The 113,976-nt window shown below is 60.0% G+C and carries 97 protein-coding genes and 1 pseudogene (1 of these 98 cut by a window edge); 46 read left to right on the top strand and 52 right to left on the bottom strand.

The features are described from left to right. On the bottom strand, positions 1-137 hold the 5' portion of the coding sequence (locus ACZ9W6_RS01825) for a M48 family metalloprotease (protein ID WP_465189347.1). The gene continues 1,723 nt to the left of window position 1, outside the view; 137 of the gene's 1,860 nt are visible here — the first part of the coding sequence; it begins with the start codon at positions 135-137; the stop codon falls past the left edge of the window. A gap of 291 nt (positions 138-428) precedes the next feature. Between ACZ9W6_RS01825 and ACZ9W6_RS01820 the strand changes: the two genes are divergently transcribed. The 5 genes from ACZ9W6_RS01820 (at position 429) to ACZ9W6_RS01800 (ending at position 4,635) form a co-directional block, all read left to right on the top strand. Further along, positions 429-1,382 carry a Bug family tripartite tricarboxylate transporter substrate binding protein gene (locus tag ACZ9W6_RS01820; protein ID WP_465189346.1) on the top strand — a complete coding sequence of 318 codons (954 nt, stop codon included), beginning with the start codon at positions 429-431 and terminating at the stop codon, positions 1,380-1,382. 3 nt (positions 1,383-1,385) lie between these two features. Beyond that, on the top strand, positions 1,386-1,901 hold the full coding sequence (locus ACZ9W6_RS01815) for a tripartite tricarboxylate transporter TctB family protein (RefSeq protein WP_465189345.1): 516 nt from the start codon (positions 1,386-1,388) through the stop codon (positions 1,899-1,901). Beyond that, the gene (locus ACZ9W6_RS01810) at positions 1,902-3,407 is read left to right on the top strand and encodes a tripartite tricarboxylate transporter permease (RefSeq protein ID WP_465189344.1); all 1,506 of its coding nucleotides are present in this window, start codon (positions 1,902-1,904) and stop codon (positions 3,405-3,407) included. 86 nt (positions 3,408-3,493) lie between these two features. After that, a complete protein-coding gene (locus ACZ9W6_RS01805; protein WP_465189343.1) occupies positions 3,494-4,222 on the top strand; it encodes a TerC family protein in 729 nt (242 codons plus the stop codon). After that, the gene (locus ACZ9W6_RS01800; RefSeq protein ID WP_465189342.1) at positions 4,222-4,635 is read left to right on the top strand and encodes a universal stress protein; all 414 of its coding nucleotides are present in this window, start codon (positions 4,222-4,224) and stop codon (positions 4,633-4,635) included. The genes ACZ9W6_RS01805 and ACZ9W6_RS01800 overlap by 1 nt, the downstream gene beginning before the upstream one ends. Positions 4,636-4,720: 85 nt before the next feature. On the opposite strand, the gene ACZ9W6_RS01795 is transcribed toward ACZ9W6_RS01800, so the two are convergent. Beyond that, the gene (locus ACZ9W6_RS01795) at positions 4,721-6,085 is read right to left on the bottom strand and encodes an aminotransferase-like domain-containing protein (protein ID WP_465189341.1); all 1,365 of its coding nucleotides are present in this window, start codon (positions 6,083-6,085) and stop codon (positions 4,721-4,723) included. Between the two features lie 121 nt (positions 6,086-6,206). Between ACZ9W6_RS01795 and ACZ9W6_RS01790 the strand changes: the two genes are divergently transcribed. Next, complete coding sequence (locus tag ACZ9W6_RS01790) at positions 6,207-6,977, top strand: transporter substrate-binding domain-containing protein (protein ID WP_465189340.1); 771 nt, start codon at positions 6,207-6,209, stop codon at positions 6,975-6,977. Positions 6,978-6,987: 10 nt separating this feature from the next. Next, positions 6,988-8,076 carry a M14 family metallopeptidase gene (locus ACZ9W6_RS01785; protein ID WP_465189339.1) on the top strand — a complete coding sequence of 363 codons (1,089 nt, stop codon included), beginning with the start codon at positions 6,988-6,990 and terminating at the stop codon, positions 8,074-8,076. 70 nt (positions 8,077-8,146) lie between these two features. On the opposite strand, the gene ACZ9W6_RS01780 is transcribed toward ACZ9W6_RS01785, so the two are convergent. The 3 genes from ACZ9W6_RS01780 to ACZ9W6_RS01770 all read right to left on the bottom strand — a co-directional run bounded on the left by ACZ9W6_RS01780 (position 8,147) and on the right by ACZ9W6_RS01770 (position 11,798). Continuing rightward, a complete protein-coding gene (locus ACZ9W6_RS01780) occupies positions 8,147-10,111 on the bottom strand; it encodes an acetoacetate--CoA ligase (protein WP_465189338.1) in 1,965 nt (654 codons plus the stop codon). A 127-nt stretch (positions 10,112-10,238) separates the two neighbouring features. Then, entirely contained in the window at positions 10,239-11,255 is a 1,017-nt protein-coding gene (locus tag ACZ9W6_RS01775) for a fumarylacetoacetate hydrolase family protein (protein ID WP_465189337.1), read from the bottom strand. Between the two features lie 6 nt (positions 11,256-11,261). Next, positions 11,262-11,798 carry a VOC family protein gene (locus ACZ9W6_RS01770; RefSeq protein ID WP_465189336.1) on the bottom strand — a complete coding sequence of 179 codons (537 nt, stop codon included), beginning with the start codon at positions 11,796-11,798 and terminating at the stop codon, positions 11,262-11,264. Here ACZ9W6_RS01770 and ACZ9W6_RS01765 point away from each other — a divergent pair. Together ACZ9W6_RS01765 and ACZ9W6_RS01760 are read left to right on the top strand one after the other, a co-directional pair. Next, positions 11,775-12,041 (top strand): hypothetical protein, encoded by a 267-nt coding sequence (locus ACZ9W6_RS01765; RefSeq protein WP_465189335.1) that lies wholly within the window; start codon positions 11,775-11,777, stop codon positions 12,039-12,041. The two genes, ACZ9W6_RS01770 and ACZ9W6_RS01765, sit on opposite strands and share 24 nt — an antisense overlap. Before the next feature lie 36 nt (positions 12,042-12,077). Further along, complete coding sequence (locus ACZ9W6_RS01760) at positions 12,078-12,842, top strand: IclR family transcriptional regulator (protein ID WP_465189334.1); 765 nt, start codon at positions 12,078-12,080, stop codon at positions 12,840-12,842. Positions 12,843-12,853: 11 nt separating this feature from the next. Here ACZ9W6_RS01760 and ACZ9W6_RS01755 read toward each other — a convergent pair whose 3' ends face one another. From ACZ9W6_RS01755 to ACZ9W6_RS01720, 8 genes and pseudogenes are all read right to left on the bottom strand, one after another. After that, on the bottom strand, positions 12,854-13,750 hold the full coding sequence (locus tag ACZ9W6_RS01755) for a hydroxymethylglutaryl-CoA lyase (RefSeq protein WP_465189333.1): 897 nt from the start codon (positions 13,748-13,750) through the stop codon (positions 12,854-12,856). A gap of 2 nt (positions 13,751-13,752) precedes the next feature. After that, positions 13,753-14,313 (bottom strand): acyl-CoA carboxylase biotin carboxyl carrier protein subunit, encoded by a 561-nt coding sequence (locus tag ACZ9W6_RS01750; RefSeq protein ID WP_465189463.1) that lies wholly within the window; start codon positions 14,311-14,313, stop codon positions 13,753-13,755. Between the two features lie 93 nt (positions 14,314-14,406). Beyond that, a pseudogene (locus ACZ9W6_RS01745) lies at positions 14,407-15,720 on the bottom strand (acetyl-CoA carboxylase biotin carboxylase subunit); the annotation flags it as partial. 141 nt (positions 15,721-15,861) lie between these two features. Then, positions 15,862-16,647, bottom strand: a complete 786-nt coding sequence (locus ACZ9W6_RS01740; protein ID WP_465189332.1) for an enoyl-CoA hydratase/isomerase family protein — start codon at positions 16,645-16,647, stop codon at positions 15,862-15,864. 39 nt (positions 16,648-16,686) lie between these two features. Next, positions 16,687-18,285, bottom strand: coding sequence for a carboxyl transferase domain-containing protein (locus tag ACZ9W6_RS01735; RefSeq protein ID WP_465189331.1), 1,599 nt, complete (start codon positions 18,283-18,285; stop codon positions 16,687-16,689). 42 nt (positions 18,286-18,327) lie between these two features. Next, the gene (locus tag ACZ9W6_RS01730) at positions 18,328-18,672 is read right to left on the bottom strand and encodes a nuclear transport factor 2 family protein (protein WP_465189330.1); all 345 of its coding nucleotides are present in this window, start codon (positions 18,670-18,672) and stop codon (positions 18,328-18,330) included. Positions 18,673-18,742: 70 nt separating this feature from the next. Beyond that, on the bottom strand, positions 18,743-19,912 hold the full coding sequence (locus ACZ9W6_RS01725) for an isovaleryl-CoA dehydrogenase (protein WP_465189328.1): 1,170 nt from the start codon (positions 19,910-19,912) through the stop codon (positions 18,743-18,745). Between the two features lie 127 nt (positions 19,913-20,039). Continuing rightward, entirely contained in the window at positions 20,040-20,459 is a 420-nt protein-coding gene (locus ACZ9W6_RS01720) for a MerR family transcriptional regulator (RefSeq protein ID WP_465189327.1), read from the bottom strand. 131 nt (positions 20,460-20,590) lie between these two features. Between ACZ9W6_RS01720 and ACZ9W6_RS01715 the strand changes: the two genes are divergently transcribed. Together ACZ9W6_RS01715 and udp are read left to right on the top strand one after the other, a co-directional pair. Next, the gene (locus ACZ9W6_RS01715) at positions 20,591-22,282 is read left to right on the top strand and encodes an AMP-binding protein (protein WP_465189325.1); all 1,692 of its coding nucleotides are present in this window, start codon (positions 20,591-20,593) and stop codon (positions 22,280-22,282) included. 210 nt (positions 22,283-22,492) lie between these two features. Further along, positions 22,493-23,266, top strand: a complete 774-nt coding sequence (gene udp / locus ACZ9W6_RS01710) for a uridine phosphorylase (RefSeq protein WP_465189324.1) — start codon at positions 22,493-22,495, stop codon at positions 23,264-23,266. An 84-nt stretch (positions 23,267-23,350) separates the two neighbouring features. Here udp and ACZ9W6_RS01705 read toward each other — a convergent pair whose 3' ends face one another. Next, the gene (locus tag ACZ9W6_RS01705; protein WP_465189323.1) at positions 23,351-23,818 is read right to left on the bottom strand and encodes a GNAT family N-acetyltransferase; all 468 of its coding nucleotides are present in this window, start codon (positions 23,816-23,818) and stop codon (positions 23,351-23,353) included. Positions 23,819-23,928: 110 nt separating this feature from the next. Between ACZ9W6_RS01705 and ACZ9W6_RS01700 the strand changes: the two genes are divergently transcribed. Continuing rightward, positions 23,929-24,249 carry a hypothetical protein gene (locus tag ACZ9W6_RS01700; protein ID WP_465189322.1) on the top strand — a complete coding sequence of 107 codons (321 nt, stop codon included), beginning with the start codon at positions 23,929-23,931 and terminating at the stop codon, positions 24,247-24,249. Between the two features lie 32 nt (positions 24,250-24,281). Here ACZ9W6_RS01700 and ACZ9W6_RS01695 read toward each other — a convergent pair whose 3' ends face one another. Further along, positions 24,282-25,769 (bottom strand): methyl-accepting chemotaxis protein, encoded by a 1,488-nt coding sequence (locus ACZ9W6_RS01695; RefSeq protein WP_465189321.1) that lies wholly within the window; start codon positions 25,767-25,769, stop codon positions 24,282-24,284. Positions 25,770-26,081: 312 nt separating this feature from the next. Between ACZ9W6_RS01695 and pepP the strand changes: the two genes are divergently transcribed. The 5 genes from pepP (at position 26,082) to ACZ9W6_RS01670 (ending at position 31,150) form a co-directional block, all read left to right on the top strand. Beyond that, the gene (gene pepP / locus ACZ9W6_RS01690) at positions 26,082-27,389 is read left to right on the top strand and encodes a Xaa-Pro aminopeptidase (RefSeq protein ID WP_465189320.1); all 1,308 of its coding nucleotides are present in this window, start codon (positions 26,082-26,084) and stop codon (positions 27,387-27,389) included. A 40-nt stretch (positions 27,390-27,429) separates the two neighbouring features. Continuing rightward, positions 27,430-28,605 carry an FAD-dependent oxidoreductase gene (locus ACZ9W6_RS01685; protein WP_465189319.1) on the top strand — a complete coding sequence of 392 codons (1,176 nt, stop codon included), beginning with the start codon at positions 27,430-27,432 and terminating at the stop codon, positions 28,603-28,605. Between the two features lie 29 nt (positions 28,606-28,634). After that, the gene (locus tag ACZ9W6_RS01680) at positions 28,635-29,795 is read left to right on the top strand and encodes a UbiH/UbiF family hydroxylase (RefSeq protein ID WP_465189318.1); all 1,161 of its coding nucleotides are present in this window, start codon (positions 28,635-28,637) and stop codon (positions 29,793-29,795) included. Between the two features lie 147 nt (positions 29,796-29,942). Next, complete coding sequence (locus ACZ9W6_RS01675; RefSeq protein ID WP_465189317.1) at positions 29,943-30,695, top strand: DsbC family protein; 753 nt, start codon at positions 29,943-29,945, stop codon at positions 30,693-30,695. A gap of 197 nt (positions 30,696-30,892) precedes the next feature. Next, the gene (locus ACZ9W6_RS01670) at positions 30,893-31,150 is read left to right on the top strand and encodes an acyl-CoA-binding protein (protein ID WP_465189316.1); all 258 of its coding nucleotides are present in this window, start codon (positions 30,893-30,895) and stop codon (positions 31,148-31,150) included. 73 nt (positions 31,151-31,223) lie between these two features. On the opposite strand, the gene ACZ9W6_RS01665 is transcribed toward ACZ9W6_RS01670, so the two are convergent. The 7 genes from ACZ9W6_RS01665 to ACZ9W6_RS01635 all read right to left on the bottom strand — a co-directional run bounded on the left by ACZ9W6_RS01665 (position 31,224) and on the right by ACZ9W6_RS01635 (position 38,280). Continuing rightward, complete coding sequence (locus ACZ9W6_RS01665) at positions 31,224-31,958, bottom strand: peptidylprolyl isomerase (protein ID WP_465189315.1); 735 nt, start codon at positions 31,956-31,958, stop codon at positions 31,224-31,226. 80 nt (positions 31,959-32,038) lie between these two features. Further along, the gene (locus tag ACZ9W6_RS01660; protein WP_465189314.1) at positions 32,039-32,947 is read right to left on the bottom strand and encodes a histone deacetylase family protein; all 909 of its coding nucleotides are present in this window, start codon (positions 32,945-32,947) and stop codon (positions 32,039-32,041) included. A 3-nt stretch (positions 32,948-32,950) separates the two neighbouring features. After that, positions 32,951-33,175 (bottom strand): DUF1653 domain-containing protein, encoded by a 225-nt coding sequence (locus tag ACZ9W6_RS01655; RefSeq protein WP_465189312.1) that lies wholly within the window; start codon positions 33,173-33,175, stop codon positions 32,951-32,953. 2 nt (positions 33,176-33,177) lie between these two features. After that, entirely contained in the window at positions 33,178-33,498 is a 321-nt protein-coding gene (locus ACZ9W6_RS01650) for a hypothetical protein (protein WP_465189311.1), read from the bottom strand. Positions 33,499-33,520: 22 nt separating this feature from the next. Beyond that, the gene (gene dnaE, locus ACZ9W6_RS01645) at positions 33,521-36,952 is read right to left on the bottom strand and encodes a DNA polymerase III subunit alpha (protein WP_465189310.1); all 3,432 of its coding nucleotides are present in this window, start codon (positions 36,950-36,952) and stop codon (positions 33,521-33,523) included. Positions 36,953-37,014: 62 nt separating this feature from the next. After that, positions 37,015-37,287 (bottom strand): hypothetical protein, encoded by a 273-nt coding sequence (locus tag ACZ9W6_RS01640; RefSeq protein WP_465189309.1) that lies wholly within the window; start codon positions 37,285-37,287, stop codon positions 37,015-37,017. A gap of 93 nt (positions 37,288-37,380) precedes the next feature. Continuing rightward, the gene (locus ACZ9W6_RS01635) at positions 37,381-38,280 is read right to left on the bottom strand and encodes a LysR substrate-binding domain-containing protein (RefSeq protein ID WP_465189308.1); all 900 of its coding nucleotides are present in this window, start codon (positions 38,278-38,280) and stop codon (positions 37,381-37,383) included. A gap of 99 nt (positions 38,281-38,379) precedes the next feature. Between ACZ9W6_RS01635 and ACZ9W6_RS01630 the strand changes: the two genes are divergently transcribed. Then, positions 38,380-39,615, top strand: a complete 1,236-nt coding sequence (locus ACZ9W6_RS01630; RefSeq protein WP_465189307.1) for an MFS transporter — start codon at positions 38,380-38,382, stop codon at positions 39,613-39,615. Between the two features lie 72 nt (positions 39,616-39,687). After that, entirely contained in the window at positions 39,688-40,236 is a 549-nt protein-coding gene (locus tag ACZ9W6_RS01625) for an NADPH-dependent FMN reductase (protein WP_465189306.1), read from the top strand. Between the two features lie 69 nt (positions 40,237-40,305). Here the strand turns inward: ACZ9W6_RS01625 and mnmA are convergent, their stop codons facing one another. From mnmA to ACZ9W6_RS01610, 3 genes are read right to left on the bottom strand one after another with little or no spacing between them, the layout of a single operon-like run. Further along, a complete protein-coding gene (mnmA, locus tag ACZ9W6_RS01620) occupies positions 40,306-41,391 on the bottom strand; it encodes a tRNA 2-thiouridine(34) synthase MnmA (RefSeq protein WP_465189462.1) in 1,086 nt (361 codons plus the stop codon). Then, positions 41,379-41,915, bottom strand: coding sequence for a hypothetical protein (locus tag ACZ9W6_RS01615; protein ID WP_465189305.1), 537 nt, complete (start codon positions 41,913-41,915; stop codon positions 41,379-41,381). Before ACZ9W6_RS01615 ends, mnmA begins: the two co-directional genes overlap by 13 nt. A gap of 6 nt (positions 41,916-41,921) precedes the next feature. Further along, the gene (locus ACZ9W6_RS01610; protein WP_465189304.1) at positions 41,922-42,380 is read right to left on the bottom strand and encodes an NUDIX hydrolase; all 459 of its coding nucleotides are present in this window, start codon (positions 42,378-42,380) and stop codon (positions 41,922-41,924) included. A gap of 79 nt (positions 42,381-42,459) precedes the next feature. On the opposite strand from ACZ9W6_RS01610, the gene ACZ9W6_RS01605 reads away from it, so the two are divergent. The 3 genes from ACZ9W6_RS01605 to ACZ9W6_RS01595 all read left to right on the top strand — a co-directional run bounded on the left by ACZ9W6_RS01605 (position 42,460) and on the right by ACZ9W6_RS01595 (position 45,501). Continuing rightward, positions 42,460-42,654 carry a (2Fe-2S)-binding protein gene (locus tag ACZ9W6_RS01605; RefSeq protein WP_465189303.1) on the top strand — a complete coding sequence of 65 codons (195 nt, stop codon included), beginning with the start codon at positions 42,460-42,462 and terminating at the stop codon, positions 42,652-42,654. 114 nt (positions 42,655-42,768) lie between these two features. Next, on the top strand, positions 42,769-43,431 hold the full coding sequence (locus ACZ9W6_RS01600) for a UPF0149 family protein (protein WP_465189302.1): 663 nt from the start codon (positions 42,769-42,771) through the stop codon (positions 43,429-43,431). 87 nt (positions 43,432-43,518) lie between these two features. Next, entirely contained in the window at positions 43,519-45,501 is a 1,983-nt protein-coding gene (locus tag ACZ9W6_RS01595; protein WP_465189301.1) for a helicase-related protein, read from the top strand. Between the two features lie 76 nt (positions 45,502-45,577). Here ACZ9W6_RS01595 and ACZ9W6_RS01590 read toward each other — a convergent pair whose 3' ends face one another. From ACZ9W6_RS01590 to lgt, 7 genes are all read right to left on the bottom strand, one after another. Then, complete coding sequence (locus tag ACZ9W6_RS01590) at positions 45,578-46,441, bottom strand: hypothetical protein (protein ID WP_465189300.1); 864 nt, start codon at positions 46,439-46,441, stop codon at positions 45,578-45,580. Next, positions 46,426-47,766, bottom strand: coding sequence for a KAP family P-loop NTPase fold protein (locus ACZ9W6_RS01585; RefSeq protein WP_465189299.1), 1,341 nt, complete (start codon positions 47,764-47,766; stop codon positions 46,426-46,428). The genes ACZ9W6_RS01590 and ACZ9W6_RS01585 overlap by 16 nt, the downstream gene beginning before the upstream one ends. A 181-nt stretch (positions 47,767-47,947) precedes the next feature. Next, a complete protein-coding gene (phnE, locus tag ACZ9W6_RS01580; protein WP_465189298.1) occupies positions 47,948-49,522 on the bottom strand; it encodes a phosphonate ABC transporter, permease protein PhnE in 1,575 nt (524 codons plus the stop codon). Next, positions 49,516-50,307, bottom strand: coding sequence for a phosphonate ABC transporter ATP-binding protein (locus tag ACZ9W6_RS01575; protein WP_465189297.1), 792 nt, complete (start codon positions 50,305-50,307; stop codon positions 49,516-49,518). The genes phnE and ACZ9W6_RS01575 overlap by 7 nt, the downstream gene beginning before the upstream one ends. Beyond that, positions 50,304-51,149 (bottom strand): putative selenate ABC transporter substrate-binding protein, encoded by an 846-nt coding sequence (locus ACZ9W6_RS01570; protein WP_465189296.1) that lies wholly within the window; start codon positions 51,147-51,149, stop codon positions 50,304-50,306. Before ACZ9W6_RS01570 ends, ACZ9W6_RS01575 begins: the two co-directional genes overlap by 4 nt. A 227-nt stretch (positions 51,150-51,376) precedes the next feature. Next, complete coding sequence (locus ACZ9W6_RS01565; protein WP_465189295.1) at positions 51,377-51,730, bottom strand: hypothetical protein; 354 nt, start codon at positions 51,728-51,730, stop codon at positions 51,377-51,379. 9 nt (positions 51,731-51,739) lie between these two features. After that, complete coding sequence (gene lgt / locus ACZ9W6_RS01560) at positions 51,740-52,540, bottom strand: prolipoprotein diacylglyceryl transferase (protein ID WP_465189294.1); 801 nt, start codon at positions 52,538-52,540, stop codon at positions 51,740-51,742. A 214-nt stretch (positions 52,541-52,754) separates the two neighbouring features. Here lgt and ilvD point away from each other — a divergent pair, with 214 nt between their 5' ends. The 3 genes from ilvD (at position 52,755) to ACZ9W6_RS01545 (ending at position 60,411) form a co-directional block, all read left to right on the top strand. Continuing rightward, positions 52,755-54,611, top strand: a complete 1,857-nt coding sequence (ilvD, locus tag ACZ9W6_RS01555) for a dihydroxy-acid dehydratase (RefSeq protein WP_465189293.1) — start codon at positions 52,755-52,757, stop codon at positions 54,609-54,611. Positions 54,612-54,796: 185 nt separating this feature from the next. Continuing rightward, positions 54,797-58,378 carry a pilus assembly protein gene (locus ACZ9W6_RS01550; protein ID WP_465189292.1) on the top strand — a complete coding sequence of 1,194 codons (3,582 nt, stop codon included), beginning with the start codon at positions 54,797-54,799 and terminating at the stop codon, positions 58,376-58,378. Positions 58,379-58,488: 110 nt separating this feature from the next. After that, positions 58,489-60,411, top strand: a complete 1,923-nt coding sequence (locus ACZ9W6_RS01545; RefSeq protein WP_465189291.1) for a B12-binding domain-containing radical SAM protein — start codon at positions 58,489-58,491, stop codon at positions 60,409-60,411. On the opposite strand, the gene ACZ9W6_RS01540 is transcribed toward ACZ9W6_RS01545, so the two are convergent. Continuing rightward, positions 60,408-61,313: a substrate-binding periplasmic protein gene (locus ACZ9W6_RS01540; protein ID WP_465189289.1), complete on the bottom strand. Its 906-nt coding sequence runs from the start codon at positions 61,311-61,313 to the stop codon at positions 60,408-60,410. The genes ACZ9W6_RS01545 and ACZ9W6_RS01540 overlap by 4 nt on opposite strands. A 96-nt stretch (positions 61,314-61,409) precedes the next feature. On the opposite strand from ACZ9W6_RS01540, the gene ACZ9W6_RS01535 reads away from it, so the two are divergent. Continuing rightward, positions 61,410-62,588, top strand: a complete 1,179-nt coding sequence (locus tag ACZ9W6_RS01535) for a GGDEF domain-containing protein (protein ID WP_465189288.1) — start codon at positions 61,410-61,412, stop codon at positions 62,586-62,588. Here the strand turns inward: ACZ9W6_RS01535 and ACZ9W6_RS01530 are convergent. The 5 genes from ACZ9W6_RS01530 to ACZ9W6_RS01510 all read right to left on the bottom strand — a co-directional run bounded on the left by ACZ9W6_RS01530 (position 62,572) and on the right by ACZ9W6_RS01510 (position 67,479). Further along, on the bottom strand, positions 62,572-62,919 hold the full coding sequence (locus ACZ9W6_RS01530) for a DMT family protein (protein ID WP_465189287.1): 348 nt from the start codon (positions 62,917-62,919) through the stop codon (positions 62,572-62,574). The genes ACZ9W6_RS01535 and ACZ9W6_RS01530 overlap by 17 nt on opposite strands. Positions 62,920-63,149: 230 nt before the next feature. Continuing rightward, complete coding sequence (locus ACZ9W6_RS01525; RefSeq protein WP_465189286.1) at positions 63,150-63,626, bottom strand: FKBP-type peptidyl-prolyl cis-trans isomerase; 477 nt, start codon at positions 63,624-63,626, stop codon at positions 63,150-63,152. Positions 63,627-63,775: 149 nt separating this feature from the next. Next, a complete protein-coding gene (locus ACZ9W6_RS01520) occupies positions 63,776-64,921 on the bottom strand; it encodes a glycerate kinase (protein WP_465189285.1) in 1,146 nt (381 codons plus the stop codon). Positions 64,922-64,929: 8 nt separating this feature from the next. Beyond that, positions 64,930-66,192, bottom strand: coding sequence for a GntP family permease (locus ACZ9W6_RS01515; RefSeq protein ID WP_465189284.1), 1,263 nt, complete (start codon positions 66,190-66,192; stop codon positions 64,930-64,932). 126 nt (positions 66,193-66,318) lie between these two features. After that, complete coding sequence (locus ACZ9W6_RS01510; RefSeq protein ID WP_465189283.1) at positions 66,319-67,479, bottom strand: sugar diacid recognition domain-containing protein; 1,161 nt, start codon at positions 67,477-67,479, stop codon at positions 66,319-66,321. Positions 67,480-67,921: 442 nt separating this feature from the next. Here ACZ9W6_RS01510 and ACZ9W6_RS01505 point away from each other — a divergent pair, with 442 nt between their 5' ends. After that, positions 67,922-69,010: an ElyC/SanA/YdcF family protein gene (locus ACZ9W6_RS01505; RefSeq protein ID WP_465189282.1), complete on the top strand. Its 1,089-nt coding sequence runs from the start codon at positions 67,922-67,924 to the stop codon at positions 69,008-69,010. A gap of 98 nt (positions 69,011-69,108) precedes the next feature. Here the strand turns inward: ACZ9W6_RS01505 and pyk are convergent, their stop codons facing one another. Next, a complete protein-coding gene (pyk, locus tag ACZ9W6_RS01500) occupies positions 69,109-70,533 on the bottom strand; it encodes a pyruvate kinase (protein WP_465189281.1) in 1,425 nt (474 codons plus the stop codon). Between the two features lie 271 nt (positions 70,534-70,804). Here pyk and chrA point away from each other — a divergent pair, with 271 nt between their 5' ends. After that, complete coding sequence (chrA, locus tag ACZ9W6_RS01495; RefSeq protein ID WP_465189280.1) at positions 70,805-71,986, top strand: chromate efflux transporter; 1,182 nt, start codon at positions 70,805-70,807, stop codon at positions 71,984-71,986. A 386-nt stretch (positions 71,987-72,372) separates the two neighbouring features. Beyond that, the gene (locus tag ACZ9W6_RS01490; protein WP_465189279.1) at positions 72,373-73,725 is read left to right on the top strand and encodes an MFS transporter; all 1,353 of its coding nucleotides are present in this window, start codon (positions 72,373-72,375) and stop codon (positions 73,723-73,725) included. A 138-nt stretch (positions 73,726-73,863) separates the two neighbouring features. On the opposite strand, the gene ACZ9W6_RS01485 is transcribed toward ACZ9W6_RS01490, so the two are convergent. From ACZ9W6_RS01485 to tsaD, 5 genes are all read right to left on the bottom strand, one after another. Beyond that, complete coding sequence (locus ACZ9W6_RS01485; RefSeq protein ID WP_465189278.1) at positions 73,864-75,129, bottom strand: sigma-54-dependent transcriptional regulator; 1,266 nt, start codon at positions 75,127-75,129, stop codon at positions 73,864-73,866. After that, positions 75,116-77,437: an ATP-binding protein gene (locus tag ACZ9W6_RS01480; RefSeq protein WP_465189277.1), complete on the bottom strand. Its 2,322-nt coding sequence runs from the start codon at positions 77,435-77,437 to the stop codon at positions 75,116-75,118. Before ACZ9W6_RS01480 ends, ACZ9W6_RS01485 begins: the two co-directional genes overlap by 14 nt. After that, positions 77,434-78,741: an ABC transporter substrate-binding protein gene (locus ACZ9W6_RS01475; RefSeq protein ID WP_465189276.1), complete on the bottom strand. Its 1,308-nt coding sequence runs from the start codon at positions 78,739-78,741 to the stop codon at positions 77,434-77,436. The genes ACZ9W6_RS01480 and ACZ9W6_RS01475 overlap by 4 nt, the downstream gene beginning before the upstream one ends. Then, entirely contained in the window at positions 78,702-80,597 is a 1,896-nt protein-coding gene (locus ACZ9W6_RS01470; RefSeq protein WP_465189275.1) for an ATP-binding cassette domain-containing protein, read from the bottom strand. Before ACZ9W6_RS01470 ends, ACZ9W6_RS01475 begins: the two co-directional genes overlap by 40 nt. 112 nt (positions 80,598-80,709) lie before the next feature. Then, on the bottom strand, positions 80,710-81,735 hold the full coding sequence (tsaD, locus tag ACZ9W6_RS01465; RefSeq protein ID WP_465189274.1) for a tRNA (adenosine(37)-N6)-threonylcarbamoyltransferase complex transferase subunit TsaD: 1,026 nt from the start codon (positions 81,733-81,735) through the stop codon (positions 80,710-80,712). Positions 81,736-81,839: 104 nt separating this feature from the next. Between tsaD and ACZ9W6_RS01460 the strand changes: the two genes are divergently transcribed. Next, positions 81,840-82,259 (top strand): OsmC family protein, encoded by a 420-nt coding sequence (locus ACZ9W6_RS01460; RefSeq protein WP_465189273.1) that lies wholly within the window; start codon positions 81,840-81,842, stop codon positions 82,257-82,259. 90 nt (positions 82,260-82,349) lie between these two features. On the opposite strand, the gene ACZ9W6_RS01455 is transcribed toward ACZ9W6_RS01460, so the two are convergent. The 6 genes from ACZ9W6_RS01455 to ACZ9W6_RS01430 all read right to left on the bottom strand — a co-directional run bounded on the left by ACZ9W6_RS01455 (position 82,350) and on the right by ACZ9W6_RS01430 (position 89,581). Then, entirely contained in the window at positions 82,350-83,438 is a 1,089-nt protein-coding gene (locus tag ACZ9W6_RS01455) for a TRAP transporter substrate-binding protein (RefSeq protein WP_465189272.1), read from the bottom strand. A 239-nt stretch (positions 83,439-83,677) separates the two neighbouring features. Beyond that, on the bottom strand, positions 83,678-84,766 hold the full coding sequence (locus tag ACZ9W6_RS01450) for a TRAP transporter substrate-binding protein (RefSeq protein ID WP_465189271.1): 1,089 nt from the start codon (positions 84,764-84,766) through the stop codon (positions 83,678-83,680). Between the two features lie 89 nt (positions 84,767-84,855). Further along, a complete protein-coding gene (locus ACZ9W6_RS01445) occupies positions 84,856-86,367 on the bottom strand; it encodes a TRAP transporter large permease (RefSeq protein WP_465189270.1) in 1,512 nt (503 codons plus the stop codon). After that, positions 86,364-86,918 (bottom strand): TRAP transporter small permease subunit, encoded by a 555-nt coding sequence (locus ACZ9W6_RS01440; protein WP_465189269.1) that lies wholly within the window; start codon positions 86,916-86,918, stop codon positions 86,364-86,366. Before ACZ9W6_RS01440 ends, ACZ9W6_RS01445 begins: the two co-directional genes overlap by 4 nt. A gap of 237 nt (positions 86,919-87,155) precedes the next feature. Next, entirely contained in the window at positions 87,156-87,668 is a 513-nt protein-coding gene (locus tag ACZ9W6_RS01435) for a C40 family peptidase (RefSeq protein ID WP_465189268.1), read from the bottom strand. Further along, positions 87,665-89,581, bottom strand: coding sequence for an ATP-binding cassette domain-containing protein (locus ACZ9W6_RS01430; protein WP_465189267.1), 1,917 nt, complete (start codon positions 89,579-89,581; stop codon positions 87,665-87,667). The genes ACZ9W6_RS01435 and ACZ9W6_RS01430 overlap by 4 nt, the downstream gene beginning before the upstream one ends. Before the next feature lie 144 nt (positions 89,582-89,725). Between ACZ9W6_RS01430 and ACZ9W6_RS01425 the strand changes: the two genes are divergently transcribed. From ACZ9W6_RS01425 to ACZ9W6_RS01365, 13 genes are all read left to right on the top strand, one after another. After that, a complete protein-coding gene (locus ACZ9W6_RS01425; RefSeq protein ID WP_465189266.1) occupies positions 89,726-90,091 on the top strand; it encodes a hypothetical protein in 366 nt (121 codons plus the stop codon). A gap of 8 nt (positions 90,092-90,099) precedes the next feature. Then, positions 90,100-90,543 (top strand): protein YgfX, encoded by a 444-nt coding sequence (locus ACZ9W6_RS01420; protein WP_465189265.1) that lies wholly within the window; start codon positions 90,100-90,102, stop codon positions 90,541-90,543. Further along, positions 90,543-91,811, top strand: coding sequence for a bifunctional tetrahydrofolate synthase/dihydrofolate synthase (folC, locus tag ACZ9W6_RS01415; RefSeq protein WP_465189264.1), 1,269 nt, complete (start codon positions 90,543-90,545; stop codon positions 91,809-91,811). The genes ACZ9W6_RS01420 and folC overlap by 1 nt, the downstream gene beginning before the upstream one ends. A 7-nt stretch (positions 91,812-91,818) precedes the next feature. After that, positions 91,819-92,676, top strand: coding sequence for an SPOR domain-containing protein (locus ACZ9W6_RS01410; protein ID WP_465189263.1), 858 nt, complete (start codon positions 91,819-91,821; stop codon positions 92,674-92,676). A gap of 3 nt (positions 92,677-92,679) precedes the next feature. Further along, positions 92,680-93,165 carry a CvpA family protein gene (locus ACZ9W6_RS01405; RefSeq protein ID WP_465189262.1) on the top strand — a complete coding sequence of 162 codons (486 nt, stop codon included), beginning with the start codon at positions 92,680-92,682 and terminating at the stop codon, positions 93,163-93,165. Between the two features lie 71 nt (positions 93,166-93,236). Beyond that, a complete protein-coding gene (purF, locus tag ACZ9W6_RS01400) occupies positions 93,237-94,772 on the top strand; it encodes an amidophosphoribosyltransferase (RefSeq protein ID WP_465189261.1) in 1,536 nt (511 codons plus the stop codon). Between the two features lie 82 nt (positions 94,773-94,854). Beyond that, entirely contained in the window at positions 94,855-96,036 is a 1,182-nt protein-coding gene (locus ACZ9W6_RS01395) for an O-succinylhomoserine sulfhydrylase (RefSeq protein ID WP_465189260.1), read from the top strand. A gap of 181 nt (positions 96,037-96,217) precedes the next feature. Further along, positions 96,218-96,853 carry a TetR/AcrR family transcriptional regulator gene (locus ACZ9W6_RS01390; RefSeq protein ID WP_465189461.1) on the top strand — a complete coding sequence of 212 codons (636 nt, stop codon included), beginning with the start codon at positions 96,218-96,220 and terminating at the stop codon, positions 96,851-96,853. 34 nt (positions 96,854-96,887) lie between these two features. Beyond that, positions 96,888-99,341 (top strand): acyl-CoA dehydrogenase, encoded by a 2,454-nt coding sequence (locus tag ACZ9W6_RS01385; RefSeq protein WP_465189259.1) that lies wholly within the window; start codon positions 96,888-96,890, stop codon positions 99,339-99,341. 84 nt (positions 99,342-99,425) lie between these two features. After that, positions 99,426-99,809: an acyl-CoA thioesterase gene (locus ACZ9W6_RS01380; protein WP_465189258.1), complete on the top strand. Its 384-nt coding sequence runs from the start codon at positions 99,426-99,428 to the stop codon at positions 99,807-99,809. A 148-nt stretch (positions 99,810-99,957) separates the two neighbouring features. Beyond that, positions 99,958-101,400 carry an OmpP1/FadL family transporter gene (locus ACZ9W6_RS01375; protein WP_465189257.1) on the top strand — a complete coding sequence of 481 codons (1,443 nt, stop codon included), beginning with the start codon at positions 99,958-99,960 and terminating at the stop codon, positions 101,398-101,400. 193 nt (positions 101,401-101,593) lie between these two features. Next, a complete protein-coding gene (locus ACZ9W6_RS01370) occupies positions 101,594-103,969 on the top strand; it encodes a 3-hydroxyacyl-CoA dehydrogenase/enoyl-CoA hydratase family protein (RefSeq protein WP_465189256.1) in 2,376 nt (791 codons plus the stop codon). Positions 103,970-104,041: 72 nt separating this feature from the next. After that, a complete protein-coding gene (locus ACZ9W6_RS01365; RefSeq protein ID WP_465189255.1) occupies positions 104,042-105,244 on the top strand; it encodes an acetyl-CoA C-acyltransferase in 1,203 nt (400 codons plus the stop codon). 75 nt (positions 105,245-105,319) lie between these two features. Here ACZ9W6_RS01365 and ACZ9W6_RS01360 read toward each other — a convergent pair whose 3' ends face one another. Then, positions 105,320-106,573, bottom strand: coding sequence for a diguanylate cyclase (locus ACZ9W6_RS01360; protein WP_465189254.1), 1,254 nt, complete (start codon positions 106,571-106,573; stop codon positions 105,320-105,322). Between the two features lie 113 nt (positions 106,574-106,686). On the opposite strand from ACZ9W6_RS01360, the gene ACZ9W6_RS01355 reads away from it, so the two are divergent. The 3 genes from ACZ9W6_RS01355 (at position 106,687) to ACZ9W6_RS01345 (ending at position 111,989) form a co-directional block, all read left to right on the top strand. Then, the gene (locus tag ACZ9W6_RS01355; protein WP_465189253.1) at positions 106,687-109,509 is read left to right on the top strand and encodes a valine--tRNA ligase; all 2,823 of its coding nucleotides are present in this window, start codon (positions 106,687-106,689) and stop codon (positions 109,507-109,509) included. A 57-nt stretch (positions 109,510-109,566) separates the two neighbouring features. Continuing rightward, complete coding sequence (locus ACZ9W6_RS01350) at positions 109,567-110,406, top strand: hypothetical protein (RefSeq protein WP_465189252.1); 840 nt, start codon at positions 109,567-109,569, stop codon at positions 110,404-110,406. 404 nt (positions 110,407-110,810) lie between these two features. After that, complete coding sequence (locus ACZ9W6_RS01345) at positions 110,811-111,989, top strand: nuclease-related domain-containing protein (protein ID WP_465189251.1); 1,179 nt, start codon at positions 110,811-110,813, stop codon at positions 111,987-111,989. A gap of 99 nt (positions 111,990-112,088) precedes the next feature. Here ACZ9W6_RS01345 and ACZ9W6_RS01340 read toward each other — a convergent pair whose 3' ends face one another. Next, positions 112,089-113,726 carry a methyl-accepting chemotaxis protein gene (locus tag ACZ9W6_RS01340; RefSeq protein ID WP_465189250.1) on the bottom strand — a complete coding sequence of 546 codons (1,638 nt, stop codon included), beginning with the start codon at positions 113,724-113,726 and terminating at the stop codon, positions 112,089-112,091. Positions 113,727-113,976: the final 250 nt, after the last annotated feature.

The raw sequence follows: 113,976 nt of genomic DNA, 5'->3' as shown, positions 1-113,976 counted from the left end.
CCAGCCAGCATGATCAACAGCATATAGGCATTGCCCAGCATGGCCAGCAGTACGACTTTGAGCCGGTACCAGCGGGGTTGTTGCTGTGCCAGCGGCTCTAGCCGGCGAATGAATGCGGCGAAGTTTTCTTCTGTCATTGTGGGCGTGTCGCCTGCTCGTGCTCATCAAGAAAAGGCGGCGAGCATACCCTCCAATCGTATTAATATGCAATACGCTTGGCGTATTGTGGGTAATGGCACGAATATTGTGCTTTGCAGCACTGAAATATGCCGGGTGCTGACGAAATTGAAAGGTTGTTGAAAGGTTCGCCTTTCTATACTTTTTTTGACCGTCGGCAAAGACACCCAAAAAGGTGCACATGACGTGATCGGATCCGGTTGCGATGAGATGCAAGCCGGACTCAAGACAACACATTCAGAGAGTGATACATGAAAACTTCCAAGATTCTGCTGACTTGCGCAGTTGTGCTTTCCCCGGTTCTGGCCCAGGCCCAGGTTGACCAGTTCAAGATCATGGCACCGGCCAACCCGGGCGGTGGCTTTGACACCATTGCCCGTACCCTTGGTGATGCCCTGAAGGCCAGCGGCCAGGTCGGTAATGTGGTGGTGGAGAACAAGGCGGGTGCCGGTGGTGCCATCGGTATGGCGCAGTTCATCAATAACGAGAAGGGCAACCCGAATGCCCTGCTGGTAGCCGGTGCCGTGACTGTCGGCGCGCTGGAAACCAACAAGTCGCCAGTCAACTTCAGCATGGTGACCCCGGTTTCCCGTCTGATGGGCGAATTCAACGTGATCGTGGTGCCGAACAGCTCGCCGCTGAAGTCCTTCAAGGATCTGGTATCGGCTTACAAGGCCAATCCGGGTGCCGTCAGCATTGGTGGTGGTTCGGCCGGTGGTATCGACCACATCATGGCCAGCCTGATCTCCGAAAAAGCCGGTGTTGATCCGGACAAACTCAACTACATCCCGTTTGCCGGTGGTGGCGAGGGCAAGGCCGCCATTCTGGGCAGCCAGATCAGCGCCTACATCAGTGGCTATGGCGAACTGGCTGACCTGATCAAGGCCGGCAAGGTGCGTGCGCTGGGTATTTCGGCCAGCACCCGCAATCCGGACATTCCGGTGCCGACCATCCGCGAGCAGGGCACTGATGTCGTGGTTTACAACTGGCGCGGCGTGTTTGCTCCGGCCGGCATCAGTGCTGCCGAGCGCACCCAGCTGATCAAGATGGTCGAGACTGCCGTCAAGTCGCCAACCTGGAAAGACAAGGCAGCCAAGCTTGAGTGGCTGGACATGCTGCAAAGCGGTGATGCGTTCACGGCCTTCCTGAACGAAGACATCAAGCGCACCGGCGCGATGGTGAAAAAACTGAAGCTGGGTAACTAAGCCATGATCAAGCGCGTATCCGGCGAGCAATGGCTCGCCTTCGGGATCATCGCACTGGGCCTGCTGATGGCAACCCAGATTGGCGACATTCCCGCTGATGCCGGTTATGCCGGTATCGGGCCGCGCTTCTTCCCGACTTTGATCGTTGTCGGTCTGATTGTCGCCGGTGGCGCGCTGCTGATGCAGCGTCGTCATCGCGACACGCCTGACAGCGTGCTGGAGGACGGGAAGGATGATGCGGAACAACTCGAAGCCGATGAAGCGGCCGAGCGTGGCGAGGCGGACTGGCGGATGTTTGCCATCGTCAGCGGCAGCCTGATTGCCCATATGGCACTGATAGGCATGATCGGCTTTACCCTTGCCGGCACCTTGCTGTGCTTCGGGGTCTGCCGGGCACTGGAAACCCGCCGTCCGACCATCGATCTCGTGCTGTCTTTCCTGCTGTCCTGGGGCCTGTTTCACCTCTTCCGCTGGCTGGGTCTGAATCTGCCGGCGTTGCTGACTGGGGGCATGTTGTAAATGGAATCCTTGAACGCCCTGTTTTCTCTGGGTTTTGCCACGGCGCTGACGCCGGCCAACCTGTTGTGGGCCTTGCTGGGCTGCACGCTGGGTACGGCCATTGGCGTGTTGCCGGGGGTTGGCCCTGCCGTGACGGTCGCCTTGCTGCTGCCGGTCACGCAAAGCGTGGATCCGACCGGTGCACTGATCATGCTGGCCGGCGTCTACTACGGCGCGATGTTCGGCGGCTCTACCACTTCCATCTTGCTGAATACGCCGGGTGAGGCCGGCTCCATCGTGTCGGCCCTCGAAGGCAACAAGATGGCCAAGGTTGGCCGCGCCGGTCCGGCTTTGTCGACGGCAGCCATCGGCTCCTTTGTTGCCGGCACCATTGCCACCATCCTGCTGTCGATGCTGGCACCGGTGATTGCCAACTTTGCTCTGCAGCTGGGGCCGGTCGAGACTTTCGCACTGATGATGATGACCTTTGCCGCGGTGTCTGCCGTGCTGGGTAATTCGCCGCTGAAAGGGTTTATCGCCTTGCTGCTGGGTCTGGCCATGGGCCTGATCGGCATCGAGTCACAATCCGGGCAGAGTCGATTTACCTTCGGGCTACTGCCGCTGATTGACGGTATCGATATCGTGGTGATTGCCATGGGCTTGTTTGCCATTGGTGAAACCATGTACACCGCGACCTACGAGAACCGCATGAAGGCCGGTCTCGAGACCATCAAGGGCAGTATCTGGATGAGCAAGGACGACTGGAAACGGTCATGGAAGCCGTGGCTGCGCGGTACCGCCATCGGTTTCCCGTTTGGCACCTTGCCGGCCGGTGGTACCGAGATGCCGACCTTCCTGTCGTATTCGGCCGAGCGCAAGCTGGCCAGCCCGGAGGCGAAGAAAGAGTTCGGCAAAGGCGCAATCGAAGGCGTCGCCGGGCCGGAAGCAGCCAATAATGCGGCAGTCACCGGCACGCTGGTGCCACTGCTGACACTGGGTATTCCGACCTCGGCGACGGCGGCCATCATGTTGTCTGCCTTCCAGCAGTACAACATTGTGCCCGGCCCGATGCTGTTTGATACCAACCCCGAGCTGGTGTGGGGCCTGATCGCCTCGCTGTACATCGGCAACGTGATGCTGCTGGTGCTCAACCTGCCGCTGGTTGGCCTGTGGGTGCAATTCCTCAAAGTGCCACGCCCGCTGCTGTACGGTGGCATTGTGCTGCTGGCTACCATGGGTGCTTATGCCCTGCGTCAGAGCTGGTTTGATCTGATGCTGCTCTACATCATCGGTGTGCTGGGTTTCCTGATGCGGCGTTTTGATTTCCCGGTGGTGCCGCTGGTGGTGGGGCTGATTGTCGGCCCGATGGCCGAGAAACACTTCCGCCGTGCGATGTCGATTCATCAGGGTGATCTGACCGTTTTTCTTACCCAGCCGATCTCGCTGGCTATCCTGTTGCTGACTGCGGCCATCCTCATCGTGCCGCCGCTGCTGAAACGGCGTGCCCGCCTGCTGGAAGCTGGCTAGAATACCGGCCTCGCAGTCGTCATGATTGCCGGATGGGGTGCTGCCCTCGCGCACCCCATTTTTTATCAGGGAGAGGAAAATAAAAAATGGAATTCATGGATAGTCATTTTCTGCTGGCGGTGTTGCAAATCATCGCCATCGACATCCTTCTGGGTGGCGATAATGCAGTCGTAATCGCACTGGCCTGCCGCAAATTGCCGGAAGACCTGCGTAACAAGGGCATCATGTGGGGGGTGGCCGGTGCCATCGGCCTGCGTGTGGTGCTGATCTTCTTTGCACTGCAATTGCTGAGCCTGCCGCTGTTGAAGGTGGTCGGTGCCGCTTTGCTGCTGTGGATCGGGGTGAAGCTGCTGTTGCCCGAGGATGACGACGGCCATGGCAATATCGAAGGCAGTACCAGCCTGTGGGGCGCGGTGAAAACCATCATCATTGCCGATGCCGTGATGAGCCTCGACAACGTGATTGCGGTTGCCGGTGCAGCCAAGGGTGAAATGTCGCTGGTGGTATTCGGCATTCTGGTCAGCATCCCTATCATTGTCTGGGGCAGCAAATTCGTGCTGAAGCTGATGGACCGTTTCCCGATGGTGATCGTGCTGGGTGCCGCCTTGCTGGGCTGGATTGCCGGTGGCATGCTGCTGGGCGATGTGATGCTCAAGCCATACGTCGAAGGTTGGCCGCACTGGACGCACAATGTTGCGGCACTTATCGGCGCGGTATCGGTCGTAGCCGTAGGCAAATGGCTGGCCGCACGCCAGCCGCGTGCAGCACTGCATGAAGTCAGCCTGAGCGATGATGATCTGGCAGGAGGCCGATAATGGGCAAACGTATTCTGATAGCCGTAGACGGTAGCGCACAAAGCGAGAAAGCAGCCCTGGCTGCCTTGCAGCATGATGGTGAGCTGCACTTGCTGAATGTACAGATTCCGGTGGATTCCGGGCATGCCAGATTGTTCGTGTCACTGGACGAGCTGGAGTCTTACTACCATGACGAAGGTCTGGCTGCATTGGCCGGTGCGCGTCGCGTGCTGGATGCTGCCGGCGTGGTCTACACCCCGCATATCGCGGTGGGCCACGTTGCCGAAACCATCGTGCGCTATGCCACGGAAAAACAGTTTGACGAGGTGATCATGGGCAGCAGTGGCCATGGTGCGCTGGGTCAGTTGCTGCTGGGTTCGGTATCGACCGAGGTGAAGGAAAAATCACCGGTGCCGGTCACTATCGTCAGTTAAGCCGGAGTCTGCCAGTGGCAGCGCATCTGGTGACAAAAAAGCAGCCTGCGGGCTGCTTTTTTGCTTTGTATGGCGAGGCCGAATCTCAGGGCTGATAGGCGGCAAAAAAGCCGAACACGCGCTGATCCAGCCACGCCACATTGCAGCGCAGCCACGGCGTATCCTGTGGCTGGACGCGAAACAGCACACCGGGTGCCAAGAGGACGTTGGCCGCCAATGCAGCCTCGGTCAGGCGGATGGCGTCGATGCCGTCCGGCAGCCGCACCCAGACAAACAGGCTGGCATCGGCGCTGCCAAACACTTGCCAGCCAAGGGCAGCAAACTGCTGGCGCGCAGCGAGGTTGGCCGCAAGCAGGCGCTGCTGCAGCTTTTGCCGCTGGTGGCGGTACTGGCTGTCGGCAAGCATGGCATGGGCGAGCTGCTCGTTAAGCAGGGACGACGTCAGGCCGTTGAGCATCTTGTGCTGCAGCAAGGCGTCGATGATGTCGGCGCGTGCCACCACATAACCGACGCGCAGCGACGGTGCCAGGGTTTTCGACACGCTGCCGATGTGGATTACCCGTTCGCAGCCGGCCAACGCCAGCAAGGGCTGGCTGCCGTCGCGCGCCAGTGCGGCGCTGACATCATCCTCGACCAGCCAGCAATCATGCCGTGTACACAGCGCCAGCACCTGATGCGCGGTGGCGAGGCTGTAGCTCGCGCCGGTCGGGTTATGCAGACGCGGGTTGCTGAAAAAGGCCTTGGGTTGATGGCGGGCCAGCAGCTCGGCCAGCATGGCGCTATCCGGCCCGTTTTCCGTCCAAGGCACGCCAAGCACCTTCACGCCATGCATCTGCAGCACGGCCAGCAGATTGCAATAACCGGGATCATCCACCAGCACGCAGTCGCCGGGCTGCAGCAGCGCCTGCACCACCAGGAGCAGGCCCTGGCTCGCCCCCTGGGTCAGCAGGATCTGCTGGGCACTGGCCAGCTGGCCAAGGTTGGCCGCAAGCAGTTCTCGCAGCGGCAGCCAGCCATTGGGCTCGCCATAGCCGGTCGGCACCGCGCCGCCACGGCCCAGTTGGCGCAGCGCACGCGCCAGACTGTCGCTGTCATGCCAGTCCGGTGGCAGCCAGCCGCTGCCGGGTTGGCTGTCACTGTCGGCCGGGTTGAAACAGTTGTCGATCAGCCAGTAGGCATCGGCGCTTTTTTGCGGTGGCCTGGCCTGGCTGGCCTGTTCACGCCTTGCGGCAACATAAAAGCCATCGCCGCGTCTTGCCTGCAATAGTCCGGCTGCCACCAGCCGGTCGTAGGCTTCGGCCACGGTAAAGGTGCTGACCGCGTGGCTGGCGGCAAACTGGCGAATCGACGGCAACTTGCTGCCGGCAGGCAATTGCCCGCTGCTGACGGCATCCGTCATCGCGCTGATGATGCGTTCGGTCAATGAGCCGGAATAGGCATCCAGATCCATGCGTGCTCCGCTGTAATGGGGTTTGGGCCTGTACAGCGCAGTGCCGGCTGCGCAGCGCTGTACATGGAGGCTGGGTATCGCGAGCGCTAGATTAGCCCTGTCTACCAAGGAGGGTCAAAACATGAGCAAAACCCGCACACTCGCCATCCCGCTGCTGTTGCTGGCATTGGCGCCAGCCGCTTACGCGCAGGATTCGCTGCGCATCGCCACCGAAGGCACATTCCCTCCGTACAGCATGCGCAAGGCCGACGGCAGCCTGACCGGCTTTGATGTCGATATCGCCAAGGCGCTGTGCCAGGAAATGAAAGCGAAGTGCGAAATCGTCGCCAACGAGTTTGACGGCATGATTCCGGGCCTGCTGGCCAAGAAATTCGATCTGGTAGTGGCCTCGATGGCGATTACCGAAGAACGCAAGCAGGCCGTGGCATTCAGCGACAAATATCAGGGCGGCTACAGCACACTGCTGGGGCTGATCGGCAACAAGCTGGATGGCACGCCGGCCGGCATGAAGGGCCGCACGCTGGCCGTGCAGCAAGGCACCATCCAGGCCAATTATGCGCGCGCCAAATACGCGCCGGCCGGCGTGAAGATCAAGACTTACAGCACGGTGGAAAACGGTTTTCTGGATGTGCTGTCGGGTCGTGCCGATGCGTTGATGGTGGAAGTCGGCAGCGCTTACGAACTGGTGAAAACCCCAAAAGGCAAAAAGGCCGCGATGTTCGGTCCCAAGCTGAATGACGAGAAATACTTCGGTACCGGCTCGGGCATCGCGCTGCGCAAGGACGATAAAGCCTTGCAGACGCGGGTGAATGCCGCACTGAAGACCATTCTTGCCAATGGCAGCTACAAGAAAATCAACGACCAGTATTTCGATTACAACCAGTACGACTAAGTGAACACCCATGCAGATCAGACAGCATGATTTGCCCGGCCAAGTGCCGGGCAGTTTTTTCCGCTTTCACAGCTATCACTTCGGCACACCGGGCAGCGGCCCGCATGTTTACCTGCAGGCCGGCCTGCATGCCGACGAGTTGCCGGGCATCCTGCTGTTGCACCGTCTGCGCTCGAGTCTGGAAAAACTAGAACAGCAGGGTGCTCTCAAGGGCAGCATCACGCTGGTGCCGATGGCCAATCCGGCGGGGCTTAACCAGTTTCAGCATGGCCAGCATCAGGGCCGCTTTGATGCGGTCAGCGGCGAGAATTTCAACCGCCTGTATCCGCAGCTGGCCGAGCAGGCCTTGTCGCTGTTGCAAGGCACGGACAGCACGGCAGTCAAGGCCGCCTTGCAGCAGGCCTTGCAACAGCAGCAGGCGACTACGCCGCTCGAGTCATTGCGCTACGAGCTACTGGCCATGGCCTTGGCCGCCGACATCGTGCTGGATGTGCATTGCGACAGCGAGGCGTTGCTGCATCTCTACGGCAATAGCCGTCATCAGGCCGAGCTTGCCGAGCTGGCCGGCTTCATGCAGGCCGGTGCCACGCTGCTGTGTGAAGAGGCCGGCGGCATGTCGTTTGACGATGCGGTGATCCAGAACTGGCGGCGGATGGAGGCACTATGCGGCCAGGCTTTGGCAATGCCGCTGGCGCTGACGCTGGAGTTGCGCGGCGTGGCCGATGTATCGGACGGTCTGGCGGCCAGGGATGAGGCGGCGCTGCTGGCCTGGCTGTGCTGGCGCGGCGTGATTGCCGGCGAGCGAGTCGCACCGGTATCCGCGCCGTGGCCGGCAACACAGTTGGCCGCTACCGAAATCCTCTGCGCACCGGTTGGCGGGGTGGTGGTGTATCAGGCGCAGCCGGGGCAGCTGCTGCTGGCCGGCGCGCGCATCGGCTATGTGCTCGACCCGCTTACCGGCGAAAGCCATGTGTTGCAGACACGTTTTGGCGGCATGTTCTTTGCGCGCGTGGCGGGCAGGTTGGCGACACAAGGAGCGGAGCTGGCCTATATCGCCGGCCAGGGCGAAGTGAGGCGCGGCCAACTGCTGTCGGCCTGAGGCCGGTCGAGTGAGATCAGCACAAAAAAACCGCTGCCTAGGGCAGCGGTTTGCAGTGGCGAAGCCAGGCTCAGCTTTGCAACTCGGGGCGGTTGGCAAACAGCTGCAGTGCCTCGGGGTTGGCCAGTGCGGTCAGATTATTGACCGGTTCGTTGTGCACGATATTCTTCACCGCCAGCTCGACAATCTTGCCGCTGATGGTTTTCGGGATATCGCTGACAGTCAGGATTCTGGCCGGTACATGGCGGGGGCTGGCGCCGTTCTTGATCTTGTTCTTGATGCGGCCAACCAGCTCGTCGCTGAGGCTGTGGCCTTCGCGCAATTTCACGAACAACACCACGCGCTCGTCGTCCTGCCAGCGCTGGCCGATCACGATGCTTTCCAGTACCTCGTCGAAAGTCTCGACCTGACGATAGATTTCGGCGGTACCGATGCGCACGCCGCCGGGGTTGAGCACCGCGTCGGAGCGGCCGTAGATCACCATGCCCAGATGGCTGGTCAGCTCGGCATAGTCGCCATGGCACCAGATATTCGGGTAACGGTCGAAATAGGCCTTGCGGTATTTCTCGCCACTGTCATCGCCCCAGAAGCCGACCGGCATCGACGGGAAGGGCTTGGTGCACACCAGTTCGCCTTTTTCACCCTGGATAGGGATGCCGACATCGTTCCAGATCTCGACGGCCATGCCGAGGCCGCGGCATTGCAGCTCGCCACGGTAAACCGGCAGATTGGCCGAGCCCAGCGCAAAGCAGGACACGATATCGGTACCGCCCGAAATCGACGCAAGGTTCAGATCGGCCTTGATTGCCTGATATACCCAGTCGAAGCTCTCGGCTACCAGCGGCGAGCCGGTGGAGAACATCGCGCGCAGGCAGGTGAGGTCGTAATCCTTGGTCGGCTCGAGATTGATCTTTTTCAGGCCGTCGATGTACTTGGCCGAGGTGCCGAAATGGGTGAAACGGTAGGCTTGCGCGTACTGCCACAGAATGTGGCCATCCAGCGCAAACGGCGAGCCGTCAAATAGCTGCAGCGTCGCGCCGCTGGCGAGGCCGGAAACCAGCCAGTTCCACATCATCCAGCCGCAGGTGGTGAAGTAGAACAGACGATCGCCGGTGTGGACGTCGGCGTGCAGCTGGTGTTCTTTCAGATGCTGCAGCAGGGTGCCGCCGTGACCATGCACGATGCACTTGGGCTTGCCGGTGGTGCCGCTGGAATACAGGATGAACAGCGGGTGATTGAAGCTCACGCGCTTGAACAGTAGCTCGCTGGCAACAAAGGTGCCGACGAATCGGTCTAGGGTTTCTGCCTTGGCGACGTTGGCCGCAACCTCGTCCGCGCGCTCCAGATACGGCACGATGACGATTTTTTCGACCGAAGGCAGGCCGGCCGAGATCACTTGCAGCTTGGCCTCGATATCGATGGCCTTGCCGTTATACCAGTAGCCATCCGGCGCAAACAGGATGCGCGGCTCGGTCTGGCCGAAGCGGTCGATCGCGCCGTCGGTGCCGAAGTCCGGCGAACAGCTGGTCCACACCGCGCCAAGGCTGGTGGCGGCCAACATGGCGGCTACGGTTTCCGGCATGTTCGGCATGAAGCCGGCAACGCGGTCGCCTTCCTTGATACCGTGCGACAGCATGGCCTGTTGCAGGCGGGAGACGAGGTCGGACAGCTCCCACCAGGTCAGCTCGCGTTTGACCTTGTCCTCACCCCAGAACACGATGGCCAGGGTGTCGTCGCGGCGGCGCAGCAGGTTTTCGGCGTAGTTGAGCCGGGACTCGGGGAAGAAGCGCGCTTCGCGTATCTTGCCGTTTTCCTGCAGCGCGACCGTGCCCTTGTCGCCGATCACGTCACAATAATCCCAGACCTGGTTCCAGAAACGGCCGGGCTGGTCGACGCTGGCCTGCCACAGGCTGTGAAAATCCGGATAGCGTTTTTCGTCCAGCGTCTCGGCCAGGCGCGCAAAGGCGCTCAGATGGGTGGCGGCTAGGCGGGCGGCATCAGGTTGCCAGAGTGGGGCGTCGCTGGATGGGTGCATTATTGTCGTTCTCCTCTGCGTAGTGACGGGTCAGGTGGCTGGTATTGTTGTATGAAGCAGGCATGAGGGCAAGCGTCTGGCGGCAGACGAAAAAACAGCCCGGCAAGGCCGGGCTGTCGGGCAGGGCTCAGGCCTCCGGCAGGCTGCGCACGCGGTTTTCGATGTGGCCGAAAACCGACTGGCCGGCGGCATCGAGCATCTCGATACGCACGGTGTCACCGTTTTTCATGAACGAAGTCTGCGGCTTGCCGCTTTCGATGGTCTCGTACATGCGGACTTCAGCCAGGCAGCAGTAGCCCAGGCCGCCATTGGCAACGCTGGAGCCCCACAAATCGCCCTGCTTGTTCGACACGGTACCGCTGCCGATGATGGAGCCTGCAGTCAGTTCGCGCGTCTTGGCCACGTGGGCGACCAGCTGCGCAAAGTTGAAGGTCATGTCGACGCCGGCATTAGGCTTGCCGAACAGCGCGCCATTGAGGGTGACCTGCAGGGGCAGGTGCACCTTGCTGTCCTGCCATGCCGCGCCCAGTTCGTCCGGCGTCACGGCAACCGGCGAGAAGGCCGAAGCCGGTTTGCTCTGGAAGAAGCCGAAGCCCTTGGCCAGCTCGTTAGGGATCAGATTGCGCAGGCTGACATCGTTGACCAGCATCACCAGACGAATCGCACGGGCGCAATCAGCCACGCTGGCACCCAGCTTCACGTCGCCGGTCACCACGGTGACTTCGGCTTCGAAGTCGATACCCCAGCTTTCGGCGGCCACGACTTCGTCACGCGGGCCGATAAAGCTGTCCGAGCCGCCCTGGTACATCAGCGGGTCGGTGTAAAAGCTCGGTGGCAACTCGGCGCCGCGTGCCTTGCGCACCAGCTCGACGTGGTTGATATAGGCCGAGCCGTCGGCCCACTGGTAGGCGCGTGGCAGCGGGCTGTGGCAATCGTCCTGCACGAAAGGCTGCACGTTGGCCGCAGTGCCGGCGTTCAGCGCGTCGTAGACTTCCTGCAGTTGCGAAGCCACGCTGTCCCAGTTGTCGAGTGCGTATTGCAGGGTCGGCGCGATGCTGCCGGCCACGACATACTGGCTCAGGGCACGGTTGACGATGATCAGCGTGCCGTCGCGGCCGCCTTGCTTGAGGGTGGCGAATTTCATGTCTGCTTATTCCTTGTAGCTGCCGTCATGCATCCAGCGCGCATGCTGCGGCGCTTTGCGGGTCTCTGCCCATTCGTTGAGCATGTCCCATTTTACCTCGTCCAGCATCTGCATCATCTTTGGTGTGCCGGTATTGCACGCCAGTTCCAGGCGATGGCCGTTCGGGTCGAAGAAATAGATGGATTTGAAAATGGTGTGGTCGGTCGGGCCGATCACGTCGATGCCGGCTTCCTGCAGGCGCGCCTTGGTGGCCAGCAGGGTATCCATGCTGTCGACTTCGAGTGCCAGATGCTGCACCCAGGCCGGGGTGTTTTCGTCGCGGCCCATTTCCGGGCGGGTCGGCAGTTCGAAGAAGGCCAGGATATTGCCCTGACCGGCATCGAGGAAGACGTGCATGTAAGGATCAGGTGCCTTGGTCGATGGCACTTCGTTTTCGGCAATCGCCAGCACGAATTTCATGTCGAGGTGTTTGACATACCATTCGACAGTCTGTTTGGCATCCTTGCAGCGATAGGCTACATGGTGGATTTTCTGGATCAGCATCGGCAGTCTCCTTCCGGTTGCGCAGGGGCTGCGCATCTTGGGCTAAAGGGCAGGGAGCTGGTTGGCCGCAATCTTGTTGCTGCAAATTTTGTTATCGATTGCATAAATGCCAATAGGTTTGCAAGCTCTCTGCTGTCTATGCTCAAGGTAAAACCAAATTCGATATTGGTCAATAGTTTAGATATTGACGAAAAATGTTTGCGCCTGCCATATTCATCAAGTGATAAAATCGCTCCCCGTTAACTTCAGTGCCGGCAAGGCCACAGCAGGAATCGGAGCATGGAAAAAGACAGACGCGGGATTCAATCCATCGAGGTCGGCGGCAGCCTGCTGCAGGCGCTGGTGCAACATGGCGGCCCGATGATGCTGAAAGACCTCGCGGCACTGGCCGGCATGCCGGCGGCCAAGGCCCATCCTTATCTGGTCAGCTTCGGCAAGCTCGGGCTGATCGAGCAGGATGCGGCGACCGGCTATTACAAGCTGGGCAGCTTTGCCTTGCAGGTTGGCCTCACTGCGCTGCACGAGCTCGATGCGGTGAAGCTGGCCACCGAAGCGGCGGCCGCGCTGTCGCTGGAAATCCAGCAGAACGTGGCGCTGGCGGTGTGGGGCAATCATGGCCCGACGGTGGTGCGGGTGCAGGAATGCAACCGCGTGGTGCATGTGAACATGCGTGCCGGCACGGTGATGTCGCTGCTGGATTCGGCCACCGGCAAGGTCTTTGCCGCCTTCTTGCCGCCACGGCTGTCGGAAGACCTGCTGCAAGCCGAGCTTGGCGATAGGCAGCAAAACGGCGAATTCATGGCGCACTGGCAGGAAACACTGGCCGAAGTGCGTCGCCGCAAGATGGCGCGCGCCGTCGGCTATCCGATTCCGGGCATTCATGCGCTCAGCGCACCGGTGCTTGACCACAGCGGCCAGCTGGCCGTGGTGATGACCACTCTCGGCCCGGCGGCGACTTTTGATACCGGCTGGGATGGTGCGCTGGCTGCCCGCCTGCGCGAAACTGCTGCCCGCGTATCGGCGCAGATCGGCTATCGCGGCTAGACGGGCCTTGCTCAGGCGCATGTGCGACCGCGGGCGCGTGCGAATTTCGAGCCAGGCTCGCGCCCCAGCGCATCGGCAATCTGCCAGCTGGCTGCGGCCAACTTGTCCAGATCCACCCCGGTCTGATAACCCAGACCGTGCAGCAGATATACCACGTCTTCGCTGGCGACATTGCCCGACGCGCCTTGCGCATACGGGCAGCCGCCAAGGCCCGACACCGAGCTGTCAAACACCCGCACACCTTCCTGCAGCGCGGTGTGGATATTGGCAATCGCCATGCCGTAGGTGTCGTGAAAATGGCCGGCAAGCTTGTCCATCGGCACCACCTCGCTGACCGCATCCAGCAACGCAATCACCTTGTCCGGCGTGCCGACGCCTATGGTGTCGCCCAGCGAAATCTCGTAGCAGCCCATTTCATAAAGTGCCTTGGCCACCTCGGCTACCTTGTACGGCGCAATCGCGCCCTCGTAAGGGCAGCCGACCACGCAGGACACATAACCGCGAACGCGAACGTTGGCCGCATGGGCACGTTTCATCACCGACTCGAAGCGTTGCAGGCTTTCGCGGATGCTGGCGTTGATGTTCTTCTGGCTGAAGGCCTCGCTGGCGGCACCGAACACCGCAATCTCGCGCACGCCGGCGGCCAGCGCCGCATCCAGCCCCTTGTCGTTGGGCACCAGCACCGGATAGTTGATTGCCCCGGCCAGATCCAGCGTGGCCAGCAACTCGGCGGTATCGGCCATCTGCGGCACCCACTTGGGCGAGACAAAGGCGCCGGCCTCGATGGTCTGCAGGCCGCTGGCGGCGAGGCTGGCAATCAGCTCGCGCTTGGTGGCGAGGCTGATGGTCTGTTTTTCATTCTGCAGCCCGTCGCGCGGGCCGACTTCTACGATTCTGACGTGGGTCATGCTCAATCCGCCTCGAAATCCACCAGTTCGTCACCATCGCCGACTTGCTCGCCGGCGGCAAAGTAGAAGGCTTTCACCACGCCGTCCGCCGGGGCGGCAATGGTGTGTTCCATCTTCATTGCTTCCAGGATCAAGAGCGGCTCGCTCTTGGCGATACGTTGGCCGCACTCGGCCAGCAGCGCCACCACGCGGCCCGGCATCGGGGCCTTGAGATGGGTTTCGCCGTGCACGCCAGCTTCGGTATAGGCATAGGGATCGAGGTAGTCGAGGCTGATGCGCTCGCCGCCGACAAACAGCACGCGCTGCAGGCCGTGTTGCACGTAGCTGGCGCGGATGCGGCGCTCGCCCACGGTGGCCAGCAGGGTGTGGCCTTGCAGGCTGGCTTGCAGCTGCAGGCACGCATCCCCGTGTTGCACGCTCAGGCGGTCGCCGTTGCGGCCAACGTTCAGGGTTATGCCGGCATCACCATGCACAAAGCCCAGCCGCTGTGTCAGGCGGCCATTCAGCCGCCAGCCTTGCAGCTGGCCGAAGGCGTGGCTGTCTTGCGTGGCGGCGGCCAGCACTTCGCCGGCGGCCAGCAGGGCCAGTTGCTCGATGGATGGTGCCGGCGGCGGTGGCAGCAGGCTGTCAGCGTGGCGCGCAATCAGCGCGGTATCGACCTGGCCGCTGGCAAAGTCCACGTTGGCCGCAAGGCGGCGCAGGAAGGCGATATTGGTGGTGACGCCAACGACCTGGTAATCCGCCAGCGCGGCATCCAGCTGGCGCAGTGCAGCCTCGCGCGTTTCACCCCAGACAATCAGCTTGGCAATCATCGGGTCGTAGAACGGCGAAATGCTGTCGCCCTGCAGCACGCCGGTATCGACGCGCACCTGGGCGGATTCGGCTGGCGGCTGCAGGTGGACGAGGGTGCCGGTGGCCGGCAAAAAGCCCTTGTCCGGATCTTCGGCGTAGATGCGCGCCTCGATGCTGTGGCCGTGGATTCGCAGCTGTTCCTGCTTGAGCGGCAAGGCTTGGCCGCAGGCCACTTTCAGCTGCCACGCCACCAGATCCTGGCCGGTGATCATCTCGGTAACCGGATGTTCGACCTGCAGGCGGGTGTTCATTTCCATGAAATAGAATGCGCCGCTGCCGACATCCATGATGAACTCGACGGTGCCAGCCCCGACATAGCCAACGGCACGGGCGGCGGCGACGGCGGCTTCGCCCATCGCACGGCGGGTGTCGGCCGGCAGATGCGGGGCAGGGGCTTCTTCCAGCACTTTCTGGTGGCGACGCTGCACCGAGCAATCGCGCTCGAACAGATAGACCGCGCCGCCGAGGCTGTCGGCAAACACCTGGATTTCCACATGGCGCGAACGTTTGAGGTATTTCTCCACCAGCACCTTGTCGTCGCCAAAGCTGGCGCGCGCCTCACGCTGGCAGCTGGCGAGGGCAGCGGCGAACTCGCTGCTGCTCTCGACGATACGCATGCCCTTGCCACCACCGCCGGCGCTGGCCTTGATCAGCACCGGATAGCCGATGCGGTCGGCCTGCTCTTGCAGAAACTCGCTGGCCTGTTCGTCGCCGTGATAGCCGGGCACCAGCGGTACGCCGGCTTTCTCCATCAGTGCCTTGGCGGCCGACTTGCTGCCCATTGCCGCAATGGCGGAGGCTGGCGGGCCGATAAAGGCGATGCCGGCGGCCTCGCAGGCGGCGGCAAAGTCTTCGTTCTCCGACAAAAAACCATAGCCGGGGTGGATGCCTTCGGCACCGCTTTGGCGGGCGATGTCCAGAATCAGCCCGGCTTTCAGATAGGATTCGGCCGCCGGTGCGGGGCCGAGGCGATAAGCCTCGCTGGCCAGCTTGACGAAGCGCGCCTCGGCATCGGCATCGGAATACACCGCCACGGTAGCAATGCCCATGGCGTGAGCGGTCTTGATGATGCGGCAGGCAATCTCGCCACGGTTGGCAATCAGGATCTTGCGAAACAGCGGGCGCTGGCTGTGGTAGCCGGCAGCATTGGCGGCGGGGTTGGCCGCAATCTGGCAACCGGTCGGCATCGGATAGGCGTGCATGGTGTCTCTTTTCGCTAGGCTTGCGGCGGCAAGCGGCAAGGGTTGATCGTTGACGGCTTACTGCCAGGCGGGCGGGCGCTTGTCGAAGAAGGCGGCCAGGCCCTCGCGCGCTTCGTCGCTGACACGGATGGCGGCAATGCGATGGGCGGTATCAGACAGCAACTCGTCATCCAGCGGCGAGCCTTCGCGCAACACACCCAGCAGCTCCTTGCATTCGGCCAGCGCATGCGGCGCACCCTTGGCCAGCTCGGCGGCCAACTCGGCGATGCGCTCATCCAGCTGTTCTTCGCTGACGACTTCATGCACCAAACCCAGTTGCAGCGCCTTGGCCGCGTCAATACGTTCGGCCGTCAAAAAGTAGCGGCGCGCCTGGCGCGGGCCGATGGCGTCGGCAACATAAGGGCCGATGGTGGCGGGGATCAGCCCCAGCCTTACTTCGCTCAGCGCGAATTTCGCGGCTGCGGTGGCAATTGCGATATCGCAGACGGCGGTCAGGCCGGTGCCGCCCGCCATCGCTGCGCCGTGAATGCGGCCGATCACCGGTTTTTTGCTGCGATAAATGCCCTTGAGCATGCTGGCCAGTTTTTGTGCGTCAACGAGGTTTTGCGCCTCGCTGAAGTTGGCCGCACGGCGCATCCAGTCGAGATCGGCGCCGGCGGAGAAACTCTTGCCGCGGCCGGCCAGTACGATCACGCGCACCTTGTCGTCGTGGTTCAGCTCGCGAAAGGCGTGGCTGAGCTCGGCAATCAGCTGTTCGTTCATCGCATTGTGCAGCTCGGGGCGGTTCATCCATACGGTGGCGGTGTGGCCGGTGTGCTCGATTTCCAGTGTGCTGTAGTTCATGTGCAAATCCTCTGATGACGGCAGGGCGGTGCGGCCTGCTTACATGCGGAATACGCCGAAACGGGTTTTCTCGACCGGGGCGGACAGGCTGGCTTCCAGCGCGAGGCTCAAAACTTCGCGGGTTTGTGCCGGATCGATCACGCCGTCGTCCCACAGTCTGGCGGTGGCGTAGTAGGGGTGGCCCTGGCGCTCGTACTGTTCGCGTACCGGTGTTTTCAGCGCTTCTTCCTGTTCGGCAGTAAACGCATCGCCCAGCTGTTCTTTTTTCACTTGCGCGAGTACGCCGGCGGCCTGTTCGCCACCCATTACCGAGATGCGGCTGTTCGGCCACATCCACAGGAAACGTGGTGAATACGCGCGGCCGCACATGCCGTAGTTGCCGGCACCAAAGCTGCCGCCAATCAGCACGGTGAACTTGGGCACGCTGGCGCAGGCCACGGCGGTGACCAGCTTGGCACCGTCTTTGGCGATGCCGCCGTTTTCGTATTTCTTGCCGACCATGAAACCGGTGATGTTCTGCAGGAAAATCAGCGGGATGCCGCGCTGGCAGCACAGCTCGACAAAGTGCGCGCCCTTGAGAGCGGATTCGGAAAACAGGATGCCGTTATTGGCGATGATGCCGACGCGGTAGCCATTCAGGCGGGCAAAGCCGGTGACCAAGGTTGTCCCGTAGTTCTGCTTGAATTCGTCAAAGTCGGAATCGTCTACCAGTCGCGCGATGATCTCGCGCACGTCGAACGGTTTTTTGCTGTCGGCCGGAATCACGCCGTAGATTTCTTCTGCGGCGTAGCGCGGGGCTTTGGGCTCGGCACGGTCAAGCGTGCCCTGTTTTTGCCAGTTAAGGTCGGACACGATGCGGCGGGCAATGGCCAGCGCGTGCGCGTCGTTCTGCGCCAGATGGTCGGCTACGCCGGAAATGCGGGTATGCACATCGCCACCGCCGAGTTCTTCTGCCGACACCACCTCGCCGGTCGCGGCCTTCACCAGCGGCGGGCCGCCGAGGAAGATGGTGCCTTGTTCCTTGACGATGACGGTTTCGTCGCTCATCGCCGGCACATAAGCGCCGCCAGCGGTACAGCTGCCCATCACCACGGCGATTTGCGGGATGCCGGCTGCCGACAGATTGGCCTGGTTGTAGAAGATGCGGCCGAAGTGGTCGCGGTCGGGGAAGACTTCGTCCTGCAGCGGCAGGAAAGCGCCACCGGAATCCACCAGATAGACGCAAGGCAGGCGGTTTTCACGCGCGATTTCCTGCGCGCGCAGGTGTTTTTTCACCGTCAGCGGGTAGTAGGTGCCGCCCTTGACGGTGGCGTCGTTGGCGATGATCAGGCACTCGATGCCGGCGATGCGGCCAACCCCGGCAATCACGCCGGCACCGGGCGCGTCGTCGTTATACATGCCGAAGGCGGCCAGCTGCGAGATTTCCAGAAACGGCGAGCCGGCATCGAGCAGCAGATCAATACGCTCGCGTGGCAGCAGCTTGCCTTTGGCGATGTGCTTGTCACGCGCCTTGTCGCCACCGCCTAGCGCGGCCTTGGCGACTTTTTCCTTGAGATCCGCCACCAGCTCGCGCATGCGCTGGGCGTTGGCCGCAAAGTCGGCGCTGCGTGGCGACAGTTTCGATTCGATAACAGGCATGGTCACTCCCGTGTTGCCACGCCTGTCAGGGTTCAGGCGGGCTTATTCCTCGTCGACAAACCACACGGTCTGGATCAGGCCGTCGGCGTTGACGTCGTAAATGGCAACGGCACGTATCGGCTCGCGCCCGCTGGCTGTCACGTATTCGTGGTCGATCACGCGGCAGCCGTGCACCATGCGGCCGGTCAGTTCGGCGTGCAGGTGTTCGAGGTTGAAGCGGTTCTTGCCGTAGCGCTCGGCCATCTCGGTGCGTCCGCTCATGCTCAAGGTCATGGAGGGGAAGCGATACACCTTCACGTCTTCGGCGTAGCAGGCGATAAAGGCCTGCAAATCCTTGGCGTTATAGGCGTCGAGCTGGGCCTGGACGATACGTTCTGCTGCGGTCATGGCGGCGGGCTTTCTATAAAAGAGGCGAAAGCCCGCTTTGTGCCATGAATGGCGGTTTATTGCCAGTGGCTCAGCGAATTTCTGCCATCAGTTCGCGGCCGATCAGCCAGCGGCGGATCTCGCTGGTGCCGGCACCGATTTCGTACAGCTTGGCATCGCGCAAGAGGCGGCCGGTCGGGTATTCATTGATATAGCCGTTGCCGCCCAGACACTGGATGGCGTCCAGCGCCATCTGCGTCGCGCCTTCGGCGGCATACAGAATCGCGCCGGCGGCATCCTTGCGCGTCTGGCGGCCGGTTTCGCCACGATCCAGCGCCTGGCCTACGGCATAGACATAGGCGCGGCTGGCGGACAGCTTCACATACATATCGGCGAGCTTGCCCTGCATCAGCTGGAAGTCGCCGATGGCCTGGCCAAACTGCTGACGCTCGTTCAGATACGGCACGGTCACATCCATGCAGGCCTGCATGATGCCCAGCGGGCCTGCGGCCAACACGGCGCGTTCGAAATCCAGCCCGCTCATCAGCACTTTTACGCCATTGCCTTCGCCGCCCAGCACGTTGGCCGCAGGCACGAAGCAATCATCAAAGAAGATCGGGTAGGTGTTGGAGCCGCGCATGCCCAGCTTGTCGAGCTTGCTGCCGTGGCTGAAGCCGGCAAAGCCTTTTTCGACGACGAAGGCGGTGATGCCTTTCGGTCCGGCATTCACATCGGTCTTGGCGTACACCACCAGCGTGTCGGCGTCGCCGCCGTTGGTGATCCACATCTTGCTGCCGTTAAGCTTGTAGCCGCCGTCAACCTTGTCGGCACGCAGCTTCATGCTGACCACGTCGGAGCCGGCATTCGGTTCGGACATCGCCAGCGCGCCGATGTGCTCGCCGGAGATCAGCTTGGGCAGGTATTTGCGGCGTTGCTCGTCATTGCCGTTCTTGAAGATCTGGTTCACGCACAGATTGGAATGCGCGCCGTAGGAGAGGGCGACCGAGGCGCTGGCGCGGCTGAGTTCTTCCATCACGATCATGTGCGCGAGATAACCCATGTTCACGCCGCCGTACTCTTCGGACACCGTCATGCCGAGCAAGCCCAGATCGCCGAATTTCTGCCACAGGTCGGCCGGGAACAGATTGTCACGGTCGATATCGGCGGCGCGCGGGGCGATTTCGCGCTGGGCAAAATCGCGCACGCTTTCGCGCAGCATGTCGTAGGTGTCGCCAAAGTCAAAGCGCAGGCTGCTGTACATGTCTCTCTCCTCTGTGCCGTACCGTGTGACGGCGGTGGCTGGCTGTTATCTCACGGGCATGGGGCCCCGAATGGGTGAATATTCACTTACGCTTACGTTAACGTCAATATGCAAATTCAAAGTGATGTCATTTGCCGACAGTCTGGGCGGACGAGCGCTCCTTGCCGGTCAGCTCGTCTATCACGGTGCGGCAGTGGCTTTCGAGGGCGGTGATTTCGCCCAGTACGGCATCGATGTCCTGGCGCTGTTGTTCCAGCTGCTGTTTGCGCTCGGTCAAGAGGCCAAGCAGCTTCAGCGACTGGCTGGCCTCGTCGCGGGCCAGCTCGTACAGATCAAGGATTTCGCGGATCTCGGCCAGTGACAGACCGATGCGCTTGCCGCGCAGGATCAGCTTGAGCCGGGCGCGGTCGCGATGGGTAAACAGGCGCTGGCGGCCTTCGCGCTGTGGTGCAATCAGGCCTTGTTCTTCGTAGAAGCGGATGGTGCGCAGGGTGACTTCGCACTCGTCTGCCAGCTCGGTAATGGTGAATAGGCGTTGCATATCCATGGGTGGCCTGTGTGTGGTGTCATGACCATGTCACGCCGGTCATGCGATAGTTTTGCTTGCGGTTTACGTTAACGTAATAGTAAGTTAATTGCCAGACAAGCAAAAGCGCAAACAGTGCCAGAGGAGATTGCATGAACAGGGCCATGAGCTATGTGCACGGAGCCAGCAACACCGCTTTGCTGGGCCAGACCATAGGGCAGTACTTTGACGAGGCGTGTCGTCGCCATGCGGCGCAAGATGCGCTGATCGTGCGCCAGCAGGGCGTGCGCTGGACTTATGCCGAGTTTGGCGAGCAGGTGAGGCGGCTGGCTTGCGGCCTGCGCCGGCTGGGCTTGCAGCCGGGCGATCGCATCGGCATCTGGTCGCAGAACAATGTCGAGTGGGTGCTGATGCAGTTTGCCACGGCCAAGGCCGGTCTCGTGCTGGTCAACATCAACCCGGCCTATCGGCGCAGCGAGCTGGAGTACGCCTTGAACAAGGTAGGCTGCCAGGCGCTGGTGATGTCGCCCAGCTTCAAGAGCAGCGATTATCTGGCGATGGTGAATGATCTGGCACCCGAGTTGGCCGCCAGCCAGCCGGGCGGCCTGCAGGCGGCGAAGCTGCCCGATTTGCGCTGGGTGGTGCGCATGGGCGAAGAAGTCACGGCGGGCATGCTGAATTTTGCCAGCCTGCTGGCCGAGCCATCGGCCGCCGAGCTGGCGGCGCTGGATGCCGTTGCGGCCAACTTGCAGTTTGATGACGCGATCAATATCCAGTTCACCTCCGGCACTACCGGCAGCCCCAAGGGCGCGACGCTGACGCATCACAATATTCTCAATAACGGTTTTTTTGTCGGCGAGGCGATGAAGCTCGGCCCGGCCGACCGGCTGTGCATTCCGGTGCCGCTGTATCACTGCTTCGGCATGGTGCTCGGGGTGCTGGCCTGCGTGACGCACGGCGCGGCGATGGTGTTTCCGAGCGAGGCTTTCGAGCCGCTGGCGGTGCTCGAGGCGGTAGCGGCCGAGCGCTGTACCGCGCTGCACGGCGTGCCGACGATGTTTATCGCGGTGCTGGATCACCCGCGTTTTGCCGAGTTTGATCTGTCTACCCTGCGCACCGGCATCATGGCCGGCAGCCCTTGCCCGATCGAAGTGATGAAGCGGGTGGTGGCACAGATGCATATGGCCGAAGTCACCATTGCCTATGGCATGACCGAGACCAGCCCGGTGAGCTTCCAGAGTCATACTGACACGCCGCTGGAGAAAAAAGTCGCTACGGTTGGCCGCATCCATCCGCATGTCGAGGTGAAGATCGTCGATGTCGAAGGCCGCATCGTGCCGTGTGGCGAGACGGGCGAATTGCTGACGCGTGGCTACTCGGTGATGCTGGGTTACTGGGGCGATGCAGAGAAAACTCGCGAGGCGATTGATGCGGCTGGCTGGATGCATACCGGCGACTTGGCGGTGATGGATGAGGAGGGCTACTGCAATATCGTTGGCCGCGTGAAAGACATGGTGATTCGCGGTGGCGAAAACATCTATCCGCGTGAAATCGAGGAGTTCCTCTATCGCCACCCCAAGGTGCAGGACGTGCAGGTGGTGGGCGTGCCGGATGCCAAATACGGCGAGGAGCTGTGTGCGTGGATACGGCTGCGCGATGGCGAGACTTGCAGCGCGGACGAGATTCGCGCTTTCTGCGACGGGCAGATCGCCTACTACAAGATTCCGCGCTATATCGAGTTTGTTGATGCCTTTCCGATGACTATCACCGGCAAGATCCAGAAATTCATGATGCGTCAGCAGATGCGCGACAAGCTGGGGCTGCAGGAGCAGCAGACGGCCTGAAGAATTTTACCCGTTTCGGGTAAATAAAATCACCACGACATGGTGAGCTTGCGGTAAAAACAGGGTTAGCGTCATGCCGTGAGAGCGGCATGACGATTTTATTTTTGCCGCCCGGCCAGCGGGCTGCTCCTGCCTTTTTTCTGCGGCAGCGAGCAGACACTGTGCAAGCAGGGACGGCCTTGATGTCCGTTCACCCAAGAGGATGACACCATGTCTCACGGCGATACACCTTCCGATGTTTTCCATCTGGGCCTGACCCGTGCCCAGCTCAAAGGCGCTACCCTGGCCATCGTGCCGGGTGATCCGGCCCGCGTGAAACGCATTGCCGAAAAGCTCGACAACCCACAGCATCTGTCCAGCCAGCGCGAATTCACCACCTATCTGGCCGAAGTTGATGGCAAGCCCATCGTGATCTGCTCGACCGGCATTGGTGGCCCGTCGACCTCGATCGCGGTAGAAGAGCTGGCCCAGCTGGGTATCCGTACCTTCCTGCGCGTGGGTACTACCGGCGCGATCCAGCCGCATATCAATGTCGGCGATGTACTGGTGACCACCGCAGCCGTGCGTCTGGATGGTGCCAGCCAGCATTTCGCCCCGCTGTCCTTCCCGGCCGTCGCTGATTTTGAATGCACCACCGCACTCGTGAATGCGGCCAAGGCTTCCGGCAGTGCCGTGCATGTCGGTGTGACCGCGTCGTCCGATACCTTCTATCCGGGCCAGGAGCGTTACGACACTTTCTCGCACCGCGTGGTGTCGCACTTCGTCGGCAGCATGAAGGAATGGCAGTCCATGGGCGTGATGAACTACGAAATGGAATCTGCCACCTTGCTGACCATGTGCGCGACTCAAGGCCTGCGCGCCGGTATGGTGGCTGGTGTGCTGGTGAATCGTACCCAGCAGGAGATTCCGGACAATGCCCAGATCAAGGCATCGGAAAGCAAGGCCGTTGATATCGTGATCGAGGCGGCGCGCCAGCTGCTGTAAGCCCTTGCGGCCAACCTTGGCCGCAAACAGGCAAAAAAGGCAAACCTGCGGGTTTGCCTTTTTCTTTGCGGCTGGCCGCGCGTCTCAGCCCAGCTGTTTCTGCATCGGGATGCAATCCAGCGTAAAGCCGCGTGGCGAGTGGTATTGACTGAGCGCGTCGCCGACAAAGCCCAGCTTGCGATAGAAGGACGCGGCGTTCAGCGTGGCATCCAGCTTCAGTACGGCAAGGCCGGCGTGGCGAGCCTGGGCTTCCAGATGCCGCATCATGGCTAGACCCAAGCCTTTCCCCATCTGTGATGGCGACACGAAAATGGCGTCGATCTGGCCTGTGGCCAGATCCAGCATGCCGCATGCAACAATGCGGCCTTGCTCTTCGATCAGCTGGTGCCTGCGCGTGGCTTCCTCGCGGTAGCGCGGGCTGGGGCGGCCATCGGCCCAGGCTTGCAGCAGCGCGGCCGGATAGTGGCCAGCGCATTGCGCCAGAATCGCATCGATGCGCAGCTGCCACAGCAGCTCGGCGTCATCGGGTGTGCCGTACCTGATTGATGTCATTGGATTCTCGCTTGTCTTTCGCTGGAAGGGCAGCATAGGTGCTTTTGCTGCGGGCTGCTACTGTGAAGCATGGATACCGGGTTTTGCCTGGCCGCAAGGCGGGGGGCAGCATGCTGACACTGGATGAATTGCTGGAACTGATGCGTGAAATAGAGGATGAAGACGGCCTCGATTTTGCCGATTTGCCGATTGCGGAAGACACCTTGCGCCGGCTGGTGGCCAGCGATCTGCTGGCGCGTGATCAGGCCTTGCGCCAGCTGGCCGATGGCGACGAGGTCGCGATGATCTACCTGATTTCGGCCGCGCATCTGGTGCTGGAAAACCTGCTGCTGCACCTGCGCCTGCTGCGCATGCAACAGGCCGACAGCGTGGATGAGGCGCAGCTGGCCGCCTTGCTGCAAAGGCTGCAGCGCCGCGCGGGCGGCGAATGATGGTCCATCCGCCGGCCGCCGGACACGGTTAATCAGGCAGGTGCTTGTGCCTGCAGGCGGAAATGGCTGACGCTGCTGCCCAGCTCGGCCAGCAGGGCGTCCAGCCTTTCGGTGGCATGGGCAATCGACACGGCTTCGTGGCTCAGGCTGCGACTGGCATCGCCCACGGCAGTGATGTCGCCGGCAAAGCGCGCAAAACCTTTGTTCTGTTGTTGCTCGGCGGCGGCAACCTCATCCAGCAGCACGGCCATCTTGTGGGTGTCGTGGATGATGTTCTGCAGGCGGATGCGCGCATCTTCGGTGTTGTTGCGGCCAAGTTGCATTTGCTTGTTGCCGTCACGAATCGCGTCGATGGCAAGATTGGTGCCATCCACGATCAGGCGGATTTTCTGCTCGATATCCAGGGTTGCCTGTTGGGTGCGTTCGGCCAGCTTGCGCACTTCGTCTGCCACCACGGCAAAGCCGCGTCCCAGTTCGCCGGCACGGGCAGCCTCGATGGCGGCATTCAGCGCCAGCAGATTGGTCTGGTCGGCAATATCGCGAATCAGCTGCACAATGCCGCTGACTTCGGCGCTGCGCTTGCCCAGTTCTTCCATGCGGTCGGCCGCGGCTGCAATCGCACTGCCGGCGGCGTTAAGCTGGCTCATCGCCTGTTCCATCGCGTGGCCGCCATCGTTGGCCGCCTGGCCGGCATTTTGTGCCATCAGCGTGGCCGAGTCGGACTGGCTGGCATTCTGCGAGGTCAGCACTGCCATCTGCTGGGCAATCACCACCATGTCTTCGGCGCGCTCTTTCTGGCCGTGCATGGTGCGCGCGATATTCTGCGTGCTGCCGGCGATGTCGCGGCTTTCCTGGGTGGCCGAGCCTATTGAGCGCTGCAGCTGCTCCATCATGCGCGTCATCGCGGCGGTGGCCTGTTCGGCGGTTTCGCGCGCCTGTTCGAGCTTGGCCAGCGAGCCGGATTTGGCGCGGTCGTAGGCAAGACCCAGTGCCAGCACCACCAGTGTCAGGCCGATCAGCGACTTGGCCTGCAGGGTGGGGATGGCTTCGTGCGGAATCGGGCTGTGCGGAATCTGGCCGCTATTGCTGAGCCACAGCATCAGGCCGGTCATCAGGAAAGACAGCAGCGCCCAGACAATGCCGCTGCGCGGGCCGCCGACAAAGATGGCCGCAAACGGGATGGAGGCAAACCACATCAGGCTGGTGGAGAGAATGCCGCCATTGACGTAGACCATCCAGCTGACCATCGCATACATCGCCAGCACGATGAACTGGGCGATCAGCTGCAGGGCGCCGGTCAGGCGCAGCAGCAGCGGTGCGGCCAACAGGCAGATGGCACCGATGATGATGCCGATGCCCATCGCCGGGTGGTGCAGGCGAAAGTAGGACAGGGCAAACAGCGGGGCAATCAGGCCGGCGAGCAGGCCGACGCTGACTACGGTGCGCGCACGGATATGGGCCTCGGGCTGTTGCCTGATGGATTCGGGAATGAACCACTCGGTAATGTGTTGCAAGCTCATGCTGTTTCCTCGTGTTGTGGCCGGACTTGAAAATGCCCGTGTTTTCTTTTGGTTTTATTGATAACTGCCGCTGATGCTAAAACAATCGTTTGAATCATTCAAGATTTGCCGAAAGCGTTAATTGTTGATGCATTTCAGCAAGTTGCAGATATGCAAAGCCGAGGCTGCACAAGCCTTGTTGCCGGGCGGCTGCTGACTGGATATGCGGGGTGAGCTTGGCCGCAGCAATGCCGCACCGGCAGCGGGCTGGCCGTGTCTGCCGGCCAGGGCAGGCATCTGCTAAACTGCGGCTCTCATCGAGGAACTCATGCCATGATCGAACCCTTCCAGCAGCGCCGCGCGGCCTTACTCGGCCAGATCGGCAACAGCATTGCCGTGGTGCCGACCGCCCCCGAGGCCATTCGCAATAACGACGCCCACTATCCGTTTCGTGGCGACAGTCATTTCCTGTATCTGAGCGGTTTTGCCGAGCCCGAAGCGGTCATCGTGCTGGATGGCGTGCGTGGCAAGAGCCTGTTGTTCTGCCGCGAAAAGAATATCGAGATGGAAATCTGGGAAGGCTTCCGTTACGGGCCGCATGCGGCGCGCGAGTTCTTCGGTTTTGACGAGGCGTATCCGGTCAGCGATTTACCGCACCGCCTGCCACAGCTTTTGTTGGGTGCACAGTCGCTGCAGTGGCCGCTGGGCTTGTATCCGGCGTGGGATGCCAGCTTGCGCGATGCCTTGCTGGAAGCCAGAAAACTGGCTCGTCTTGACAATAATGTGCCAGGCAGTTGCGCGGATATCCGCACATTGCTCGACGAGATGCGCCTGATCAAGGATGAGCGCGAGCTTGATGTGCTACAACACGCCGGCCGCATTTCTGCCGAGGCGCATCTGCGCGCCATGCAGGCTTGTCGTCCGGGCATGATGGAATACGAGATCGAAGCCGAGCTGCTGCATCACTTTGTGCGCAATGGTGCACGCCAGCCGGCTTACGAAAGCATTGTTGCCGGTGGCGAAAACGCCTGCGTGCTGCACTATGCGGCCAACAATGCACGGCTTAACGATGGCGAGCTGTTGCTGATTGATGCCGGTTGCGAGCTGAACGGCTACGCCGGTGATATCACGCGCACTTTCCCGATTAATGGTCGCTTCAGTGCCGTGCAGCGTGATGTTTACGATGTGGTGTTGGCCGCGCATCAGGCAGCGATTGCCAGCATCCGCCCGGGTGTGGCTCTGAACGTGCCGGCCGATACTGCCGTGCGCATTCTCGCGCAAGGCATGCTGGATCTGGGCTTGCTGCAAGGCTCGCTGGATGGCGTGATCGAGAGTGGCGACTATCGCCGTTTCTACATGCACGGCATCGGCCACTTTATCGGTCTCGATGTGCATGATGTCGGTGTGCGCAAGCAAGGCGGCCAGTGGCGCGAATACCGCGCTGGCATGGTGACGACGATAGAGCCGGGCATTTACATCCGCTCGGATGATCGCGTGCCGGCGGCCTTCCACAATATCGGCATCCGCATCGAGGACAATGTGCTGGTGACGGCAGATGGCCATCATGTCTACACCGGTGACGCACCGGTACAGGCTGACGATATCGAGGCAGTCATGCAGGCGGCGCGCGAACAGGGGTGAGTCGCGCAGTGATCGACGTTCCGGTTTTTGGGGGTGAAGCATGACGCAGGCAGTGGCGGTACATGGCGAAGTGGTAATTGTTGGCGGTGGCCCGGTCGGGGCGCTGGCAGCATTGAGGTTGGCCGCACAGGGTCGCAAGGTCACGCTGATCGAGGCGCGGGCACGCGACGAAGTGGTGCGCGATGCACGCGCGCTGGCGCTGTCGTGGTACAGCCGCGAGCAGCTGGCGCTGGCGGGCGCCTGGCCGGACAGCCTGCCGGCTACCGTAATCGATACCGTGCATGTGTCACAGCAGGCCGGCATGGGGCGCACCATCCTGCGCCGAGATGATCTGGGCCTGCCGCATCTGGGCGTGGTGGTGGATTATCCGGCGCTGACCGCCAGTCTGGCCGAGGCGCTGGATGCCAGCAGTGTGCAGGTGATGTGGCAGGCGCGGGTCAGCAAAGTGGTATCGCTGGCGCGTTATGCGGCGCTGACGGTCGAGCATGCCGGCGGCAGCGAGATGCTTACCAGCCGGCTGGTGGTGCTGGCCGAGGGCGGGGCGCTGGCCGAGAGCCTGCCCGGCATTCGCCGTCATGTGCATGATTACCAGCAGAGCGCCGTGCTGGCGATGGTGCGGCCACAGCAGCCGCACCAGCACATTGCCTACGAGCGTTTTGCCAAGGCTGGGCCGTTTGCGCTGTTGCCGCATGGCGACGACATGATGCTGGTGTGGACGCGTACGCATGATGATGCGGCGCGCTTGAAGCAGGCCGAGCCGGCAGTGTTGCTGGCCGAGTTGCAGCAGGCTTTTGGCGATCGCCTCGGCGATTTCGAGAGTCTTGGCGAGCCGGCCGTCTTCCCGCTGGCCTTGCGCCAGCTTAACCGAGTGGTCTCCGGTCGCGTGGTGATGATAGGCAATGCCGCACAGACCATGCATCCGGTGGCGGCGCAGGGTTTCAATCTGGGTCTGCGCGATGCGGTTGGCCTGGTCGAGGTGCTGGCCGGTGTGGGTGATCCGGGTGAGGAGGCGGTGCTTAACCGTTATGCAGCCTCGCGTCGGGTGGATAGTCATGCGGTGGTTGGCTTTACCCATGGCCTCGTGCGGCTGTTTGATGGCGACAATGCCGTGGTGCGCTTGCTGCGCGGCAGCGGCATGACGGTGATAGACAGCATCCGCCCCTTGCGCAAGGCCTTTGCCGGCCATCTGGTTTTCGGTGTCGGCGTTGGCCAATAAGGCAGCCAAGCCTGGATAGTGAACAAGATATGAGTGAAAAATTCGACGTCATCGTCGTCGGTGGTGGTCTGGTTGGTGCGGCGCTGGCGCTGGCACTGGACAAACAGGGCAAGCGCGTGGCGCTGGTCGAGGCGCGCCCCGAGGCGCTGGATAGCGCCAGCCTGCATTGCGGCTGGGATGCGCGCATTTATGCCGTCAGCCCGGCCAATCGGGCCTTCTTGCAGCAACTGGGTGCCTGGCCGGATGCCGAGCGTCTGGGGCTGGTGGCCGAGATGGACGTGCATGGTGATCAAGGTGGCCGTATCGGCTTTTCGGCGGCCGATGCCGGTGCCGAGGCACTGGCGTGGATTGCCGAAAACCGCTGGATGCTGGCCAGTCTGTGGCAGGCTCTGCGAAATCAGAGTGGCGTCGAGCTGATTTGCGGCGTGCTGCCGCAAGCCTTGCGCCACGATCCGGCACAAGCCGAATTGCAGCTGAGCGACGGCCGCCAGTTGCGGGCGCAGCTGGTCGTCGGCGCGGATGGTGCCAACTCCTGGGTGCGCCAGCAAAGCGGGATTGCGGCCAACGTCAAGCCTTATGGCCATAGCGGCGTGGTGGCCAATTTTGCCTGCGCGCTGCCGCACGGCAATATCGCCAGACAGTGGTTTCTCGGCGATGGCATTCTGGCGTGGCTGCCGCTGCCGGGTAACAAGATCTCGATGGTGTGGTCGACCGCCCAGCCGCAGCCGCTGCTGGATTTGAGCGCAGAGCGCCTCGCCAGCATCGTGGCACAAACCGGCGAGATGGCACTGGGCGAGATGACCCTGCTGACGCCGCCGGTGGCCTTCCCGCTGCGTTTGATTACGCCGGACAAGGTGATTGCCGAGCGGGTGGCGCTGGTGGGCGATGCGGCCCACACCGTGCATCCGCTGGCGGGTCAGGGCGTGAATCTGGGCTTTCAGGATGCGGCAAGGTTGGCCGCATTGCTGGGGCCGGCTGGCGATTGCGGCCAGTGGCTGACTTTGCGTCGTTACGAGCGCACGCGCAAGGAGGCGGTGCGCACCATGCAGCTGACTTGCGACAGCCTGTTCCGCCTGTTTCATGCCAAAGATACGCCGGGCATTGCCTGGCTGCGCAATACCGGCCTCAGCCTCACGCACAAGCTGCCCATGCTGCGCAAGCAGCTGGCCAAACATGCGGTCGGCTTCTGACTATTGCCCTGATGGCTGCTAACCGGTTCGCCGTCGCCGGGGCGGTTAGCTGCTCTTAACAGAATGGGGCTGTTCGTTTGCCCTGACAGTCAGTAGGCTGTCATTTTCTGCCACTGGCAGAATGCACACAGACAAAAAAGGAAAAACATGCTTTCGATTACCCGCCGCTTTGGCGCGCTGGCGCTGATCCTGCCGCTGATTGCCTGCACTGCAGAGGCCGAAACACCGGCCCAGGTGCAGTCTGCATTCAAGGCCAAGTTTCCTCAGCACGAAGTAACTTCGGTCAAGACCGCACCGGTCAAGGGCCTGTTTGAAGTCGTGGTGAAAATGAAGCAGGGCGGGCGCGAGCAGTACAGTGTTGTCTATGTAGACGGCAAGGTGGATCACCTGATTACCGGTGATCTGATCAAGACCGCCACCCGTACCAGCCTGACCGAAGAACGACTGGAAGAACTCAACCGTATCAAGGTTGACTGGTCCATGCTGCCGCTGGACAAGGCCATCAAGGAAGTGAAAGGTAAGGGCGAGCGCAAGCTGGTGGTGTTCTCTGATCCGGATTGCCCGTTCTGCAAGAAGCTGGAGCAGGAATCGCTGGCCAAGCTCGATAATGTGACGATCTACACCTTCCTCTACCCGCTGGAGCAGCTGCATCCGGATGCGCCGCGCAAGTCGCGCCAGATCTGGTGCAGCAGCGACCGTCTGGCCACCTGGCATGCAGTCATGCGCAATGGCCAGCAACCGCAGGGCGATGACAGCTGCGCCAATCCGGTAGCCGACACCACGGCACTGGGCGAGAAGCTGGGTATTCAGGGTACGCCGGCGCTGATCTTTGCCGATGGTTCGCTGGTGGCCGGTGCGATTCCGTTGCCGGCTATCGAGCAGCGTCTGAAAGCCAAATAAGGCGCTGATCCGGCAGGCTGAAGGCAGACGGTGTGTGCCGGCTGCCTTCAGCACCTTGGCAGGCTATAGTGCAGGCGTGGTCGTCAGCTATTTTCAAACGATCGTTTCATGTTACATTATGGCCATCCGGTCGCCCCGCGACCATGGTAAACCAGCCGGCAACACGAGGCCGGTGGCAACGCGATAAGGGAAACACCATGTCCGATTTGAAAGCACTGTTCGAACAGGCACAGAAAGATGTGACCTCGCTGGCCGAGCGCCCAGACAACCAGACCCTGCTGCAGCTGTACGCCATGTACAAGCAGGCTACCGATGGCGATGTACAGGGCGAGCGCCCAGGCATGATGGACTTCATCAATCGTGCCAAGTACGACGCATGGGACAAGCTCAAAGGCAAGACCGTAGAAGAGGCCATGCAGGCCTATGTCGATCTGGTCAAGTCGCTGACTGCCTGATCCGGCAGCCAAAGCCGCCAAAGAAAAAGCCGCACTGTTTGCAGTGCGGCTTTTTTTCATGGTGCAGCAGGGATTACTGCTGGCCCATATTGAAGCCTTCGATCTTCGCGGCGCTAACCAGGCCGGTCAGATAGTTGTGCATCGCCTGACGGCCGCCCATCTCGTTCAGGTACTGCAGCAGTTGCTCTTTCACGTCATCAAAGGCGATGGTGCCGCCGCTGCTGCGCTCTTGAACCTGGATGATGTGGAAGCCGAACTGGGTCTGTACCAGCTCAGGGGTGATCTGGCCGGCTTCGGTGCCGAAGACGGCTTGTTCGAATTCCGGCACCATCTGGCCGCGGCCAAACTGGCCGAGGTCGCCGCCTTGCTTGCCGGACGGGCAAGTGGAGTGTTCACGAGCCAGATCGGCAAAACGTGCCGGGTTGGCCTGAACTTCTTCCAGCACGCCTTGTGCCTTGGACTTGGCCAGCATCTGGGCGATTTCGTCGCCCTGACCCAGCGGGAACAGGATGTGGCTGGCGCGGGCGCTGTCGCCCTGGCTGAAGTATTGCGGGTTCTGCTCGTAGTAGGCCTTGGCGCTGGCTTCGTCCTGTGGCTCGAATACCAGTTCCTTGTCGAGCAGAGCACCGATGTCCTGGCCTTCGTTGCCGCTGTTGAAGCCGGCTTCGTGCGCGCGGGCTACCAGCAGTTGATGCAGTACCAGTTGCTGGACGGCTGCGTCGCGCGGGCTAGGGGTGTCCTGGTGATTGTCGATTTCGCTGGCAATCATTGCCTCGGTAATTTCCACGCCGTTTACGGTGATGGCCATGTGATGTCCTGTCTGTCGGGGCAAGTTTTGCCGGTTTTAAAAAACTGAAGTCTGTCAGATTATGGCTGTGCTGGCAAAAATCAAGCGCCAGCCGGCAATAAAGCCGCATGGCGCAGGATGGCGCGCACGGTTTGCAGATGAATGGCGACGGTGTCGCTGATCGGCACCGCATAGCCGCCGGCCATCACCGTTACCAGCGGCCATTGACGTGCCTCGCATAGCGTCAGTACGCGCTCGTCGCGTGTGGCTAGGCCCGCCATGCTCAGCTGTAGCCGGCCGAGGCGGTCGCCGCTGTAAGGGTCGGCACCGGCGAGATAAAACACGATATCCGGCGCGGGAAGGTTGGCCGCAAGCTTGGCCAGTGCACCGTCCAGTGCCGCCAGATAGTCGGCGTCGCCACAGTCGTCGGGCAGGTCGATATCCAGCGTGGAGTCGCTGCGGCGGTAGGGGAAGTTCTTCGCACCGTGCAGCGACAGCGTAAACACGCGTTCGTCGCCGGCAAAAATCGCGGGGGTGCCGTTGCCCTGATGCACATCCAGATCAATCACCGCCGCGCGGCGGATCAGCCCTTCGCGCAACAGGGCGTGAATTGCCACGGCAACATCATTGAACACGCAAAAACCGCTGCCTTGCTGGCGACTGGCATGATGGGTGCCGCCGGCCAGATTGATGCCGTGGCCGCTGAGCAAGGCATGGCGGGCGGCGGCCAGCGTCGCGCCAGTAGAGCGCGCGCTGCGCTCGACCAGTGCCGGGCTCCACGGCAGGCCGATTTCGCGCATGATGGCCGGCGCGATGCTGCCATCCAGCATGGCATCGATATAGCCGGCATCGTGCGCGAGGCACAATTCGTCGCGGCTGGCTGCCGCTGCGGTCAGCAGGGGCACAGGGCTGATGTTGGCCACCGCTGCGGCCAACATCGCGTATTTCTCGGCAGGGAAGCGATGCCCGGCGGGCAAGGGCATCGCGAACTGGTCGGTGCGGTAGATCAAGCCTCAGTCACCGATGCGGGCAAAGCGCGGCAGCTGCTGGCCGTTTACTTCGACTTCTTCCACAAACATCGCCAGCGGGCGCACCCACAGGCCACCTTCGCCATATTGCGGCTGGTAGACCACCAGCCATTCTTCGGTCTCGCTATGGCGGGCGGTGCCGATTACGCGGTACAGCTTGTCCTTGTAGTGGCGGTAAAGGCCGGGTGTCGGGAAGTTCAGCTCGGTCATGTTCAATCCAGTAAGTGGCAACTCTTGCCGGGTTCGATTTTCTTCACCAGCTCGACTTGCAGGAAGTCCAGCTGCTGGCGTTGTTCATAGCGCGCAAACAGCTCGACATACACCGGCCGGCCATCGAGACGGGTGGCTTGCAGCATGGTCAGCGCCGGCGGCTTGCCGGGGACTTCGGTCAGGTAAAAACGGCTCTTGGCCAGATCGCAGCGCACCAGCAAGAGCTGATTGCCCTTGCGCTCCAGCGTGCCGAAATAATGATCGGCCGCCAGCAAAGGTTGGCCGCAAGCCAGCAAAGTCAGCGCAGTCAGCAGTTTTTTCATCGCAAGCTCCCTGAAGCGGGTGTTACCACAGCACCTTGACGGCATTATCCCCCAGCCAGTCCTGCAGGCTGGCTAGCAGGCTGTCGTCCAGCCGCACGCCCCATTCGGCCGGCAGCAGCAAATCGCCGCGCACCTTGCCGTTGTTGTAATGCAGGCGCACCGCGCAGCCGGCTTCGCTGCTGCGATACGGCTGCAGCGCATTGCGCAGGCTGATGGCGTCGTGACGACTGTCGAGCTGCAGCTGAATGCTGCGCGCGTAGCGGCTGCGCGCCTCGCCCATCTCGTACAGGGTGTCGACCAGAATGCGCAGGCCGCCGCTGAAGCGGTCTTCGCTCACCTTGCCTTCGACAATCAGCACCACGTCTTCTTTCAGCTTGTCACGGTTGGCTTCCAGTGCCTCGGCAAACAGGCTGACTTCGAGTTTGGCGGTGCCGTCGTCGAGTTCGACAAAAGCCATTTTGCCGCGATTGCCGATCTTGGTGCGGATGGCGGTGACAAAGCCGGCCAGCAGTTGCGGCTCGCGCTTGGGGCTGAGGCGTGCCAGCGGCGTCTTGATGAAGGCGCGCACGTCTTTTTCGTAGGCGGTAAATGGGTGGCCGGACAGGTAAAAGCCGATCGCCAGCTTTTCTTCGGCCAGCTCGACCGCCAGCGGCCACGGCTTGCACGCCACCATGTCCACCGTCGGCGCGGCTTCTTCCAGCATGTCGAACAAGCCGCCCTGGTTGATGTTGGCCGCAGCCTGTTCGGCCGCGCCCATCGCCAGCGCGATATTAGAGAACAGCAGTGCGCGGTTGCGCTCGATGCTGTCAAACGCGCCGGCGCGCACCAAAGCCTCGATCACGCGCTTGTTGACGATTTTTTTGTCGGTGCGGTTGCAGAAGTCAAACAGGCTGCTGAATGGCCCGCCTTCCTCGCGCACCTTGACGATGTGCTCGACTGCCGATTCGCCGGTGCCCTTGATCGCGCCCAGCGCGTAGCGGATTTCCTTGCGCGACACCGGCATGAAGCGGTAGAAGCTGTGATTGACGTCCGGCGGCAGGAAGGTCAGGCCGTTCTTGTTGTCGCTGGCGTCATCAAAAAACACCTTGAGCTGGTCGGTGTTGTCGAGTTCCGTCGACATGGTCGCGGCCATATAGGCGGCGGCATGATGCGCCTTCAGCCAGGCCGTGTGGTAGGCGACGAGGGCATAGGCGGCGGCGTGTGACTTGTTGAAGCCGTAGCCGGCGAACTTCTCCATATAGTCGAAGATCTCGTTGGCCTTGGCTTCGTCAATCTGGTTGTCGGCCGCGCCTTTCACGAACATGGCGCGCTGCGCCACCATCTCTTCGACCTTCTTTTTACCCATGGCGCGGCGCAGCAAGTCAGCGCCGCCAAGGCTGTAGCCGCCGCACACCTGGGCGGCCTGCATCACCTGCTCCTGATACACCATGATGCCGTAGGTTGGCGCCAGTACCGGCTCCAGCAGTGGATGCAGATACTCGAACTTGGCACCATGCATACGCTGGATAAAGTCGGGAATCAGGTCCATCGGGCCCGGACGGTACAAGGCCACGAAGGCGATAATTTCCTCGAACTTGCTGGGCTTGGCTTCGACCAGCATCTTCTTCATGCCCGTCGACTCGAACTGGAACACGCCGGTGGTATTGCCGCTGGCAAACACCTTGTAGGCGAGCTGGTCGTCCAGCGGCAGCTTGGCCACATCGACATCGAGACCGCTTACCTGCTTGATGTACTTTTGCGCGAGCTCGATGATGGTGAGGTTGCGCAGGCCCAGGAAGTCGAACTTCACCAGGCCAATCTGCTCGACATCGTCCTTGTCATACATCGACACCGGCGAGGCGCCGTCGGCGCTGGCGATATACACCGGGCAGAAGTCGGTGAGCTTGCCCGGCGCGATCAGCACGCCACCGGCGTGCATGCCGATGCCGCGTGTCAGGTCTTCGAGTTTTTTCGCCAGCTCGATCAGCTCGCCGGCGTCTTCCGATTCGATGACTTCGCCGATCTGCGGTTCGGCGGCCATCGCTTTTTCCAGCGACAGCGGCTTGTTGGCTTCCAGCGGAATCAGCTTGGACAGCTTGTCGCACAGGCCGAAGGGCAGGTCGAGCACGCGGCCAACGTCACGGATTACCGATTTGGATGACATGGTGCCGAAGGTGGCGATCTGGCTGACGGCCTCTTCGCCGTATTTCTGCCGCGTGTATTCGATCACGCGCCAGCGGTTTTCCTGGCAGAAATCCACGTCGAAGTCGGGCATCGATACCCGCTCCGGATTCAGGAAACGCTCGAACAACAGTGCGTATTTCAGCGGGTCAAGATCGGTAATGCTGAGGCTGTAGGCCACCAGCGAGCCGGCACCCGAGCCACGACCCGGCCCGACCGGGCAGCCATTGGCTTTGCCCCACTGGATAAAGTCGGCCACGATCAGGAAGTAGCCGGGGAAGCCCATGTGGATGATGGTGTCGCACTCGAACTTCAGCCGTGCCTCGTAATCCGGGCGCATGCGTTCGCGCTCCGCCGCATCGGGGTAGAGCTGTTCGAGGCGCGCGTCGAGGCCGCGCTTGGCCTCGTACACCAGAAAGTCGTTCAGCGACATGCCGTCCGGCGTCGGGAAGTCCGGCAGATAGTTCTTGCCCAGCACCACATTGATATTGCAGCGGCGGGCGATCTGTACCGAGTTTTCCAGCGCCTCCGGGATGTCGGCAAAGCGCACGCACATCTCGTCGGTGGACAGGAAGTGCTGGCATTCGCGGAATTCGCGCGGCCGGCGCTTGTCGCCCAGGGTATAGCCCTCGGCAATGCATACCCGCGCTTCGTGCGCCTTGAAGTCATCGGCATCCATGAACTGGATGGCGTGGGTGGCAACCACCGGCAGCTGCATCTCGCCGGCCAGCCACAGCGTAGCCTGCACGATCTGCTCGATACGCGCGTCGTCAAGACGCTGCAATTCGAGATAGAAAGCATTGGGGAACAGTCGCGCCCAGTATTCGGCGCGGCGGCGCGCTTCGTCCGGATTGCCATTGGCCAGCGCCATGCCTACATCGCCAAGATGCGCGCCGGACAGACACAGCAGATTGCTGTTGTCGCCGCTTTCCAGCCAGGCACGCTTGATTTCGGCACGGCCACGATACTGGTTGTGGGCGAAGGCTGCCGTCAGCAGCTCGCACAGCCGGCGATAGCCCTCGCGGTTTTTCACCGTCAGCAGCAGGCGGTAGGGCTTGTCGCGGTCTTCTTCGTTTTCCAGCCAGACATCACAGGACACAATCGGCTTGATGCCCTTGCCGCGGCAGGCCTTGTAAAACTTGACCATGCCGAAGATGTTCATCAGGTCCGACATGCCCAGTGCCGGCATGCCGTCCTTGACGGCGCGTTTGACGGCATCGTCCATGCGGACAATGCCGTCGGTAATGGAAAACTCGGAGTGCAGGCGGAGGTGGACAAAGCGCGGTGTATTCATCCCGCCATTGTAGCGGCAGCTGCGGCCAACGTCTGCAAGGCCGGCATCTTCCGCGCCGCGCTTCAGTTATTGTCGTAGGCGTCCGGGTCGGCCGGCGGGATGTCGCGGCCATTGAGCTGGCGCGATGATTTCTCCAGCATCATTACCATCGCCGCGTTCAGTGCACCAAATAACCAGGCAATCAGAAAGAAGGCCGAATAGGCGCTGAGGTGGTCGGTAAACAGGCGCTGGCCGTGCAGCGTCAGCTCGGCCGGATCGAAAATGGTGAAGAACACCGTGGTGGCCAGCGCGGCAATCACGAAGGCGGGCCAGAGTAGCAGGATCTGTTTACGCATGATGGCTCCCGGATGACGGTGGATGTCATTTCACTATACGCCGGATGCGGCAATATGCGGTTACTTGCTGACAAGCTTGGCCGCAAGCATGGCCTAGGCCGGATCGCGACCGGCACTGAGCAGCGCCTCACGCAGCGCGGCGAGGGCGGGCGAGTCGTCGTGTTCGCGCCAGGCAAGGCTCAGCGCCATGAAAGCCTGCTCGTCGCTCAGCGGAATATAGCGCACGCCCGGCAGCTGCACGCATTGCAGCGGCAAGGGCAATACCGCCAGGCCCAGTCCGGCGGCCACCAGGCCAATCTGGGTGGTGGCTTCACCGGCCTGCTGCTGGATGCGCCATTCGAAGCCGGCGGCATGGGCAAGTTTTTGCAGGCGGCGGTTCAGCCAGTTGCCGTTGTCGCCGGGGTAGCCAATTACCCGTTCGCCTTTGAGGTCGGCAATCGCGATTGCCTTTTGCGCGGCAAGCGGGTGGCTGGCTGGCAGCACCGCGCACAGCCGGTCGCGGCGGATTTCCTGTACGGCCAGCCTCGGCGTATCCTCCTCGCCATTAAAACGCACCACGCCGATATCGAGCTTGCCCTGCTGCAGCAGCGCAAACTGCTCGCGGGTGAACTCCTCGTGAAAATGCAGGGTCACCGCCGGGCAGGCGAGGCGGAACTGCTGTAACGCAGCTGCCAGCATCGGCATCAGTGGCAGCGAGGAGGTGAAGCCGATATGCAGCTCACCAATTTCGCCGCGGGCGGCACGCTGCGCTTCTTCTGCGGCCAACCTGGCGTCCTCCAGCAGTTGCCGCGCCCGCTGCAAAAAGCGCTCGCCGGCGGCGGTCAGCCGTACGCTGCGCTGGTGGCGCTGCAGCAGCGCGACGCCGAGTTCGTCCTCAAGCGCACGGATCTGCTGGCTAAGCGGCGGCTGTGCCATGTGCAGTCGTTCGGCGGCGCGGGTGAAGTGCAATTCTTCGGCAACGGCAATGAAGTAACGCAGGTGGCGCAGTTCCATATTGATACTTTAAAAGTATTAAATTTGACGTAAATATATATTGGACGTGTAAATTGGCCAAGCCTAGTCTGGCAGGGTGTTCTTCGCTATTGCCCTGCCATGACGACGCTGACTGTCTCTTCTCCTGCCGATCTTGCACTTGCCACGCCGCATCACGCCGGTAGTCCGGCCTGGTGGCGCGCGACCTGGGCTGCCGCCGCTGGCGGCTTTGCCACCTTTGCCTTGCTGTATGGGGTACAGCCGCTGTTGCCCTTGTTTGCGGCGCGGTTTCAACTGTCGCCGGCCGAGGCCAGTATCGTGCTGTCGGCAGCGACCTTGCCGATGGCCTTGCTGCTGATTCCGGCCAGCTTTGTGGCCGAGCGTGTCGGGCGCACGCGGCTGATGTTGTGGTCGTTGACTGGCGGGGTGTTGTTCTCGCTGCTGGCGGCTGCCAGCGACAGCTTTGCCTGGCTGCTGCTGTGGCGCGTGCTGTTTGGCGTGTTCATGGCCGGCCTGCCGGCGGTGGCGCTGAGCTGGCTGGCGGAAGAGCTGGATGCCGCCTCTCTGGGCAAGGCGGTCGGGCTGTATATTGCGGCCAACGCGCTGGGCGGCATGAGCGGTCGTTATCTGGCGGCCTTGCTGGCTGATCATTACGGTCTGGCGCTGGCACTGCTGGTGCTGGCCTTGCTGGGTTTGGCGATGCTTGTGTTGTTCTGGCGTTTGCTGCCGGCCGCGCGGGCCGCGCAGGCAAGCAACAGCAGCCTGCAGAGCATGCGTGAGGATGCGCGGCTGCACTGGCAGGATCCGGGTCTGTCGCGCCTGTTCCTGCTGGGTTTCATGCTGATGGGCGGCTTTGTCAGCCTCTACAACTATCTGGGTTTCCGTTTGCAGGCCGCACCGTTCTCGCTGAGTCAGAGTGTGATCGGTCTGATCTTCCTGCTGTATGTGGTGGGGATGTTCTCGGCCAATCTGGCCTGCCGCTGGGCCGATCACTACGGCCGCCGTACCGTGTTGTGGAAGATGGTGGCGCTGATGCTGCCGGCCTTGCTGCTGACTTTGTCTGACAGCCTGTGGCTGGTGGTGCCTGGCGTTGCGCTGTTTACCTTCGGCTTTTTTGCCGCGCATGCGGTGGCGGCCAGCTGGGTTGGTCGCAGGGCGACACGGGCGCGCGGCCTTGCCTCGGCGTTTTACCTGACTTCGTATTATCTGGGCGCAGCCTTTATCGGCAGCGGCTCCGGCATGATGTGGCGGCTGGATGGCTGGCTGGGCGTGGCGGGGCTGATCGGCCTGTTGTTAAGCCTGTGTCTGTGGCTGACGTGGCAGCTGCGCAAGGTCGAGCCGCTGGAGGCAAACTAGGCAGGCATTGTCACTGGCGGCCGCGGCGGGCATTGCTTATACCGGATGGTAAGCCAACGGAGGGTAATCGATATGAGCATGAATGTTCTGGCCATTTGCGGCAGCCTGCGTCGCCAATCTACCAACAAGGGCATGCTGCGTTACGCTGCGGCCAACCTGCCCGAGGGCATGCAGCTGACGATAGCCGATCTGTCCGAAGTGCCTTTTTACAATGCCGACATCAGCGAGAAGCCGGCGGCGGTGCAAACGCTGCTGGCGCAATGTGCGGCGGCCGATGGCTTGCTGCTGGTGTGTCCCGAGTACAATTATTCGATCGCGCCGGCGCTGAAAAATGCGCTGGATTGGGCCTCGCGCGAGCCGGGCAATGCGCTGCTGACTGACAAGGTGGCGGCCATCATGGGGGCGGCTGGCGGCATGGGCAGCTCGCGTTCGCAATATCATTTGCGTCAGGTGTGCGTGTTTCTGAACCTGCATCTGCTGAACCAGCCCGAAGTGTTTGCCAATGCGTTTTCCGCCAGTTTTGATGCGGACGGCAATCTGCTGGACGAGCAGATTCAGGCCAATATCCGCAAGCAGTTGGCCGCACTGCTGGCGTGGCACCAGCGATTGCAGCCGGGCTGATCACACCTTGCACCAAGCAAAAAGGCAGCCCGCAGGCTGCCTTTTTCATGCGCGCTAACTGGCCTGAGCTTACTGGATGATGCCGCCGCCAAGACAGATATCACCGTCGTACAACACAGCCGACTGCCCGGGCGTGACCGCCCATTGCTTGTCACGGAAGGTCAGCGTGGCTTTGCCGTCGACAATCGGCGACAGGCTGCAGGCCGCGTCGGCCATGCGATAGCGGTTTTTCGCCGCATAGTCGCCGGCGGCCGGTGCCTGTGGCAGCGTCCACGACAGATCATCCATCGCCAGTGTCGGTTTCAGCAGCAGCGGGTGGTCATGTCCCTGCACCACGATCAGCTTGTTGGCCGCAATATCCTTGCCGCCGACAAACCACGGCTCGCCATTGCCATCCTTGCTGCCGCCGATATTCAGGCCCTTGCGCTGGCCGAGGGTGTAGAACATCAGGCCGACGTGTTCGCCCACGACCTTGCCATCCGGCGTGATCATTTCGCCAGGCTTGGTGGGCAGATAGCGCTGCAGGAACTCGCGGAACGGGCGTTCGCCGATAAAGCAGATGCCGGTCGAGTCCTTTTTGGCAGCCGTCGGCAGGCCCGCTTCGTCGGCGAGGCGACGCACTTCGGTCTTGCGGATGTCACCCAGCGGGAACAGTGCCTTGGACAGCTGGTGCTGTTGCAGGCGATACAGAAAGTAGCTCTGGTCCTTGGTGTGGTCCACGCCCTTCATCAGGTAGTGCACACCGTTTTCCTCGTGCTTGCGCGCGTAGTGGCCGGTGGCGATGCAGTCGGCACCGAGTGCCATCGCGTAGTCGAGGAAGGCCTTGAACTTGATCTCGGCATTGCACAGCACGTCCGGGTTCGGCGTGCGGCCGGCCGAGTATTCTTTCAGGAAGTACGAGAACACGCGGTCCTTGTACTCCTTTGCAAAGTTGACGATTTCCATGTCGATGCCGACGATGTCGGCCACGCTCATCGCGTCGAGCGCATCCTGCTTGATCGAGCAATACTCGTCGTCGTTGTCGTCTTCCCAGTTCTGCATGAATACGCCGATGACTTCATGGCCTTGCTGCTTCAGCAGCCAGGCGGTTACCGACGAATCCACACCGCCGGACATGCCGACGACTATGCGTTTTTTACCCGTCACGGGGAAAATCCTTCCTTCCAAATGGCAAGAGGCACCACCACCGGCGGTGCCCCGAAATCTCTGAACCAGCTATCTATCACCCAGATGGTGCCACTGTCGTTGTCCTGCAAGGCAGCGGCGTAGTGCTGGTTGAATATCAAGGGTGCGCGTTGCACGATGCCGGCCGGGCGATGAAAGCGCAGCAGCTCGTGGCTGTCCAGCCAGTCAAGCAGGGTGGCGAGGTTGCGGCTGTGGTCTATGCAGTCCATGCGGCCGGCGGTGGCCTCATCCTCGCCATTGCCGCCCTTGTCCATGGCAATCGGCGTCTGCGTGGCGGCGCTGGCATAAAAGCCGAGCACCACTTGTTGCAGAGCCTGCCGCTCGTCCGCCGGCGAGTGCACCCGGCGCAGCTGCTGACGCAGCGACTGCAGGGTGGCCGGCGACAGCTCGACATCGCTGCTCAAGGCGCATCCGTAATGGTAACAGAGCCTTAGCGTATCCGCACCGGCGGGCAGTGCCAGCGCCAGCAGGGCGGCGAAGAGCAGGGCGCGCATCCGGCATCAGCCTTGATGGTGATGAATCAGGCTCAGCGGGGCGCGCTGGCCGGCGAGGTAGTCGTCAAGGCAGCGGCCAACCAGCGGGCTGCGCCAGCTGGCGCGGGCGGCCTGGATCTCGTCGACACTCAGCCATACCGCCTCGATGATGTCGGTGTCCAGCGTTGCGGCCAACCTTTGAGGCTCTGCCGTGCCGCAAAAGGCAAAGCGCAGATAGGTGATATCGCTGTGATCGTCCTTGTCGGCCATATAGATGCCGACGAGTGCCTGTGGGCTAAAGCTGTAGGCAGTTTCTTCGCGTGTCTCGCGAACCACAGCAGCCAGCAGCGTTTCGCCGTGTTCGAGGTGGCCGGCCGGCTGATTGATGCGGATGCCGTGCTCGGTGTGTTCGCGCACCATCAGAAAGCGGCCTTCATGTTCGATGATGGCGGCGACTGTGGTATTTGGTTTCCATTGCACTTCCATGATCTGCTTTCTAATTGACAATTGTTATCATTGAGATCTACTATTGTGATCAAGATAGATTCTCATTTGCGAGGTTGCTATGTACGTTTGCCTTTGTCACGCAGTTACCGACCGTGATATCCGTGCTGCCGTATGTAATGGTGCAACCCGCATGGCCGACCTGGCGCGCGAACTCGGCGTCGCCACCCAGTGTGGCAGCTGCGCCTGTCAGGCCAATCAGCTGCGCAAGGAAACGCTGATGCAGATCAGCGAGCCCGAACTGGCTGCTGCCTGATTTCCCGTAGTTTGTGCACCTTGGCCCGCCTTTTGGCGGGCTTTTTGCTATGCTCAAGCTGCCAGTTGCGCCGATAGCGCGTACAATGCGCGCCGTAACTGACTGGAGAATAGCATGACCGTATTTGATGAAGCCGATCTGACCCGTCTGGAACTTCTGCTGACCCCGCTGTCGCAGTCTGGCAGTACCATGCGCCCGGACGAAGTGCAGGGCTTCTTCTACGCCCTGGCCAGCGGCCCGGATCGTCTGGGTATCGACGACTGGATCGGCGACGTGCTGGGCGATGCGCCGGCATTCGACAGCGCCGAAACCGAAGCCGAAATCCGCACCCTGCTGCAGAAATACTATGACGCCGCCGCCGAGGCACTGGCTGATGGTGAGCTGCCCGAGCTCGTGCTGTACAGCGAAGACGAAGGCGGCGAGGCCGATTTCCGCCCGTGGTGCAATGCTTATATGTATGCGCTGGACGTGGTGCCGACCGACTGGTTTGAAGCCGCCGACGACGAAGGCTTCGAAGACCTGCTGATGCCGGTAATGGCTCTGGCCGGCATGTTCGACGCGCAGGACGGCGAGCCGGCGATGATCGAATTCGGCGATGCCGAACTCGACAGCTTCAAGGGCGAACTCGATGAAGCGCTGCTGACCGTTTACAACTACTGGCGTGCCAAGGAACAGGCACCGTCCACTGTCCGCCGCGACGGCGACAAAGTTGGCCGCAACGACCCGTGCCCATGTGGCAGCGGCAAGAAGTACAAAGCCTGTCATGGCAAGAACTGATCTGCCCTGACATCCCTCCGCGCCTGCCGCCCGCAAAGCCGGCAGGCGTTTTGCTTTTTTGCGCCCGATCGGGCAGAAACAAATTCAATGACTGAAACCGTAAGCCTGCCGGTGGATGATGCCGGCGATGCGCTGGAGCGTTATCTTGTTGCCCAGCACGCCAAGCTGGTGACTGCCGACGGCAGCTACGCCCTGTCGGTATCCGGCGATCTCGATATCGCCGGCCAGACCGTTCATTACCACCTGGTGCCCGACGACGGCTTTCTGGGCAAAACCACCAAGTGGCGCAAGCTTGATGCCGCCGAACGTTACGCCCTGATACAAGAGCGCTGGAATGCCGACAGCCGCACCCGCCTCGAAGCGCGCATCACTACCTGCGTGAAGGAAGTTCTCGCGCTGGCCGCCGAGCACAGCCTCGATGCCCAGCCAGCGCTGAATGCGCTGATTGCCAAGTACGAACGCGCCAGCGAGCGCTGCCGTCTGGCGCTGGACCGTATCTACGCCCAGCTTGGCCAGTTGCAGGCGCAATCGCAGGCCGAACGCACGCGCAACGCCATCAATCTGTCGCTGTATCCCGAGTCTTTCGAGACCGCCAACAGCATCCAGCGCCACTTCATCGCCGTGCTCGGCCCGACCAATTCCGGCAAGACCCACGCCGCGATGGAGCATCTGGCCAAGGCCAAATCCGGTGTCTACCTCGCGCCGCTGCGGCTGCTGGCGCTGGAAAACTACCAGCGCCTGTTGGATGCCGGCGTTGCCGTCAGCCTGATTACCGGCGAGCAGCGCAAGCTGCACCCGCACGCCACCCACGTGACCTCTACCGTCGAGATGCTGAATCCTAACCGTCCGGTCGAGGTCGCGGTGATTGACGAAATCCAGCTGCTGGATGACCCGGACCGTGGCGCGGCCTGGACTGCCGCCGTCTGCGGCGTGCCGGCGCAAACCGTATACTTGCTGGGCGCGCTCGAAGCCAAAGAGGCGATCCAGGCGCTGGTCAAACGCGTGGGCGGCACGCTAGAAATCCGCGAGCTCAAGCGCAAGACCAAGCTTGAAATGGAAAAAGCCCCGCTGGGCTCGCTGAAGAATCTGCAGCCGGGTGATGCGCTGATCGCCTTCTCGCGCCGCGACGTGCTCAACTGGCGTGACGAGGCGATGGCGCAGGGCTTCACCGTGTCGGCCATCTACGGCAACCTGTCGCCTGAAGTGCGTCAGGCGCAGGCCGAGCGCTTCCTTGAAGGGCAGACCCAGATCGTGGTCGGCACTGACGCCATCGGCATGGGCCTCAACACCCCGGCGCGCCGCGTGATTTTCACCACCGCCAGCAAGTGGGATGGCTATAGCGAAGGAACCATCGCCGCGCCACTGGCCAAGCAGATCGCCGGCCGTGCCGGCCGTTTCGGCATGCACGAAACCGGCTTTGTCGCCGGCCTTGATGGCCGCACCCACAAGATCATCGCTGCGCTGCTGCAGGAAAAGCTCGAGCCACTGCCGGCCAGCGGCTTTTACGTCGCGCCCAACCTCGACTATCTGCAGCTGATCTCCAAGGCCAGCGGCGAGACCAAGCTGCACAAGCTGCTCGAGCTGTTCGCCAAGCACATCAATGTGCATGACGAATTCTTTGTGCCGGCCAATCTTGACGACCAGACCGAAAAAGCCAAATGGCTGGATCTGCTGAAACTGTCGCTCGAAGACCGCTTCGTGTTCAGTCTGTGCCCAGTATCGACCAAGATCGCGATGCTGGAACGTGCCTTGCAGGAATGGGCCGAATGCCGCGCCAAGGGCAAGCAGGCCGCGCTATTGCGCATGGAAGGCCGCAGCGGCCGCCACGAGCTGCAATATCTTGAGGACACCTGCAAGCTCTACGCCGCCTACGCCTGGCTCAGCTACCGCATGCCGGAGACCTTCCCCTACGGCGAGATGGCACAGACGCTGATGAAGAGCACGTCGGAGAAAATCGACAGCCTGCTGCAAGTACAGAACGTCAAGAGCCGCCAGCAAAAACAGCGCCGCGAACACCAGGCTGGCCAGCGCCCGCCTAGCAAGCGCAGCCCGCAGCAGCGTCCGCGTTAAACGGATTGCTTGTGGTAAAAACCCCTGCGGCCAACCTTTTGCAAGGTTGGCCGCAGGGGTTTTCGGGGCTGGCTATTTATCGCGGAGGAACTTCGCTGCCATCCACCGCGTAGAGTATTTTGCCTTCGGAAATTGCGCGCCAGGCGGCCTTGGCCGGGTAGTCGAGGCTGGTATCGCTTAGTCGTTTGCTGGCTACCTCTTTGAGTTCGCCCAAAGGGCAGAATGAATCATGCAAGGAACTCTCCTGAGGAAGGCCGCAACGGTATCCCTTGCTTGAGTCCCAGCCGCGGTCAGTGAAGTAAAGGGCAAATCTGTCCAGTGCCTGCTCAGAGTCAGAGAACTCTTCAAAGATATCCTTGCATCTGTCACTTGCATGCCTTGCCACTTGCCAGAGGATATTGTCCGGGTCATTCAGATCAAAAAAAATGCCATTATGTACAGTCGCAAGGACGTTCTCACCGAAGGCCGGGGCGGCAATCTGAAGTTGTTCGCGAGTAAGGGCAAATTTTTCACGCACATCCTCGTCTGTTGGCACATGGTTTTGAAACAAGTCAGCAGTTAGCGACAAGGCTGATGGCTGCTTGGCGAGGTGAATAGCCAGCTCTTTCTTCGCCTTGGGCTGCGTGATGTTTATTATTCGCTCTATGGCTAGTTGTGCGCCTTGAACCGGTGACAGGAAAAGTGATTGCCCTTTTGGTCGTTCTCGTACGCTGACAAACAATGGCTGCTCAATGAGTTCGGCAATATCCAGGCACAAGACTGAGGGGTCTGTAATGCCTTGTCCGCCGTTTGCCTCGCACATATCCCCTAGCAGGGTAATAAACCCGATGCAGTTTTCCTCGTTCAATTCTGAAGCAATACGTTTTCGTTCGCCGGGCTGAGTCAGGAAGTGGAGGGCTGACAGGCAGCTGCTATCGCCTTGCGCTAGGCCGAGCTGCATGGCGATGACCAGTTTGCGTGAGTCCTGATATTACCTTTCGCATAGCTGCGGGTGCTGCTGGGCATTGAATCTCGGTCGCTTCCGGCGACCCTTGGGAACAGGTGATAAACCAGCTTCATGACTGCCCTTGGTTTTCCTGAAGCATCATAAGCTTCTTGTCTTTGCGTCTTCCCTTTGGCGAGGATGTCCTCAGATTTTTCCAGAATGTCGAAGTTTCTATCCAACTTGCCAACAAAGAAGTCAGGTCTGTTTCGTAACAGTTCAAAAACCTCTGGCGCTTTCACGGTCAGTGCTGCCAGGCCCAGGATGTCGGCAAAGGCGATTTCGCCGCGAAGCAGGGGTTCTTGCATCTTGACTGTGTTGAAAACACGAATGATGTCGCGAGGTTGTTCCAGCAACTCGCTAAGCCCGGAGTGGTAAATCTTAATTAACTGATCTTGCTGATCTGGCAGGTGATCAGCGAGTGCGGCCTTGTCGAGCTCGTCTAGTGCCTCATTCACCAAGCGCATTCGGGCCGCAGCTGACAAGGCGGGGAGTGGGAGCCGCACTTGTACAATCTTGTCGAGATAAGTGTTTGCCAGCGGGATGCCCAGCTGTTCAAGCGCATTGCTCACGTATTTTGCATCCCACGCAACCAGGTAGCCGATGCCGGTGAGTCCGCCAATGGCCTTGATAACGCGGATGACTTCAAAGACCTCTTGCGGGAACAGTCTGTCGATGTCGTCGATAAAGACGATGATGGGACGGCCGAAGGTGTGGAGCGCGTCTTCCAGCGCCTGTTTTTGACCTTCAATATCTTTTGTCTTGTGTTCGGCAATCGATGCTGTGGCATCGCTTGCCGCTGTCAGCACCGATTTGACAATGGATGCCCATGGTTCTGCGCCGGGTACCAGTTTTATCAAGTCAAAAACTTTGGCATAAGTTTTGATCTCGCTGGCAACTTTTAGGCCATTTGCACTATGGTCGGCTTTGCCGATGGCGGTAGCAATTTGCGAGAAAAACGCGCTGAGCAGAGAGTCTTTGTCACCAACCATCCACGGGTTGAAGTGGACAATGACTGGCTCGGGGTTCTGCTCTTGCAGCAGCAGGGCTTCGATCAGTGCCAGTGTCGATGTCTTGCCACTTCCCCATGCGCCCTCAATCGAGACCACCAAGCCCTGCATGCGCGCTGCTTTTTTGAGGGTTTTTGCTGCTACTTCTGCAAAGCTGCGGCGAGACAGCTTGTCGTCCTGAAGCGCTGATTCAGCTTTTAGGGCGATGTCGTAATTCAAGCTATTGTTTGCTGGTGGAGTGTTGCTTGGACTGGTCGGCACGATGATTGCCATCTTGGATTGCTCCTGCAGTTCAGAATATTTGCTGGTGCTTTGTCATAAAAATCCTGAATGTATTTTACCTGTGCATATCACGCTGCGCTGAGATGCCGTGGCGCGACACTTGATGGAGTACAAGTCTGAGGGCAAAAGGTTGGCCGCAAAAAAGCCGGACATCGCTGTCCGGCTTTTTTGTTTAACCCAGTCGCTGTCTTAGCCAGCGGCTGAAGGTTTCGACCGCCCAGCTTAGCAGCAGCATGGCGGCGATCAGGGTGGCTGCTTTGTCGAGCTGGAACAGCGACATGGCCAGATACAGCTGCTGGCCGAGGCCGCCGGCACCGACGAGGCCTAGGACGGCGGCCATGCGGATATTGTTTTCCCAGCGATAGAGGCCGTAGGCCAGCCACTGTGGCAACACCTGCGGCAGCAGCGCGAAGGCGAGTACGCCGCCACGGCTCGCGCCGGCGTCGCGCAGTGCGAGTTCGGCTTCGGGCGGCAGGTTTTCCAGGCTCTGGGCAAACAGGCGGCCCAGCACGCCGGCGGTGTGCAAGGCCAGTGCCAGCACGCCGGCTGCGGGGCCGAGGCCCATTGCCAGTACCGCCAGCGCACCCCACAGCAGATCTGGCGTGCCGCGCAGCAGGTTCAGCAGCAGCTTGTTGGGCAGTCGCAGCCACGCCGGGCTGCGTGCCGAGGCAGGCAGGGCCAGCAGGGCAGCGAGTACGAAGGCGAGCAGAGTGCCCAGCGCCGACACTGCCAGCGTTTCCAGCAATGCCTTGGCAACTTCGGCGAGAAAAGCCGCATCGCGGGCCGGATTCAGCATCTCCTCAGCCAGCCGCAGCAGGCCGCCAAAGTCGAAGGGGCTGTGCTGCCACTGCGGCCACAGCCAGTACAGCGACAGCGCGCCGGCGGTGAGCAAGCTTGCGGCCAACCTTGTCGCGCCGTGGCGCTGTTGCAGCGCGTGGCGTGCCAGATTGCTGCACAGCTCGGTAGCGGCAATCAGCAGCATGAAGACCAGTAGCAGGCTGCCGACTTCGCCACCGTTGAGCATGCGGATAGCGGTATCCAGCAGCAGTCCCAGGCCGCCGGCACCGACAAAGCCCATCACCGCCGAGGCGCGAATCGCACATTCCCAGCGGTAGATGCTGTAGCTGACCAGCTCTTGCGCCGCCTGCGGCAGCAGCGCATAGCCGAAGATCGCCAGCCGGCTGGCACCTTGCGCCGCCAGTGCGCGCGCGGCTTCGGGCGGCTGTGATTCGAGAATCTCGGCGTAGACCTTGCCCAGCATGCCGCCGTAGGCGAGGCACAGAGCCAGCACCGCCGGCAGGCTGCCAAGGCCGGCGGCCCGCACCAGCAGCAGCGCCCAGATCAGATCGGGCACACCGCGCAGCAGCAACATCAGCGCGCGCAAGGTGGCCTGCACTGCCAGCCGCAGCCGCGAGGGCGATTCGCCGGTCAGCAGCTGTCTGTCCAGCGCGCGGCTGGTGGCCAGCGCCAGTGGCAGGCCCAGCAGCATCGCCAGCAGGGTGCCGACGGTAGCCACCGCCAGTGTGGTGGCGGTTTCTTTTAGCAGGCTTTGCAGAAAGAACTCGTCGGCGGACGGCGGGAAAAACTGGCCGGCAAACTGCCACAGCGCGGCGGCGGTATCGCCCTGCCAGATAAGGCGCGGGTCAAAACCGGTTGCCCACATCAGTGCCAACAGCCCGAACGGCCAGCCGGCCAGCTGCAACAGCCGCGTGCCGGACTGCGGGTCGCGGTAGGCGGGGTTCAGCATGGCGGCAGGCTCCGCGGCGTGGCGAGCGGGAAGTCGGTTTCGGCTGGCGTATCACCGGCGTACAGCTCGGCCAGTAGCGCCTCGCTGACGGCTTCGCGCGGCAAGTCAAACAGGATGCGCCCTTCGCGCAGGCCGATCAGCCGCGGAAAGTGGGCTAGCGCCAGCTCCACCGAATGCAGGCTCACCAGCAGGCTGGCCTGGCGCTGGCGCGCCTCGCGGCACAGCAGTGCGATGGTGTCGTCTGCCAGTCGCGGGTCCAGCGCCGATACCGGCTCGTCAGCGAGGATCAGATCGGCTTGCTGGTACAGCGTGCGCGCGATGCCGACACGCTGGCGCTGGCCGCCGGACAGCTGGTCGCAGCGTTGCCACAGCTTGTCGGCCAGTTGCACCGCGTCCAGCGTGGCGGCGATGCCGGCGACGTCTTGCGGCCACAGCAGCTGTCGCCATGCGGCCAACGTTGACAGCTGGCCAAGGCGGCCGGCCGCCACCGCGGTGATGACGCGCTGCATTGCCGGCAACGGCGCATGCTGGTAGATGCTGCCGATGCGGCTGCGCAAGGCGCGCAGCGGCCGGCGCGACAGTTGCCACGGATCTTGCCCGAGCAGCCTGATCACGCCGCTGCCTGGCCGGTAGCGGGTGTTGGCCAGCAACAGCAGGGACGATTTGCCGGCACCGGACGGGCCGATCAGCGCCACCTGCTCGCCTTGCGCCAGCTGCAAATCCAGCGGATGCAGAATGGTGCGGCCAGCCAGCTCAAGGCTGGCCGCAACGAGGCTCAGGCTCATTTCAGCAGGCCGGCTTCCTTGGCGGCAGCCTCGATGCCTTCGTAGTTGTCAGCCTTGGTGCTGATGAACTTGCTGGCGCGTTGCAGTTCGAGAATGGCTTTCTGCTCTGGCTTGGCCGGGTCCAGCTTCAGGAAAGCCGCCTGGATTTTCTGCTGCAGGCCCTTGTCGAGGCTGGCGCGCGCGGTCCAGTTGTAGTCGAAATAGGTCGGGGTGGTGCCCAAGAGGCGTACCTTGCTCTGGTCTACCTTGCCGCTTTCAACCAGCTTGTCCCACACCGAGGCGTTCAGTACGCCGCCGTCAACCTTGCCGGAAGCCACCCAGGCCACGGTCGCATCATGCGCGCCGGAGAAGCCGACAGTCTTGAAGAAGGTGTCCGGCTTGATGCCCTGTTTTTGCATGAAGTAGCGCGGCATCAGGTGGCCAGAGGTAGACGAGGCCGAGCCGAAGGCAAAGGTCTTGCCTTTCAGGTCTTGCAGGCTCTTGGCACCGGAGGCCACGCTGGCGATGTATTTGGAGGTGAATTTGGCATCTTCGGCACGCTGTACCAGCGGCACGACCTTGCCGCGCTGGTTGGCTTGCACAAAGGTAAAGCCGCCGAGCCAGGCCAGATCAATCTGGTCGGCATTCAGTGCGGTGACCACGGCCGCGTAGTCGCTGACCGGCACGAACTGTACCGGCATGCCCAGTTCTTTTTCCAGATACTGGCCCAGCGGTGCGAACTTGCGCTGCAGCTCGGTCGGCGCTTCGTCAGGAATGGCGGAAACCTTCAGTACGTTCTGGGCGAAGGAAGCAGAGGCGACGGCCACGAGAAGGCCTGCCAGCGACAGTTTGGCAAAAGTCATGGGGTATTTTCCTGTTCATGCGGACGCAAAACCGCAATCGTTAACGGCCCGTCTGGCAGGCCGAGGGTAGGGCGGGCAAAAGGCCGCCGCACAAAGGCGGGATTTTAAGATAGAACGGCGGCGAGGGCTAACTGCATTGTCATGAAACGTTGGCCGCAATGGCTTGCGGCCAACCTTGGGGCTGGAGTGTCGTGGCTGATCCCTAGCCGGCAAGGTGCGCGGCTGGCTTAATCAACCCGCACATAGGTCCAGCCTTTGGCCTTCAGGCAGCTGTTCTGCATGTCCTTGCGCGCTTCGGCATTCACGTCGTAGGTCTCGCGCTCGGCACGCAGCCAGCGCGCCGGGGTGTAGGCGCACTTGCTCTGATCGCTCACGCCACTCGGGCAGTGCCATTGCGGCGCGATGAAGCGTTCCGGTTCGCGCACACGCTCGCCCATCTGCGGCGGCAGTGCCTTGGCGGCTTCCTGCAGGCAGGTATAGTGGTCCTGATCAAAGTTGGCCATGCCGTCGGCGTGACGCCACTGGTAATTGGCGCAACCGGCAAGGCCGGCCAGCAGGATGAGCGTAAGCGCGATTTTCATGGGTCTGCCTCAGTGAGATTTGCCGAGCTTGCCGCTGGCGGCCAGGCGATACAACACGATGCCGGCAAGAATCATCGGCAGGCTCAGCCACTGACCCATGCTGATGATGTCGGACTGGCCGAAGATGCCGGCGTCGGGCGTGCGGAAGAATTCGGCAATAAAGCGGAAGCTGCCATAGCCGATCAGGAACACCGCCGATACCTGACCAAGCGGGCGGCGACGGCCGGAGAACCACCACAGGATGACAAACAGCGCGATGCCTTCGAGTGCGGCCTGATACAGCTGTGAAGGGTGGCGCGGCAGGGCGTCGACATGCGGAAAGATCATGCCCCACGGCAGGTCGTGGCTGGCCGGACGGCCCCAGAGCTCGCCATTGATGAAGTTGCCGATGCGGCCTGCTGCCAAGCCTGTCGGCACCAGCGGCGCGACAAAGTCGCTGATTACCCAGAACGACACGCCTTTCTTGCGCGCAAACAGCGCCATCGCCGCCAGCACGCCGATAAAGCCACCGTGGAAGCTCATGCCGCCTTTCCAGATCATGAGGATTTCGGCTGGATGCTGCAGGTAATAGCCGGGCTGGTAGAACAGCACCTCGCCCAGACGCCCGCCCAGCACCACGCCGATGACGGCCCAGGTCAGGAAGTCGTCGAGGTCTTTGCTGCTCCAGCCGCATTCCGGCTGCGACTTGATGCGGCGGCTGCCCAGCCACAGGAACAGGCCGAAGCCGATCAGATACATCAGGCCGTACCAGTGTACGGCGAGCGGGCCAAGCTGGATGGCTATCGGGTCAATCTGCGGGAAGATCAGCATTTGTCAGTCGTGTGCGTTTGCGGTAAAAGAGAGGAATAAATTATACGAGAAGCGCCTGTAGGCGTCCTGCATCTATCGATTGCAGGATGTTAATGCCACAGAGAGCTTGCCCACCGGCAAGTTCCCGCAGCCGGCCCGAACGGGGTCGCGAGGCGCAAGGACAATACGCGGCCAGCTGGCCGCCAGGATTACCGTTACCAGTTTAAGGATCATCATGCCGCAATACCGTTCCAAGACCTCGACTTCCGGCCGCAATATGGCGGGTGCCCGCGCGCTGTGGCGTGCCACTGGCATGAAGGACGAAGACTTCCAGAAGCCGATTATCGCCATTGCCAACTCGTTTACCCAGTTCGTGCCCGGCCATGTGCATCTGCACAATATGGGGCAGCTGGTGGCGCGCGAGATCGAGCGTGCCGGCGGCGTGGCCAAAGAATTCAACACCATCGCCGTGGACGACGGCATCGCGATGGGCCACGGCGGCATGCTGTACAGCCTGCCCAGCCGCGACCTGATTGCCGACAGCGTGGAATACATGGTGAATGCGCACTGTGCCGACGCGCTGGTGTGCATCTCCAACTGCGACAAGATTACCCCCGGCATGCTGATGGCGGCCATGCGGCTGAATATCCCGGTAGTGTTCGTGTCGGGCGGCCCGATGGAGGCCGGCAAGGTGCAGTGGGGCAATAATATCCGCAAGCTGGACCTCGTCGATGCGATGGTCGAGGCGGCCAATAGTGCAGTGTCGGACGAAGAGGTCGACAAGGTCGAGCGTAGCGCCTGCCCGACTTGCGGTTCCTGTTCCGGCATGTTTACCGCCAACTCGATGAACTGCCTGACCGAGGCACTGGGCCTGTCCCTGCCGGGTAACGGCAGCCTGCTGGCGACCCACGCCGACCGCAAGGAGCTGTTCCTCAAGGCTGGCCGCCTGATCGTCGAGATCACCAAGCGCCATTACGAAGGCGAAGACTACAGCGTGCTGCCGCGCAGTATTGCCAGCAAGCAGGCTTTCGAGAACGCCATGAGCCTGGATGTAGCGATGGGCGGCTCGACCAATACCGTGCTGCACTTGCTGGCTGCGGCCAACGAGGCGGGCGTCGACTTCAAGATGGCCGATATCGACCGTATTTCGCGCAGCGTACCGTGCCTGTCGAAAGTGGCACCGGCTACCCAGAAATATCATATGGAAGACGTGCATCGCGCAGGCGGGGTGGTGGCGATTCTGGCCGAGCTTGATCGTGCCGGCCTGATTCATCGTGATGTGCCGACCGTGCATAGCGCGACACTGGGTACCGGCCTTGAGGCGTGGGACATCATGCGTCACGGCGAAGACAGCGAGCCGCAGCGCTTCTATCGTGCTGCGCCGGGTGGCGTGCCGACTACTATCGCCTTCAGTCAGAGCATGCGCTATCCGACCGTCGATAACGACCGTGCCGAAGGCTGCATCCGCGACAAGGCCAATGCCTATTCGCAAGACGGCGGCCTGGCCGTGCTGTACGGCAATATCGCCGAGCGTGGCTGTATCGTGAAAACCGCCGGTGTGGATGACTCCATCCTGAAATTCACCGGTCGCGCCCGCGTGTTCGAGAGTCAGGATGATGCGGTAGCCGCGATTCTGGCGGATCAGGTAGTCGCCGGTGACGTGGTGGTGATCCGCTACGAAGGCCCGAAAGGTGGTCCGGGCATGCAGGAAATGCTGTACCCGACCAGCTATCTGAAGTCCAAGGGACTGGGTAAGGCCTGCGCCTTGCTGACCGATGGCCGCTTCTCCGGCGGTACTTCCGGTCTGTCTATTGGCCACGTGTCGCCGGAGGCGGCAGAAGGCGGTGCGATTGGCTTGGTGGAAGAGGGCGACACCATCGAGATCGACATCCCGAATCGCGGCATTCATCTGGCAGTCAGCGCCGAAACGTTGGCCGCACGCCGTGCTGCTCAGGAAGCGCGTGGGGCCAAGTCATGGAAGCCGCTGTCGCGCGAGCGCGTGGTCAGCCCGGCGCTGCGTGCTTACGCCGCGATGACCACCAGTGCCGATACCGGTGCCGTACGTGATGTGTCGCAGGTTGAGCGCAAGTAAAACTGGACTTGTGTTGCAGCAAAAAGCCGGGTAACTCCCGGCTTTTTGTTTAACAGGTACAGATGATGGGTTATAGTTAAATGAGTTGTTAATTAACTGTAATTAATAGTTTTTTTTATAAGTAGCCTGAACTGTTTGCAGGCTTTGCTTAACCGGTCTTGCTGTTTCAGTATAAAGGTTGTGCCATGTCCATCTTTCCCTCGCGTTTCAAGGTACTTGCTGTCGGTTTGCTGTTTCCTGCAGTGGCAATGCCCTTGAACATACCAGCGACGCCGTTGAACGAGGTCAGGAGTGCGGATCCTAACATCATGTATCTGCTGGATGACTCGGGCTCCATGATGTGGGAGATCATGCCTGAAGATTATAAAGAGGCAAATGCAGCCGGGTATTTGTTTCCGCCGCCAGTTACTAACGTTTATGGTGGAAATAATTATACAAATGATGGTTATTATTATATTCCTTATTTTGATGATGATAATGCATTCAATGTTTTTCTGAGATCTTCAGATAATAACACACTTTTTTACAATCCTAATAATGAGTACGTTGCCTGGAGTAATGGGGATGGTACTTACTATGACGGATTGCCCAAAGCTAGTGCCACGCTCGCGTATTGGAATACCGCGAGAAAAACCGTAGGCTCGATAAATTTGACCCAGCAGCAGAATTCTAGTGATTACTGGTATGGGAAGTCTGGAGACTATTCAATTGGTGATTATCGCTATTGCCGTAATAATTGGGGCTGTTCTTCTGCAGATACGACGGCCAGAATAACCACACAAAACTATTGGCCAATTACCTACTTTGTATATAAAGGCACAGGAAATAAGACTGTGCTGCAGAATTATATTCGGTACCAGATTCGCGGTTCGACCGGCTATAGGCGTGATTTGAATGGTGGTACTGAGCAGGCAATTACGACTTTCCCTTCTGGTCGAACAGTAGCTGCCGAAGCCGCCAACTTTGCAACTTGGTTTCAGTATTATCGTTCGCGAATTCTAGCAGCTAAAGGTAGTACCTCATTGGCCTTTGCTGATTTAGGGTCTAACTTCAGAATTGGATTTGCCACTATTAATGATAAGTCAAGTGCTTACTATGTTCCTGTGCCTACTTCCGGAAATTTTTCATCTACAAATAGACAGAATTTTTTTCAAGAACTACTTAATTTACCGATATCAGCATCTGGTACTCCATTAAGGTCTGCACTGCAGTGGTCAGGTGAGAATTTTCGCAATAACTACTGGCAGGATAATGTCAGCTGCCGGAGATCATTCACTATTCTTACAACTGACGGGTATTGGAGCTCGGAGACTATAAGTAATGTTGGTAATCAGGATTTAGACGAAGGTAAACCTTATTCGGATGGATTCTCTAATACATTGGCTGATGTGGCTATGTATTACTGGAAAACAGACCTGTCCGGCCTGGTAAACAATATTCCACCAACCCGCAAAAACTCTCAAACTAAGCAGCATATGACGACATTCAGCCTTTCCATGGGTTTGCGTGGGAGTCTGGATCCGAAAGTTGATTTGCCGGCATTGGAAGCAGGTACAAAAAGCTGGCCAAATCCTACGTCAAATGACAGGTATAAGATTGACGATTTGTGGCATGCCGCAGTCAATAGCCGTGGCTCGTTCGTGGCCGCGGCCAACCCTGACGAATTCCGTCAGGGTCTGGCGGATGCGCTGAGTGAAATCAGCTCTGAAGTACCGTTGACGCCGCCGGCAGCGTCGTTCAATACCGATGGTGAAACCATCTCGGTAGAAGCCGGTTATTCGCCTGATGATTACTCCGGGAAATTGTTCGGTAAAAAGAAGGCAACAGGCACCAGCAAATTTTCGGTAAATCTGTGGGCGGCGCATGATCTGCTGCAATCCGATAGTGGTCGCCAGATCATTATTGGCGATCCGGAAACCAATTATGCCTTGCCATTTACCAACGCAGCACTGCAGACGGCCAACCTGCAATCACGGTTTGGTAATAGTACAGAAGCTCCCAAGCTGATTGACTATTTGCGTGGTAGTGCCACGAATGAAGGAGCTAAGTATCGCAAACGTACCAAGACCAAGCTGGGTAGCCTCATGCATTCGACCTCGGTTGAAGTTGGCCCTCCGGATGGTCTGCGTAACCCTGGCGGCAAGCTACTTTATAACGAGACAGGGTATTCGAGTTTTTATAACACCTATAAAGACAGGACTCGGCTGATTTATATCGGTGCCAATGATGGCATGGTGCATGCATTTAATGCAGTTACCGGGCGTGAGGCGTTTGCCTATATCCCTGGTTATTTTATCCACAGTACCAGCCTGACGCCGCTCGCAGATATCAGCGATCCGAATTTCGTAAATAAATATTATGTTGATGGCGCACTGAGTGATGCTGCGGCCAGACTGCAGTCTGGCCAGTGGCGTACCTTGCTTGCCGGTGGATTGCGGGCGGGTGGCAAGGGTATGTTCCTGCTGGATATTACCGACCCTGCCTTGCTAACTGAGGCAAATGCCAATTCTATCGTGCATTGGGAGTTCACCAGTCGAGAGGATGATGATCTTGGTCTGACTTTTGGCAAGCCCAAGATCGCCAAAATGAATGATGGCACCTGGAAGGTTTTGATGCCCAATGGCTATGATAGTGCCAAAAATAATGGTGCACTGTTTTTCCTGCCGGTAGAAAAAGTCCGTCGGGCCGAATGGTCAGCCTCGGGGCGTTACAAGAAAATGGTGCTTGATGGGAAGAAGGGCTTGTCAGATATTGCCACATATGATGTTGATAATAACGGTACGGTAGATCTGATTTATGCCGGAGATTTGCTGGGTAATTTATGGAAGTTTGATGTGTCTGCCAGTAATCCGGCAGCGTGGACATCAACTGAAATGTTTACGGCTCTAGGGCCTGATGGCAAGGTGCAGCCGATTACCTTTGCGCCAGTTATCTCGCCCAATCCCTTGGTAACTGACAAGACAGCCACGGTCGCCAAGCCGAATATTCTTGTGTCGGTATTGGGTTCTAAGTACATCGAGACTTGTGATCTGAGCAATCCGATAAACTGTTCTGGGGAGTCTACCCAGCGTAGTGTTTATTCGATGTGGGATGTAGGTGTGCGAATCTGTGGTAGACAGGACTTGGCACAGCATCAGGTAATTGACTTTACTTCTGAGCGTCGAAGTACTTTCCGTTACGCCACACTCAATTACCCGGATAAGTCGGTTGTTGACGCGGCCTGCCCGGTTTCAGGGGTTCGAAACCTTGGCAACGCGGCCGGTACGCAGAGTTATAGTCTGTCGACTTACAAGCTGGGCTTTTACTTTGACTTCAAGCTGGATATGCAAAGACCGACCAAGTTTCTGTATACCAATGACAGTGTTAATCCGCGCCTGTTTATCGGCTATGACTATGCGACTGATGTAACTAATAGTTGCGACAAGGGCATGCTGTCGGACTTTTATGATAACTATGCGCTGTCGGCCAAGCCGGTAACCGGTTATGCAAGTCCGACTTACACCGCGGCAGAATTGGCCAGCATCCGCAGTACACTTATCGGCAAGGGGTATAGCGGGGCGACGCTGGAGGGCTTGATGTCCGGGCTTGGTGGCCGCGGTACAGACGATCGCCTGCCCTTGTTTGTTGCTTCGGACTACTACTGGGATTACAAGATCTCCAAGTGCAAACAGAACGTTGGCGGGATCGAGGTCATTGTGCCGAACTCTTACTGCGGTATGGGGCGAGTGATCAAGCGGGTTACCTGGCGCGAAATTACTGCATATTGACCCTGTCTTTTCCCTACTGATGGAGCTGTTGCCAGTGACGGCTTCGTGAGAAAATACATGCTTCGGGCAGCCATTGGCTGCCCGCCTTGTTTTTATCCGGAAAATTGTCGATGACTCACGCTGCCTTGCCCAAAATCCTGTCCCTGATTCCGCCGATGACGCAGTTGAATACGCCGTATCCGTCTACGGCCTATATCACCGGTTTTCTGCGTTCGCGCGATATTCCGGCGGTGCAGGAGGATCTGGCGCTGGCGCTGGTGTTGCGGCTGTTTTCTGCGGCAGGCTTGGCAGCTGTCCGCGAGCGTATCGACAGCATCCCGCCGAAAAAGCGCAGCGACCAACTGTGGTTTTTCCTCGAGCACTACGAGCAATACCTGGCCACGATAGATCGTGTGATTGCCTTTTTGCAGGGGCGGGACAGCACGCTGGCGCATCGCATTTGCAGTCGCGGCCTGTTGCCTGAGGGTGCGCGTTTTGTCGCGCTCGATAACTATATGGATCCGGATGACCCCGAGGCCGATCCGCTGGCCTGGGCATTTGGTGCGCTGGGTAGTTACGATCGTGCACGCCATCTGGCCACGCTGTACCTGAATGATCTGGCGGACGTGGTGCGGGATTCGGTGGATAGCCGCTTCGAGTTCGTGCGTTATGCCGAGTCGCTGGCGATGAGTCAGCCGACGTTTGACCCATTGGCAGATGCGCTGGCGCTGCGGCCAACCCTGGTCGACGACATGCTGCAAGAGCTGACCATCGCGGCGATCGAGCAGCATCAGCCGGATCTCGTGCTGTTGTCGGTGCCGTTCCCTGGTTCGGTGTATGCGGCTTTCCGTATTGCGCAGACTATCAAGCAACGTTGGCCGCATATCCGTACAGCGCTTGGCGGCGGCTTTGCCAATACCGAGCTGCGCGAATTGCGCGAGCCGCGCGTGTTCGACTATTTCGATTTCGTCACGCTGGACGATGGCGAGAAGCCCCTGTTGGCACTTGTCGAGCATTTGCAGGGCAAACGGGGTATCAGCCGTCTGGTGCGTACTTATGTGCGTGAAGACGGGCAGGTGCGCTACGTGAACATGATGGAAGGCGATGTGCCGTTTTCCGAGGTGGGTACGCCAACCTGGGATGGCTTGCCGATCGACCGTTATCTGTCGCTGCTCGACATGCTCAACCCCATGCATAGACTGTGGAGTGATGGCCGCTGGAACAAGCTGACCGTTGCGCATGGCTGTTACTGGAAGAAGTGCAGCTTCTGTGACGTGACGCTGGATTACATCTCGCGTTACGAAACCGCCTCGGCCGAGACGCTGGTTGATCGTATCGAGGCCATCATTGCCGAAACCGGCCAGACCGGTTTCCACTTTGTGGATGAGGCCGCGCCGCCGAAAATGCTGCGCGCGCTGGCGGAAGAGCTGCTGCGTCGCAAGGTGTCGATCTCGTGGTGGGGCAATATCCGTTTCGAAAAATCCTTCACGCCCGAGCTGTGCCAGTTGCTGGCCGAGTCGGGCTGTATCGCGATCTCCGGCGGGCTGGAAGTGGCGTCCGATCGCCTGCTGAAACTGATGAAGAAGGGCGTGTCGGTGGATCAGGTGGCGCGTGTCACGCATGGCTTTACCCAAGCCGGCATTCTGGTGCATGCCTATCTGATGTATGGCTTCCCGACCCAGACGGTGCAAGACACGGTAGATGCACTCGAATACGTGCGCCAGCTGTTTGAAAACGGCTGCATCCAGAGCGGCTTCTTCCACCGCTTTGCCTGTACAGTGCATTCGCCGGTCGGCCAGAATCCTGAAGAGTATGGCGTGAAGCTGATTCCGCTGCCCGAGGTGACATTCGCCAAGAACGACGTTGGCTTTATCGATCCGACCGGTACCGATCACAATGCCATGGGCCGCGCGCTGAACAAGGCGCTGTACAACTATATGCACGGCATCGGGCTGGAGGCGGATGTGCGCGAGTGGTTTGATGGCCGCGTACCGCGCAGCAAAGTGCCGCGCCACTTCGTTGGCAAGGCACTGCATGGTGCGGGCAGGGCTTAACGGCTGCTGATCGGCGTCGGGCTAGCCTTGTCCTTTGGCGGCAGGGCAGGGGTGGCCGCAGGGATGTTGACTGGCCAGCTGCGATAGTCAGGCAGATAGCGCCGCGCAATGCGATCTGTCTCGCCGCTTTCCTGCATGCGTTTCAATTCCAGCGCCAGTTTGCCGGCGGTAGAGGCCGGGTCAATCATGCTTGGCAGATTGTCCAGATCCAGCGGCTTGTCCTTGCGATAGCGCGGGTTGGGTATTTCGCGATAGTGGCGGGAGTGCCGGGAAAAGCCGAACAGCTGGGCGAACTCCGGCTCGCCACACTCGGTCAGCAGCTTCAGCCCGCTATCCCGAAGTGGCTTGCTGTCTGGCTGTTTCAGGTACCACATCAGCGGGTCGCGTTCGATAAAGAAAATATCGGCGCGTTCCTCGCGCAGCAGGCGCACTGCCTGGTCGATATCAATCCTCGCACCCAGAATGACGGGTTTGAGCAGGGGGAATTGCTTGTCTATGGTTTCCTTGCTGCTGCCAAGTTCGGCAATGACCTTAAGCAGCGGTGCGCTTTCCGGGCCGTTGAACTCAGCAACAGCCGGCCTCGCCAGACAGACTTCACGGGTATGTAGGCCGTTCTCCATCCAGTTCATGACCGGGATGCGATCAAGGCTGAACGAGCCGGGATAAAGATCAACCAGCCCAGCCTGCATATCGGCAAGCATGCGCTTTTTCGGCATGCGTTCGACTCGGATATCCAGCCCGATCCGGCTGGCGGCCACTTTCAGCAGATCCAGAAAGATACCCTTGTTGGACGGGGCTTCGGCGATATAGGGCTCTTTCTCACGTTCCGGATAGCTGACCACCAGCTCGGCGGCGAAGACCGGCTGGCAGAGCAGAAGTGAGGCAAAAACGAGCAGGCGCATGATGACCCTTGTTGTAAATCAGTCTGATGTTGGCCGCATGGCGGCAATGGCCTGAACGATTGCCTACACTCATAGCATTCGTGCGCGGGGGCTGCAATGAGCGATCCACAAACCATTCTGCAGGCAACGGTTGCAGTTTGCAGTGTAGCCGCATTTAGCTGGGGTGTGATCGGTGTTGCCCTGCGCATGTCGCCGCGCGTCTCGATGATGTTCATTCTGACCAACCTTTTGATGGCGGTCAGTCTGGTGCTGACTTCCTGGCGGGCAGAGGGCGGCCATTATCTGCTGATTTACCCGCTTGCCGACCTGTTGGGGCTGTGCAGTTTTGCCAGTCTGCGACTGGGTATTCACCGCTTTACTCATGGTGAATGGCGCTGGCGTGAGACTGCTTTGCTGCTGTTGCCGGTGATGGCGTTGATGCTGACGGTTGATTACCTGCCAGCGAGCAAATTGCCGGCGCTGTCCTACTCGCTGATCGCCGCGATTTTCAGCGGTCTCACCCTGCATGATGCCTGGCGCGGCATCGGTGGCAGCCTGCTGCGGGTGATTGCCACCCATATCATGCTCAGCCCTATTCTGGCGGTATTCGTGCTGTTTGCCGGCCGGTTTTTGCTGGTGTCGGCAGGCTTTGGCGACAATGGCGCGTCCATGTCTACCGGCAGTTTCAACACCATTTTCCTGTTTTCGGGGATGATCCTCGCGTTGGCCATCAATATCGCGCTGATTGGGCTCGTCACCCAGCGGCTGGTCGACCGCTTGCGTCTCTTGTCACAAACCGACCCGATGACCGGGGTGCTGAACCGTCGCGAGCTGGCGAAGCAGGTGCAAAGAATGCAGCAGCGGCAACTGGATGCGGGAGATGACTACGCCTTGTGCGTTGTCGATGTCGATCATTTCAAGGCCATCAACGACCGTTATGGCCATGCTGCCGGCGATGCTGCGCTGCTGCATCTGGTGGCGATGATTACCGATGGTATTCGCGCTGAAGATTTGCTGGCGAGATTGGGCGGCGAGGAGTTCTGCATGGTCTTGCCCGATACCACGCTGGAAGAGGCCGGCTTCGTTGCGCAGCGGCTGTGCGATCTGGTCGCCAGCCAGCCATTGCAATGGGAGGGCAACGAGATTCCGCTGACCATCAGCGTCGGCGTGACTGTGGGTGCCAAGGCCGATCATGGCACCGATGCGCTGTACCGTCGTGCCGACATCGCGCTTTACCGTGCCAAGAATGCTGGCCGCAATTGCGTGATGCTGGCGCCGGTCAGTTGCGAAACATGAAGTACACCGCCCCCATCAGGCAAAAACCCGCCCAGACATAATCCCACTTGAACGGCTGGTTCATGTAGAACACGGCAAAGGGGATGAACACCGACAGCGTGATCGCCTCTTGCAGGATCTTCAGTTGCGCGAGCGACATCACCGAAAAGCCGATACGGTTGGCCGGCACCTGCAGCAAGTACTCGAACAGTGCAATGCCCCAGCTGGCGAAGGCTGCGATATACCAAGGCTTGCCCGACATGTCTTTAAGATGCGCATACCAGGCAAAAGTCATGAAGATGTTCGAGAGAATCAGCAGAAAAGGCGTAAGCAGGTAGGGCGACAGGGTCATGATGTCCGGCAGCAAAAAAGCGGCATTATGCCGGATTGGCGCACAGGTGGCAGCAGGATGGTGCTGCGGCCAACGTTACGGCGGTGATCGTCTGGTTGATACGGGTATATTCGTGGCGGGTGCGGCAGGGCTTGTCGCTGTCGCGGCAGTGCTGCAAAAGAAAAAAGCCCCGGAATCCGGGGCTTTTTTGCTGATGCTGTGGCGAGGCTGTCGCCGAAGCGTCGGGTCAATCAGTGCTGATGGCCATGTTCGCCATGCACGTGCTGATGGGCGATTTCTTCTTCGGTGGCGGCGCGGACGTCCAGCACCTTGATGGCAAAGCGCAGGGTCTTGCCGCACAGCGGATGGTTGCCATCCAGCAGCACGGTCGGGCCCTTGATCTTGGTGACGAAGTAGTAGCGCGGCTGGCCGTCCGGGCCCATGCGCTGGATCTGGCCACCGACTTTCACGCCCGGCGGGAAGTCGGCTTTCGGCATGGTGGTAACCAGCGTGTCATCACGCTCGCCGAAGGCATCTTCGCTGGCCAGCGTCAGGGCGGTTTCGAAACCGGCTTCCTGGCCTTCGAGGGCGGCTTCGATTTTCGGGAACAGGTTGTCGTAATCGCCATGCAGGTAGGCAACCGGATGTTTGCCATCATCGTAAACATTGCCCTGGCTGTCGGTGACTTTCATGCGCAGGGTAACGGCGGTGTTTTCGGTAATTTTCATGGTGGGATTCCGGCAAAAGAAAAACAAGGCGGGCAGGTTCGCAGTTCGGCGCGGCAGTGTCAACCGCTGTCAGAAGTAGCAAGGCGGGCGGGTGGTGTCATCGGCAAGCCTGGCCGCAAGCTGAGGGGCTTGCGGCCAAGTTGTCGGATTTAGCGCAGGGTAGTCGACAGGCTCAGCAAGGCCGCCACATTGCGCGCGGTGCGCTGCAGGTTTTCGCGCGCGCCGGCCAGCGCTTCTTCGAGTGGCATGGCGCGGCTGACGCAGTCAAACACCGCCAGCATGCCGTGCTCGTGCACCGCATCAACGCCATCGCCGAGGCAGCCGCCAATGGCGATGACCGGGATGTTTTGCTGGCGCGCCAGCTCGGTAACGCCGAATGGCGTCTTGCCGAACACAGTCTGGCCGTCGAGACGGCCTTCGCCGGTAATCACGAGATCAGCCCCCGCTAGTTTGTCGGCGAGGCGAGTGGCGTCAAGCACGATGTCGATGCCGCGGCGCAGACGGGCATTAAAGAAAGCCAGTGCCGCCGCGCCCATGCCGCCGGCCGCGCCACTGCCTGGTGCCTGTTCGACATCCTTGCCTAGTTGCTGGCGGATGATGCTGGCGTAGTGGCATAGCGCGAGATCAAGCTCGGCCACCATCTCGGGGGTTGCGCCTTTTTGCGGCCCGAAGATGGCAGATGCGCCGCGCTCGCCGGTCAGCGGGTTGGTGACATCGCAGGCGACTTCGAATTCGCAGTCGGCAAGGCGACGGTCAAGCTGGCTCAGGTCGATGCTGGCCAGCTGGCGCAAGGCGGCGCCGCCTTCCGGCAAGGTTTGGCCGCCGATATCGAGAAAGCGCGCACCGAGTGCGGCCAACATGCCGCTGCCGCCGTCATTGGTGGCCGAGCCGCCAATGGCGAGGATGAAGCGGCGCGCGCCCAGGTCCAGCGCATGGGCAATCAGCTGGCCGGTGCCCCAGGTGCTGGTCAGCATCGGGTTGCGTTCGGCGGCAGGTACCAGCGCGAGGCCGCTGGCGGCGGCCATCTCGATCACGGCGGTTTCGCCATCTCCCAGCATGCCCCAGCAGGCCTCGATGCGGCGGCCCAGCGGCGAGCGTACCTCGCGTTGGTAACGTTGGCCGCCGGTCGCGTCAATCAACGCATCCAGCGTACCTTCGCCACCATCGGCAACCGGCACTTGCAGCAGTTCGGCGTCAGGGAAGCGTTCACCCATCGCCTCGGCGATGATAGCGGCAACCTCGCTCGCGCTCAGGGTCTCCTTGAAGGAGTCGGGGGCAATGACAATCTTATTCATGTTAAACCTCAGGCCAGGCCCAATACGCCATACAGTACGACAGACAGCACGGTAATGCCGAGTCCGATGGCAGTTTCATACGGAATCAGTTTCAGACGCTCCTGCATCGACATGCCAACCGCGCCGGCTGTGGCGTGGAAGAAGCTGCCGTGCGGCAGGTGATCAAGCACGGTGGCGCCGGAGTGGATCATCGCGGCAGACGCCAGCGGTGATACGCCAAGCGTGGTGAGCGTGGCGCCGAATACTTGCGAAGCGACGGCGGTGCCGGCGGTAGTCGAGGCGGTGGCCATCGACATCAGGATGCCGGCTACCGGTGCCAGCACATAAGCCGGCATGCCCAGGCCGCTGACAGCGTCGATCAGCAGGCTCTTCAGGCCGGAGTTGGCAATGATGCCGGCCAGCGTGCCGGTACCCAGCAGCATCACGGCAACCGGCATCATGCGCTGCAGGCCGGCAATGCTGAACTGGTTGATGCGGGCAGTTTGCCCCATGGCGATCGCGCCGATGATGCCGCCCAGCGGTAGCGCCAGCAGCGGGTCGATCTTGATGCCGGCCAGCGGGCGCAGTGCCAGCAGGCCGATGGCTACCAGCGGGGCAGTCATCGCGGCAGCGAAGCTCGGGCCGCTGCCGGCCGGATGTGCGGCCAACTCGCTGGCGCTGACTTGCGAGCCTTGATGTGCCACGCGACGGGCGAGGAAATACGCCAGTGTCAGGCCCAGCAGGCCCGGCACCACACCGGCCATCATGACCGAGGTCAGTGGCTGGTGAAAGGCATCGGAGGCGGCAATGGTATTCGGGTTGGGCGACATCACGTTGCCGGCCTTGCCGCCGCCTATCATCGCCAGGAGCACGGCAAAGCGCGACAGGCCGGCGCGTTCGGCAATGGTCAGGGCAATCGGCGCGACAGTAATCACCGCCACGTCGATAAAGACGCCGACGCTGGTCAGTACCAGCGTCGCCAATGCCAGTGCCAGCAGGGCGCGGACTTCGCCCAGTTTTTGCACGATGGTGTCGGCAATGCGACTGGCTGCGCCGGATTCGATCAGCACACCGGCAAGGACGCCGGCGGCCAGAATGCGCAACACCGCCGGGATAATGTTTTTGGCACCGCCCATCATCAGATCGACGGTTTCAACGAGACCCGCACCACCGATCAGGCCGCCTATCAGTGCGCCGGCGATCATGCCGTAGGTGGGCGAAACTTTCTTGAGAATCAGGCCTATGGCCACGACGAGGGCAGCAATGGCCCCGAGACTGCTGACTGCTTCCATGATTCGGCTCTCTGTGTTTGTTTTGGATGTGCTGGGTGCTTTGCCACCTTAAACAAACGTCGGCCGTGAGTAATCGTTAAGTTGCACAAATGAATACCAAAATTCAACCGTTATTATTGTGCAAGTCTACAAGTCGCGATTCAGCTGCAAGGCCAGATAAAGCTGGACACGTTGTTGCAGCCGGTTCAGATCCAGCTTGCAGATATCGGCTACCCGCTGCAGGCGGTAGTCGAGTGTGTTGCGGTGAATCGCCAGCGCCCGTGCCGTATCACCATGATGCAGATCGTGCCGGAACCAGCAGGCCAGCGTCTGGCGCAGGCTGCCTTGCGGATCGTGCTTTTGCAGTTGCTGTAGCGGCCGTTGCAGCAGGCTGGCCTGCCAGCCGTCAGCCAGGGTGCTCAGCAAGACCGGCAGCTGATGATTGTCAAAGTGCTGAAGCATCGGGCGCGGTGTGACGGGTTGCTGCAGCGTGGCGCGCGCGGTCAGGTAGGAAAGGGCGGCGCTGTGTTTTTCGTTGAAACGATGACCCAGAGCTGCGTGTAGAGGTTGGCCGCAAAGCTGCTGCCATTGCGGCAACAGCTTTTCCAGTTGGGATAGCACGCGGCCAGCCTGCCAGTTGGCCTCGTTGGCCGGCAACAGCAGCACGAATTCATGCCAGTGCGGCCGCGCACACAGGCCGTGCTTGCCCAGCTGTTCGGCCAGCATTTGCCACAGGGCATAGTCGGCAGTAGCGTGATGGCTGGCTTCGATGACCAGTGCCACCCGGGTTTGCGCCGGGTCCAGCCCCAGTCTTTGTGCCATCTGGGTGCAGGCTTGCTCGTCCTGCTCGGGGCTGATCAGTTGCAGCACCAACGCCTCGACCAGACGCGAGTCGTTTTGCAGCTCGCGCTGCAGGCGGTTTTGCTCCAGCATCATTTCGGCGGTCATGCGCACCAGCTCGCCAAACTGCCGCACCTGATCGGGCTGGCCGGTAATGCCGACCACGCCTACGATGCGGCCATCCTGCCACAAGGGCAGGTTGATGCCGGGCTTCACGCCTTGCAGGTGTTTTTCCGAGCCGGTGTCGGCCTCGATTACCCGCTGCTGGGCAATGCATAGTGCTGCGCCATCATGCTGCTGGCCGATGCGTTCGAGCTGGCCGCTGGCAATGATGATGCCGCGCTCATCCATCACATTGATATTGTGATCAAGAATGGCCATGGTGCGATCGACAATGGCCTGGGCCAGAGCCGGGTCGAGCAGGGTGTGACGATACATGTGGGCAGCCGGTGCGAGGATGGATGGCATGTTGCGCGATGGCAGGCGAGGCGTAAAGCTTTTACCTACTCAGGGCTATCTCGGATTTGCCACGGTAAACAGCCGATAGTCAGTTTTCTGGCCGGGTGCGGCGGCGGCAGGATCGGCCAGTATTTTGCCGGCTATTTCAGTGGTATTAATTGCTGATTTAATATCAATAATATCAGCATAATTTGAATTGAATTAAATACAAGATTCGTCGTTTTATTGGTCTCGATGAATCACTGGAATTAAACTGGTATGTGTTGTTGGTGGATTACATTTTTTGCGGGTGCTAGTTTGGTCTGACAGTCCTTCTGCGAAAATTTCGATGGAAGCTGTTGATTTATAAGAAAAAAGGCCTGAGTGACAAGCTTGCTACCCCTTGCGGGGTAGTCCGGTTTGCCGGCTTTCAGGCCTGATACCAGTGACACACCAGACCCCGGAGCATTTCATGAAAAAAATCCTGATGGCAGCAGGCTATGCCTGTCTGTTTGGCTTTGGCAGTTTGCCTGCTTTTGCCGAAACCCCGCCGGCCGCACCTGCGGCAGAATATGCAAGCCTGATCAGCAAGCGACAGGTTGTCGACCAGTTGCTGGCCGAGGCATGGCAGGTATTCAAATCACCCGCCCGGATTTCTACCGCCGGTTTTACCGCGAAGATGCCCAGCAATATGGAGATCGTGACCGAGCGCCTGCTACAGGCCTATCGGCTGGAGCCTTATCGTACCGATTTGCTGATTTCTGCGGCCAACGCCCAGATCTACAACAGCAATGTCGACAAGGCGATAGCGTTGTTTCAGCAAGCGCTGGCACAGGCGCCGGATGATCTGGATCTCAACAGCTATCTTTACATCTGGCAAAGCTTCAAGGGCAATGAGGTGGAGGCGCGCCAGCACCTGAAGCTGCTGGGTCAGCGCAATCCGGCGCGTGCCGCTGATATGCAGCGCATCCGCGAACTGGTTGGCCGCATGCTGGCCACCCCGTTGAATGATCAGGCTAAAGTCATGCCGGCGGGCAGACAGGCAATCGTCACGCTCGGTTATGCGCTGAATCCGGATGGCAGTATGCATGACATTCTGGTAAAGCGGCTGGAGCAGACGCTGGCGCAGGCAAGGCTGAACCCGCAGGCGATGATTATCGTCACCGGTGGCGTGCCGCAAAACCGGCAGACCGAAGGCCGGCTGATGGCTGACTGGCTGGTGGCGCAAGGCCTTGCCCGTGAGCGCATCATCGAAGAAAACTACGCGACCAGCACGGTGGATAATGCGCTGTTCAGCAGCTATGCCTTGGCGAGATTGCGCAGTAGCCAGATCACCATGATCAGCAGTGCCAGTCATGTGCGTCGCGGTCAGGCCTTGCTGGAAATCGCCAGCTGGCAAACCGGGCCGGCTGCTGCCCGCTTCGAGAGTCTTGCCTATGCCGATAAACCACTGGCCGAGCTCAAGCTGGCAAGTAGCGGCGAAATCATGGGTATTTACCGGGATGCGCTGCGCACTTACGGCCTGTGGAGCTATCGTTCGGCACCGCTGCTTGAGCGCTAGTCCCTGACGAGGCTGGTGGCCTTGCGGCCAACCCTGAAACAAAAAACGCGCCACTCGGTTGAGGGCGCGTTTTTTGCTGCGGGTGGTGGCTGCGAGACTTAGCGGCCTTCACCTGCCTTGATGATTTTCAGGGTGTTGGTGCTGCCCATCTGACCGACGGTATCGCCGACGGTAACCACCAGGATGTCGCCAACATTGACGCGGCCACGCTCCAGCAGCTTCTTCTCGGCAGCGGCCAGCAGTTTTTTCTGGTCGGCAGCAGCCGGCAGCATCATCGGGAACACGTCACGGTACATCGCCAGGCGATGGAAAGTGCGCACGTCCGGAGTCAGTGCGTAGATAGGCACGCCGGTATTCACGCGGCTCATCCACAGGGCGGTGGAGCCGGTCTGGGTCAGGGCCACCAGGGCGCGAACCGGCAGATGGTTGGCGGTGAACAGTGCGGCCATGGCGATGGACTGGTCCATGCGCGAGAACTCGCGGCTCAGGAAGTGACGGTCGAGCTGGTAGTCGGACGAGCCTTCGGCTTCCACGCAAACGCGGTGCATGGCTTCGACGGTTTCAACCGGGTATTGACCGGCGGCGGTCTCGGCGGACAGCATCACGGCGTCTGTGCCATCCAGTACCGCGTTGGCCACGTCGGAGACTTCGGCGCGGGTTGGTACCGGGCTGGTGATCATCGATTCCATCATCTGGGTTGCAGTGATGGTCAGCTTGTTCTTCTCGCGTGCCAGTCGGATCATGCGCTTCTGCAGGGCAGGTACGGCGGCATCGCCAACTTCAACAGCCAGATCGCCACGGGCAACCATGATGCCGTCGGCGGCGTTCACCAGATCTTCCAGATTGGTGATGGCTTCACAGCGTTCGATCTTGGCGATGATGCGGGCCTGGCTGCCGGCGGCATTCACCAGGGTGCGAGCCATGTACAGGTCGGCGCTGCTCTTCGGGAAGGAAACGGCAACATAGTCGGCGTCCAGCAGGGCGGCCGTCTTGATGTCTTCGATATCCTTGGCTGTCAGTGCCGGTGCGGACAGGCCGCCACCCTGGCGGTTGATGCCCTTGTTGTTGGACAGTACGCCGCCAACCTTGACCTTGGTGTGAATCTCGCTGCCGACCACTTTTTCCACTACCAGTACGATGCGGCCATCGTCCAGCAGCAGGACTGCGCCCGGCTCGACATCTTGTGGCAGCTCTTTGTAGTCGAGGCCGACGCGGGTGTCATCACCCTGCTTGCACTCGGCATCCAGCACGAAAGCCTGGCCGTTGGCGAGGGTGGTCTTGCCGTTGGCAAATTTGCCGACGCGGATTTTCGGGCCTTGCAGGTCAACCATGATGGCGACCGGCATAGCCAGCTTGTCGGCGGTGTCGCGTACCAGCTTGGCGCGGTCGATATGATCCTGGGCGGTGCCGTGCGAGAAGTTCAGGCGGACAACATTGACGCCAGCTTGCAGCAGGCGTTCGAGTGTGGCCTGGTCGCTGGAAGACGGGCCGAGAGTGGCAACGATTTTGGTGCGACGAGTCATGGTGTTGTTCTCCAGTAGCGATGCCTGCTGCGGGTGCTTGCTTGATCGTGTAGTAATAGTACGAGGCTTGCACCCACATCAATGGGTTGTTCTGTAATAAAATTACCTTTTTATAATCTGAACCTTTTCCGCGTTTCAGTCAAGAAATTGATGTGATTTATTTGGCGCTTGCGGTGGATTAACTGTCGTTTAATTGCGGCTGGACAATAAGCTGGTTATATTCGGCAGCATTTTTATCAGATAGTTTCTGCTGAATATGTCAATTTCGCGCGTGAATGATAAAGACATTTCTGTTTGGTTGATTGCCTGGGTATTCCTGCGATTGGGATTTACCTCATTTGGCGGGCCGGCCGCCCATCTGGCTTATTTCCGGCAAGAGATTGTCGAGCGGCGCGGCTGGCTGGATGAGCAACGCTACGCTGATCTGGTGGCCTTGTGCCAGTTCTTGCCGGGGCCGGCCAGCAGCCAGGTCGGTATCGGTATTGGCTTGCTGAAAGGGGGCTGGCGCGGTGCCTTGGCCGCCTGGTGTTGCTTTACCTTGCCATCGGTGTTGCTGCTGGTGGCGCTGGCGATGGGTCTTGCGCAGTTCGATGGTATGAGCGGCGTGGTGCATGGCCTGAAGCTGCTGGCGGTGGCGGTGATTGCCCAGGCGGTCTGGGCGATGGGCAAGACCTTCTGCCAAGCGCGCTGGCAGCAGGCGGTGATGGTGCTGTCCTGCCTGCTGGTGTGGCTGCTGCCGTGGTGGTGGGCGCAGCTGCTGGTCATCATGTTGGCCGCAATAGTCGGAATCGTGGTGAGGCAAGCGCCTGCACAGGCACAGGTGCCAGCCGCTTCGGCTGGTGTTTCAGTGCGTGCCTCATTGTGCTGTGCACTGCTGTTTTTCGCGCTGTTGCTGGGTCTGCCACTGGCCGCGCAACTGTGGTCGGTCGCGCCGCTGCAGCAATTTGACGTGTTCTATCGTATCGGCTCGCTGGTGTTTGGTGGCGGTCATGTGGTGCTGCCGCTACTGGAGGCCGAGCTGGTCGGGCGTGGCTGGGTGGATGCCTCGGGCTTTCTCGCGGGCTATGGCCTGACCCAGGCGGTGCCGGGCCCGCTGTTTACCTTTGCCGCCTATCTGGGCGCGATCATGTCGATAGGCGCGGGCGGCCTGGCGGGGGCGTTGTGGTGCACGCTGGCTATCTTTCTGCCATCGTTTTTGCTGGTGGGCGCGGCCTTGCCGTGGTGGCACCGCTTGCGTAGCTGGCCATGGGCGGGTAGCGCGCTGGCGGGGGTCAATGCGGCGGTAGTCGGCTTGCTGTTGGCCGCACTGTATCAGCCGGTGTGGGTCGATGCCGTGCTGGGTGTGCCTGAGGTATCTCTGGCGTTGCTGCTGTTTGCTGCAATGCAATGGTGGCGCTTGCCGGTCTGGGGCGGCGTGTTGCTGGCTATTCTGGCGGGTTATTTCTGCTTCTGAATCATGATTTTTATCAAACAAGGCGGTGCAATTATGCGCCGCCTTGTTTTATTGGTTTATTTATTTTGTGTTTGTCGGGGCTTAAATGAGTCATTGCGGGGATATTAATTTTATTTGTAGTGACCATAAATATATTTTTGGGTCGAAATGGCGCATGCCAAATTAAAAACGGGTCACGACTGACCCGTTTTCTATGGGTTTGACCCGATTTTGCCGCCCGCTAGGATGCGTCCATCACGCAGAGGTCGTCTTCATGAGGGCTGCCTGTTTTGGACGATGGGAGAGGATGCTCTCTGCGTTGCATGTGATGGTCGCCGGCCGGCCTCTGGACCAGGTCGGGCCGGCGCACTGTCTTTAACACGACTCAACAATGCAGAGGAGCGCACATGCTCGACTTCTTCAAAACCAGAGCTGACCTGCCAGTAATGCAGGAGACGCCGGAAAAAATCCGTCAGATTTTCAAATCCTACCAGTGGCAGGTCTTCCTGGGCCTGGTATTCGGTTATGCCTTCTTCTACGTGGTACGTGGTGTACTGGGCGTGGTGAAAAAGCCGCTGCTCGACGCCGGTGTCGTTACCGTGGAAGAGCTGGGCATCATGGGTTCGGCCTTCTTCGCCACCTACGCCGTGGGCAAGTTCACCAACGGCTTCCTGTCTGACTACGCGAACATCGGCCGCATCATGTCGATCTCGCTGATCCTGTCCTCGATCTGCTGCATTATCCTGGGCTTCAACGTGACTGCGCTGTTCTTCGCCATCCTGTGGGGCGTGAACGGCTGGTTCCAGTCGGTAGGCTCTGCGCCATCTTGCGTATCGCTGTACCAGTGGTTCTCGCCGAGCCAGCGCGGTAGCCGTTACTCCGTATGGGGTGGTTCGCGTAACATCGGTGAAGCCATTACCTGGGTAATGACTGCGACTCTGGTGTCCTATCTGGGCTGGGAAGCTGGCTTCCTGGGCGCAGGTATCGCTTCGCTGGCCGCCGGTATCGTACTGTACTTCGTACTGAAAGACCGTCCGCAGACTTACGGTCTGCCTGATGCGGCTACCGCTTATGGCGAGCCTGCCGAAATCACCAAGAAGACTGACCCGGCCGAGATCCGCCGTGCGCAGATGTTCATCCTGAAGCAGGGCACCGTGTGGCTGATCGCACTGGCTTGCGCGGCTATGTACATCTCCCGTTACGCCATGTCTTCGTGGGCTGTTCTGTACCTGCAGGAAGCCAAGGGCTACAGCCTGATCGACGCCGGTTTTGCGATGTCGACTTACCCGATCGCCGGTTTCTTTGGCGCCATCCTGTCCGGTATCGTGTCTGACCGTGTCTTCGGTGCCAACCGTCACATCCCGACCCTGATCTACGGCCTGATCAACCTGGCCGGTATGGCGCTGATGTTCTGGGGCCCGAACGACCGTATCATTGACGCTATCGGCCTGGGCATGATTGGCTTTGCGATTGGTGGTCTGGTCGTATTCCTGGCAGGTCTGACTGCTTGCGACCTGATGCCGAAAACCGCAGTTGGTGCTGTTAAGGGCTTCATCGGTCTGTGCTCCTACATCGCTGCTTCGATCCAGGAATACGTATCCTCCATCCTGATCCAGGTAAACGAAATCGACGGCGTGAAGCACTACGACTTCGGCAATGCCCACATGTTCTGGATGGGTGCCTCGGTAGTTTCCCTGCTGCTGGCCCTGACCGTATGGAACGCCAAGAAAGTAAACAGCATTGATGACGTGAAGCACTAAGTCCTCAGCACTGTTACTGGTCGTACCAAGCAAAACCGCCCGTAAAGGGCGGTTTTGCTATTGGCGCAAGCCTTTGCGGCCAACCTTGGGTGTTGAAGCAGACCTGCTGTAACTGGCCTGCTGCAAGCGGTCTGCGGTTTAAGGCTTGAATTCTTCCTTGGCCAGGCCGTGCTTTTTCATGCGCAGATAAAGCTTCTTGCGCGGGATGTGCAGATAGGCGGCGGTTTCGGTGACACGGCCACCGTTCAGGCTCAGTGCTTCCTCGATCAGCGCCTTCTCGGCCTTATCCAGCCGCTCGTCCAATGAGGCCTGCTCGGCATTCACCACGACGGTGCGCTCGAGCGGGGCGATGCGTGCGAGGCCGATCGCGTACATATCGGCCACATTGCGCAATTCGCGCAGATTGCCCGGCCACGGCGCGTATTGCAGGCTGGCGACAAAGGTTTCGTCAAAGTCGGGTAGCGGTTTTTGCAGGCGCTGGCAGCTTTGCTTGACCAGCAGGCGGAACAGCAGCGGGATGTCCTCGCGGCGCTGGCGCAGGCTGGGGGTCTCGAGGCAGGCGGTGGCAATCGCGTAATACAGGTCGGCCTGCAGGCTGCCATCGGCCACGGTGGCGCTGGCGGCTTCCCGGCTGATACTGATCACGCGGCAGCGCCGCAGCTTGCCTTGTTCCAGCAGCCAGTTGGCCAGCCACAGCTGGGTGTCAGGCGGAAACTGCTCGGGCGACAGCAAGAGCAGCGAGCCGCCGCCGGCCTGCTCGCAGGCCTGCTGCAGCAAGGTGGCCTGCTGCAGGCCCGGATGGCCGGGGCCGATGCTGACCAGCTGGCCATCCTGCTGGCGGCCATGCTGGTGCAGGTGCTCGGCCAGGCTGCGGCGGCCGGTGCCGCTTTCGCCATACAGATAAACCGGCAGATCGGTCTCGGCCAGCATCAGCAGCCGCTCGCGCAGCTGGCTGGCCAGCGGATGCTCGCCGGGGAACATGCGGTCCAGATCGCCGGCGCGCAGGCGGCGTGCCTGCAAAAAGTCCTGACGCTGGGCCAGTGCGCGGTGAATGCAGTCGACAAGCTCGGTCGGTGCCACCGGTTTTTCCAGGAATTCGAAAGCGCCGGCGCGCACTGCGCGTACTGCCATCGGAATATCACCGTGGCCGGTAAACAGGATTACCGGCAGCTGTGGCTCGCGTTGCTTGAGCAGGTGCAGCAGCTGCTCGCCATCCATGCCCGGCATGCGCACATCGCTGAGCAGCACGCCTTCCCAGTCGCGCGGCAGCAGCTCCAGCACTTTTTGGGCGCTGTCGACGGCGAGGCAGGGCAGGCCACTGAGTGCCAGCAGCTTGCGAGTGGATTCGCGCAGGTCGGCATCATCGTCAACCAGTAGTACGCGCGCGTGTTCAATCAGCATCATCAACCTTCAGACTCAAGATAAACAGGGCACCGTGGGGCAACAGGTTGGCCGCACGGATACCGGCATCACATTCTTCGGCCAGGGTCTGGCAGATATTCAGGCCAAGGCCTAGGCCATCAGCCTTGGTGGTGTAAAACGGCTGGAACAGATGGCTGGCGGTTTCGGCATCCAGCCCCTGGCCGTTGTCCATCACCCACAGTTCGGCACGGCCGCGGTCACGCTGCAGCTCGAGTCGCAACTTGCCGCCGCTGGCCGGCATGGCATCCAGTGCATTGCCCAGCAGGTTCAGCACGATTTGTTCGAGTCGCACCATTTCACCATAGACCGGCAACTTTTCTGGCAAGGCCAGCAAGACTTCGATGCCGGCTTTTTGCAGACGGCTGCCCAGCAGGGTCAGCACATCCTGCACCAGCGTCACCATGTCGAGTTTTTGCAGCTGCGGCGACGGTGCCAGTGGCCGTGCCAGCTGGCGGTAAGAGCGCACCAGTCGCGCCAGCCGGTCGCCGACCTGGCCGGCTTGCTGCAAGGTGTCATCCAGCCCGGCCCAGTCTTGCCGGCTCAGTTGCAGGCGCGCGCTGAACAGATAATTGCCCAGCGCGCCCAGCGGCTGGTTCAGCTCGTGGGCAAGACTGGTGGTGGTCTGACCGACGGCGGCGAGTTTGGTTGCTTGCAACAAGCTGGCCTGGCTTTGCTGGCGGGCGGCAATCTCGCCGCGTAGCGCAAGGTTGGCCGCATCGAGGGCGGCGGTCTTTTCGCTGACCTTGCGTGACAGCCAGCGTGCCGAGCGCGTTTGCGCCGAGATGTCCTGCAAGGTCAGCAGGATCAGCCGTACGTGTTGCTGGCCGATACAGCAGGCGCTCAGGCGCAGGGTTTGTTCGTCTTCATGGCTGCCGAATGGCAGGCTGATGTCCAGCGTGTCGTTTTCCTGCAGCGCCAGCACGGCGACGCAGATGTCGGGTGGCAGGGTGTGCTGCAGCTTGCTGCCGACGACGCTGTCCGGCAGCAGTGCCTGGGCGCTGCGGTTGACCGAGCGGATCAGCCCGTCGGCCTGACAGGCCAGCAGGGCTGCAGTCGTGTGTTCGAGCAGGGTCAGCGCCTGGGTGCGTTCGATCTCGGCCATTTGCACCGCGAGTGCGGCCAACCTTTCGCCGAGCTGGCCGATTTCGTCAGTACCGCGTACCTGATGCGGCAGCTGGTAGTGGCCGCGGCTGATGGCGGCGATGTTCTGCCCCAGCCAGACCAGCGGTGTCAGCACGCGCCGACCCAGCAGGCCGAACAGCAGCCAGCACATCAGCAGCAAGGCCACGCTGGTGGTGGCAATCAGCAGCCAGTTGCCATGCAGGCCGGCGCTGCCGGCATCGGCCAGATCCTGACGCGACTGGCGGCCGGCCTCTTGCCCCAGCTCGCTGGCGAGGCTGTGCTGACGTGACAGTGCAGCATGCAGCGCCTGCATGGCCTGGCTGACCTGCTGTTGTTGCAGTTGCAGGCGGCCAAACTGGCGCGCCAGCGGGCTGTCAATCCGGGTTTGCTGTTGCAGGCGCTGCAGCAAGGCTTGCAGGCTGCCTTTCTGGCTGCTGTGCAAGGTGGTGGCCTGGGTGGCCAGTGTGGTGCCCAGCTGATTGATGGCCAGCAGTTTTTGCGGCCAGTTATGTTGGCCGCTATTGCCGGCCAGATTGGCAAGCTGGGCGCCAAGCTGGTCGGTTTGTTGTTCCAGCCGCGTCAGCAGCGCGATATCGCTGGCCAGCAGCCTGCTTTGCTGTGCGGCCTGGCCGCTGCGCAGGCGCTGGTTAAGCCCCAGCAGTTTTTCATCCAGCAGAAAGTCGAGTTCGGCGCGCAGGTCGTCCAGCAGCCACTCGAGGCTGGTGTGCTGCATCGCCAGTTGCTGACGGGTGGCCAGCCGTTGCTGGATCAGCGTCGCCAGCTGTTCGGCACTGCGCCGCGATTGTTCGATGCGTGCGCTGAGTGCCTGACTGCGGCGCGGGTAGAGCTGTTGCAGATGGCGGCTGGCCTGTTGCATGTCTTGCAGCGCGCGTTCGACTTGTTGCTGCTGACGGGCCACATCGGCCAGATCGCCTGCGTTCAGCAGGCTCTGCGCCAGATAGCCCATGCGGCGGCTTTCCTCGGCCAGTTGCTGTTGGCTTTGCATCGCCGGCACGCTGCGGTTGACCACATCGTCCAGCCGCTGGTTGATATGGCGGGTAGTCAGGATGCCGGACAGGCCGGTAACCAGCAGCAACAGCATCAGCACGCCACAGGCGAGCAGCAGGCGGCGGCCGAGTTTGCTGTCGGGCAGGCTGGGGCGCTTCATGGCTTGGCTTCCACCACCAGCCGGCGCGACAGCCGTGCCGCCTCATCCAGCTGTTGTTGCCAGCGCGCCGACCATTGCTGCAGCAGCAGGCGGCTTTGCGCGTCATCACGGGCGAATGTCTGCAGCAGCTGAGGGTTGGCCGCGGTGCGGGAATTCACCGGCGGGGTGCCCAGCAGCCATTTGGCACGTGCCAGCTTTTGCCGGGCGGCGCTGTCGAGGTTTTTTTGTGCGGCGGCCAGCTGCCACAGGCCCCAGCTGTCGCGCAGCTGGGCAAAGTGACTGGTGATCAGCAGGTCGTAGAGGGTTTTCACCAGTTGTTCGCGTGCATGCATCAGCGGCTCGTCGAGAATGCGCTGGCGGCGCATCAGCTGGCACAGCACCTGGCTGTGTGCATCGGCAGACAGCGGGTTCAGCGGCATCTTGAAGCGGCTGCTGCCCAGCAGCTCTTGTTGGCCGCGCTCGGAAAACAGATAGCCGACAAAGCTCTTGCCTTCCTGCTGGTTGCGCGCGCGCTGCAGCAGCGCGACATAGCTGGGCAATACATTGAATTGCGGCAGATAGCTGAATTGCAGATCGGGGCGCTGGCTCAACAGCAGGCGGGCGGCATTGTCCAGCATCGGCCCGGCCTGGGCGCTGCCTTCCAGCAGCTGGCGGCTGACGGCAAAGCTGCGTCCCGCCAGCTGGCCTTGCTGGCCAGCCAGTTGCAGCAGCAGATGCCAGCCCTTGTCCCAGCCTTCGTCCTGCAGGATTTTTTCCACCATCAGGTGGGTGCTGCCCGAGCGTGATGGCGTGCTGATGGCCAATTGGCCGCGGAACTCGGGTGCCAGCAAGTCTTGCCAGTTGCGCACGGCGGCTCGGCCGCCTTGCCGGCTGCTGACAATGCCGAAACCGGCCAGGCCATAGCTGGCAAAGCGCCCTTGCGGGTCGGCCAGCAATAGCCCATCCGGCGCACAGCGGCTGGCCGGGCTTTGTACCGGCAGCTTTTGTAGCAAGCCGCGCTGACGCAGGGTTTGCAGCAGGAAAGGCGAAGAGCTGAGGATGATGTCGGCACCTTGCAGGCTGCCGGATTCAACGGCCTGCACGATCAGCTCGGCGCGGCGGTTGATCAGCAGCACCTGCATTGCCGGGTGCTGCTGACGGAAGGACGCCAGCAGCTGCGCGGTTTCTTCCGGCGGGTGCGTGGTGACGATGGTCAGGCTGCTGTTGGCCAGCACCGGCATGGCCAGCACGGTCGGCAACAGCAGCAATGTGCGCAGCCAGGGCTTCAGACGATGGCCTCGATTTCTTCCTGCAACAGCATCCATGCCTCTTCGACCTGTTCAAGCTCGCTGCTGACTTCACCCTGACGGCGGATGCTGTCAGCCAGCCTGGCCTTGTTGGTTTCGGCGTAGGCATCTTCGCTGGACAGGAAGGCATCCAGCTCGGCCTTTTCGTGGCTCAGGCTGTCGAGTTGCTTTTCCAGCTTGGACAGCTTGCCCAGCAGCGGTTTTTTCGCTGCGGCCAACCTTTGCCGCTCTTCGGCTTCCTGGCGTTTTTGCTCCTTGCGATTCACGCCCTGCGCGTCGCCGCTGGATGGGCGATTGGCCTCGGCCAGCTGGGCCAGACGCCACTGGCGGTAGTCTTCGAGGTCGCCGTCGAATGGCTGTACCTTGCCATCGGCTACCAGCCAGAACACGTCGGTAGTGGTTTCCAGCAGCGAGCGATCGTGCGAGACGACCAACAGCGCGCCGGCAAAATCCTGCAAGGCCAGCGTCAGCGCGTGGCGCATTTCGAGGTCGAGGTGGTTGGTCGGTTCGTCCAGCAGCAAGAGGTTGGGCTTTTGCCACACGATCATCGCGAGTGCAAGGCGCGACTTTTCGCCGCCCGACATCGGGCCGACCGGATCATTGACCATATCGCCACGGAAGTTGAAGCCGCCAAGGAAGGAACGCAGCTCCTGTTCGCGCACCTCGGGGGCCAGCTTCTGCATATGCCACAGCGGCGACTCATCGGTGCGCAGGGTGTCGAGCTGATGCTGGGCGAAGTAGCCGATTTTCAGCGTCTGGGCGCGAATCAGTTCGCCAGCCTGCGGCGCGAGATCGCCGGCCAGCAGCTTCACCAGCGTGGATTTGCCAGCGCCGTTGACACCCAGGAGGCCGATGCGACTGCCAGCTTCAACCGACAGCGCCAGCCTTTGCAGGATGGTGGTGTCGCCGTAGCCGACATTGATGGCATCCAGTCGCAACAGCGGGTTGGGCAGATTGTCGGGGGTGTCGAAGTGGAAATCGAAGGGCGAGGCAACGTGGGCCGGAGCGATGCGTTCGAGTTTTTCCAGCGCCTTGACCCGGCTCTGTGCTTGGCGCGCCTTGCTGGCCTTGGCCTTGAAGCGGGTGATGAAGGATTCGAGGTGGGCGATCTGGCGTTGCTGTTTCTCGAATTCACCTTGCTGGCGCGCGAGTTTCTCGGCGCGCATCACTTCAAACTGGCTGTAATTGCCGGTGTAGGCATTCAGCTGCTGGTTGCTGACATCGACGATGTGGCTGGTGATGCTATCGAGGAAGTCGCGGTCGTGCGAGATCACCAGCAGCGTGCCTTCGTAGGCTTTCAGCCAGTCTTCCAGCCACAGCACGGTTTCGAGATCGAGGTGGTTGGTCGGCTCGTCCAAGAGCAGCAAGTCGGAACGGCACATCAGCGCCTGCGCGAGGTTCAGACGCATGCGCCAGCCACCGGAGAAGGTCGACACGGCACGGCCATGACTGTCCGGTGCAAAACCGAGGCCGTTCAGCAGCTTGCCGGCGCGGGCCGGTGCGGAGTAGGCGTCGATGCGTGCCAGTTCGGCGTGGATCGCGCCGATGGCGTGGCCGTCGCCGCTGTGCTCGGCTGCGGCCAGCTTCTGTTCCAGCTCGCGCAGCTCGACATCGCCATCGAGGACGTAATCGAGCGCCGAGCGCGGCAGCGACGGCGTTTCCTGCGCGACGTGGGCCATCGTCCAGTGCGGCGGAATCAGCACATCGCCGTTATCGGCGTGCAACTCGCCCTTGAGCAAGGCAATCAGGCTGGATTTGCCAGCACCGTTGGCACCGACAATACCGACCTTGTTGCCGGGGTTGACGGTAAGGTTGGCCGCAACAAGCAGTTCTTTGAGGCCGCGGCGCAGGGTAAGGTTTTTTAGCTGGATCATAAGTCTGGTGGCGACAGCAGGCGCGTGAAGGGCCGGCAAAATCCGGCTGGCCTGTATCAGTGTCTTGCTGTCGCTATTTGTTCCTGTGTTTTTCGGGCAGAGCTTGAAAAGCTCAGGCGGAAGGCAGGCTGGACAAGTCCCAGCGCGGCTTCACGGTAAAGGCGCCGGCTGCGGCGGCATGCTTCAGGCGCATGGCGCCGGCAAAGGCAATCATCGCGCCATTGTCGGTGCACAGTTTCAGCGGCGGGTAGTAGACCTTGAACTTGCGCTTGGCGGCGGTGGCATCGAGCGCCGCGCGCAGCTGCTTGTTGGCACCCACACCACCGGCCACCACCATGCTCGTCATGCCGGTCTGTTTCAGCGCCTGGCTGCATTTTTTCACCAGCACTTCGACGATGGCTTCCTGGAAGGCGCGGCAGATATCCTTGCGGGTCTGCTCGTCTATCGGGCCGTTGGCGGCTTCTTGCTGGCGCACTAGGGTCAGCACCGCAGTCTTGAGGCCGGAGAAGCTCATGTCCAGATCGCCCGAGTTCAGCATCGGGCGCGGCAGGGTGAAGCGTGCCGGGTCGCCTTCTTCGGCGAGTTTTGACAGCAAAGGGCCGCCCGGATAGGGTAAGCCGAGCAGCTTGGCTGTCTTGTCGAAGGCCTCGCCGGCCGCGTCATCCAGCGTTTCGCCCAGGATTTCGTACTGGCCGACGCCGCGCACGGCCATGATCTGGGTATGACCACCGGAGACCAGCAAGGCCAGGAAAGGGAATTCGGGATGCGGGTCAGCCAACAGCGGCGACAGCAGATGGCCTTCAAGGTGATGCACGGCAATCACCGGTTTGCCCAGGCCGACTGCCAGCGCATTGGCAAAGCCGGCACCGACCAGCAGCGCACCGCCAAGGCCGGGGCCCTGGGTGAAGGCAATGGCATCGATATCCTGCAAGGTAACACCGGCCTCGGCAAGGCAGGCACGGGTCAGCGGGGTGATGCGGCGGATGTGGTCGCGGCTGGCGAGCTCGGGCACCACGCCACCGTATTCGGCATGCATCGCCATCTGCGAATGCAGCTGGTCGGCAATCAGGCCGCGGTCGGTGTCATAGATGGCTACGCCGGTTTCGTCGCAGGACGATTCGATACCCAGTACAAGCATGTCAGGTCGCTTAATAACAGAACAATCTTTGCATTTTACCGGTGATACTTGGTATGACCAAATGCCTGATGATAGGCTTGCCCCATCTCAATCGGAGGACAAGCATGAAGGCAAGACTGAAGTGGGTGGATGGCGTGTGTTTCATGGGCGAAACCGGCAGTGGCCACGCTGTGGTGATGGATGGCGCACCGGAAGGTGGCGGCCGTAATCTGGGCCCGCGTCCGATGGAGTTGCTACTCTTGGGTACGGCCGGTTGCACCAGCTACGACGTGATCAATATCCTGAAAAAGTCGCGTCAGGATGTGCGTGACTGCTGGGTAGAGATGGATGCCGCACGCGCCGATACCGATCCGAAAGTGTTCACCAGCATCCATTTCCATTTTGTGGTGGTTGGCCGCGGCCTGAAGGCGGATGTGGTCGAGCGCGCGATCAAGCTGTCGGCCGAAAAGTACTGCTCGGCCTCCATCATGCTGGGCAAGACCGCTGATATTACGCATGACTTTGAAATCCGCGAGGATGACTGAGCAAGTTAGGGCCTGACCGGCAAGGTTGGCCGCAAATTGCTGAAAAACAAAAGCCACCCGAAGGTGGCTTTTGTTTTGGGGATGGCAGGCTTACTTGACGCGGTTGGCGTACATGAAGGCTTCCATCTTGTTTTCGGCCAGGTTGAACCAGCCGTGCTGCAAGGTGCGGAATTTCTTCCACTCGGTGTAGATTTTCTTGAAGTCGGCGTTAGTGGTGGCTTCCTGCTCGTACAGTTCGAATGCCACTTTCTGGGCAGCTTTCAGAATGTCGTTAGGGTACTGATGCAGTTTCACGCCTTTTTGCAGCAGGCTGACCAGCGCTACCGGGTTCTTGGCATCGTACTCGGCCTGCATCAGGATGTTGGCCTCGGCAGCGGCGGCTTCGAAAGCGGCCTTGTACTCGGCTGGCAGCTTGTCCCATTCCTTCTTGGAAACATAGAAGGACAGGTTAGGACCCGGCTCCCAGAAGCCTGGGTAGTAGTAATGCTTGGCGACTTTGTAGAAGCCGAGCTTCTCGTCATCATACGGACCAACCCACTCGGTGGCATCGATGGTGCCTTTTTCCAGCGCCGGGTAAATATCGCCACCAGCCAGGGTTTGTGGAACGGCGCCCAGGCGGGCCATGATCTCGCCACCAAAGCCCGGGATACGCATCTTCAGGCCTTTGAGGTCAGCAAGACCGGCTACCGGCTTGCGGAACCAGCCGCCCATCTGGGTGCCGGTGTTGCCACCCGGGAAGTTCACCACATTGTATTTGGCAAACAGTTCGCGCATCAGCTTGAGGCCGCCACCGTAGTACAGCCAGGCATTCTGCTGACGGGCAGACAGGCCGAATGGCATAGCGGTGTCAAACGCGAAGGCCTTGTTCTTGCCGACATAGTAGTAACTGGCAGTGTGGCCGCATTCTACGGTGCCATTCTGTACGGCATCCAGAACCTGGGTGCCTGGCACGATTTCACCACCAGGGAAGCAGCGGATCTGGAATTTGTCGCCAGTCAGTTCGGCTACGCGCTTGGACAGGGTTTCGGCTGCGCCGTAAATGGTATCCAGGCTTTTCGGGAAGCTGGATGCCAGGCGCCAGCGGATGCTTGGGCCGTCAGCAGCGATGGCAGGTGCCGAAACGGCAGCGGTGGCAAGGCCGGCAGCACCGGCTTTTTTCAGAAACGAGCGTCTTTCCATACTGATCTCCTTTGTCGTGTTATTACTGCTTTTTGCCGGCTTGTATGGGGTGCCGGTTGTTTTGCGCTGGCGGCTATCTTGCCGCTGAATTCTGTTACTGAGCTTATCCCGATAAGGCTTGCGGCAGTTAGTGCTCTCTGGATATTTGCAATGTATAAGGCAATATCTGTTGCATTGATGCTGGCAAGTTTCGGGTATTCAAAATAAAAGACCACCGCGAACGGTGGTCTTCAGGCTGCTTATTTGACGCGGTTGGCGTACATGAAGCTTTCCATCTTGTTTTCGGCCAGGTTGAACCAGCCGTGCTGCAAGGTGCGGAATTTTTTCCACTCGGTGTAGATCTTTCTGAAGTCGGCATTGCTGGCCGATTCCTGTTCGTACAGTTCGAAAGCGGCTTTCTGGGCGGCTTTCATCACGTCGGCAGGATACTGATGCAGCTTCACGCCTTTTTGCAGCAGGCTGACCAGGGCGACAGGGTTCTTGGCGTCGTACTCGGCTTGCATCAGGATGTTGGCCTCGGCAGCGGCGGCTTCGAAGGCGGCCTTGTACTCGGCAGGCAGCTTGTCCCACTCCTTCTTGGATACATAGAAGGAAACGTTCGGACCCGGTTCCCAGAAGCCAGGGTAGTAGTAATGCTTGGCGACTTTGTAGAAGCCGAGCTTCTCGTCATCATACGGGCCAACCCACTCGGTGGCATCGATGGTGCCTTTTTCCAGCGCAGGGTAGATATCACCACCTGCCAGAGTTTGTGGCACTGCGCCCAGCTTGGCCATGATCTCGCCACCAAAGCCCGGGATGCGCATCTTCAGGCCCTTGAGGTCGGCAAGGCCGGCTACCGGCTTGCGGAACCAGCCACCCATCTGGGTGCCGGTGTTGCCACCCGGGAAGTTCACCACATTGTATTTGGCAAAAAATTCACGCATCAGCTTCATGCCGCCGCCGTAGTACAGCCAGGCATTCTGCTGGCGGGCAGTCAGGCCGAACGGCATGGTCGTGTCAAAGGCAAAGGCTTTGTTCTTGCCGACGTAGTAATAGCTGCAGGTGTGGCCGCATTCCACGGTGCCGTTCTGTACGGCATCCAGTACCTGGGTGCCCGGTACGATCTCACCGCCGGGGAAGACGCGAATCTGGAATTTGCCTTCGGTCAGTTCGGCTACGCGCTTGGCCAGCGTTTCGGCACCGCCGTAAATAGTGTCCAGGCTTTTCGGGAAGCTGGATGCCAGGCGCCAGCGAATGCTTGGGCCGTCAGCAGCAATGGCAGGGGCGGATACGGCAGCGGTGGCCAGACCGGCTGCGCCGGCTTTCTTGAGGAAGGAACGTCTTTCCACTTTTTTCTCCATTTGTGTTGTGATGCTTTGCCTGCTGGCAGGCTTAGGCAGTTTGTACCGGCGGCCAGGCTCGCCGGTACGATTCTGCGTTATTGGGTCATTTGTTTGAGCAGATCTTCAGATTCGCTGCTGTTGGCCGCAGAGGCGTCAGCGGATGCCGGTGCGGAGGCGTCGCTGATGCCAAAGGCTTCCAGCGAGTTGCCGGTACTGCTGTCAGTCGGAGCCAGATCCATGGTCTGCATGATGCTGGCCGCGTCCTCGGCATTGGTCTTCACCTCGTCATGTAGCGAGCCGGTGACCAGTTTCGGGAAGGCAATCAGCAGGCCAACCATGATCAGCTGCAGGATGACATAAGGCACGGCCCCCCAGTAGATGTCGGTACTCTTGACTTCTTTTGGTGCCACGCTGCGCAGGTAGAACAGCGCGAAGCCGAACGGTGGGTGCATGAAGGAGGTCTGCATATTGACCGCCAGAATCACGCCAAACCATACCAGGTTGATATCCAGGCTTTGTGCCACCGGGGCCAGCAATGGCACCAGAATGAAGGCGATCTCGAAGAAATCGAGGAAGAAAGCCAGGAAGAACACCATCACGTTGACGGCAATCAGGAAGCCGGTAGCACCACCTGGCAGGCTGGTCAGCAGATGTTCTACCCACTTGTCGCCATCCACGCCCAGGAAGGCGATACGGAACACGCGTGCACCGATCAGGATGAACACCACGAAGGTGGACAGCTTGATGGTGGAATCCATCGCCTGCTTCAGCAACTTGATGTCCAGACGCTTGTTAATCATCGCCAGGGCAATGGCGCCAACTGCACCCATCGCACCACCTTCGGTCGGGGTAGCAATGCCCAGGAAAATGGTGCCCAGTACCAGGAAGATCAGCAGCAGCGGCGGAATCATCACCAGTACAACACGCTTGGCCAGCAGGGCACCACGCAAGGTGCGGGCTTCCGGCGGCAGTGCAGGTACCCATTGTGGTTTGGCCAGCGATACCAGGAAGATGAAGACGGCGTACATGGCGCACAACAGCAGGCCAGGAATCATCGCGCCGGCATACATGTCACCGACAGATGCGCCCAGCTGGTCAGCCAGTACGATCAGTACCAGTGATGGCGGGATGATCTGGGCCAGCGTGCCGGAGGCCGCGATCACGCCGGTGGCAATCCGCGTATCGTAGCCATAGCGCATCATGATGGGCAGCGAGATCAGGCCCATGGAAATCACCGAGGCGGCGACGACACCCGTGGTTGCGGCCAACAGTGCGCCAACAAAGATCACGGCATAAGCAATACCGCCACGCACTGAGCCGAACAGCTGGCCGATGGTGTCGAGCATTTCCTCGGCCATGCCCGAGCGCTCCAGAATCAGCCCCATGAAGGTGAAGAACGGAATCGCCAGCAGGGTGTCGTTACGCATGATGTCGTAGACCTGGTTAGGCAGGGCCTGCAACAACTCGGGGCGCAACAGTTCAAAGTGAATGCCGATCCAGCTGAACAGCAAGCCGACAGCGGACAGGGCGAAAGCAACCGGATAGCCGATCAACAAGAAGAAGATCAGCGACACGAACATGATTGGAGCCATCAACTCGAGGTTCATACCGGCTCCTTGTGTACATCGTCATTCTTGACGGCAAGCGGATCAGGACCGGCGCCGGACAGGAAGGCGAGACGCTTGATGATCTCGGAAACACCTTGCAGCAGCAGCAGGCTGAAGCCGACCGGAATCAGCAGGAAGACTGGCCAGCGGATCAGGCCGCCGGCATCAGACGACATTTCGCCGCTGACAAAGGCATTCATGAACATCGGCCAGCCGTACATGATCAGCAGAACGCAGGTTGGTACCAGGAACAGCAAGGTACAAACGATGTCCAGCAAGGCACGGCCGCGCTGGCTCAGCTTGCTGTTGAGCAGGTCGATACGGATGTGCTCGTTTTTCTGCAGGGTGTAGGCCGCAGCCAAGAGGAAAATGGCGGAAAACAGGTACCACTGGATTTCCAGAAAGGCATTCGAGCTGATGTCGAACGCTTTGCGGACAATGGCATTACCTGCACTGATGAGCACGACAACAAGCACAAGCCACGATGCGGCCTGGCCTATGCGTGCGTTGATCGCGTCGATAAGGCGCGACAAGGCAAGCAGAGACTGCACTCTAGTATCTCCTATTGTGTGTTGCAGGGCTTGAGCCCTGTTGTGGTCTTGGCGCTCTCCCAAACGCCATCAACCTATTCTGGTGTAATTATGTAAACACAGCTCGAGAGGCTTTCCAAGCTGTTCGGCATAGGGGATAACCCTATGTGGGCTGGAAGTGACGGGTAGTCTGTGGTAATGGAATTTTTATGCCTTGATGTTGCAATTTAAAGGCAGGAATTCATTTTCGGGATGGGCTTAGCTGGCGGCAAACAGCGTGCGGCCGCCTTCGAAACGTTGGGCGAAGTAGCGATTGTCGAGGCGATCAACCCGGATCGCGCTGTTGCTGCGTGGTGCATGCACGAATTTGCCGTCGCCGATATAGATGCCCATATGGGAGAAGGGGCGGCCCAGGGTGTTGAAGAACACCAGGTCGCCAACCTTGAGCTGCTGGCTGGGAATGGGGCGGGCGAGGGCGGCAATCTGGGCGGCATTGTGTGGCAATTGCACGCCCGCTGCATTCTTGTAGATGTAGGCAACCATGCCGCTGCAGTCGAGGCCGGCCTCCGGATTGCTGCCGCCGAATTTGTACTCGATATCGAGCAGGCTGAGGGTGTAGAGCAGAATCTCGCGCCCCAGCCCGTCGGCCTTGAGGGCCGACAGCTGGATGGCTGCGGGTTTCGGACGAGGTTTGCTGGCCGGCTTCTGCGGCGCGCTGGCGCAAGCGGCCAGTAGTGACACGATCAGAATGAGTGGCCAGCGTTGCTTCATGCCTGTTTGTTCTCCAGTTGTTCCCAGCGATCGAGTTTTTCCAGCAACAGCATTTCGATCTCCTCGATGCGAGCCTGCCATTGGCGGGCAGCTTGCGCCTGGGTCTTGTAGATTTCCGGGTCCAGCATTTTCTCGTTGAGCTCGGCTTGTTCCTGCTCCAGTGCGGCGATTTCCTCGGGCAGGCGCTCGAGTTCGCGCTTTTCATTGAAGCTGAGCTTCTGGCTGCGCGCACTGCGATCGCGCTCGGCCTTGCTGTCAACGTTGGCCGCAGCCGGCTTTTTGGCGGCTTCAGCCGGTTTCATGCTGGCCATGCGTGCCTTGGTGTCCAGCCAGTCCTGATAGCCGCCCGGGTATTCTTCAAGGCGGCCATTGCCTTCGAACGCCACTACCTGAGTCACCACATTATCAAGGAAAGCGCGGTCGTGGCTGACCAGGAAGACGGTGCCACTGTATTGCTCGATCAGTTCTTCCAGCAACTCCAGCGTGTCGATGTCGAGGTCGTTGGTGGGTTCGTCCAGCACCAGTACATTGGCCGGACGGGTGAACAGGCGGGCCAGTAGCAGACGGTTGCGTTCGCCACCAGATAGTGACTTCACCGGGCTGCGTGCGCGCTGTGGCGAGAACAGGAAGTCTTCCAGATAGCTCATCACGTGCTTTTTCTGGCCGGCGATTTCGACGAAATCATTACCCTGGCTGATGATGTCGGCCACGCTGGATTCTTCATCCAGCTGGGTGCGGAACTGGTCGAAGTAGGCGACTTCCAGCTTGGTGCCGCGCTTGATACTGCCGCGATCGGCTTCGAGTTCACCAAGAATCAGCTTGAGCAGGGTGGTCTTGCCGGCGCCATTGGGGCCGATCAGGCCGATCTTGTCGCCGCGAAGGATGCGGGTGGTGAAGTCGCGGATCAGCAGCTTGTCACCAAAGCCCTTGTCGACGTGTTCGAGCTCGGCAATCAGCTTGCCGGAGCGCTCGCCGGCATCCAGCTGGAAGTTGACCTGGCCGACACGCTCGCGACGCGAGGCGCGCTGGCGGCGAATTTCTTCCAAGCGGCGCACACGGCCTTCGTTGCGGGTGCGGCGAGCCTCGATGCCCTTGCGGATCCACACTTCTTCCTGGGCGTGGAATTTGTCGAACAGGCGATTCTGTTCTTCTTCGACTGCCAGCTCTTCGGCCTTGCGCGTCTGGTAGGCAGCAAAGGTGCCGGGGTAGGAGCGCAGGATGCCGCGATCGAGTTCGATGATGCGGGTGGCAACGTTATCAAGGAAGCGGCGATCGTGGGTAATCAGCAGTACGCTGCCGGCAAAATTCTTCAGCAGACCCTCCAGCCACTCGATGGCACTCATGTCGAGGTGGTTGGTTGGCTCATCCAGCAGCAGCACGTCCGGGCGGCTGGTCAGCGCTCGCGCCAGTGCCACACGTTTTTTCCAGCCGCCGGACAGGGCGGACACCTGGGTGTCGGCATCCAGGCCAAGGTGGGACAACGTGGTGCTGATCAGCGCGTCGAACTGCCAGCCGTCGCGGGCCTCGAGTTCATGCTGGATGGCGGTCATGCGCGTCATCAGGGCGTCATGGTTGGCCGCAGGGTCAGCCAGCTGGCTGGTCAGCTGGTGGTAGTCGGTCAGTAGCGACATCAGATCGCCCAGGCCCTCGGCGACGGCTTCGAATACCGTGTGGCCCTCGGTGAACTGCGGCTCTTGCGGCACGTAGGCAACCTTGGTGTCGCCTTGCTGGTTGATGCGGCCGTCGTCCAGTTTGATGGCGCCGGCAATGGCCTTGAGCAGCGAGGACTTGCCGGCGCCGTTGCGGCCGATCAGGCCGACAATCTCGCCGCCATCCAGCGAAAAATCGACATTGTCGAGCAGGGCGTGGTGGCCAAAGGCAAGGCAGGCTTTTTCTACGGTAATCAGGGCCATAATGTATGCGGGCAGATGGTAAGATTTTGACAATATGCGGATTGTAGCATGAGGCGTCGGCCTGCCCTTCGCCTGGCAGGCCGACGCTGTTACAATGCGCGCCCGATACGGCTCGTGCAGCCGTCACCCACGAAAGGAATTGCCATGTACTTTGTTGATCGCTCCGTTGCCGTCATCAAGCCCAAAGCCCCGTTTCTGGCCTGGCTGAATGCCGTACCCGACAACGATATGATCGAGCTGTCGCTGGATGCCCTGCGTGCCGACTGCACCGTGCTGTTGTTGCCGGAGTTCGACGAACCCGAAGAGGCGATTTCCTATATCGACGATATGGCGGACAAGCTGTTCCGCGTCGAGCTGGCGTCGTGGTACGAGGACGAGGCGCTGTGGCCGCAAGACCGTTCGCTGAAAGCATTCTGGGAGTGGTTTGATGTCGAGATCCACTCGACCTTGCTGGATACCGTGGATGCGGAAATCATGAATTCGCCGGCTGACGTGGGCGACGACGACTAAACCCGGCTATGCAGCCGCGGCATTACCCGCCAGTTGCGGCCAACCTTGCATTTTCATGGTTGGCCGCAATCGTATTGACGCCGTCGCCTTTGCTGTTGTGGTGGCAATGCCTGCAGCAGCCGGATGGGTATTTGCTGGTGGCGGCCTTGCTCGCCAGCGTGCTGTGCTGGCGGCTATTGACCGGCTCGGCTGGACGGGCGCTGCAGATTGATTACCGCGGACGCTTGTCGCTGGATTTCGGCCAGGGGCTACAGGCGTGCAGACTGCTTGATAGCAGCAGTGCCTGGCCGTGGCTGCTTTGCTTGCGACTGCGAGACGAACGGGGCGGCTCGCATGCCGTGCTGGTGTGGTGCGATGCCGTGCCGGCCGAAACCCACCGCGCCTTGCGCGTATATATCGCCTGGAGCCGTCAGCAAGACGCCGGGCAGAATACTGAACAGAAGGATTATTGATGGCGCGTTTCGACACATTGCCAGACTGGCTGGCGCATCTGGAAGCCATTCACCCGGCCGCGATCGATATGGGGCTGGCGCGGGTCAGCAAGGTGCAGGACCGCATGGGGCTGCGGCCAACGTTCCCGGTCATCACCGTTGGCGGGACCAATGGCAAGGGCTCGGTCTGTGCGATGTTGTCGACGATTTTCGAGCGCGCCGGTTTCAAGGTCGGCACTTACACCTCGCCACACATCGTGCATTACAACGAGCGTGTGGCCATCAATATGCAGCCGGTGGCTGACAAGCGCATCATCGACAGCTTTCAGGCGATTGAAGACGCGCGCGGCGATACCACGCTGACTTATTTCGAGTTCGGTACCTTGGCCGCGATGCACAGCTTTATCGAAGAAGGCGTGGATGTGGCGGTGATGGAAGTCGGACTGGGTGGCCGGCTGGACGCTGTCAATATTTTCGAGCCTACCGTGTCGGTGGTGGTGAGTGTCGATCTGGATCATCAGGCGATTCTCGGCAATACCCGCGAGCTGGTCGGCTTTGAAAAGGCCGGCATCTATCGCCCTAGCAAGCTGGCCATCTGTGCCGATCCGAATCCGCCGCAAAGCCTGCTGGATCACGCTGCGGCGATTGATGCCGATCTCAAGCTGATCGGTCGTGACTTCGGTATCAGCAAGCTGGAAAACCAGTGGTCGTTCCGTATGGGCGATCATCACCGTCATGCACTGCCGATGCCGGCGCTGCGCGGCGAGTACCAGCTGGTCAATGCGGCTGCGGTATTGGCGGCGCTTGAAGGCGTGCGCGAGGTGTTGCCGGTGGGTATCGGCGCGATCAAGCGTGGCCTGCTCGAGGTGGATTGGCCGGGGCGCTTCCAGGTCTTGCCCGGTCGCCCGTTGGTGATTCTGGACGTTGGCCACAACCCGCACGCCGCCCGCGCACTGGCTGACAGCCTGCGTCGCATGCCTTATGCCCAGCGGTGCATTGCCGTGTTCTCGATGCTGGCCGACAAGGACCTGGCGGCAACAATTGCGCCACTGAAAGACGAGTTTGATGCCTGGTACGTGGGCGGACTGGATATGCCGCGTGGTCAGAAAGCGGCAGCGTTAGCCGCACAGCTGGCTGATCTGGGTATCAAGTCCATCATGCAGTTTGAATCAGTTGCCGACGCATGGCATGCAGCGTTCTCGGCGGCGGGTGAAAATGATAGAATCACGGTTTTCGGCTCCTTCCATACGGTAGCCGAGGTCATGGCCGCTAGAAATAGTCGGGATTGAGGGGAATATGTCGCTTTCTGCACACGAAGAGTTGCTGATGTTGCGCAAACGGGCGCGCCGCCGCCTGATTGGTGCAATCGTGCTGGTCGGGTTTGCCGTGCTCGTGTTGTGGAATGTTCTCGAAAAGCTGCCGCAGCAAGAGATGAAGCCGCAGTCGGTCGAGATTACCGGCCTGCCGGCCTCGGCCGAAACGCCGGTGGCGCCACCCGTGGCTGCATCGGCGCCCGAGCCCGATATTCTGGCGGTGCTGCCCCCGGAGGATGCGATTATTCCGCCCGCTGATACCTCGCAGTCTGTGCCGCTTGCGCCGACGGCTCCTCTTGCACCGACTGCGACGACCAAGCCGGTGCCTGTGCCCTCGGTGCCGCCGACGGTAAGCACTCCGCCTGTTGCCGTGACTAGCCCAGCTGCGACAGCAGTTCCTGCTGTTGTGCCGCCTGCGCCAGTCAAGCCGGTCAGCAAGCCTGAAGCCAAACCGGAGCCGAAGCCCGAGCCCAAGCCTGTTGCGAAGCCTGAAACAGTAAAACCGCCAGTGGCCGAGAAAAAGCCTGAGCCGGCGCGCAAGCCTGATCCGATGGCTATTCTGGAAGGGCGCGATGCCCCCGAGCCAGCGGTCGCACCCAAGGCCAGCAGTACGGGTAGCTTCAATGTGCAGTTGGCCGCACTGTCTGATCCGGAAAAGGTCAGCAGCCTGCGCCAGCGCTTGTCGGCAATTGGCGTCAGCGCCAGTTTTAGCAAGGTGCAGACCAGCAAGGGCGAGGTTACGCGGGTGCGTGTCGGGCCGTTTGCCTCACGCGAGCAGGCTGATGCGGCCTTGCGCAAGCTAGAACGTGCCGGGGTGACCGGCATCATCGTGAACAAATAAGCAATGACGGCTCTGGACTGGATCATTCTGGCAGTGATGGCTGGCTCGATGGCGATTGCGCTGTTTCGTGGCCTGGCCGCCGAGCTGCTGTCACTGTTTTCCTGGCTGATTGCCTTTTGGGTGGCCAAGACCTTTGCGCCGCTGGTGTCGGGTTTTGTGCCGATCGGCGGGGCGGGGCTGCAGCTGATCGTTGCCTTTGTGCTGCTCTTGCTGTCGTGCTGGTTATTGACAGTGTTATTCCGCCTTACGCTGACAGCCTTGCTGGATGCGACCGGGCTGGGCGGGGTCAATCGTTTTCTTGGTGTGGTATTCGGTTTCATGCGTGGCTTGTTGCTGGTGACGGTGCTGGTGATGCTGGCAGGCTTGAGCGACATGCCGAAAAAGCCGGTGTGGAACGAAGCCTTGCTGGTGCAGCCGTTCGAATCTGTCGCCTTGGCGGCGCGGCCGTGGTTGCCGGAGCTGCTGGCCAAGTCGATGCAGTTTTCTTAGCAATATCAGAGGGGTGATGGCGTGATCCGCCATCACCCCTTGTTTTTACTCGTGTAGTCTGGGGATTAACTATGTGTGGAATTCTTGGGGTGGTAGGTCAGACGCCCGTTAACCAGTTGTTGTATGACGGCCTGCAGCTTTTGCAGCATCGTGGTCAGGACGCGGCTGGTATCGTAACGGCCAACGGCAAGACCTTTCACATGCATAAAGGCAGCGGTCTGGTGCGTGATGTGTTCCGTACCCGCAATATGCGTTCGCTGCTGGGCAATGCCGGCATCGGCCATGTGCGCTACCCCACGGCCGGTTCGGCCTCCAGTCTGGCCGAGGCACAGCCGTTTTATGTGAACTCGCCATTCGGCATCGTGCTGGCGCACAACGGTAACCTGACCAATACCGACGAGTTGAAGCAGGATATGTTCCGTAACGACCTGCGTCATATCAACACCAACTCCGACTCCGAAGTGCTGCTCAACGTACTGGCCCACGAACTGGCTACCCGTGTGGAGAATGCGGCGCTGACGCCGGATGCGGTATTTGGTGCAGTTGAGGCGGTGCATCGTCGCGTGCGCGGTGCTTATGCCGTGGTGGCGATGATTGCCGGTTATGGCCTGGTGGCGTTCCGCGATCCGCACGGCATCCGTCCGATGGTAATGGGCAAGAATGTCATTGAAGGCCGTAGCGAATATATGTTCGCCTCCGAGTCGGTAGCGCTGGACTGCTCGGGCTTCAAGCTCGAGCGCGACGTGCAGCCGGGCGAGTGCGTGTATGTGACTTTCGAGGGTGAAATGCAGGCGCGTCAGTGTGCCGAAAACACCAAGCTGGCACCTTGTCTGTTCGAATACGTCTACTTTGCGCGTCCGGATTCTGTAATCGATGGTGTGTCGGTTTACCAGTCGCGTCTGAATATGGGTGAAATGCTGGCTGACAAGATTCGTCGCCAGTATCCGCATATCGAGATTGATGTGGTGATCCCGATCCCGGACTCCAGCCGCCAGAGTGCGCTGCAACTGGCCAATGCCATGGGTCTGCCGTACCGCGAAGGCTTCATCAAGAACCGTTATATCGGTCGTACCTTCATCATGCCGGGTCAGGCAGTGCGCAAGAAGTCGGTGCGCCAGAAGCTCAATCCGGTAGCGCTGGAGTTCTCCGGTCGCAATGTACTGCTGGTGGATGATTCCATCGTGCGCGGTACCACCTCCAAGGAAATCGTGCAGATGGCACGTGATTCCGGCGCGAAGAAAGTCTATTTTGCTTCGGCGGCACCGGCCGTACGCTTCCCCAACGTCTACGGTATCGACATGCCGACCCGCGCCGAGCTGCTGGCGACCGGCCGTGACGAGCGCCAGATTGCCGACGAGATCGGTGCTGACGAGGTGATCTATCAGGATCTCGAGGCGCTTGAGCAGGCGGTGCACAGCATCAATCGCAATCTGGATGTGTTCGAGGCGTCCTGCTTCAGTGGCTGCTACATCACCGGCGACATCAACGAGGCGTATCTTGATGCCATCGAGGCGGCTCGCGGCAAGAGCAAGGCCGAAGGCAAGGATGAGGGCAGCCAGCAGATGGTCGACCTGAATCTGAATGTGGCCGAACAGAACCTGATCTAATGTGCTTATAACAACAATGGTTGGCCGCCATGGCCAACCATTGTTATCTTTAGGTATTTGCTTAAAGCTGCCTGGGATTGTCATGTCACAAGAAGATCATTGCCTGAATCTGCATCCGGAAACGCTGGCCATTCGTGCCGGCCGCGAAGTCAGCGAATATCGCGAGCACAGTCAGAGCTTGCACCTGACCTCGAGCTTCACCTTTGATAATGCCGCGCAAGCTGCTGCCATGTTCCTCGGCGAGATTGACGGCTTTACCTATTCCCGTTTTACCAATCCGACGGTTTCAGCTTTCCAGGCGCGTCTTGCCGCGATGGAGGGGGGCGAGCGAGCGATTGCCACTGCCAGCGGCATGGCGGCGATTCAGGCCACCATGCTGACCCTGCTGAAGTCGGGCGATCATGTGATTTCCTCGCGCAGCCTGTTTGGCTCCACCATCAATCTGTTCAATACCGTGCTGGGCAAATTCGGTGTCGAGACGACTTATGTCGATGCGGCCAACCTTGATGCCTGGCGTGCGGCGATTAAGCCGACTACGCGCGTACTGTTCCTTGAAACGCCTTCCAATCCGCTGACCGACCTTGCCGATATCGCGGCGATTGCCGAGATTGCACATGCTGCCGGTGCCTTGCTGGTGGTGGATAACTGTTTCTGCTCGCCGGCCTTGCAGCAGCCGCTGAAACTGGGCGCGGATCTGGTGGTGCATTCGGCCACCAAATACCTGGACGGTCATGGCCGCGTGATGGGTGGTGCGGTGGTCGGCTCGGACAAGCTGGTCGAGCAGGTGTATCTGCATGTGCGTACAGCCGGCCCGACATTGGCACCATTCAATGCCTGGGCCTTGTTGTCCGGTCTTGAGACACTGTATCTGCGCATGGAAAAGCACTCGGCCAATGCGCTGGCGGTGGCCAAATGGCTGGAGCAGCAACCCAATGTTGGCCGCGTATTCTACCCGGGTCTGCCTAGTCACCCGCATTACGAGCTGGCGAAGCGACAGCAGTCCAGTGGCGGGGCGGTGGTGTCGTTTGAGGTCAAGGGTGGTCGCGAAGCGGCCTGGAAGGTGGTGGATGCGGTCAAGGTGATTTCACGCACGGCCAACCTTGGTGATGTGAAGACCACCATCACCCATCCGGCTTCGACTACGCATGCGCGCATTACGCCGGAGGCGCGTGCAGCGGCCGGTATTACCGAAGGCTTGTTGCGTCTGGCCATCGGTCTGGAGCATGTGGATGATGTGTGCGCCGATCTGGCGCGCGGCCTGTAACAAAACCATTGTTTCAATCAAACGGCAGTCTAAAATAAGACTGCCGTTTTATTTCTATCGGGAGAGGCCCCATGCATAACTTGACACGGGTCAAATATAAACGTAAGTTTCAAACGCTTGTTCGAAAATCATGATGAGCAAGGCGACGCAATTACTCAATACAATGAAAGCGCAAGACGACATGGAAGTGAGCAAGCCCGATACGGCGACCCGCATTCTTGATGTGGCGGAGCGCCTGTTTGTCGAGCATGGCTTTGAGGCAACCTCGCTTCGCATGATCACGCAGCAGGCCGAAGTCAATCTTGCTGCGGTGAATTACCACTTTGGTTCCAAGGACGCGCTGTTCGAGTCGGTTTTCATGCGCAGGATCGGTCCGTTCGTGACTGTCTGCCTGACCGAACTTGACGCGCTGGAACAGTCCGGACAAACCTTGACTGCCGAGAAACTGGTGCTGACCTTTATCAAGCCCTGTCTCGCGCTGTCAAAAGACCCCTCGAGGGGCGGGGCCATGTTTGTCCGGCTGATGTCGCGCACGCTGGTGGAAAACCACCGTCTGCTGCGCGAGGCACTGAATCAGCAATACAGTGTCTTTGTCCAGCGTTATACCAGCGCATTCCAGACGGCTTTGCCGCAGTTTGGTGCCGAGGAAATCGCATGGCGCATGCATTTCGCCTTTGGCGTGATGTTCAATGCCTTTGCCGGTAATGATGTCTTGAAGATTTTTGTCCGCAGCCAGGTTGTCTCGGCAAGAGATCCTGACATGGTGGTCAAGTATCTGGTGCCTTTCGTTGTGGCGGGGTTGACGGCGCCCGCTTGATTGACTTTCAAAGGTCAACACGAGGGTATCCATAATGACATCTGCTATTGTTTTGATCCTGCTGCTGGGCGCGCTGGCTTACTTCCGCGCACCCGTGCTGGCATGGACTATCGCCATTGCGGGCTGGCTGGCCGGCTTGCAATGGTTGGCCGCATGCCCTGTGCCGGTCGCCGTCTGGGCGATTTTCGGTGTCGTGGCAGCTGTACTGAATCTGGTACCGCTGCGCCGCGCGCTGTTTACCGGCCCGGTCTTCTCCATCTTCAAGAAAATCACCCCTGCGATGTCCCAGACCGAGCAGGAAGCGATCAACGCCGGTACTGTCTGGTGGGATCGTGACCTGTTCTCCGGCAAGCCGGACTGGAACCGTCTGCACAGCTTCCCCGACCCGAAACTGACTGCCGAAGAGCAGGCTTTCATCGACGGCCCGACCGAAGAGCTGTGCAAGATGGTCGACGACTGGAAGATCACCCACGAGCTCAAAGACCTGCCGCCTGAAGTGTGGCAGTTCATCAAGGACAACGGTTTCCTTGGCATGATCGTCAAGAAGAAATACGGCGGTCTCGAATTCTCCAACTATGCCCACGCCAAGGTAGTGACCAAGATCGCTACCCGCGGCGGTACGGCTGCCGTTTCGGTGATGGTGCCTAACTCGCTCGGCCCGGGCGAATTGCTGCAGCACTACGGCACCGAAGCGCAAAAAGACTATTACTTGCCGCGTCTGGCCAAGGGTCTGGAAGTGCCATGTTTTGCACTGACTAGCCCGTATGCCGGTTCTGACGCTGGCGCGATTCCTGATTTCGGCGTGGTTTGCCGTGGCTCCTATACCGATCCGCGCAGCGGCCAACGTCACGAGAACGTGCTTGGTGTACGCGTGAGCTGGGAAAAGCGCTGGATTACCCTGGCGCCGGTTGCCACCATTCTGGGCCTGGCTTTCAAGATGTACGACCCGGATCACCTGCTGGGTGACAAGGAAGATATCGGCATTACCTGCGCATTGGTACCGACCGAGCACGAAGGCGTGGCCATCGGCCGTCGTCACTTTCCGGGTGGTGCGGCCTTCATGAACGGCCCGACCTGGGGCAAGGATGTGTTCATTCCGCTGGAGTGGATCATCGGTGGCCGCGAGTACGCAGGCCAGGGCTGGCGCATGCTGGTCGAGTGTCTGTCGGTTGGCCGCTGCATTTCGCTGCCGGCGATGTCGGTAGCGTCCGGCAAGGTCGCGTCTTACACCACCGGTGCTTATGCCCGTATCCGTGACCAGTTTGGTCTGTCCATCGGTAAGTTTGAAGGCGTAGACGAGGCGATGGCACGTATCGGCGGCTACACCTACCAGATGGAAGCGGCGCAGGATCTGGCGCTGACCGGCCTCGATAACGGCGAGAAGCCGTCCGTATTGTCGGCAGTGCTCAAGTATCACAATACCGAGCGCATGCGCAAAGCCCTGAATGATGCGATGGATGTGCACGGCGGCAAGGCTGTGGTGCTGGGCCCGCGCAACTATCTGGCACGTGCCTATCAGGCCATCCCGATTGCGATCACCGTCGAGGGGGCTAACATCCTTACTCGTTCGATGATTATCTATGGTCAGGGTGCGATCCGCTGCCATCCTTATGTGTTGCGTGAAATGAAGGCTGCGATGTCGAATGATGCAGCTGACTTCGACAAGGCCATTACCGGCCATATCAACTTCGTGATCAGCAATGTGGTGCGTTCGCTGTGGATGGGTCTGTCCGGTGCCAAGTTTGTCGGCAGCCCGAAAGGTGGCGAAGTAGCTGGCTACTACAAACAGCTGACACGTTTCTCCAGCGCTTTTGCCTTGCTGTCCGATATGGCGATGTTCAGCCTCGGCGGTTCGCTGAAGTTCCGCGAAAAGCTGTCTGCGCGTCTGGGTGATATGTTGTCCAATCTGTATATCGCCTCGGCCTGCCTGAAGCGCTTCGAACGTGACGGCGCACCGAAGGAAGACCTGCCAGTGCTGAAGTGGGCGGTCGAAAACGCACTGTATGACCTGCAGCAGGCGATGGATGGCTTCCTTGCCAACCTGCCAAGCCGCATGTTGGCCGCAGTGCTGCGCAAGGTGATTTTCCCGTGGGGCCTGACCATGAAGCCGGCCAGCGACCGCATCGGTACCCAGGTGGCACGCAGCCTGATGGAACTTGGCCCGACCCGCGAGCGTCTGACCAAGGGCATTTTCGTGCCACAGGATGAAACTGACCCGGTTGGCGTACTGGTGCCGGCACTGAAAGCCATGCTGGAAACAGAACCGGTCGAGCAGAAGCTGCGCAAACTGGCGCGTGACGGCAAGTTCAAGACCATCACCGCGCGTGATCGTCTGGCCGAAGCGCTGCAGGGCGGGGTGATTACCCAGGGCGAATTTGATGCTGTGACTCGTGCGCGCAAACTCAAGCGCGATGTGATCATGGTTGATGATTTCGACATGAAGCTTGATCAGCATGATGACAAACTGCTGGAACGTTTGATCTTCTGATTGGCTAGGCAATAATAGAGTCGGGCGGTAACGCCCGCTCTGTCGATGGTGCCTTGCCAGACAGGGTGCCACCGAGAGAGAAAAATGACACAGACAACACATAACGAAACGCAACGCCAGCCCATTTTGCGGGTGCGGGCGGAGCCGCGCAGCACCAATGCCCACGGGCGCGTGCATGCCGGCTGGCTGATGTATCAGCTGGATGTGGCCGGCGCCATTTTTGCCGAGCGGCTGGCCAAGGGGCCGGTTACCACGGTTGCTGTCAATGCCTTCCAGCTCACCAGCCCGATTCATCTGGGGGATGTTGTCTCTCTGTATGCAGAATGTTTCCGCCTCGGGCAGAAATCGGTCACGCTTAAAATCACGGTCGAGGCCGAGCGGCTGATGGGCGAAACCGTGCCGGTTACCGAGGTTATCGTGACCTATGTTGCCATTGATGCAGATGGCAAATCCCGCCTGATCTCCTGAAGCAACAGGCAGGATTTTTAAAACAGTTGTTTGGAACGAATGCTCGAAAATCACTGGTCATGGTATTCGAGTATGGGTAGTATCTACAAAACCGTAGATCAAACGGTTGTTTGCACGTCTGTATAACAATGCACAGAGGGAATGACACATGAAACTGAAGCTCGTTAGCTTGTCCATCATGATGATGGGCGCCTCCACACTGGCTGTGGCTTCCGGTTACCACTTCGGTACCCAGTCGGTAAGCGCCCAATCCACCGCTAACGCCAGTGCGGCCGAAGCCTCCAATGCTTCGACAATTTTCTACAACGCTGCGGGCATGACCAAGCTGGAAGGTACCAACTTCTCCGGCGCACTGAATCTGGTTGCCCCTAGCGTTGAGTACAGCAATGCCAAAGGCTTCTACCCGCCGAATCCAGGTAATGGCAGCAGTATTTCCCCGACGCCAGCCGGCGCGATCAGCGGTGCCAGCAGTGGCAAGATCACCGATGATCTGATCGCCGTACCGCAGATGTATCTGACCCACCAGCTGAATGACAAGGCAACTGTTGGTCTGGGTGTTTACGTACCGTTTGCGTCCGAAACCGAATACCAGCGCAACTCCGTTCTGCGTTACAACCTGAACGCGACCTCGCTGAAGACCATCGACTTCAACCCGACTCTGGCGTTGAAACTGAACAATAACCACGCCGTTGCATTCGGCCTGGTTGCCCAGCACGCTGAAGCAACCCTACGTCAGTACGCTAACTTTGGTGCGCGTATTCCTGCCGGTACCCCGCCTGCGATGGCGGCCAACGGTGCCGTTGATGGTTACGCGGATGTCGAGGGTGATGACTGGGGCTTCGGTTTCAACCTGGCCTGGATGTGGGATGTCAACGAGAACACCACCGTTGGCGCCAACTACCGTTCGGCTGTCAAGCATAGCCTGACCGGCAATGCCAAGTGGAGCATCTCTGAAAATGCCAAGGCAATTCCGGTTGCTGCCGGTGTGAGCTTCTACGACGCGCTGCGTGCGGCCGGCTATGCGGCTGACGAAAGCGCCAAGGTCGATATCAAGACGCCTGAGTCGCTGTCCTTGCACTTCATGCACAAGGCTAATCCGAAGACCAAGGTATTCGGTGATGTGACCTGGACCCGTCACTCGCAATTCAATACCGCCAATCTGGTATACGGTAACAGCAAGCCGGGTGCGGGTGGTGCGGCTACCAATGTAACCGTGCTGACGCCTAACTGGCGCGACACCTACAAGCTCGCGCTGGGTATGGCCTACCAGACCAGCGACCAGCTGGAACTGCGCGGTGGTGTTGCTTATGACAAGACGCCAGTGCCTAGCGACGACAAGCGTCTGGCCACCATGCCTGACAACGACCGCTACTGGTTCTCCGTGGGTGCCAACTACCAGCTGAGCAAGATGAGCAGCCTGGATCTGGCTTACAGCTACATCCATATCAAGGATGGCAAGGCCAATGTGAACGGCTACTGCGGTGGCAGCGTACCGGGTGCAGTGAACTGTGTATCCAGCTACACCAATGGCACCGCCGATTACAAGGCTAGCGCCCAGATCGTTGGCGTGCAGTACAACCATCGCTTCTAAGCTTTATCAGGAAGCATGCGGCCAACCTTGCGGTTGGCCGCAGGACACGGCGCGGGTCGTCGTGTTTTTTTCGGGGCTTGCTGAATAGTGGTTCAGCTATTTTTGCCTGACAGCAAGTCGTGAATGACTCACCCGGAAACTATAATCCGGGGAGTGCCAACCATGTTTGTTCGTAAAAACAACCGAGGAAATCATGTCTCAGACCAAGTTCAACGTGCGCAAGGTAGCCGTACTCGGCGCCGGCGTGATGGGTGCGCAGATCGCCGCTCATCTGGTGAATGCCAAGGTACCAACCGTACTGTTTGACCTGCCAGCCAAGGAAGGTCCGAAGAGCGCGATTGCCCTGAAGGCTATCGAGGGGCTGAAAAAGCTCAAACCGTCCCCGCTGTCCAACAAGCAGGCGGTCAATTTCATTCAGGCGGCCAACTACGAAGAGCACCTGCACCTGCTGAAAGAATGTGATCTGGTGATCGAGGCGATCGCCGAGCGCATGGACTGGAAAGCAGACCTGTATGCCAAGGTTGCGCCATTCCTGGGCGAAGACACCATCTTCGCGACCAACACTTCCGGCCTGTCGATCAACCAACTGGCTGATTCGCTGCCGGTGGCGCTGAAGCCACGCTTCTGCGGCGTGCACTTCTTCAACCCGCCACGCTATATGCACTTGGTGGAAATCATTCCTTGCGTCGGTTCCGATGCCGGTATCCTCGACAATCTCGAGCGTTTCCTGGTGTCCACCTTGGGCAAAGGCGTGATTCGCGCCAAGGACACCCCGAACTTCGTGGCCAACCGCATCGGCGTATTCTCGATGCTGGCGACCATCGCCAACGCCGAAAAATTCGGCATCCGCTTTGACGTGGTAGACGACCTGACCGGCCCGCGCCTCGGTCGTCCGAAGTCCGCGACATTCCGTACTGCCGATGTGGTCGGTCTGGATACCTTCGCCCACGTGGTGAAGACCATGGAAGACACGCTGCCTAACGACCCGTGGCATGCCTACTTCAAGTCGCCACAGTGGCTGCAGCAGCTGATCGGTGATGGTGCCCTGGGTGCCAAGACCAAGCGCGGCATCTACAAGAAGGAAGGCAAGCTGATGTTTGTCTTCGATGCGGCCAAGGGCGAATATGTCGGTTCCGGCGAGAAGGGTGATGACGCAGTCAAGGCCATCCTGAAAATCGAAAATCCGGCCGAAAAATTCCAGAAGCTGCGCGAGAGCGAGCATCCGCAGGCGCAGTTCCTGTGGGCGTGCTTCCGCGACGTATTCCATTACATTTCCTACCATCTGGGCGATATCGCCAACTGCGCGCGCGATGTGGACTTCGCGATTCGCTGGGGCTTCGGCTGGTCGGTAGGCCCGTTCGAAACCTGGCAGGCTGCCGGCTGGCAGCAAGTTGCCAAGTGGATTGCCGAAGACATCGCTGCCGGCAAGTCGCTGGCTGCCGCCGAAATGCCGGCGTGGGCGCTCGAGGCTGACCGTGCCGGCGTACATTTCGCCAGCGGTTCTTACGATGCTGCCGAAGGCAAACTGGTTGGCCGCAGCACGCTGGATGTTTACCAGCGTCAGCTGGCCCCGGCCAAGGTATTGGGCGAAGTACAAGCGCCGCTGGGCGAAACCGTGTTCGAGAACGACGGTGTCCGCGCGTTTACTACCGGTGATGAGGTGCTGGTGGTGTCCTTCAAGTCCAAGGCGCACGCCATTGGCCCGGATGTACTGGACGGTCTGAATACCGCCATCGATATCGCCGAAGCCCGCTTCAAGGGCTTGGTGATCTGGCAAACCGAAGAGCCGTTCTCCGTGGGTGCCGACCTGCAGTCCATGCTGCCGGCCTTCATGATGGGCGACTGGGACAGCATCGACGCCATGGTGCGTCGCTTCCAGAGCACTTCGCTGCGTCTGCGTTACAGCCTTGTGCCGACCGTGGCGGCAACCCAGGGTTATGTATTCGGCGGCGGTTGCGAGTTCGCCATGCACTGCGACAAGGTCGTAGCGGCACTCGAATCCTATGTCGGTCTGGTTGAAGTCGGCGTCGGCCTGCTGCCAGGGGGCGGCGGTTGCAAAGAGTTTGCCATGCGCGCTGCTGCTGAGGCACAGGGCGATGTGTTGGCCGCAGTGAAGGACTACTTCATGGCTATCGCGACTGCCAAGGTGGCGACCAGTGGTCACGAAGCGCAGGAAATCGGTTTCTTCCGCGAGACCGACAGCGTGGTCTTCAATGCCTACGAGCTGCTGTATGTGGCCAAGAAGCAGGCGCTGGCCATGTTTGAATCCGGCTACCGTCCGCCTATGGCTGGTGCGACCTTCGCAGTTGCCGGCCGTAACGGCGCAGCGTCGATCAAGGGTCAGCTGGTGAACATGCTGGAAGGCAAGTTCATCTCCCAGCACGACTTCACCATCGCCGGCCTGATCGCCGACGTGATGACTGGTGGCGACGTCGAGCAGGGTACTCTGGTCAACGAGCAGTGGATTCTGGATCTGGAGCGCAAGGCCTTCATGACCCTGCTGAAGAGCAGCAAGACCCAGGACCGCATCGCCAATATGCTGACCACCGGCAAGCCGCTGCGTAACTAAGACAAGCCAGGAATTCCGGCAGGATGGCATTGCTGAGGGGCTGGCCAGCCTGCCGACAGGAGATTTGCAAACATGGTTAAACAAGTACAAGAAGCTTACATCGTTGCCGCCACCCGTACCCCGGTCGGCAAGGCACCGCGCGGCATGCTGCGTCACGTGCGTCCGGACGACATGCTGGCACACGTGATCAGCGGCGCGCTGGCACAAGTGCCTCATCTGGACCCGAAGCTGATTTCCGATTGCGTGGTTGGCTGCGCCTTCCCGGAAGCGGAGCAGGGCCTGAACATGGCGCGTATCGGCGTGCTGCTGGCGGGTCTGCCTGACACCGTTGGCGGTATCACCATCAACCGTTACTGCTCGTCCGGTATCAATGCCGTGCAGATCGCTGCCGACCGCATCCGCATGGGTGAGGCTGATGTGGTGATTGCTGCCGGTTCCGAGTCGATGTCCATGGTGCCGATGATGGGCAACAAGGTATCGCTGAACCCGGAAATCTTTGCCAAGGACGAGAACTACGCTATCGCCTACGGCATGGGTCTGACCGCCGAGAAGGTTGCCCAGCAGTGGGGCGTGTCGCGTGAAGATCAGGATGCTTTCGCGATGGAATCGCACCGTCGCGCCATCGAGGCGATCGACGGCGGCAAGTTCAAGAGCGAGATCACCCCGCTGGAAGTGACTTATCGCACCCCGAATCTGGAAACCGGCGAAGTCATCAGCAAGACCCGCGTGCTGGATACCGACGAAGGTCCGCGTCGTGAAACCACGCTGGAAGGTCTGGCCAAGCTGAAAACCGTTTTCGATGCCAAGGGTTCGGTAACGGCCGGTAACTCCTCGCAGATGTCCGACGGTGCCGGTGCGGTGATTCTGGTCTCCGAGCGTGTACTGAAAGAGTTCAACCTCGTGCCGTTGGCGCGTTATGTGACTTTCTCGGTAAAAGGCGTGCCGCCAGCCATCATGGGTATCGGCCCGAAAGAGGCGATCCCTGCCGCTTGCGCCCAGGCCGGCATCAGCCAGGCAGACCTGAAGTGGATCGAGCTGAACGAAGCCTTCGCCGCACAGGCGCTGGCCGTGGCGCGTGATCTGGAGCTGGATATGTCCAAGGTCAACCCGCACGGTGGCGCGATTGCTCTGGGCCACCCGCTGGGTGCGACCGGTGCCATCCGCGCGGCGACACTGGTACACGGCATGCGCAATGCCGGCATGCAGGGTTACGGCATGGTAACCATGTGTATTGGTACCGGCATGGGTGCCGCCGGCATCATCGAAGTGCTGTGATGCAGTATTGCGGCCAAGGTTGGCCGCAATGAGAAAGCCCCGCAATCGCGGGGCTTTTTTCATGGCAGCCGGCGTTCAGGCCGATTCGGGCATATTGATTTTCGGGTCGAAGCACACGCGGTTACGGCCGGTCTGTTTGGCGCGATACAGCGCCTCGTCGGCGCATTTCAGCGATTGGTAGATATCGCGATCCTTGCTGCTGGCGTAACCGATGCTGACTGTCATCTGCAGGGCGGTGCCATCCGGCGTATGGAAGTGGTTGCTGGCCAGCTGTTTGCGGAATTCCTCCAGCCGGCGCAGGTTTTCGACGCACTGGTCAAACGGCAGCAGCACCACGAATTCCTCGCCACCCATGCGCGCGCAGATCGCATCGTCAAAATGCTGGCAAAGCGTACTGGCCAGATAGCGCAAGGCCTCGTCGCCGACATCGTGGCCGTGCTGATCGTTGATGTTCTTGAAAAAATCGATATCCAGCATTGCCGTGCCATATTCGTCTTCTCGACTCTGGGCAAGGTCAAAGAAATGGCGGCGATTATGCAGGCCGGTCAGCGGGTCTTCGTTGGCCGCACGTGCCAGTGCGCGCAAGTTTTCGACAAACTCGATGTTGCGGGTGACGCGGCAGAAAAACTCTTCATGGTTGAACGGCTTGTTCAGGAAGTCATCGGCACCGGCTTTCAGAAAACGGGCACTCATATGCGGGTCCTGGCTGGCCGAGATGCCGATGATGGCCAGATCAGCCGTGCCACGGAAGCGACGCGCCTCGCTGCACATGCTGACGCCGTTCTTGCCCGGCATATCGTGATCCAGCAAAACCAGCCGGATGTCCGGGTCGGCGCGCAGCAGTGCTAGTGCCTCGTCGGCCGTGCCGGCTTCCAGTACCTGGAATAACTGGCGTTTCAGCAGCATGCGCAGGTAGTTGCGGATTGATGGCGAATCATCGACTACCAGCACCTTGATATCCGGGTTCAGTTGCACCCGCTGTACCATCTTGACTGCATAGTCGAAAGACGAAGGGTTGTCCTTGGGGATGTAATCCATCACCGGATTCAACATCACCTTTTCGCGCGTTTCGGTGTCGTTGCGCCCAGTCAGCACGATAGTCGGAATGCGTTTGGCCAGTACGACGGGCAGGGTTTCGCCATCTGGTGCATCGGGCAGGCAGTAATCCAGCAGGCAGGCAGAAAAGGCCGTGTCCGCAGCGAGAATATTCTCGACCTCGGCACGGCTGGTGGCTGCAACCGTTTCAACCTCGATTTTTTCCAGCATGCGGCAGATGGTGCGCAAAACAGCCTTGTTGTCTTCTACTACCAGAACGCGGGTATCGGTCATGTGGGTGTGTGATATGTGTTTGTGGCGAGTTGTCATGCGTCCTAGGGACGATGACGACGATTCAGTTTATAATCTGAACCATTTTTCTGCATCGATAAAAAGTGCAATTTGCCATGACAACCGAACTTGCCAAGAGCTACGAACCGGGCGACATCGAACGCCGCTGGTACGACCAATGGGAACAGTCCGGCTACTTCCAGCCGCACATGGACACCACCAAGCCTGCCTTCTGCATCCAGCTGCCACCGCCCAACGTCACCGGCACGCTGCACATGGGTCATGCGTTCAACCAGACCATCATGGATGGCCTGACCCGATACTACCGCATGAAGGGCCACAATACTGCCTGGATTCCGGGTACCGACCACGCCGGTATCGCCACCCAGATCGTGGTAGAGCGCCAACTGTCCGAGCAGGGCATCAGCCGCTTCGACCTCGGCCGTGACGCCTTCACCAGCAAAGTCTGGGAGTGGAAAGAAAAATCCGGTGGCACCATCACCAGCCAGATGCGCCGTGTCGGCTGCTCGGTAGACTGGGGCCGCGAATACTTCACCATGGATGACGCCCGCGCCGAGGTGGTGACCGAAGTCTTCGTTCGCCTGTTCGAGCAAGGCCTGATCTACCGTGGCAAGCGCCTGTCCAACTGGGATGCCAAGCTGGGCACCGCTATCTCTGACCTCGAAGTGGTTTCCGAGGAAGAAGACGGCCACATGTGGCACATCAAATATCCGGTGGTGGGTAGCGACGAGTTCCTGACTGTCGCCACCACCCGTCCGGAAACCCTGCTGGGTGACGTGGCCGTGGCCATCGCCCCGGACGACGAGCGTTACCAGCACTTGCTGGGCAAGCTGGTCGAGCTGCCGCTGACCGGCCGCCAGATTCCGGTGATTGCTGATGAATACGTCGACAAAGAGTTCGGCACCGGCTTCGTGAAAATCACCCCGGCGCACGACTTCAACGACTACGAAGTCGGCAAGCGCCACAACACCCAGCTCATCAATGTGATGTCGCTGGACGCCACCATCCTCGCCAAGGCGCAGGTATTCGGCTTTGACGGTACTGCGCAGGGCACTATCGACCTGCCGGCCGCCTACGCCGGTCTGAGCACCAGCGAAGCGCGCAAAGCCATGCTGACCGATCTGGATGCCCAGGGCCTGCTGCTGGAAGCCAAGCCGCACAAGCTGATGGTGCCGCGTGGCGACCGTACCGGCACCGTGATCGAGCCGCTGCTGACCGACCAATGGTTCGTCGCCATGAGCAAGGTAGGCGAGGGCGATGCCACCGGTAAATCCATCGCCCAGAAAGCCATCGACGCTGTCGCCAGCGGCGAAGTGCGCTTCATCCCGGAAAACTGGGTCAACACCTATAACCAGTGGATGAACAACATCCAGGACTGGTGCATCAGCCGCCAGCTGTGGTGGGGTCACCAAATTCCGGCCTGGTACGACGAAGACGGCAATATCTACGTTGGCCGCACCGAAGCCGAAGCGCAAGCCAAGGCCCCGGGCAAGACCCTGCGCCGCGAACAAGACGTGCTGGACACCTGGTTCAGCTCCGCGCTGGTGCCGTTCTCCACCCTGGGCTGGCCAGCCGACACCGCCGAGCTGCGCGCCTTTGTGCCGTCGCAAGTGCTGGTCACCGGCTACGAAATCATCTTCTTCTGGGTTGCCCGGATGATCATGATGACCACCCATTTCATGGGCAAGGTGCCGTTCCGTGACGTGTACATCCACGGCATGGTGCGCGACCACGAAGGCAAGAAGATGTCGAAGTCGGAAGGCAACGTCATCGACCCGGTCGACCTGATCGACGGTATCGCCTTGCCAGAGCTGGTAGAAAAGCGTACCACCGGCCTGCGCCGCCCGGAGACCGCGCCGAAGATTGCCAAGGCCACCGAAAAGCTGTTCCCGGACGGCATCCCGGCCTACGGCACCGACGCGCTGCGCTTCACCATGGCCAGCTACGCCACGCTGGGCCGCTCGGTCAACTTCGACTTCAAGCGCGCCGAAGGCTATCGCAACTTCTGCAACAAGCTGTGGAACGCCACCCGCTTCGTGATGATGAACGTGGAAGGCAAAGACTGCGGCCAGGACGAAAGCCTGCCGCTGGAATTCAGCTTTGTTGATCAGTGGATCATCGGTCGCCTGCAACAGGCCGAAGCCGACGTCACCAACGCTCTCGAAACCTACCGTTTCGACCTCGCCGCCCAGATCATCTACGAATTCATCTGGAACGAGTACTGCGACTGGTATGTCGAGCTGGCCAAGGTGCAGCTGCAAACCGGCAACGAAGCGCAGCAACGCGCCACCCGCCGCACCATCGTGCGTGTGCTGGAAGTCGCCCTGCGCCTGACTCACCCGCTGATGCCGTTCATCACCGAAGAGCTGTGGCAGACCGTTGCCCCGCTGGCCAACGCCAAAGTCACCGACAGCATCATGGTGGCCCCGTGGCCGGTAGCCGTGCCGGAGAAGATCAATGCCGAGGCCAATGCCCGCATGGAAGCCTTCAAGGACATGGTCAACGCCGTGCGTAACCTGCGTGGCGAAATGGGCATCGGCCCGGCCGTCAAGGCCCCGCTGTTCATCGAAACCGCGGACGCCTCGGTGGCCGACTTCGTGCCGTACCTGAAGCTGCTGGCCCGTCTGACCGAAGGCAGCATCGTCGCCGCCTTGCCGGCAGACGACGCTCCGGTGGCGATTTCGGGTAATGCCCGCCTGATGCTGAAAGTCGAAATCGACAAAGCCGCCGAAACCGCGCGCCTGACCAAGGAGCAAGGCAAGGTGGAAGCAGAGCTGGCGAAGCTGACCGCGAAGCTGGAGAAGCCGGGTTACACCGACAAGGCCCCGGCGCATCTGGTAGAGCGCGACAAGGCGCAGCTGGCGGAGTTGAATGACAAGCTGGAGAAGGTTAAAGCGCAGCTTGCTAAGCTGGCTTGATAGCTGATTGTCATCCGTGATAAAACCCCCGTCATCGAAAGGTGGCGGGGGTTTTTCATGCGGAAATTTTATATTTTGGTAATTTTTGGTGTTGTTGCTGCCATTCTGACGTTAGTCCTTGTATATGGGAGTTTTTTTGGGTTTCAGTTGGAGCCAATATCCATTAAACCTGTAGGCAAAGAGCAAGTTTCAAACTTGGAATCTATACGCTCGGCTTGGGGCCAGTTTGGGGACTTCTTCGGAGGTGTTCTGAATCCAATTCTTGGATTTGCTAGCTTGATTCTTATCTTGCATTCGTTGTCCCAAAATAGAATCGCACTTGAACAAAGTGAAATGTCTCTTCGTCTAAGTGAAGAAGCATTAAAGATTAATGCTGAAGAGTTGAGATTGTCGCGAGAGGAAGCCAAGCGTGCTGCGGATGCATTGGAAGCAAATAGACAGAGTCTTGTTGATCAGTATGGCTTGATGAAGATTAGCGCAAAAAAGGATGAGCTTTTTAAATTCTATTCTATTCTAATTTCTAGTATCGACTCGTGGAATAAAGAAAATTCATCCGGGAAATCAAGTAATTTGGATGAAATAAATTCAGCAATGAGTGCAGTTGACTTTGGTTACTATCGACATGGGCTTGATATTTCTTTAACCGCTGATGCACAGTTTCGCTTGGGATTACTGCTTAACTCCTTGGCTTCCGTTTTGGATGAGATGGTTGAAGTTGAAATGGCTGACTCTGTCTTGGGAGCGGTGCAGTCGGTATGTACTCATCATGTTGAAATTGCTCTGTTTCTTGATATTATTGATGAGGAAACTGCTAGGGTCCTTTTTCCTAATGTACGAGATATATCATCCATTATGGATGAGTCGCTACTGAGTTCAATTCCGGAAGAGGAGAAGTAAACTATCAAGCTTAATTCTCTGAAATATGGTTTAGCTTAGTAGATTGGACTGAGTGAAACGAAGCCCAACGCTTACCGTGATAAATCCAAAGGTTGGCCGCATGCCGTGATGGTATTGCGGCCAACGTTGTTTTGGGTCTGGTATCCGCTGACGCGGAGGATGTTTTGGATGCCGGTTCCGCCCGGCAAGACGGGATAGGGGGCGGATCGCCGCCCCCTATCAACCCCGCTTGCCCGCCGCTGCTCGAAACCCCGTGCAATCAGCCTCGCCACGGGCGCCGCCAAACTCGCGGCTCGCTAACGGCTCGCCACTCGGACAAACGGCGGCTTAAAACCCGTGGCAAGCCAGCTTGCCCGGCTCGCGCTAACGGGCAGGGTCGCGGCTTGTAGGTTGGGCTGAATGAAATGAAGCCCAACGTTTACCGCGATAAATCCAAAGGTTGGCCGCATGCCGTGGTGGTTTGCGGCCAACCTTGGTGTGGCAACCATTGGTCATTGAATTCAATCGCCATAGTCATTTTGCGTATAATGTCTTCGTTCTGGCGATGGTTCTGCATGATGATTCTGAAAGAGAAAGCTTTTACCCAAGCAAAAGACTGGAAACAGGCGGCGGGCGATGCGGCCGAGAAGGAGATGGCACATTATCTGCGCCGGTATTTTGGTGATGAGTCCGATGTGCTGGTGTTGAATGATATCCGCTTGGAAATGGATGGTGATGCTGCGCAAATGGATCATCTGCTGATTCATCGCGGCGGCTTGACCATCATCGAGAGCAAGAGTGTGTCAGGCAAGTTGCAGATGAAGCCGGATGGCGAGTGGCTGCGCTGGTATGAGGATCGCTCGCAGGGGATGGCCTCGCCCTTGGTTCAGGCGCGCTTGCAAGCCGAGTTTCTGCGTAAATTTTTACGGCGCATGGCAAAGCAGCCACAGGTGATTGATGCGCTGCAAATTGATTTCTATATCGCGATTTCCAGTAAAGGCCAGTTCATCGCACCCCGCGGCATGACTGTAGCGGAAGTGTGCAAGGCTGACCTGATTGGCGAGAGGGTGCGTGGCAGGTTGCAGTGTGATGAGGTATTTGGCGCGCCGTACCGCAAGGTACTGGGCGATTATCTGGTGCGTATGCATAGCCCCTTAAGCCCGCCAGCAAAGCCTGTGGAGCCGACACCACCAGCACCGCAGGCTGTGCCGGCTGAACCGGTGGTGGTGCAGCAAAAGCGGGATAGCACAGATCAGCCAGCTAAAAAGACGGCGGACAACTTCCGCTATATCGGTGACAGCCTCCCTGAACCGAGCTTGCTCGGCAGCATTTTCGGCACGACTGCACGGCGTAAAGTGTATGCAACGTTTTGCCGCTCTTGCTCCTCTGAAGCACTCGAGTTTCGCTATGGCAAGTTCGGTTACTTTTTGCGTTGTCTGAATTGCGGTGGCAATACCGCAATCAAGATGGATTGTCGCAAATGTGGGCGGCAACCACGGCTGCGCAAAGACGATAACTTGCTCTATGTCGAATGCCAGCCATGCGGTTTGAGCGAGGTACTATATCGCAACGGCAAGACGGCAGAGGTGTTGTCGCGCTCGTGACATTGTTTGCAAAAACGTTGGCCGCACACCATTTTGGTATGCGGCCAACGTTTTTTTAGTCGACTGCGCGGGGTGCGTGATGCCATCCCGCCAACAGACTTAGCCGACGCGATAGGCGGTGACTTCCTGATGCAGGTGGTCGGCCAGGCTGTCCAGCTGCTTGGCGGTTTCGGCAACGGAGTGTGCGCTGCGGGTGCTGGATTCGGTCATCTGCACGATTTGCTCGACGCGGTTGGCCAGCATCTGGCTGGCGTTGCTTTGCTCGGCCAGCGACTGGTTGACGTCGCCAATCACGTTCACTACCGAGCGTGCGCTGTCGGCGATTTCGGTGATGGTGTCGCCGGCTTCTTGCGATAGCTGCAGGCTGTTTTCTACCTGGTCTACCGAGCTGCGCATCTGCTGCGCCATGCTGCGGGCGTCGCGTTGTACGGTTTGCAGCATGCTGGCGATTTCCTGTGCCGAACGGGCAGTGGTTTCCGCCAGCTTGCGCACTTCGTCGGCCACCACGGCGAAGCCGCGGCCTTGTTCGCCGGCGCGGGCGGCTTCGATGGCGGCGTTCAGCGCCAGCAGATTGGTCTGGTCGGCCACGTCGCGAATTACTACGGTGATGCTGGAAATCTGCTTGGTGGATTCGTCCAGCGCTTCGGCCGAGCGGGCGGCTTCGCGGATTTCGCCGGCGGTGTGGCGAATGTCTTCCACCATATTGGCGATCAGTTTGGCACCATTGCTGGCGGCCACGCCGGATTGCTCGGACAGCTTGCGCGCATCGCCGCTCAGCTCGCTGATATGGCTGATGCTGGTGGAGATTTCTTCCAGCGCGGCAGCCATGGTCGAGCATTCGTCAGACTGGCGCTCGGCGCTGCTGCGGACTTCGCCGGAGTTGTGGGCGAGTTCGCTGGCCGAGTTTTTCAGCGAGTCGGACTGCTGTTGCAGGTGCTGGATGGTGTGCGCCAGATTGCCGATCAGCTGATTGGTAGCCTGCGACATATTGCCGATTTCGTTATTGCCCTGATAGCTGATGCGCTGGTGCAGGTCTTTGTCGCGGGCCATGCGTTCGATGTCTTGTTCCATGCTGCGCAGCGGCAGGCTGATGGCGCGCGAGATCCACCACGCCAGTATTACGGCGATCAGGATGGCGCTCAGGCTGGCAATCAGCAGGTGGGTTTCCAGCCGCTGGCCGCTTTCGTCCACGGCTTTGGCAATATCGGCCACGCGCTTGCTGGAGATTTCGGCAATCTTGGCGGTGCTGTCGCCCAGGTCACGCATCGGCTGTTTGAACGGCATCAGCGCGGCATCGGCTTGTACTGGCGAGGTGAAAGCGCCGCTGACAATCTGGGCGTGAATGTCATGAATCACCTTGCGATAGTTTTCTACCTGCTGCGGCATTTTCTCGGCAATCGGCTGCATATCGGCTGATAGCGGCAGCTTGCGGAAGATTTCGATTTGCGCGAGCAGTTCGTCCACAAGTTTGTCGTGGCCTTTTTTCATGAATTCGACCGATTCGCTGGCCGGATTATTGATAGCCAGAAAGATGCTTTTTTCGCGCTGGCGCACGCGGGTTTGCAGATAGTGGATCTGCTGGGCAACGTCGCCAATCACCACATCCTGATTCAGCGCCTGCGTGCTTTGCTTGTGCAGCTGCTTGACACTCAAGTAGCCCAGGCCGGTGGTGCCGAGCAGAAATAGCAGCATGACGGCGAAGCCTGCTTTTAATTTTGCGGTGATCTTGCTGAACATGCCTGCCTCCAGAGAATAGTTTTTATTTCGATAATAATGAATGACTTAACCGGATTATTCCATGGTTTATGCCAATAACACCATCAGCTTTTATGCTAGATTTCATTGCTTAATTCAATTTTAAATAGAATGATTATTAACTGGATATTTTGGGTCAAAATTGACTCAAAACACGAATGCTTGAATGAATCCACTGGGTCATATCGCATAAAATAATGCTGAATATCCAGCCCGATAGAGCGGTTATTCC

The organism is Vogesella lacus (genome assembly GCF_979366295.1).
Note: the sequence above shows the minus strand (reverse complement) of the source record. Positions and strands in the feature narration are given on the sequence as shown.

What these genes read in the sequence shown, in the direction of transcription:
- ACZ9W6_RS01460 (WP_465189273.1), top strand. Translation starts at nt 81,840, where the DNA reads ATGAAGGCAAGACTGAAGTGGGTGGATGGCGTGTGTTTCATGGGCGAA.
- ACZ9W6_RS01435 (WP_465189268.1), bottom strand. Translation starts at nt 87,668, where the DNA reads ATGAAGCAACGCTGGCCACTCATTCTGATCGTGTCACTACTGGCCGCT.
- ACZ9W6_RS01640 (WP_465189309.1), bottom strand. Translation starts at nt 37,287, where the DNA reads ATGCGTAAACAGATCCTGCTACTCTGGCCCGCCTTCGTGATTGCCGCG.
- ACZ9W6_RS01360 (WP_465189254.1), bottom strand. Translation starts at nt 106,573, where the DNA reads ATGACCGATACCCGCGTTCTGGTAGTAGAAGACAACAAGGCTGTTTTG.
- ACZ9W6_RS01340 (WP_465189250.1), bottom strand. Translation starts at nt 113,726, where the DNA reads ATGTTCAGCAAGATCACCGCAAAATTAAAAGCAGGCTTCGCCGTCATG.
- ACZ9W6_RS01685 (WP_465189319.1), top strand. Translation starts at nt 27,430, where the DNA reads ATGACGCAGGCAGTGGCGGTACATGGCGAAGTGGTAATTGTTGGCGGT.
- ACZ9W6_RS01595 (WP_465189301.1), top strand. Translation starts at nt 43,519, where the DNA reads ATGACTGAAACCGTAAGCCTGCCGGTGGATGATGCCGGCGATGCGCTG.
- ACZ9W6_RS01675 (WP_465189317.1), top strand. Translation starts at nt 29,943, where the DNA reads ATGCTTTCGATTACCCGCCGCTTTGGCGCGCTGGCGCTGATCCTGCCG.
- ACZ9W6_RS01700 (WP_465189322.1), top strand. Translation starts at nt 23,929, where the DNA reads ATGCTGACACTGGATGAATTGCTGGAACTGATGCGTGAAATAGAGGAT.
- ACZ9W6_RS01600 (WP_465189302.1), top strand. Translation starts at nt 42,769, where the DNA reads ATGACCGTATTTGATGAAGCCGATCTGACCCGTCTGGAACTTCTGCTG.
- ACZ9W6_RS01575 (WP_465189297.1), bottom strand. Translation starts at nt 50,307, where the DNA reads ATGAGCCTGAGCCTCGTTGCGGCCAGCCTTGAGCTGGCTGGCCGCACC.
- udp (WP_465189324.1), top strand. Translation starts at nt 22,493, where the DNA reads ATGTCTCACGGCGATACACCTTCCGATGTTTTCCATCTGGGCCTGACC.
- ACZ9W6_RS01445 (WP_465189270.1), bottom strand. Translation starts at nt 86,367, where the DNA reads ATGAACCTCGAGTTGATGGCTCCAATCATGTTCGTGTCGCTGATCTTC.
- ACZ9W6_RS01770 (WP_465189336.1), bottom strand. Translation starts at nt 11,798, where the DNA reads ATGCTGATCCAGAAAATCCACCATGTAGCCTATCGCTGCAAGGATGCC.
- phnE (WP_465189298.1), bottom strand. Translation starts at nt 49,522, where the DNA reads ATGCTGAACCCCGCCTACCGCGACCCGCAGTCCGGCACGCGGCTGTTG.
- ACZ9W6_RS01385 (WP_465189259.1), top strand. Translation starts at nt 96,888, where the DNA reads ATGACATCTGCTATTGTTTTGATCCTGCTGCTGGGCGCGCTGGCTTAC.
- ACZ9W6_RS01590 (WP_465189300.1), bottom strand. Translation starts at nt 46,441, where the DNA reads ATGCAGCTCGGCCTAGCGCAAGGCGATAGCAGCTGCCTGTCAGCCCTC.
- ACZ9W6_RS01815 (WP_465189345.1), top strand. Translation starts at nt 1,386, where the DNA reads ATGATCAAGCGCGTATCCGGCGAGCAATGGCTCGCCTTCGGGATCATC.
- ACZ9W6_RS01730 (WP_465189330.1), bottom strand. Translation starts at nt 18,672, where the DNA reads ATGACCGCAGCAGAACGTATCGTCCAGGCCCAGCTCGACGCCTATAAC.
- ACZ9W6_RS01455 (WP_465189272.1), bottom strand. Translation starts at nt 83,438, where the DNA reads ATGGAAAGACGCTCGTTTCTGAAAAAAGCCGGTGCTGCCGGCCTTGCC.
- ACZ9W6_RS01370 (WP_465189256.1), top strand. Translation starts at nt 101,594, where the DNA reads ATGTCTCAGACCAAGTTCAACGTGCGCAAGGTAGCCGTACTCGGCGCC.
- ACZ9W6_RS01510 (WP_465189283.1), bottom strand. Translation starts at nt 67,479, where the DNA reads ATGCCATCCATCCTCGCACCGGCTGCCCACATGTATCGTCACACCCTG.
- pepP (WP_465189320.1), top strand. Translation starts at nt 26,082, where the DNA reads ATGATCGAACCCTTCCAGCAGCGCCGCGCGGCCTTACTCGGCCAGATC.
- ACZ9W6_RS01760 (WP_465189334.1), top strand. Translation starts at nt 12,078, where the DNA reads ATGGAAAAAGACAGACGCGGGATTCAATCCATCGAGGTCGGCGGCAGC.
- ilvD (WP_465189293.1), top strand. Translation starts at nt 52,755, where the DNA reads ATGCCGCAATACCGTTCCAAGACCTCGACTTCCGGCCGCAATATGGCG.
- ACZ9W6_RS01565 (WP_465189295.1), bottom strand. Translation starts at nt 51,730, where the DNA reads ATGAAAATCGCGCTTACGCTCATCCTGCTGGCCGGCCTTGCCGGTTGC.
- ACZ9W6_RS01405 (WP_465189262.1), top strand. Translation starts at nt 92,680, where the DNA reads ATGACGGCTCTGGACTGGATCATTCTGGCAGTGATGGCTGGCTCGATG.
- ACZ9W6_RS01395 (WP_465189260.1), top strand. Translation starts at nt 94,855, where the DNA reads ATGTCACAAGAAGATCATTGCCTGAATCTGCATCCGGAAACGCTGGCC.
- ACZ9W6_RS01775 (WP_465189337.1), bottom strand. Translation starts at nt 11,255, where the DNA reads ATGAAATTCGCCACCCTCAAGCAAGGCGGCCGCGACGGCACGCTGATC.
- ACZ9W6_RS01430 (WP_465189267.1), bottom strand. Translation starts at nt 89,581, where the DNA reads ATGGCCCTGATTACCGTAGAAAAAGCCTGCCTTGCCTTTGGCCACCAC.
- ACZ9W6_RS01525 (WP_465189286.1), bottom strand. Translation starts at nt 63,626, where the DNA reads ATGAAAATTACCGAAAACACCGCCGTTACCCTGCGCATGAAAGTCACC.
- ACZ9W6_RS01735 (WP_465189331.1), bottom strand. Translation starts at nt 18,285, where the DNA reads ATGCCTGTTATCGAATCGAAACTGTCGCCACGCAGCGCCGACTTTGCG.
- ACZ9W6_RS01365 (WP_465189255.1), top strand. Translation starts at nt 104,042, where the DNA reads ATGGTTAAACAAGTACAAGAAGCTTACATCGTTGCCGCCACCCGTACC.
- tsaD (WP_465189274.1), bottom strand. Translation starts at nt 81,735, where the DNA reads ATGCTTGTACTGGGTATCGAATCGTCCTGCGACGAAACCGGCGTAGCC.
- ACZ9W6_RS01485 (WP_465189278.1), bottom strand. Translation starts at nt 75,129, where the DNA reads ATGATGCTGATTGAACACGCGCGCGTACTACTGGTTGACGATGATGCC.
- ACZ9W6_RS01755 (WP_465189333.1), bottom strand. Translation starts at nt 13,750, where the DNA reads ATGACCCACGTCAGAATCGTAGAAGTCGGCCCGCGCGACGGGCTGCAG.
- ACZ9W6_RS01720 (WP_465189327.1), bottom strand. Translation starts at nt 20,459, where the DNA reads ATGGATATGCAACGCCTATTCACCATTACCGAGCTGGCAGACGAGTGC.
- lgt (WP_465189294.1), bottom strand. Translation starts at nt 52,540, where the DNA reads ATGCTGATCTTCCCGCAGATTGACCCGATAGCCATCCAGCTTGGCCCG.
- ACZ9W6_RS01780 (WP_465189338.1), bottom strand. Translation starts at nt 10,111, where the DNA reads ATGCACCCATCCAGCGACGCCCCACTCTGGCAACCTGATGCCGCCCGC.
- ACZ9W6_RS01725 (WP_465189328.1), bottom strand. Translation starts at nt 19,912, where the DNA reads ATGTACAGCAGCCTGCGCTTTGACTTTGGCGACACCTACGACATGCTG.
- ACZ9W6_RS01390 (WP_465189461.1), top strand. Translation starts at nt 96,218, where the DNA reads ATGGAAGTGAGCAAGCCCGATACGGCGACCCGCATTCTTGATGTGGCG.
- ACZ9W6_RS01670 (WP_465189316.1), top strand. Translation starts at nt 30,893, where the DNA reads ATGTCCGATTTGAAAGCACTGTTCGAACAGGCACAGAAAGATGTGACC.
- ACZ9W6_RS01480 (WP_465189277.1), bottom strand. Translation starts at nt 77,437, where the DNA reads ATGAAGCGCCCCAGCCTGCCCGACAGCAAACTCGGCCGCCGCCTGCTG.
- purF (WP_465189261.1), top strand. Translation starts at nt 93,237, where the DNA reads ATGTGTGGAATTCTTGGGGTGGTAGGTCAGACGCCCGTTAACCAGTTG.
- ACZ9W6_RS01615 (WP_465189305.1), bottom strand. Translation starts at nt 41,915, where the DNA reads ATGCGCGCCCTGCTCTTCGCCGCCCTGCTGGCGCTGGCACTGCCCGCC.
- ACZ9W6_RS01520 (WP_465189285.1), bottom strand. Translation starts at nt 64,921, where the DNA reads ATGAATAAGATTGTCATTGCCCCCGACTCCTTCAAGGAGACCCTGAGC.
- ACZ9W6_RS01540 (WP_465189289.1), bottom strand. Translation starts at nt 61,313, where the DNA reads ATGCGCCTGCTCGTTTTTGCCTCACTTCTGCTCTGCCAGCCGGTCTTC.
- ACZ9W6_RS01545 (WP_465189291.1), top strand. Translation starts at nt 58,489, where the DNA reads ATGACTCACGCTGCCTTGCCCAAAATCCTGTCCCTGATTCCGCCGATG.
- ACZ9W6_RS01470 (WP_465189275.1), bottom strand. Translation starts at nt 80,597, where the DNA reads ATGATCCAGCTAAAAAACCTTACCCTGCGCCGCGGCCTCAAAGAACTG.
- pyk (WP_465189281.1), bottom strand. Translation starts at nt 70,533, where the DNA reads ATGACTCGTCGCACCAAAATCGTTGCCACTCTCGGCCCGTCTTCCAGC.
- ACZ9W6_RS01605 (WP_465189303.1), top strand. Translation starts at nt 42,460, where the DNA reads ATGTACGTTTGCCTTTGTCACGCAGTTACCGACCGTGATATCCGTGCT.
- ACZ9W6_RS01475 (WP_465189276.1), bottom strand. Translation starts at nt 78,741, where the DNA reads ATGGATGCTGTTGCAGGAAGAAATCGAGGCCATCGTCTGAAGCCCTGG.
- ACZ9W6_RS01635 (WP_465189308.1), bottom strand. Translation starts at nt 38,280, where the DNA reads ATGGAACTGCGCCACCTGCGTTACTTCATTGCCGTTGCCGAAGAATTG.
- ACZ9W6_RS01810 (WP_465189344.1), top strand. Translation starts at nt 1,902, where the DNA reads ATGGAATCCTTGAACGCCCTGTTTTCTCTGGGTTTTGCCACGGCGCTG.
- ACZ9W6_RS01355 (WP_465189253.1), top strand. Translation starts at nt 106,687, where the DNA reads ATGACAACCGAACTTGCCAAGAGCTACGAACCGGGCGACATCGAACGC.
- folC (WP_465189264.1), top strand. Translation starts at nt 90,543, where the DNA reads ATGGCGCGTTTCGACACATTGCCAGACTGGCTGGCGCATCTGGAAGCC.
- dnaE (WP_465189310.1), bottom strand. Translation starts at nt 36,952, where the DNA reads ATGAATACACCGCGCTTTGTCCACCTCCGCCTGCACTCCGAGTTTTCC.
- ACZ9W6_RS01820 (WP_465189346.1), top strand. Translation starts at nt 429, where the DNA reads ATGAAAACTTCCAAGATTCTGCTGACTTGCGCAGTTGTGCTTTCCCCG.
- ACZ9W6_RS01585 (WP_465189299.1), bottom strand. Translation starts at nt 47,766, where the DNA reads ATGGCAATCATCGTGCCGACCAGTCCAAGCAACACTCCACCAGCAAAC.
- ACZ9W6_RS01665 (WP_465189315.1), bottom strand. Translation starts at nt 31,958, where the DNA reads ATGGCCATCACCGTAAACGGCGTGGAAATTACCGAGGCAATGATTGCC.
- ACZ9W6_RS01795 (WP_465189341.1), bottom strand. Translation starts at nt 6,085, where the DNA reads ATGGATCTGGATGCCTATTCCGGCTCATTGACCGAACGCATCATCAGC.
- ACZ9W6_RS01630 (WP_465189307.1), top strand. Translation starts at nt 38,380, where the DNA reads ATGACGACGCTGACTGTCTCTTCTCCTGCCGATCTTGCACTTGCCACG.
- ACZ9W6_RS01680 (WP_465189318.1), top strand. Translation starts at nt 28,635, where the DNA reads ATGAGTGAAAAATTCGACGTCATCGTCGTCGGTGGTGGTCTGGTTGGT.
- ACZ9W6_RS01505 (WP_465189282.1), top strand. Translation starts at nt 67,922, where the DNA reads ATGAAAAAAATCCTGATGGCAGCAGGCTATGCCTGTCTGTTTGGCTTT.
- ACZ9W6_RS01550 (WP_465189292.1), top strand. Translation starts at nt 54,797, where the DNA reads ATGTCCATCTTTCCCTCGCGTTTCAAGGTACTTGCTGTCGGTTTGCTG.
- ACZ9W6_RS01695 (WP_465189321.1), bottom strand. Translation starts at nt 25,769, where the DNA reads ATGAGCTTGCAACACATTACCGAGTGGTTCATTCCCGAATCCATCAGG.
- ACZ9W6_RS01350 (WP_465189252.1), top strand. Translation starts at nt 109,567, where the DNA reads ATGCGGAAATTTTATATTTTGGTAATTTTTGGTGTTGTTGCTGCCATT.
- ACZ9W6_RS01610 (WP_465189304.1), bottom strand. Translation starts at nt 42,380, where the DNA reads ATGGAAGTGCAATGGAAACCAAATACCACAGTCGCCGCCATCATCGAA.
- ACZ9W6_RS01380 (WP_465189258.1), top strand. Translation starts at nt 99,426, where the DNA reads ATGACACAGACAACACATAACGAAACGCAACGCCAGCCCATTTTGCGG.
- ACZ9W6_RS01425 (WP_465189266.1), top strand. Translation starts at nt 89,726, where the DNA reads ATGTACTTTGTTGATCGCTCCGTTGCCGTCATCAAGCCCAAAGCCCCG.
- ACZ9W6_RS01800 (WP_465189342.1), top strand. Translation starts at nt 4,222, where the DNA reads ATGGGCAAACGTATTCTGATAGCCGTAGACGGTAGCGCACAAAGCGAG.
- ACZ9W6_RS01375 (WP_465189257.1), top strand. Translation starts at nt 99,958, where the DNA reads ATGAAACTGAAGCTCGTTAGCTTGTCCATCATGATGATGGGCGCCTCC.
- ACZ9W6_RS01715 (WP_465189325.1), top strand. Translation starts at nt 20,591, where the DNA reads ATGAACAGGGCCATGAGCTATGTGCACGGAGCCAGCAACACCGCTTTG.
- ACZ9W6_RS01420 (WP_465189265.1), top strand. Translation starts at nt 90,100, where the DNA reads ATGCAGCCGCGGCATTACCCGCCAGTTGCGGCCAACCTTGCATTTTCA.
- ACZ9W6_RS01530 (WP_465189287.1), bottom strand. Translation starts at nt 62,919, where the DNA reads ATGACCCTGTCGCCCTACCTGCTTACGCCTTTTCTGCTGATTCTCTCG.
- ACZ9W6_RS01625 (WP_465189306.1), top strand. Translation starts at nt 39,688, where the DNA reads ATGAGCATGAATGTTCTGGCCATTTGCGGCAGCCTGCGTCGCCAATCT.
- ACZ9W6_RS01570 (WP_465189296.1), bottom strand. Translation starts at nt 51,149, where the DNA reads ATGACTTTTGCCAAACTGTCGCTGGCAGGCCTTCTCGTGGCCGTCGCC.
- ACZ9W6_RS01535 (WP_465189288.1), top strand. Translation starts at nt 61,410, where the DNA reads ATGAGCGATCCACAAACCATTCTGCAGGCAACGGTTGCAGTTTGCAGT.
- ACZ9W6_RS01490 (WP_465189279.1), top strand. Translation starts at nt 72,373, where the DNA reads ATGCTCGACTTCTTCAAAACCAGAGCTGACCTGCCAGTAATGCAGGAG.
- ACZ9W6_RS01790 (WP_465189340.1), top strand. Translation starts at nt 6,207, where the DNA reads ATGAGCAAAACCCGCACACTCGCCATCCCGCTGCTGTTGCTGGCATTG.
- ACZ9W6_RS01740 (WP_465189332.1), bottom strand. Translation starts at nt 16,647, where the DNA reads ATGAACTACAGCACACTGGAAATCGAGCACACCGGCCACACCGCCACC.
- ACZ9W6_RS01345 (WP_465189251.1), top strand. Translation starts at nt 110,811, where the DNA reads ATGAAGCCCAACGTTTACCGCGATAAATCCAAAGGTTGGCCGCATGCC.
- ACZ9W6_RS01705 (WP_465189323.1), bottom strand. Translation starts at nt 23,818, where the DNA reads ATGACATCAATCAGGTACGGCACACCCGATGACGCCGAGCTGCTGTGG.
- ACZ9W6_RS01410 (WP_465189263.1), top strand. Translation starts at nt 91,819, where the DNA reads ATGTCGCTTTCTGCACACGAAGAGTTGCTGATGTTGCGCAAACGGGCG.
- ACZ9W6_RS01765 (WP_465189335.1), top strand. Translation starts at nt 11,775, where the DNA reads ATGGTGGATTTTCTGGATCAGCATCGGCAGTCTCCTTCCGGTTGCGCA.
- ACZ9W6_RS01785 (WP_465189339.1), top strand. Translation starts at nt 6,988, where the DNA reads ATGCAGATCAGACAGCATGATTTGCCCGGCCAAGTGCCGGGCAGTTTT.
- ACZ9W6_RS01805 (WP_465189343.1), top strand. Translation starts at nt 3,494, where the DNA reads ATGGAATTCATGGATAGTCATTTTCTGCTGGCGGTGTTGCAAATCATC.
- ACZ9W6_RS01515 (WP_465189284.1), bottom strand. Translation starts at nt 66,192, where the DNA reads ATGGAAGCAGTCAGCAGTCTCGGGGCCATTGCTGCCCTCGTCGTGGCC.
- ACZ9W6_RS01650 (WP_465189311.1), bottom strand. Translation starts at nt 33,498, where the DNA reads ATGAAAAAACTGCTGACTGCGCTGACTTTGCTGGCTTGCGGCCAACCT.
- ACZ9W6_RS01655 (WP_465189312.1), bottom strand. Translation starts at nt 33,175, where the DNA reads ATGACCGAGCTGAACTTCCCGACACCCGGCCTTTACCGCCACTACAAG.